A 115,343-nucleotide genomic window follows, 5' to 3' on the forward strand; every position below is an offset into this window, starting at 1 on the left:
TAAATATTAATGGTTCTCCGGGAAGAGGTTCTGTTGGAACAGATTTAAATGCAATCCCATCATTTGCGATCGAAAGAATCGAAGTTTTGCGTGATGGAGCAGCTGCACAATACGGTTCAGATGCAATTGCGGGAGTTATTAATATTGTATTGAAAAAGAATGCCAATTTTATTTCGGGAGGTATTCAATATGGAACTAATTTATCTTCGGGATCTAATAATTTTAAAGGTGGAGCCGATGGTCAAACGCTTCAGGCAGATTTGAATTACGGAACTTCTTTGGGTAAAGCAGGAAGTTTCCTGAATGTTACTGCCAGTGCCGTGACCAGACAAGCCACAAGCAGAGCAGGAATTAGAAGTAATCCAATTTTTAATGGTTACAATGCTGTCGAAAACAGAGCCGCTCAGGATGGAGTTCAAATAAATTCTTTGTTCAGTAATATTAATAACACAGCAAATTCGGCACAAATTCTTAGTTCGTTAAAGCAATATGCGCCACAAGTAAGTTATTTTACACCGGCACAACAAACTGCAATTTCTTCGGCTACGACTATTGCTCAAATGCAGACAGCTTTGAATTTTGATGCAACCAATAATGAATTAGCGTACAGAGGTCAGCAAAGAAGTGATTATAATATGAGTGTTGGTCAGTCAGAATTGGCTTCGGGACAAGCTTATTATAATGCAAAATATCCGCTAAGTGATATTACATCTTTATATTCTTTTGGTGGAGTATCTTATAGAAACGGAAAATCATATGCCTTTAACAGATTGCCAAATGGTTCCGGAACTTTCACGCAAGTGTATTCAAATGGTTTTTTACCGGAAATAGAATCTGATATCCTGGATGCTTCTGCAGCAGTTGGAGTTACAACTCAGTTATTTGGTTTTGATACGGATTTAAGTACAAACTTAGGAACGAACTCTTTTAAATATGATGTAAACAATACTATTAATGCAACTTTAGGAACGAATTCGCCAACAAGTTTTGATGCTGGTAAAGTTTCGTTTCTACAAAGTACAACCAATTTAGACTTCAGTAAAAAGTATGATGTTTTAGAAGGATTGAACGTTGCATTTGGTGGAGAATTCAGATATGAAAACTATCAAATTAAAGCTGGAGAAGAAGCTTCTTATGGATTGTATGATATAAACGGAAATTTAGTTTCGGGAATTTTGCCAAGTAATTCACCATTAATTGTTACAGACTTTTTTGGAAACAAACGTGGAGCAGGAGCGCAGGGATTCTCAGGATTTCAACCATCTGATGCTAAAGAAAAAGATAGAAAAAGTGGTGCAGCTTATATTGATTTAGAATTAAATGCTACAGAAAAATGGCTTTTAAACGGAGCTGCACGTTATGAGAATTATTCTGATTTTGGAAGTACAGTTACCTTTAAATTAGCTTCACTTTTGAAAATAACGGATAATATCAATTGGAGAATTTCAGGACAAACAGGTTTTAGAGCGCCATCATTACAACAAAAATATTTTGAAAGTAGTTCTACACAATTCATAAACGGTTCTCCATATCAAGTAGGATATTTTACAAATGATTCACAAGCCGCAAAAAGTATTGGAGTTGAAAATCTGAAACCTGAAAAATCTAAAAGTATCAGTACAGGATTTACATTCAAAATTCCTGAAGCAAACATTACAATTGCAACAGATGCTTATTTTACAAGAATCGACGACAGAGTTGTATTAACAGGACAATATGCAAGACCAACAACTGCGCAGATAGATGCAGCAACGTCGCCGGCACAAAAAGAAGCTTTAACATTGTTTCAACAGGCATTTGACTTAAAAGGTGTAGAAAGAGCTTCGTTCTGGACAAACGGAATCAACTCTGAAACTAAAGGTATTGATATTGTGATTTCTCAGAAATATGATGTTATTCCTGATTTCGTTATTCGAAATGATCTTGCTTTAAGTTATAACGAAACAAAAAGAGTAGGAGATTTAAATGTTCCTCAATCTATTATTGATGCAGGAGGAGAACCTTATAAATATTCATTTTTTCCGGAATCAAGCAGAATTTATTTAGAAGAAGCAATTCCAAAATTGAAAGCAAATTTAATGACGACTTTCAGTATTAAAAAACTGGACATCTATTTAAGAAACAGTTATTTTGGAAAAGTTACCGATCCTGGAGCAACAGATGTAAACTTAGACGGATCATCATCAGTTTACGAACATCCTGTTTATAGCGCAAAAATTGTAACAGATTTATCATTAGGATATCAAATCAATGAAAAATTCAGATTTACAGTTGGGTTTAATAATATAGGAGACGTTTATCCAGATAGAAATAATCCTGCAACTCCAGCATTTACGAATACAACTCCAACATTATCGCCTGCACCAAGTACAGATTTAAGCAACGCAAATCAGTTTGCTTATTCAAGAGCGGTATCACAATTTGGATTAAACGGAAGATTTGGTTTTGCAAGATTAAGTTTCAAGTTCTAAAAATATAAGATTGGCCACGGATTAAACGGATCGAACGGATTAACGCTGATTTTATAATCATTTTAATCCTTTTATCTGTGGCTAAATTTTTCAAAGAGATTTAAAAGATTTTAGAGCAATTTAATGTTAAGCTAAACAAGAAAAATAAAAAACCTGTGTAAATCAGTTTAATCCGCCAAACCCGTGGGCAAAAAAAATTAAAGAAGAATGCCAGTCTTTATAAGGTTTCTGAAAATTTTAATGTTAAATATCAATTTTTGATTTGGTAGTTCTAAAAATAGTTTCTATATTTACTCTATCAAATTAGTCGAGTTTAAAAAAGAGAATTAATTTAAATAAAATGAAAATGAAAACAATAGCGAATAATATGATTATATGTTGTGAGATGATGCAAATGTGCATCCAAAATCGCTGTTGCCAAAAGTGAAAGAGTAAATCTTTGTTATAGTTAGAACTATAAGCCCTTTTGGTAGCCATCCGAAAGGGCTTTTTTTTTTTCAACACTTTTAAAATTTCAAATTATGAGAACATTAAATTCAATTGCAGTAGAATATTTATTGAGAAACGATTCTCAAAACAACAATAATAAATCTGAAGATGTATCAAGAGAAGTTACAAGACTAAATGTAGAACAAGACATAAAAAGTCAAAAATCATTATTGCTTCTGATGTATAGTCTTGAAGAAGAAGGAGAAGATTTTTTTATACAATAAGTCAATTTCAAAGAAACAATTTCAATAACAATATATAATAGTATTAACAATACCTAAAAAACTAAGATCATGAGCACACAAAAATTTGCAACAAACGCACTACACGCAGGACACGATGTTACTAAAAATGCAGGAACAAGAGCAGTGCCTATTTATCAAACATCATCATATGTATTTAATAATTCAGATCACGCTGCCAATTTATTTGGTCTTGCCGAAGCCGGATTTATCTACACTCGATTAAATAATCCAACAAACGATGTTTTAGAACAACGATTAGCAGCGCTTGAGGGCGGAATTGGAGCTGTAGTTACAGCATCTGGAGCATCGGCAATTTCGACAGCATTTTTGACCTTGCTAAAAGCGGGAGATCATATCGTGGCTTCAAATAGTTTGTATGGCGGAACTTATAATTTGCTGAATGTAACTTTACCACGATTAGGAATTACAACCACTTTTGTAGATCCGTCTAAACCGGAAAACTTCACAAAAGCGGCTAAAGAAAATACAAGAGCATTCTTTGTAGAATCTTTGGGAAATCCAAAATTAGATGTATTAGATCTGAAAGGAATTTCGGCGGAAGCCAAAAACTTCAAAGTTCCTTTTATTGTAGATAATACTGTTGCGACACCATATTTATTAAACCCAATTGAATATGGAGCAAATATCGTGATTCATTCTTTAACTAAATATATTTCAGGAAACGGAACTTCACTAGGAGGTGCTATTATTGACGCCGGAACTTTTGATTGGTCAAACGGAAAATTTCCTGAATTCACAGAGCCGTCTGCAGGATATCACGGATTAGTTTATCACGAAGCTTTAGGAAATGCAGCTTTTATAGCAAAAGCAAGAATCGAAGGATTGCGCGATTTTGGTGCAGCTTTAAGTCCGTTTAATGCTTTTCAAATTATTCAGGGATTAGAAACTTTACCAATCCGAATTAAGAAACATAGCGAAAATGCTTTGGCTTTAGCCTCTTGGTTAGAGAAACAAGATGAGGTAGTTTGGGTAAATTATCCAGGTTTAAAAAACAATAAATATTATGATCTGGCGCAGCAATATTTGCCAAAAGGACAAAGTGGAGTAATTACTTTTGGACTTAAAGGTGGTTTTGAAGCTGCAAAAAAAGTAGTTGATGAAACAAAATTGTTCTCGCTTTTGGCCAATATTGGTGATACAAAATCATTAATCATTCATCCGGCAAGTACAACACATCAACAATTGTCTGACGCTGATCAATTAGAGACAGGAGTTTCAAAAGATTTAATCCGACTTTCTGTTGGAATTGAAGATATCGAGGATTTAATAGCTGATTTGCAAACCGTTTTCGCAAGCGTGACACAATCGCAATACAGCATTAATAAAAATTAGGTTTTTTTGTTTTTTGTTTGAAAAATTGCCTTTAGTAGTGTGAGTTCTACTAGAGGTGATTTTTTATAAAAAACAAATCAATATAAAAGTTTATTCACCATATAAGTGATTTAAGTTCATTTTGTAGAGACGCACAGCAGTGCGTCTAGTTCAAAAACATGTGGCTCCTAAATCATAAACGTTGATAATATTAAATGAACTAAAATCACTTATATGGTTTAATTAACCCCAATAAATTAAAAATTATGTCAAAGCTTAAAATAAATATCATCCTTTTTGGAATTGGAAATATCGGAAGTACTTTGATTAATCAAATTATAGAAAGTCAGGAGTTTTTTCTCGAAAGTAGAAATGTAGACTTTCATTTTCCGATTATCACAAATTCAACAGTAGCTTTTTTTGAGAAAGAAGGCGTTGGATATGCATGGGAAACCAATTTTCTGGAATTGGCCGTTCCTTTTAAAGTGCAGGATATTATTGCATTTGCCAAAGAAAATGAATTTGAGAATCTAATTGCGGTTGATGCAACTGCAAGTGACGAACTTATTCATCATTATAACACATTGATCGAAAACGGATTTAATATTGTGGCGGTAAATAAAAAGGCCAATACATTGCCAATCGACTTATATAAAGAGATTCGATCAAATCTTAAAAAGTATGACAAAGAGTTTTTGTATGAAACATCGGTTGATACCGGTTTTCCTGTTTTACAGACCTTAAGAGATTTGTATTATTCGGGAGAGAAAATTACAAAGATTCGCGGTGTTTTTTCAGATAATCTGAGTTATGTCTTTAACCGATTTGCTACAGAAGAAGCTACTTTTTCTTCGCTTTTAAAAGATGCCAGTTTACTGGGATTAATGCGATCGACTTTTAAAGAAGATTTATCCGGAAATGATACAGCAAGAAAACTACTGATTTTGACGAGAGAAATTGGGAAGGATTTTGATCTGTCAGATATAAAAATCGATTCTTTGCTTAGAGAAGAACATTTAGAAAAAAATGGCATTCTTAATAAAGACGCAGTCGATAAATCGTTCAAAATTGCAAAAATCACACAAGCAGATAATCATGTATTAAGATATGTAGGGGAATTCGATGTAGAGAAAAATACATTAGAAGTCAAATTGGTTTCAGAACCTGTTACGTCAGCAATTGGTCAATTGAAAGGATCTGATACCATTTTTGAAATTTATACCCAATCTTATGCAGATGTTCCCATTGTAATTCAAAGTGCATCGGCATGCAAACAAGCTATTTCAAGAGGAGTAATTACTGACATTTTGAAAGTGGCTGAAAAAATTAAAAATAAAGAAGCAGTTTGGTTGTAAGTGGCTTTTAATAGTAGTTAGTTGTTCTTTGATATTTTGAAACAGGAAAATTTGTAACGTATTTTTTGTAGGTTTTAACGCTCATTTTTGCAAAAGCCAATTTTGTAAGATGTTTTTTAACGTTAAAATGATGTTTTTTAACGTTTTTTAAGATTAATTTGTTGATCCTCACTTGCGTAATTGAAAAAATATTCGCACATTTGTAATACCTCAAAAACACCAAGAAGATAAATTTAGTTTTCTAAATAATAGTTATGTTGATCGGATAAAACCGTTGATGAATTTTATATCTTATTGATTTTGAAGAGAAAAAATAAGTAAAAATAATTCGGCAGTTTCGAGAAGCTTTTAAAGACAAACAAATGCAAGATTTTTTTAAAATAGCAAGTAAATCAAAGATGAATAAATCCCTACAGATGAACAAGATGTTTAACGTCGCACGTATTTGTGTATGCGTCTGTTGATACTAAAAGTATATATAAGTTGTAAAAAACTTAAACCCTTTTGGTATTAAAAACCCAAAAGGGTTTTTTTATTCCATTTGGTTACCATAACAAAGAATTAAAGAAATAGTAAAGATTAAAATACGCAAACTAACTTAAACTTAAATATCATGAGCACAATAAACTACTTAAGAAAAAAACTTTTCAGAAGCAAAATCGAAAGAAATAATCCACCGCCAGTAAACGAGTTAATCCACCCAAGTTTCGGAATAACTGAAACAGATAAAAAAGCGGAGACAAAAGCACCAAATTCATTATTGTTTTTGATGTATTCAAAAGAAAATGAAACTCTTTTCATCTAACTTGAAAAGCACTCATAAATTAGGGTAATACCTGCTTAATTTTACTGGGCAAATTGTTCGGTAATTTTTTGCGTATAATAGTTTTTGGTTGAATTATCTTTAAGAAATTGCAGAATCAGTTTCGATAAAATTTGTTAGTTTAAGAAATAAGTAGTTAATTTGCACCTTTAAGTTCAAAAACGTATTGAAATGTTATAAAGAAAGGACGAGGGATTAGACCCGATGAATCCTTAGCAACCCTTCGTTAAATCGAAGAAGGTGCTGCATTCTACCACGCCCAAACGTGGAAAGATAACAACAAGAATTTTCTAGTTTCACTCTAGTACTTTCTTTCTAATATTTCCACATACAAATCAATTAATAAAAAGATTTGAAATTGGAAAATATACCAAGTCCCATTATAATTCAAGATTTCATCACCGAAAGTGGTGCAACATATCTTTCATTACCGTTAAGTTTTACGCTTTCTGGTTTGCCATTGCATAGCGCACCTATAGTTTTGGTTAATCATGCTTTGACAGGAAACGCTGAGGTAACTGGAGAGAATGGTTGGTGGAATGATTTAATTGGCGAAGAAAAAACAATCGATACCCAAAAATATACTATTCTGGCATTTGATGTTCCGGGAAATGGAAACGATTCGTTTATAATTGAAAATTATCTGGATTTTACTACCAGAGATATCGCCAGAATTTTTATAAAAGGTTTAGAAGCTTTAAATATTAGCCAAGTACATACCATTATTGGAGGTTCTGTTGGTGGAGGAATCGCCTGGGAAATTCTTGCATTAGAACCTAATATTACGCAAAACCTAATTCCCATTGCGACAGACTGGAAATCTACAGACTGGATGATTGCTAATTGCTATTTGCAAGAGCAGATTCTGAATAATTCTTCAAGACCAATCGAAGATGCCAGAATTCACGCAATGTTGTGTTACAGATCTCCTGAATCATTCAAAGAAAAATTTCAGCGTACAATCAATGCCAATCTTTCTGTTTTTAATATAGAAAGCTGGTTGGCACATCACGGTGAAAAACTACAAAAGAGATACCAATTGGCATCGTATAAATTGATGAACCAATTGCTTAAAACCATAGATATTACTAGAAATAGTGACGATTTTGAAACTTTAATGTCCAGAACAAATGCAGCGATTCATATTATCGGAATCAATTCGGATTTGTTTTTTACACCAAAAGAAAATCGGGAAACTTTTCAGGACTTAAAAAAGTTCAAAGACAATGTTTTTTATAGCGAAATAGATTCAGTTCACGGACATGACGCTTTTTTAATCGAGTACAAACAATTAGATCATTTACTTGCCGATATTTTTAAGGCAGAAACAATAGAAAAATAAAATGAAAATATTAAAATTTGGAGGCAAATCGTTATCAAACGGAGAAGGACTTAGTAAGGTAGTTTCAATCATTTTAGATAAAGTAAATCAAGGCGAAAAAATTGCCGTAGTGGTTTCTGCCCGCGGAAATGCAACTGATGAATTAGAAGATATTTTAAGAATAGCTGCTAAAAACGGAAATTACAAACCTTTATTAGAAAGCTTTAAAGCATATCAAACTTCAGATTATCCGCAAGTTGATTTATCAGAAGAGTTTAATATTTTAGATAAACTTTTTGAAGGAGTAAGTCTTATCGGAGATTACAGCAATAAAATCAAAGATCAGATTTTGTCTAAAGGTGAATTGCTTTCAGCTAAATTATTGACTTCAATTTTGGTTGAAAAAGGAATTCCTGCAAATTTTGTTGATACAAGAGAATTACTAAAAACCGATTCTAAATTTGGTGATGCACAGCCTTTAGAACAACTTTCGAAGAAAAATGTAATCAACTATTTCAAATTACATAACGGAGAAACAGTTAATATCGTTACAGGCTTCATTGGTTCTAACAACAACAACGACACAACAACATTAGGAAGAAACGGAAGTAATTATACCGCTTCGTTAATTGCTAATTATTTAGATGCCGAAGAACTTCAAAACTTTACGCACGTTGACGGAATTTATACTGCAAATCCTGATTTGGTTGCCGATGCTAAAAAAATTGAATACTTATCATTCAATGAAGCGAATGAATTAGCCAATTTTGGAGCAACAATTCTGCACGCTAAAACGATAATTCCGTTATTAGAAAAAAATATTCCGCTTCGTATTTTAAATACTTTTAATCACGAAAATCGCGGAACTTTAATTACTTCAGATTCTGCTAAAGAAGGAATTAAAACACTTTCTGTGTTAGAAAATGTTTCTTTGGTAAATCTTGAGGGTCGTGGATTACTTGGAAAATCAGGAGTTGACGCTCGTATTTTTAAAGTTATGGGCGATCATAATATCAGTGTGAGTATCATTTCTCAAGGTTCTTCAGAAAGAGGAATTGGATTGGTCGTTGCCAAAGATAAAGCGACTCTTGCAATGGTAGAATTAGAGAAAGAGTTTGAAAACGACTTTTATTCTAAAGATGTAAACCAAATTACAGTAACAGATAATGTTTCGGTAATTTCGATCATTGGTCAGGATTTAAGTACTTTCCACAAGCCTTACACAGCATTAATTAAAAACAAAATAGTTCCAATATTATTCAACAATACGGTTACGGGTAAAAATGTGAGTTTGGTTGTTAAAAAAGAAGAACTGAACAAAGCTTTAAACGTAATTCACGGAGAAATCTTTGGAGTTTCTAAAAAAATCAACATTGCTATTTTCGGTCATGGATTAGTTGGAGGAACTTTGATTAATCAAATTTTAGAATCGGCTGCAGCGATTGAAAAACGTAAAGATGTAAAACTGAATGTTTTTGCAATTGCAAATTCTAAGAAGTTACTTTTGAATAGAAATGGCGTAACTTCAAACTGGAAAAATGATATTGCAAGCAAAGGAGAAGCTTATACGATCAAAGATATTATCGCTTATGCAAATGAATATCATTTAGAGAACTTAATTGCGATTGATAATACAGCAAGTGCAAGTTTTGTTGAGAATTATATTCCGCTTATCGAAAGCAGTTTCGATTTAATTTCATCTAATAAAGTAGCCAATACATTAAGCTATGGTTTTTATAAAGAATTGAGAAAATCATTAACAGATAATCAGAAAAATTATTTATACGAAACTAATGTTGGTGCAGGATTACCGCTAATTGATACGATAAAATTATTGCATCTTTCTGGTGAAAACATCACGAAAATAAAAGGAGTTTTCTCAGGAACATTAAGCTATTTATTTAATAATTTCTCTGCGAAAGATGCTCCGTTTAGCGAAATTTTGCAAGAAGCAATTGACAACGGATATACAGAACCAGATCCGCGTGAGGATTTATGCGGAAATGATGTGGGAAGAAAATTATTGATTTTGGCAAGAGAATTAGATTTGCAAAATGAGTTTGAAGAAATTTCAATTCAAAACCTAATTCCGGAACATTTACGTGAAGGAAATGTTTCTGATTTCTTGACAAAACTAAAAGAATTTGATCCAATCTATGAGAAAATAAAAGCCGATCAAAAGCCAAATCACGTATTAAGATACATTGGTGAATTGTCTGGAGATTTGCAAAACGATAAAGGAATCCTGGAAGTAAAATTAGTTTCAGTTCCATCAGATACAGCTTTGGGCGGATTAAAAGGTTCAGATTCTTTCTTCGAAATTTATACTGAATCTTATGGAGATCGTCCAATCGTTATTCAAGGAGCCGGTGCAGGTTCTGCGGTAACAGCGAGAGGTGTATTTGGAGATATTTTGAGATTATCTGATAAAGGGTAATTGATTTTAGTCCCGAGGCTTCGGGAGCAGATTTTAGAGTTTAGATTTTAGATTTGAGCTCAAACGAAAACAAAAAAAAATAACAACACAATGAAAGTAACTTTAAACAGAGTAAACGACGCGTTTCATTTTAAACTAAAAAATGAAAGAGGTCATGTAGTTGACGTTGACAGCAGAGCTGAATTTGGCGGAAGCGATTTAGGTGCAAGCCCAATGGAACTTGTATTAATGGGAGTTGCAGGATGCAGCGCTATTGATATGATTTCGATTTTGAAGAAACAACGCCAGGAAATAACTTCATTCAACGCTGAAGTTGAAGGAGAACGTGTAAAAGTTGGAGAAGCAACACCTTTTAAAGAAATCAACGTAGTTTTTTACTTAGAAGGAGATATTAATCCTGAAAAAGCACAAAAAGCAGCACAACTTTCTTTCGAGAAATACTGTTCAGTTTCTAAAACAATTGAACCAACAGCTACAATAAACTACAAAGTTGTATTAAACAACGAAGCACTATAAATTAGAAAATTAGTCAATTTGAGAATTAGATAATTTTTTGGTTGACTTAAAACTCACTATAGTTTTAGTTTTAAATTCCGGTTTTTATTTATAGAAAAAACTTGGAATTTGAAACTTGAAACTAGAAAAACTAAAAAAATGAACGAAGAAGAATTAGGTTTTGAAACCTTAGCCATACGCACACATTTAGAAAAATCACAATTTCAGGAACATTCAACTCCTTTATATTTATCATCAAGTTTTGTATTTGAAGACGCAGAGGATATGAGAGCTTCTTTTACAGAAGAAAAAGTACGCAATATTTATTCCCGTTTTAGCAATCCAAATACAACTGAGTTTGTAGATAAAGTTTGTGCTATGGAAGGTGCTGAAGCGGGTTATGCTTTTGCAACTGGAATGGCTGCCATATATTCAACTTTTGCTGCATTGTTGGATTCAGGAGATCATATCGTTTCTGCGGGAAGTGTTTTTGGATCGACTCACGCGTTGTTCATGACTTATTTTCCAAAATGGAATATTGAAACAACTTATTTTGATATCAATAAACCGGAAACAATCGAAAGTTTTATTAAACCAAATACTAAAATTTTATACGCTGAAACACCTACAAATCCTGGTGTAGACGTGGTTGATTTGGAATTGTTGGGGCAAATTGCGAAAAAACACAATTTGATTTTAATAATTGATAACTGTTTTGCGACGCCATACATTCAGCAGCCTATAAAATACGGAGCGCATTTGGTTGTTCATTCTGCTACAAAATTGATTGACGGACAAGGACGTGTTTTAGGTGGAGTTGCAGTTGGAGATGCTGAGTTGATCCGTAAAATATACTTGTTTTCAAGAAATACAGGACCGGCAATGTCGCCATTTAATGCTTGGGTTTTGTCAAAAAGTTTAGAGACTTTGGCGGTGCGCGTTGACAAACATTGCGAAAATGCATTGAAAGTAGCCGAGTTTTTAGAAGGTCACCCAAATGTAAATAGTGTGAAATATCCGTTTCTAAAATCACATCCAAAGTATGAAATTGCTAAAAAACAAATGCTTTTAGGTGGTAATATAATTGCAATTGAAATTAAAGGCGGACTTGAAGCAGGAAGAAAATTCTTGGATAAGATTAAATTATGCTCACTTTCTGCAAATATTGGAGATGTAAAAACTATTGTAACACATCCGGCATCAACAACACATAGTAAATTATCTGTTGAAGAAAAATTATCGGTTGGAATTACAGAAGGTTTAGTACGTGTTTCTGTAGGTTTGGAAAGTGTAAAAGATATTATTGCCGATTTAGATCAGGCACTTTCTTAAAAAATTTATTTAATATAGTTGTCAGACTGAACGAATTCGAAGTTAAAGATTTAGCTTCATTCTCGTGCAGTCTGACATTTTTATTTAAGGCTCTATGAAACCAAGATTACTTATTTTATCAGATTTATTTGGAGGAGATAATCCGGAATGGATTCAGCAATATATAGATTTACTGAAGTTTAAATTTGAGATTCAGTATTATGATATGCTTAAACTTGTAAGTATTGATTCGGTTAATCTTTCAGAAAGCGATATTCATGCTCAGTTTCTTAACGGAGGAATTGATAAAGCAGTTGAAGCCTTACTCAACTTAGAAAAAGAAAAAGTATCAGTTTTAGGATTTAGTATTGGCGGAACAATAGCGTGGAAAGCCGCTTTGAAAGGTCTTAATGTTTTAAATTTATTTGCTGTTTCGTCGACTCGATTGCGATATGAAACGGAATCTCCAAATTGTGAACTGAAATTATATTTTGGAGAAAAAGATCCGAACAAACCTGACTCACAATGGTATTTGGATTTGAATTTAGAACACGAAATTTTCAAAGGCAATAATCATCAATTATATTTGTTGGAAAACAATGTGTCTTTAATTTGTAATGATATTTTGAAATCGTTGTTATAAAAATGATTTTCTGCTAAATGATATAAAGTCAAAGGTTGTTTTTCATTTATATTTCTTTAAACTATACTAATTTAGTAGAATATAGATTGAATCTGTTATATTCTCATTTAAAAAGATTATTTTTGTTGAAGAAAATATGCGTATTGTTTGTTTTGGTTCTTTTGATAACCTTAGAACTAGAATTTATAATTACGATCTAAAATATAAAAATGCTTTCAAAGAAAACAAAATACGGAATTAAAGCCTTAACATATTTAGCCAGACGAGAAAATAATGATCCTGTACAAATTGCAGAAATTGCAAAAAGCGAACATATTTCAATTAAGTTCTTAGAAAGTATTTTATTACTACTTAGAAATTCAGGTTTTCTAGGAGCAAAAAAAGGAAAAGGTGGAGGTTATTATCTGATAAAAGATCCAAAAGATATCAGTATGGCCAAAGTATATCGTATTCTCGAAGGTCCAATTGCATTGCTTCCGTGTGCAAGTCATAATTTTTATGAAAAATGTGACGATTGTGATGATGAAACTACCTGCGCAGCCAGACGTTTAATGACTGAAGTGAGAGATAATACACTTAAAATTCTTGAAAGTAATTCATTAGCAGATATTGCATTTTAATTTGAACCATATAAGTTTATTTTAGATTTTGCGACATAGCTTAATTAAATGGACTTATATAACTTATATAGTGAAAAAATCTGTTTTAAAAAATCAACTTATATCCGGCTAAGAAAAGCATTACTGCAATAGCATTTCTCAGAAATAAGTCAGGAATTTTTCCGCTTAACATACTTCCAATAAAGATTCCCGGAAGCGATCCCATTAATAACTGACCTAGTAAAAGCAAATCTAAATTCCCCATAGAGGCGTGTCCTATTCCGGCAACAAGCGTTAAAGGAACGGCGTGCGCAATCTCTGTTCCTACCAAACGAGGCGTTGGTAAAAGCGGATAAAGAAAGAATAAAGTAACTGTTCCCAAAGCTCCCGCTCCAATCGACGTTAGTGTTACAGTTGCTCCAAGTAATACACCTATTCCAATAGTTAGCATGTTTTGAGTGTGACTTTCGCTATGAAATTTATCTCCCGCATGTTTTTGAGAATACTTTAATAATCTCTTTTTAAATAAAATTGCGATTGAAGTAAAAAGCAAAGCCCAGCCTAAACTGTATTTAATAACAGCATTAATAGTCGAAATGTCGGTTTTGATACTATTTAAGATCCATAAAGTCAATAATGCTGCAGGAACACTTCCTAAAGTTAGCCAGCCCGTGATTTTCCAATTGATGTTTCCTTTTTTGTGGTGTACAAATACGCCTCCCATTTTGGTAAAAGCAGCATATAATAAATCAGTGCCAACAGCTGTAGTTGGTGGAATTCCGAAGTATAATAAGATGGGAGTCATTAAGGAACCGCCTCCAACGCCCGTTAATCCTACTACAAAACCTACTACCAAACCAGCAATTACAAGACCTATTTGAAAATCCATGAATAAATATTTGCAGTAAAAATAATAACAATTTTATAATTATCCTATGGATATGGTAGACTTTAAAATGTTATATTTGCAAATAGATATCATTTATAGTTTATTTGGTTGTATTACAGCTTGATATGATTTTTAACTTAAGAAGCTAATTTGTTATATTCTTGAAAGTTACGATTTAGTTGATCTAAAGAAAATTAGAGTTGTAAAAAAATTAAATAATACTTTGATATTTAGAAATAAGTATTAATTTTGCATAGTAATCTATTAACCCGATAGGGTAATAGATTTTGCAAGCCAAAAGCAACCATGAGAATATGGAAAAAGAATTAAAAATAAATAGTTATGATGTTAGAACAGATGCATCGATAAAAGAAAAGTTATGGGTAATAGTACCTGTTGTTTTATTAGTAGGTTTATTGTCTACATTAATTTTTAATCACTACGCTGAGTTTTCATGGAGTGGGTTTGTTGGAGGTTTCAATCAGGAGTTCTTAGTATTTTTTGGAATTGGTGTTTTTGCACAATTGGTTGATGGAACATTAGGAATGGGTTACGGAGCAACTTCAACGTCATTTTTGTTGGCTTATGGAGTTCCGCCGGTTGTTAGCAGTACTGCGGTTCACGTTTCAGAAATGTTTACAACAGGAGCTTCGGCACTTTCTCATCATAAGTTTGGGAATATTAATAAAAAATTGACAAAACACTTATTAATTCCAGGAGTTTTGGGTTCAATTACAGGAGCTTATTTATTATCTGATGTAATTAACGGAGATATTATTAAGCCATTTATTGCGGTTTACATGATTATTTTGGCAGCTGTTATTATCAAAAAAGCATTGTCTAAAACAGTTGTAAAAAAGAAAACCACAAAATTAGGATATTTAGCCACTTTTGGTGGTTTTATGGATTCGGTTGGCGGCGGTGGCTGGGGACCAATTGTAACTTCTACATTATTAGGAAGAGGCAGAAATCCAAGATATACAATAGGTTCTGTAAATGCAGCAGAATTTGCAATTTCATTTGCAAGCGGAATCACGTTCATGCTTTTTGGAGGAATTCATGGCTGGCAGGTTATTTTTGGGTTGATTTTAGGAGGCGTAATTTCGGCACCTTTAGCGGCTTATTTGGTTAATAAAATCAAAAGAAAACCAATGATGGTTGCGGTTGGAATTTTAATTATATTATTGAGTTTAAAAACATTATCTAAATTATTGTAACATTTTTTAGAAGGGAAAGAAAGAGATTATGAGTGCTACGATTATACAATCATTATTAGATAAAACAAAAGATTTTTCACTGGAGGAAACATTGGCTTTTTTAGCAAATGAATATCCTGGAAAAGTAATTTTTTCGACTTCTTTTGGTCAGGAAGATCAGGTGATTACAGATTTTATTGCAAAAAGTAATCAGGATATCACCATTTTTACATTAGACACCGGAAGATTATTTCAGGAAACTTACGATGTTTTTCATAAAACATTAAAAAAGTATAAAAAACCAATCGAGGTTTATTTTCCCGAAGCTACAGCAGTCGAAAATTTACTGAAACACAAAGGCCCAAACAGCTTTTATGATTCGGTAGAAAATAGAAAAGAATGTTGTTTTATTCGAAAGGTAGTTCCGTTGAGAAAAGCTTTGGCAGGAAATTCAGTCTGGATTACAGGTTTAAGAGCTGAACAATCTGAGAATAGAAACGATTTACAATTGTTTGAATACGATGGAGGTTTCGAAATTATAAAGTTCAATCCGTTATTAAAATGGACTTTAGAAGAAGTTGAAACTTATTTATCGGAAAATAATGTTCCTCAAAATGCTTTACATAAACAAGGTTTCGTAAGTATAGGTTGTGCGCCATGTACCAGAGCAATTTTCCCAGGGGAAGATATCAGAGCCGGAAGATGGTGGTGGGAATCAAGCCATAAAGAGTGTGGTTTGCATAGCGCTAAAAAAGACTAGAAGAAGCAAGAGGCAAGATATAAGAGAATAGAATAAAGAATATAGATTCAAGACAATAGATTAAAGTTCCGGAGGAACGATTTATATTGTAGCGCCGGATTTTAATCCGGGGGAAATGAAGATTCGTATTGTAGCGTCTCGAAACAACGAATTGAAATCCGTTGAAAAAACAAAAACAAAAAACACAGAATAACGATAGTTTATAGGTTTTAGATTAAACTCACAAGAATCTTAAATTGAAAAACTATCAAGCATTAAACAAAATATCAAATGAGTTCAAGTTCAGTATTAAAAACAAACGCTTTAGAGAGTGAAGCGATATACATTTTCAGAGAAGTAATTTCACAATTTGACAAACCTGTTTTACTTTTTTCTGGAGGAAAAGATTCTATAACATTAGTGCGTTTGGCACAGAAAGCATTTTTTCCTGCAAAGATTCCGTTTCCTCTATTGCACGTTGATACAGGACACAATTTCCCTGAAACAATTGCTTTCAGAGATAAATTGGTAGAAGAATTAGGCTTGGAATTAATCGTTCGTAATGTTCAGGACGCTATTGATGAAGGAAAAGTAGTTGAAGAAACTGGAAAATATTCTAGTAGAAACAGCTTACAGACAATCACACTTTTAGACGCAATCGAAGAATTTAAGTTTGATGCTTGTATTGGTGGAGCACGTCGTGATGAAGAAAAAGCAAGAGCCAAGGAACGTATTTTTTCAGTTCGTGATGATTTCGGTCAATGGGATGAAAAAAATCAAAGACCTGAGTTATTTGATATTTTGAACGGAAAAATAGAAAATGGACAAAACGTTCGTGTTTTTCCAATTTCAAACTGGACAGAATTAGATGTTTGGAGTTATATCGAAAAAGAACACATCGAAATTCCATCAATCTATTTTTCACATAAAAGAAAAGTTTTTTTGAGAGACGGTTTAATCTGGTCGCATTCTCCTTTTGTGTATCAGGAAGAAGACGAACAAATCGAAGAAAGAATTGTTCGTTTTAGAACCGTTGGAGATATGAGTTGTACAGCCGCTGTTGAATCTTATGCAGCAACAATCCAGGAAGTAGTTGGAGAAATTAGAGAATCTACTATTTCTGAAAGAGGAGCCAGAATCGACGATAAACGTTCTGAAGCTGCAATGGAAAAGAGAAAACAACAAGGGTACTTTTAATAATTATGAATTGTGAATTATAAATTATAAATGCAATTCAGAATTAATTAAAAGTTAGAATCAAAAAAACAAAAACATACAGATTTAAATTTTAGTTCAAAGGCAAGCAACGTGAAACCTGAAACAAAAAAATTAAACCTGAAACAAAATATTACAGAATGGAAGTTTTAAAAATAGCAACAGCAGGAAGTGTAGATGACGGAAAAAGTACCTTGATCGGGAGATTATTGTACGACACAAAATCATTGACTACGGATAAAATTGAGGCAATCGAAAAAAGCAGTAAGCAAAAAGGATATGATTATCTGGATTTCTCATTGGCAACAGATGGTTTAGTTGCCGAAAGAGAACAAGGAATTACGATTGATGTTGCGCACATTTATTTTTCGACTGCAAAGAAAAGTTACATTATTGCGGATACTCCGGGTCACGTAGAATATACTAGAAACATGGTTACAGGAGCTTCGACTTCTCAGGTTTCTATTATTTTAATTGATGCCAGAAAAGGTGTAATCGAGCAAACATACCGTCACTTTTTTATCAATAATTTATTGAGAGTAAAAGAGGTGATTGTTGCGATTAATAAAATGGACTTAGTAGATTATTCTGAAGAAGTTTTTAATAAAATCAAAGCCGATTTTCAGGCATTAAACGCTAAAAGCACATTCAAGGAACAAAACGTAAGTTACATTCCGTTAAGTGCAATCAATGGCGGAAATGTGGTAGATCAATCAAAAGATATGCCTTGGTATACAGGTCAAACTGTTTTGGAGCATTTAGAAGGATTACATTCTCATGATGTTTTTGAAACAGGAAAAGCTCGTTTTCCGGTTCAAACCGTAATTCGTCCAAAGACAGAAGAATACCATGATTTTAGAGGATACGCAGGAAAATTATACGGAAACTCTATTAAAGTTGGAGATGCCGTTACGGTTCTTCCTTCTTTGACCGAATCAAAAGTATCAAAAATTCACTTTTTCGATAAACAATATGATGAAGCCGTTGCAGGATCTTCGATTACAATCGAATTAGAAAATGATATCAATGTTACAAGAGGAGATATGATTGTAAAATCGTCAGAACTTCCAAAAATTGAAAAAGAAATAAATACAACAGTTTGTTGGATGGACAGTAAAAAGCTGGTTCCTGGAACAAAATACATCGTTCAGCACAATACAAATTCAGTTTTAGCAAAAGTAGAAAGTATCAAAAATACAATCTCAACTGACTATTCGGGAACAAAAGAAGCGTCACAATTAGCGATAAACGAAATTGGAGAAGTAAGCATTAAATTAAGTAAACCATTATATTTTGATGCCTACAACGATAATAAATCAAACGGTGCTTTTATCTTAATTGATACAGCAACAAATACAACAGCAGGAGTAGGATTCATTCGATAAATGCATTAGGCTTTAAGCAATAAGCCTTAAGCAAAAAAACATAAAGTTAAAAAAGCCTAGAGCGTAAAGCTTAAAGCCTAAAGCCAGAAAAACAAATGGAAAGTTTTAGAACAGAAATAGAAAATCCGATTGTTCAGAAAGAGATCATCGATTTAGAAAAAAAGATTCATTTATTCCGTGGAGGAAAAATTGATGATGAGCGTTTTCGTAGTCTTCGTTTAGCGCGTGGAATTTACGGACAACGTCAGGAAGGTGTTCAAATGATTCGTATCAAATTGCCTTACGGTAAAGTTACAAGCGAACAATTAGTACGTATTACCAAAGTTTCTGATGAATATTCTACAGGACGTTTGCACATTACAACACGTCAGGATATCCAGATTCACTACGTAAGTTTAGACAGAACTCCGGAACTTTGGGCAAATTTGGCTAAAGACGATATTACATTGCGTGAAGCTTGCGGAAATACTGTTAGAAATATTACCGGAAGTGAATTGGCTGGTGTCGATGTAAACGAACCTTTTGATGTTTCGCCTTATGCACACGGACTTTTTCAATATTTGTTAAGAAACCCAATTTGTCAGGAAATGGGACGTAAATTCAAAATTTCGTTCTCTTCTTCAGACGAAGATACAGCTTTGAGTTATCTACACGATTTAGGATTTATTCCGAAAATTAAAGACGGACAAAAAGGTTTCAAAATCATGTTTGGTGGAGGTTTAGGATCTCAGCCGGCGCATGCAGAATTGCTTTCGGAATTTGTTCCGGTTAACGAAATCATTCCAACAGCAGAAGGAATCATCCGTATTTTTGACAGATATGGTGAACGTGCAAAAAGAATGAAAGCGCGTATGAAATTCTTAATCAAAGAAATGGGAAGAGATGTTTTTCTTGATTTGGTTGAAAAAGAGAAAAAAGCAATCGCTTTCGAAACATACGAAATTGACACAACTGCTTTTGATGGCCCAATTCCGGAACCATTATTAGAAGTGCCACAAGTTACAATCGAAGATACAAAAGCTTATGAAGCGTGGAAAAAATCGAATGTAATTGCACAAAAACAAGAAGGTTATTATGCTATTGGAATCAAAGTTTTATTAGGAGATTTTTATACTGATAAAGCTAGATTACTAGCCGATTTAATTAAAAATTACGCAGCAAACGAATTACGTTTTTCATTGCGTCAAAATATTGTAATACGTCACGTAAAAGAAGCTAATTTGCCTTTCTTTTATCAGGAATTGGCCAAACTGAACTTTGTTGATTTAGGTTATAATTCTACTGCAGATATTACAGCATGTCCGGGTACTGATACTTGTAATTTGGGGATTGCAAGTAGTACCGGAATTGCAGAAGAACTTGAAAAAGTGCTGAATGCAGAATATCCTCAATACTTAAACAATCAGGAAATTGAGATCAAAATTTCGGGTTGTATGAATGCTTGCGGACAACACAATATGTCGGCAATTGGATTTCAGGGAATGTCGATCAATTCAGGAAAATTAGTAGCTCCGGCTTTACAAGTTTTATTAGGCGGAGGAAGATTAGGAAACGGATCAGGACGTTTTGCAGATAAAGTAATTAAAATTCCAAGCCGTAGAGGACCAGATGCTTTGCGTACAATCTTAAATGATTTTAATGCGAATGCAAACGGAGAAAAATTCCTTAACTATTACGATTTGAAAGGAGAGAAATATTTCTATGAAATTTTAAAACCTTTCGCAGATGTAACCAATTTAACCGAAGCTGATTTTGTAGACTGGGGTAACGCAGATAACTACGTAAAAGCTGTTGGAGTTGGAGAATGTGCCGGAGTTGTGATCGATTTAGTTGCTACTTTATTATTAGAAGCAAAAGATAAATTGACTTTTGCTCAGGAATCATTCGACGAAGGAAAATGGTCAGATGCAATTTATCATGCTTATGCTGGATTTGTAAATGGAGCAAAAGCATTATTGCTTGCAGAAAATGAAAAAACTAATAATCACGCTGGAATTGTAGACTTATTTGATACTGTTTTTGTAACAACTTCTAAAATAGAATTGGCAACAACATTTAGAGAATTAGTATATCAAATCAATCAAAATGAACCATCAGAAGCATTTGCAAAAGCATATATTCAACAAGGAATTTCATTTTTTGATACAATAGAAAAATACAGAGCTCAAGAATTAGCAAATGCTTAATATTAAACCAAAAGTAACTTTAGTTGGCGCTGGTCCAGGCGATCCGGATTTGCTTACGCTCAAAGGTGTAAAAGCACTAGCTGAAGCAAATGTGGTTTTGTATGATGCATTGGCGAATGACGAAATACTAGCACACGCTCCTAAAAACGCCATCAAAATTTTTGTTGGAAAAAAGATAGGAAATCACGCTTACACGCAAGATCAAATCAATCAGTTAATTGTAGATAATGCATTAACGTACGGAAATGTAGTGCGTTTAAAAGGTGGAGATCCTTTTATTTTTGGACGCGGAAGCGAAGAAATCGAGTTTGTAGAAAGCTTCGGAATCGAGACAATTGTGGTTCCGGGAATCTCTTCGGTAGTTGCTGTTCCTGCAAGTCAGGGAATTTCGATTACTAAAAGAGGCGTTTCAGAAAGCTTTTGGGCAATTACGGGAACAACTTCTGATAGAAAATTATCTTCAGATGTAGCTTTGGCAGCACAATCATCTGCAACAGTTGTTATTTTGATGGGAATGCACAAATTGCCTCAGATTATCGATTTGTTTCAAAAAGAAGACAAAGGAAATCTACCCGTTGCGATCATTCAAAACGGAACAACTTCTGATGAAAAAGTAGGCGTTGGAACAGTAGATTCGATTTTAGAAATTGTAAAAGAGCAACAATTAAGTTCACCGGCAATTATTGTTCTGGGAAACGTTGTTCGCGAAAGCAATAAACTAAAAGGATTTTACGAAGAATTTCTATCAAAAGAAATCACAAGATAACAAACAAAAATGTTCCGTCAGGAACAATTCATTGGTAGACAAAAAATGTTGTTCCCAATAAATAATGTTCCATTTGGAACATCTGAATGGTAAATCATCTAATTTTGTTTGGATGAAATTAAAATAAAATGGAACAGAATGAATTATATCCAATATTCTTAAAACTTCATAATCTGAATGTTTTGATTGTTGGTGGAGGAAATGTAGGATTAGAAAAATTGTCTTTTTTATTAAAGTCAAGTCCTAATGCAAATGTTGAGGTTGTAGCGCCAAATTTCCATTTAGAAATAAAGGTTTTGGCAGAAAAGCATCCTTCGATTACATTAACAAAATCGAAGTTTAAAAAGAAAATGCTCAAAAAACGTCATATGGTAATCGCTTGTACCGATGATTTAAAAGTCAATAAAAAGGTATATGATTTATCCCGAAAGCGTTATTTGATTTGCAATATTGCCGATACGCCAGATTTATGTGATTACTATTTAGGCGGAATTGTAACAAAAGGAAATGTGAAAATCGCGATTTCAACTAACGGAAAATCACCAACAACAGCCAAAAGATTACGTGAGTTTTTCGAAGAAGTAATTCCGGAAGATATCAATCAAATGGTTGAGAATCTCAATGAATATCGAAAGACATTGAAAGGTAATTTTGAAGACAAGGTTAAAAAAATGAATGAGATTACGGCTTCATTGAAAAATAAAGAATAGCAAGAGTTCCGAAGGAACGGTTCATATTGTAGCGTCGGGTTTTAACCCGATGATTTTGAAGACAAGGTTAAAAAAATGAACGAGATTACTGCTTCATTAAAAAATAAAGAGTAAAAAATTTCGCAAAGAAATCAATGACAAAAATCATTGGCAGTAGAATAATTTATTCGTTTCTTTGTATTATTAAGAATGATTATAAACAACAACATAATGATTAAAACAGATATACTTATAATTGGAGCAGGACCAACGGGTTTATTTGCCGTTTTTGAGGCAGGATTATTAAAATTAAAATGTCATATATTAGATGCTTTACCACAAGCAGGAGGACAACTTTCGGAATTGTATCCAAAAAAACCTATTTATGATATTCCTGGTTTCCCTGAAGTTTTAGCTGGAGATTTAATTGATAACCTACAAGAGCAAATTAAGCAGTTTGAGCCAGGTTACACATTAGGAGAACGTGCTGAAACAATCGAAAAACAAGAAGACGGAAGTTTTATCGTAACCTCAAATAAAGGAACTAAATTTCACGCACCAGTTATTGCTATCGCTGGAGGTTTGGGAAGTTTTGAGCCTCGTAAACCACTTATTGAAGATATCGAGTTTTATGAAGATAAAGGAGTAAAATACTTCATTAAAAATCCGGAGAAATTCAGAGATAAAAGAGTTGTAATTGCCGGAGGAGGAGATTCAGCATTAGACTGGAGTATCTTCTTAGCAAATGTAGCTTCAGAAGTAACTTTGATTCACCGTAGAAATGAATTTAGAGGAGCTCTTGATTCAGTTGAAAAAGTACAGGAATTAAAAACTTCTGGAAAAATTAAATTAATTACACCTGCAGAAGTAATTGGAATCAATGGTGCTGAGCATGTTGAATCGTTAGATATCGAAGAAAACGGCGCACACCGTAAAATCGAAACAGATTATTTTATTCCGCTTTTCGGATTAACACCAAAATTAGGTCCAATTGCAGACTGGGGATTAGACATCGAGAAAAATGCTATTAAAGTAAACAACGCATTAGATTACCAAACTAACATTCCGGGAATCTTCGCTATTGGTGACGTTAATACATATCCTGGAAAATTAAAATTGATCCTTTGCGGATTCCACGAAGCAACTTTAATGTGTCAGGCGGCTTACCAAATCATCAATCCGGGTAAAAAATACGTATTGAAATATACAACAGTTTCTGGTGTAGATGGTTTCGATGGAACTCGTAAAGAAGCTCCAAAAGCAGTTGTTAAGGCGATAGTTTAGTCTGAGGTTCTGAGATGCTAAGATTCTAAGGAACTAAGATTTTTATACATAAAGCTCAAACTTTTAGTTTGGGCTTTTTTAGTTTTAAGACAATCCCAGAGGGATGTAATATTTATAGAATTAACGATATTTGTTAGAGAGAAATCCCATCGGGATGACATATAAATAATTACGATATCGCTCCGCTGGAGCTTTATTATGATGCTATTTTTTTGGCTATAAATATGATGCTCCGCTGGAGCTTTAATACAAACAAAATAAACTTAGTACCTTAGTAACTCAGAACCTCAGAACCTTTAAAAAAAATGGCTTTCGACGAAAATAACGCACAAAGAATCCGAACATTTTTCCAATATAAAGACGCTGATTTTTTCGAGAAGAAAATGTTTGGCGGTATTGTATTTATGGTAGATAATAAATTGTGTTGTGGAACTCGTATTGACAAACAAATTGGAGAAAATCTTTTGTTATGCCGAATTGATGATAAAGCGTATGCAAAAGCAATAGAAAGAGACGATGTTTTACCAATGCCAAATGCAGAAAGACCAATGAAAAACTACATTTTTGTTACAGAAAACGGCTGGCAAAAAAGTCAGGATTTAGCATTTTGGTTACAACTTTGTTTAGATTTTAACCCTCTCGCAAAAGCAAGTAAGAAAAAATAATTGTTTAAGATCAAAAGAAAATTAAATGAGAGAATTCAGCGTTATTTTATTGGGTTTGTTTGTTTTTCTCGTTGGTTGTGATAAACCTAAAAGTGAAACAATTATCAAAAAAAATATAGAAGTTACTACCAATAAATGTCTGCCTCACTTAAGTGATAATCCAAAACTTGAAAATGAAAAGGTACTTATTTATAGCGAAGAAGGGAATGATTCATTAATAATTTCTAAAAATGAATTGAATAAAATTGAAATACTATTTCCAGTATTCAAAGCAGAATTTCCTTCAAATCCCAATGAATCATATGCAAGTAAAACATGGGAGAATTATATCAATCAAGACGGAAAAGAAAAATCCATTACCTTTAGTAGTGAAGCCGGCAGAGATAATTTTTGTTTAATATATGCGTATTATCTCAAGCAAAAAAATGGAGAAGAAAAATTCAAATCAGAAAGAGAAAAGCTAATTCAATTGTATCGTGCAGTAAACGGACTTTACGAAGGTCTAAATTATAGCGGAACTTATTACGGACATCAACATAAAAGGTTATATGCTTCTGCAGAATATTCTATTTATCAATTAACAAAAGGAAAAGAATATTTTGAAAAGAAGTATAATTTCCAAAAGCAAAAAGATTTATATATCAAAACGTTGATTCAATATGTTTCGGATGAAGAAAGTCAAAATGTAGATTATCAAGAAGATCGCAGATATAATAAAAAAAGAGCAACCGAAAGAGCCGAAAAGCTTCAGGAGAAAATTAATATTTTAGAAAAATTAATTACAAATTATTTCTACTTAAATCAGGTTCAGAATTTTGAATTAACGTATTACAAATAAAAGAGTGTGGAAGATTGGTTTAAAAATTTATTATATAAGAAAACAAAATTGGATCTAAATAAACTGAGAATAACGAATTTATAGATCACCAAGAAGCAATGAAATTCTTCAAAAAACATTAGCAAAACACAGATAAAATTTTAAACTTAGAATCTCAGAATCTTAGCAACTCAGAAACTTAAAAAAAACTTGCAATTGTTAAGGTTATGTCTTTACTTTGCACTGTTCTTAAAATTACTGAAAGTTATCACGAAAGGCGGAGGGAAAGACCCAATGAAACCTTAGCAACCCTTTATCATAAAGAAGGTGCTACATTCTACTTTGTACTAATCATAGTATCTAAGATAGATAACACAAATACATAAAAGTATTTCTCAAAACACTTCCTGACAACTTACAATATAATTTTACCGAATTCACTTTGGTATCATGAGCGAATCATTGACGCATTTTTGCCGTCAATCGTTCCCGCTTTCGCCTATATCTCTCCATTTCATTACGAGGATAACGGCTCAATCGGGGCTAATGAGCTAACAAAAGTGAATTTTTGGAATTAATGTGAATCAAAATGACGTATCCTAACAGGTTTTTAATCCCGAGGCTTCGGGAATGTTAGGTATATATTCAAGATAATAATAAAATTAAAAAAAGCTTGACATTTAATGTCTTAGCAAGAAAGGGAAAACCATGTCGATAACAATTCAGGAAGCAATAAAAAAAAATATCCTAATCCTTGATGGAGCAATGGGAACAATGTTGCAGCGCTATAATTTCTCCGAAGAAGATTTCCGTGGAGAGCGTTTCAAAGATTTCCCACATCCATTAAAAGGAAACAACGATTTACTATCCATAACACAACCACAAGCAATTCGCGATGTCCACGCCGCTTATTATGAAGCGGGTGCAGACATCGTAGAAACCAACACATTTTCAGGAACCACAATTGGTATGGCCGATTATTTTCTGGAAGATTTGGTTTACGAATTAAACTACGAATCGGCTAAAATCGCAAGAGAAGTAGCCGATGAGTATACAGCCAAAAATCCGGACAAACCACGTTTTGTTGCTGGTTCAATTGGTCCAACAAACCGTACTGCAAGTATGTCGCCAGATGTAAATGATCCGGGTTATAGAGCCGTAACATTTGACGATTTACGAATTGCGTACAAACAACAAGTAGAAGCCTTAATGGATGGAGGTTGCGATTTACTTTTGGTAGAAACCATCTTTGATACTCTAAACGCAAAAGCAGCACTTTTTGCAATCGAAGAAGTAAAAGACGAGCGTAATCTTGATATTCCAATTATGGTTTCAGGAACGATTACAGATGCATCAGGAAGAACACTTTCCGGACAAACGGTTGAAGCGTTTTTGATTTCAGTGTCGCATATTCCGTTATTGAGTGTAGGATTCAATTGCGCTCTTGGAGCCGATTTATTGAAACCGTATTTGAAAACATTAGCACAGCATACAAGTTTTAATGTTTCGGCGCATCCAAATGCAGGTTTACCAAATGCTTTCGGACAATACGATGAAACTCCGGAACAAACTCAGGCTTTCATCAAAGAATATTTAGACGATAATTTAATCAATATAATTGGCGGTTGTTGCGGAACAACTCCAGATCACATCAGATTAATTGCTGAAGTTGCGAAGGATTATAAGCCACGAGTTGCGCCGGTATTAGTATAAAGGAAATGAAAGGAAATAACATTAATACAGATTTGATAGGGCCAATTCTTTTCTGTGGAATAATGTTTTTGCTGTTTTTTCTTTCGCATAAAGATGCGGATGAATATAATAAATACGAAAAGACGTTTAAAGGTGAAACGATTGGACTTGCAACCAGATTTGAACGTAAAGGAAAAATAGATTATTTAAGATATTATTTTTATGCAAATAAAAAAATCTTGTCTGAGATTTATAGCAATGATGATAATCTTGTAAATAAGTTTTTTAGAGTAAAATATGACTTAAATAATCCCGAAAAAGGAAACTATATTGTTTTAGAAGAATTAAAACCTGATTCAATCACACTAGTTAAAGCAGGTTTTACTAAAACCAAATATTACATATATGATGGCGGTGTGACTTGTAAATATATAGAAAAATCAAAATGGAAATAAATGTTCCGTAGGAACAACAGTAAAAGGGAAATTGTTTCAAAAACGATAATTGAAATCGTGAAGAATAAAAAGTGGTTTTGAGATCAAATTTGCGTGAGGGATAGAAGTGGTTAGCCCACAGCCTGACGAAGGAAGTGCGAGGACTATGAACGGATAGCCCGATTCGCCGCGGCGAACACGCCCAAAGTAAGATTGAAAATAGTAAAGTGAGATTGCTTCGTTCCTCGCAAGGACAAGCAAGACGTTGAATAAAAGTTCGAGAGGAACGAAACATATTGTAGCAATGGAATTTATTCCGTTGAAAATTGAAAAAAAGAAATGGCAGAAAATAGAAGAGACCTTGTATTAGCAGGATTAGAACCGTTGATTATTACGCCAACTAGTGTTTTTGTAAACATTGGTGAACGTACGAATGTTACGGGTTCAAGAAAATTCCTTCGCTTAATCAAGGAAGAGAAGTATGACGAGGCACTTGATATTGCAAGACAACAGGTAGAAGGAGGAGCGCAAATCATCGATATTAATATGGATGAGGGAATGCTTGATGGGGTTCAGGCAATGACTAAATTTTTGAATTTAATTGCATCTGAACCGGATATTTCGAGAGTACCGATTATGATCGACAGTTCGAAATGGGAAATCATTGAAGCAGGTCTAAAAGTAGTACAAGGAAAAAGCGTTGTAAACTCGATTTCGTTGAAAGAAGGCGAAGAAGCTTTTATTCACCATGCTAAATTAATCAAACGTTACGGAGCTGCGGCTATTATTATGGCTTTTGACGAAGTTGGTCAGGCAGATAATTTTGACCGAAGAGTTGAAATCTGTCAGCGTTCGTATGATATTTTGGTTAACAAAGTTGGTTTTCCTCCACAGGATATTATTTTCGATTTGAATATTTTCCCAGTTGCAACCGGAATGGAAGAACATCGCTTAAATGCTTTGGACTTTTTTAGAGGTACAAAATGGGTTCGTGATAACTTGCCTCACGCACATATTAGCGGTGGTGTGAGTAACGTTTCGTTCTCTTTTAGAGGAAACGATACGGTTCGTGAAGCGATGCACTCGGTATTTTTATATCACGCGATTAAGAACGGAATGACAATGGGAATTGTAAATCCGGAGATGCTTTCGATTTATGATGATATTCCAAAAGATTTATTAGAACACGTTGAAGATGTAATTCTTGACAGACGCGATGATGCGACTGAAAGACTTTTGGACTTTGCTGAGAACGTAAAAGGCGAAGTAAAAAGTGATGAAAAAGCGATTCAGGAATGGCGTTTAGGAACGGTTCAGGAACGTATTACGCATTCATTGGTAAAAGGAGTTGATGCTTTTATTGAAGAAGATGTTGAAGAAGCTCGTCTTGCCGCTGTAAAACCTATTGAAGTTATCGAAATCAATTTGATGACGGGAATGAATGTCGTTGGAGATTTATTCGGAAGTGGAAAAATGTTCTTGCCTCAGGTAGTAAAATCGGCGCGTGTAATGAAAAAAGCCGTTGCGTATTTATTACCATATATTGAAGCAAGTAAACAAGCGGGAGACAAACAAGGAAACGGAAAAATATTGATGGCAACCGTAAAAGGTGACGTTCATGATATTGGTAAAAATATTGTTTCGGTAGTTTTGGCTTGTAACAACTACGAGATTGTGGATCTTGGTGTTATGGTACCTCCGGAAAAAATTATTGCTGCGGCGATTGAACATAATGTCGACATTATTGGTTTAAGCGGATTGATTACACCTTCGCTTGACGAGATGGTGTATTTGGCCAAAGAATTAGACAAACAAGGAATTAAAATTCCGATTATGATTGGTGGAGCAACAACTTCGCGCGCACATACGGCTGTGAAAATCGCTCCACAATATAGAGAAACTGTAATTCACGTAAACGACGCTTCGAGAGCCGTTACTGTTGCAGGAAATCTGTTAGATCATAACCGAAAAATATATGCGGCGGATATTCGTGCAGAATACGATTCTTTTAGAGAAACGTTTTTAAATCGTTCAAGAGATAAAAACTTCCTGACGATTGAAGATGCCCGAAGAAATAAATTTCCATTAGATTGGTCCGAATATACACCAACAAAACCAAAAGTAATTGGTAAACAAACTATCGAAATAGAATTGGATGTTTTGGTTCCGTATATTGACTGGACGCCATTTTTTCAGACTTGGGAATTGTACGGAAAATATCCTGCAATTTTAACGGATGAGGTTGTGGGTAAAGAAGCGACTTCGGTTTTTGCAGATGCTCAGGCAATGCTGAAAGTGATTTTGGCAGAGAAAAAGCTAAAAGCAAAAGGTATTTATGGAATTTTCCCAGCGAATCAGGTGGATGATGACGATATTGAATTGCGTGATGAAAACGGAAAAGTTTTAGAGAAATTCTTAACACTTCGTCAGCAGTCGCAAAAAACAAAAGGTGCTCCAAACATTGCTTTAGCCGATTTTATTTTGCCAAAAGAAAGCGGAATAGAAGATTATATGGGAGCTTTTTGTGTAACCACAGGTTTTGGTGTAGACGAATGGGCGGCTGAATTTGAAAAAGATCTTGACGATTATAATTCGATTATGGTTAAAGCACTTGCAGATCGTTTTGCTGAGGCTTTCGCCGAATATCTTCACGAAAGAGTTCGTAAAGAATTCTGGGGTTATGATATCGAAGAATCTTTAACAAATGAAGAATTGATTAAAGAAAATTATAAAGGAATTCGTCCTGCGCCAGGATATCCAGCTTGTCCGGATCACTTGGAGAAACCAACAATCTGGAAACTTTTAAATGTAGCAGAAGAAATTGGAGTAACCTTGACGGAAAGCATGGCGATGTGGCCAGCTTCATCGGTTTCTGGATATTATTTCGGAAATCCAAAAAGCAGGTATTTCGGACTCGGAAAAATTAAAGAAGATCAGGTTGTAGATTACGCCAAACGACGCAATGTACCAACGGATTACGCAATGAAATGGTTAAACCCTAATATAGCAGATTAAAAAGAAAAGGTTTCAAGTTTCAGGTTTCAAGTTATGTACGCTTGAAACCTGAAACTGAAAAAACTTGAAACAAAAAATAAGAATGAAAGTAACAGAACATATAGAAAACGCCAAAGGAAATACATTATTCTCATTTGAACTTATTCCGCCTCAAAAAGGGAAAAGTATTCAGGAATTATACGATAATATTGATCCGTTGATGGAGTTTAAACCGCCATTTATTGATGTAACTACTTCGCGCGAAGAGTATATCTATATTGATAAAGGCAACGGACTTTTAGACAAAAAATTAACTCGTATGCGTCCGGGAACGCTTGGAATTTGCGCTTCTATAAAACATAAATACAATGTTGATACCGTACCACATTTGCTTTGTGGAGGTTTCACACAAGAAGAAACAGAATACATGCTTGTAGATTGTCAGTATTTGGGAATCAATAATTTAATGGCACTTCGTGGTGATGCAATGAAAGACGAACAATCTTTTGTGCCAAAAGTTGGCGGTAACAAGTTTGCTATTGATTTGGTTCGACAAATCAACGATTTGAATTGTGGTAAATATCTGCATGAAGTGATGGATGCCGATAATAAAGCTGATTTTTGTATTGGCGTTGCAGGTTATCCCGAGAAACATTTAGAATCTCCATCTTTACAATCTGATTTAAAAAGACTGAAAGAAAAAGTAGATGCCGGAGCAGATTATGTTGTTACACAAATGTTTTTTGACAATGCTAAATACTTTAAATTTGTAGAAAAAGCAAGAGAAATTGGAATCACAATTCCGATTATTCCGGGAATTAAACCAATTGCAGTTCAAAGACATTTACAAATTTTACCACAAATCTTCAGAATTGATTTACCGGAAGATTTAATCGATGCAGTAGATAAATGCAAGAATAATGCAGAAATCAAACAAGTCGGAATCGAATGGGCAATTCAGCAATCATTAGAATTAAAAGCCGCAGGAGTTCCGGTTTTACATTATTATTCAATGGGGAAATCTGAGAATATTCGCCAAATCGCAAGTCAGATTTTTTAATGTCTTTGCGAGGAACGAAGCAATCTCATGCCGCATATCTTTAGTGATTATAAAAGTGTGGTTGCTTCGTTCCTCGCAATTACAAAGCAGCTTGAAATTTAAACTTAACGATTATGAAACAAGAAGAGTTACAAGCAATAGCTTCACAATTAAAGCATCCAACTGGAGAAAAAGGAATAGAAATGGCAAATATGATGCATGAAACAAACATCAATATGACGCGCCATTCGATTCAGAATCTACATATAACAGCAGGAAATACAATTCTGGAATTAGGTCACGGAAATGCAGGTCATGTCGAATTTATATTCGAACAAGCTGATAATCTAAAGTATTACGGACTTGAAATGTCTGAATTGATGTTTCAGGAAGCACGCCAGATCAACAGGAATTTTGTCTCTCAAAAACAAGCTTTTTTTTCACTTTACGATGGAAATATAATTCCGTTTTCAGACCATTCCTTCGATAAAATATTTACTGTAAATACAATTTATTTTTGGCAGGAACCTGAAAAATTGCTTTCAGAAATTTATAGAGTTTTACAACCAAAAGGGATTTTCTGCATCACTTTTGCCGAAGAAAGTTTTATGAAGCAACTTCCTTTTACTCAATTTGAATTTGAACTTTACAGCACTGAAAAAGCTAAAAAACTGATTGAGAATACGACTTTCAAAATCATAAATACGGAAACTTTAACCGAAAAAGTAAAAAGTAAAACAGGAGAATTGGTCGACAGAGCTTTTACTACTTTGGTTTTAGAAAAATAATGGTTAACGAATTCATGACGCAAACTCTTTATTTTGTACCGTTAGGCACTAAATATTGGTAGAAATCATAAATTAAAATAGATTTGGCGTGCCGTAGGTACGCGACAAACCGATATCTATTACGTACCTACGGCACGCCGACACATTTCGAATTTACGATCAATCTACCAATATTTAGTGCCTAACGGCACAGTTAATTCGCATAAATTAAAAAATCATTTGAAATTATTTTAATCTGTGGCAGTAAAAAATAATTTTAGTACTCAATTTTTGAGTAATTTAATTGATTTTTATTTTCACATTTCTATTCCCAAATTGTAATACGATTAAATTATGGAGCTTAAAAAAATCAATTTTCTAAAAAGCTACAGCAGTGTATTGTTGCTTTTGGGCGGTATTACACTCGGTAGTATTTTTGGGTTAGTTTTTAAAGAAAAAGTTGCTGTTATAAAACCTATTGGAGATATATTCTTAAACTTGCTTTTTACAGCAATTATTCCACTTGTTTTCTTTACCATAACGTCCTCGATCGCCAATCTGGAAAAAACAGAAAAGCTGGGAAGACTATTTGTTATAATGATTGCGGTTTTTTTAGGAACGCTTCTTATTTCGGCTATTGTTATGATTATAGCCGTTTCTCTTTTTCCAATTCATGAGAACATTATAATTACTAAAATTCCGCTTGAAAATATTAAATCGGGAAGTGTTGGTGATCAAATAGCGCAATTGCTTGCTACAAATGATTTTTATGAATTATTGTCCCGAAAAAGTATGCTGGCACTTATTATTTTTTCCTTTTTAATAGGATTTGCAACTTTGCAGTCAGGAGAAAAAGGAAATGCTTTCAAAAGTTTTCTGGACTCCGGAAACGAAGTGATGAAACAGCTTTTGACTATGATTATGAAATTAGCTCCAATAGGTTTAGGTGCTTATTTTGCTTATCAGGTTAGTTATTATGGTCCGCAATTATTTGGAGTTTACGCAAAACCATTAGGAGTTTATTATGCAGCTTGTGTATTTTATTTCTTTGTGTTTTTTAGTTTATATGCTTTAGTGGCGGGAGGAAAAAGAGCTTTTGTAGTTTTTTGGAGCAATAATATTACACCTTCATTAACGGCAATTGGAACTTGCAGCAGCATTGCAACGATTCCGGCAAATTTGGTCGCAGCCGAAAAAATGGGAATCCCAAAACATGTTCGGAATTTAGTTATTCCGCTTGGAGCGCCATTGCATAAAGACGGTTCAAGTATGTCGTCTATCTTGAAAATAACCTTTCTTTTTGCCATGTTTGGAAAAGATTTCACTTCACCTTCAACCATACTTTTGGCATTAGGAATTACCGTAATCGTATCGATTGTAGAAGGCGGAATTCCAAATGGAGGTTATATAGGAGAAGTTCTTGCCATTACAGTTTATGGTTTACCAATGGAACAAGCTTTGCCGGTTGCCATGATCTTAGGAACTCTTGTTGATCCAATCGCAACTTTATTAAATGCGAATGGCGATGTAATTTGTTCTATGATGGTCTCGCGATTCTCTGAAAAGACAAAGTGGTAATTTTTCCCCAACAATAAATAAAAAATCAGTGTTAATCAGCTTAATCAGTGTCATCTGTGGGCGATGTCTACAATAGCACTTGTGTATAAGCATTTAAAAAATACATAATGAATTCAGTACTTCAGCATGATCTAAATGATATCGAAAATATTCTTAATCAGGCAAAACAACAAGGAATCGACTTTTTGAATAATCTTGAAAATATTCCAACTTCTAAAAAAGAATCAATTGATCCAACAAGAAATTTAAATGAAGAAGGTTTAGGATCATTAGCAACTTTAGAAGAATTTAAAGAACGATTGGCGCCTTTAATGGTTGCTTCTCCGGGACCAAGATATTTAGGTTTTGTAACCGGAGGATCAACACCGGCTTCTCTTGCAGGAGATTGGTTGTCTTCGGTTTATGACCAAAATACACAATCGATAAAAGCACAAGGAGGAAACTCGGCATTGATAGAATTTGAAACAATCCATTTATTATTACAATTATTAAGATTGCCGGATTCTTTTTTGGGCGGATTTGTAACCGGTGCAACAATGTCTAATTTTACCTGTTTGGGAGTTGCAAGACAATGGTTTGGAAATCAATTAGGGAAAGATTTTGCCAAAAACGGAATTTCTGAAACGATAAATATTCTAACTGCAACGCCACATTCTTCTTCTGTAAAAACGCTGGCGATGTTAGGCATCGGAAGTAATAATTTTACCTCAATCAAAACTGTTGAAGGCAATCGCGAAGCAATAGATATTATTGATTTAGAAGAAAATATTAAAAAGTTAAACGGAAAACCTTTCATCTTAATTTCGAGTGCAGGAACTGTAAATACAGCTGATTTTGATGATTTTAAAGCTATTTCAAAACTAAAAGGAAAACATAAATTCTGGTGGCATATCGACGCTGCTTTTGGCGGATTTGCTGCTGCTTCAGAAAAATACAAACATCTTGTAGAAGGTTGGGAAGGAGCGGATAGTATTACCGTCGATTGTCATAAATGGCTAAATGTTCCTTATGAAAGCGCTTTTTATTTGATTAAAAAAGAACATGCAAGTTTACAGATTGAGACTTTTCAAAATTCAAACGCACCTTATTTGGGTAATCCGTTAGAAAATTTTAATTACCTGAATGTAGTGCCTGAAAATTCAAGACGATTACGAGCTTTGCCAGTTTGGTTTTCTTTATTGGCTTATGGAAAAGAAGGTTTTCAGGATATAATAGAAAATAGCGCTCATTTGGCTTTGCACTTTGGAAACGAACTTATTGAAAATGGAAATTTTGAACTTCTGGCACCAATTCGATTAAATAATGTTTGTTTTACTTTAAAAGGAAATCATAATCAGGAAAAAGTAAGTGAGTTTTTGACTCGTTTAAATGATAGAGGAAAAGTATTTATGACGCCAACAGTGTATCAAAATCGCAAAGGAATCAGAGCGTCTTTTGTGAATTGGCGTACAACAGAAAATGACGTTAAAATCATAATGGAAGAACTAAAAGAAACAATTCTGGATCTCGAAATATAATATAATTACAATTTTTTAAAGCCCGCTTATTTGATAAGCGGGCTTTTTTTATGGGCAAATTTTTAGTTTTTATTAAAATTACTCTTAAATGTTTTAACTTTTGGGATAGTTTATTTTAAGCAAATCTTAATTTAAATTTAATTATCTGTTAAGGATGTTGCTATTTTTTATTGATTCTTCGATTTAAAAGTTAATTATAATTTTTATTTAGAATAATTAAAAATAGCTTGGAAAAACTCTTTTGAGGGCCTAATTTTGTTGCTAATTTAATTTTCAAATCAAAACTTAAATGATGCACATAAGTAGATTATTGCTCTTGATTACCATTTTTTTTACTTCACTTCAAGGGTATTCACAAAAAAACAAAGTAAACTTAACCGGGGTTATTGTAACCAATCTTGGAAAACCCGCTGAAGGAGTTTCGGTAGCACTAAAAGGAACGCAATACGCAACTTTGACAAACTCAAAAGGAGAATATAAAATCAGTGCCGATGCAGGGAATTATGTTTTGTCTGTTACTCATGTTGGTTATAAGACAACAGAAACAGCCATTTATCTAAAACAAGGCGGAAAATCTACTCAGAACATTACAATGGAAGAAGATATGGCGACTTTAAGTGAAGTTGCCGTAACAGGAAAATCTAAAGTACAACGAGCACGTGAGCAGGCATATAATATTACGGCAATTGATCTGAAAAAGACATACAATACTTCTGCCGATTTAAATCAGGTTTTGAATAAAACGACAGGAGTTCGTATTCGTGAATACGGAGGTTTAGGATCTGCTTTTAACTTTTCGCTGAATGGATTTTCAGGAAATCAAGTGAAATTTTTTCTGGATGGAGTTCCAATGGATAGTTATGGTTCTGCGCTTACGCTGAATAATATTCCAGTAAATATGGCCGAAAGAATCGATGTTTACAAAGGAGTTGTTCCTATAGAATTAGGTGCAGATGCTTTGGGTGGTGCAGTAAATATCGTTACTAATAAAAATGTAAGTCGTTATGTTGACGCTTCTTATAGTTATGGTTCATTTAATACGCATAGAGCCGCTGTTAATACAAGATTTTCTGGCAGAGATGGTTTTATTGCAAACATAAATGCCTTTGCAAATTACTCAGACAACGATTATAAAGTAGATGTAAGTGTTGTAGATAAAAACACTTCGAAGTATTTGCCGGAACAAAAATACAAGCACTTTCACGATGGTTACAAATCAGGAACTATAATGGCAGAAGCTGGTTTTAAGAACAAAAGTTTTGCTGATTATTTGCTTGTTGGTTTTACTATGGCCGGAAATAAAAAAGAAATTCAGCAAGGTAGAACAATGCAAAGGGTAGTTGGGCAAGCCTTTACAGATAATGAAAGTTTTATTACTTCATTAAAATTTAAAAAAAGCGACCTTTTTACTAAAGGATTAACATTGAACATTAATACCACTTATGCTTTAGTAAACAACCGTTCAGTAGATACTTCTTCAAGGGTTTATGACTGGACAGGAAATTATGTGTACAGACAATTTGCAGGAGCTAATGATAAAGGTGAATTAGGCAACAAAACGATCTATGTTTATGATGAGACAAATTCGCAGGTGACCACAAATTTAAAATACCAGATAAATGAGCAACATTCGATCGCTGTAAACTATTCTTACTTAGGTTATAAACGAAAAGAAACCGAAGAGTACTTAAAAGTAGTAGAACTTGGAGAACCAACCATTGATAAAAACATTTTAGGATTAGGCTATAATTTTAGTGGTTTAGATAATAGATTGGCGATTTCGGGATTTGGAAAAATGTTTGACCTTTCTACCAAAATGATTTCTAATAATATCAGTGAATCTACTTCGTCAACGAACTTTGGTTATGGAGCTACGGCGGCGTATCATTTGTCAGATAAATTTCAAATAAAAGGATCTTACGAACATACTTACCGTTTGCCTTCGGATATAGAAATGCTTGGAGATGGGCTAATAATAAACAGCAACATAGGATTAAAACCGGAGAGTAGTGATAATGCAAATTTAGGATTGGCATTTCTTACTCAAAAAAATAAAAATCAATTTGCTGCAGAGACAAGTTTAATTTACAGAGAAGCCAAAGATTTTATTCGAGAACAGCAAGTTGGAGATAAAGCTGTTTTTGAAAACCTTCAAAATGTACAAATAACAGGTATTGATGGAGTTCTTAGATATGGTTTTAAAGATTTAGTGACTTTTGAAGTAAACGGAACCTATCAAAAAAGTCTCAATAAAAACAAATACAAAATAGGAACTACCAGTCCGGATGTACTATACAATGCGCAATTGCCAAACGTTCCAATCTTCTACGGAAATGCTGATTTGACTTTTAATTTTAAAAACATCAAATATAAGGATGACAGACTTTCTCTAAATGTAAGTGCAAATTATATAGATGCTTTTTATCTGACTTGGCCGGTTTTAGGAAGTTTGGAAACTAAAAAATCAATTCCGGAACAATTTACTCAAAATGCAATGGTCGCCTATTCTTTTTTGAACGGAAAATATAATCTGGCTTTTGAATGCCGAAATATTACGGATGTAAAAGTGTACGATTATTTCAAAGTTCAAAAACCCGGACGTGCTTTTTCAGTAAAGTTCAGATACTTTCTTCAGTAATTCAATTTTAATAATAACCCTTAATAATTATAATCATGTTTGTAAACAAATTCGCAAAATGCTTTGCATTGGCTTTTCTGTCCTTAACTATTTTTTCATGCAGCAGTGATGATGCACCAAAAGAGGAGACGCCAACTGTAAATGGTACTAAATATGTTACCTCATATTGGTTGGCAGATTATACTCAGTATATATTAGATTTCACTTCTACAGATCAATTAATGACTGGAGAAATTAGTGCAAAAGGAGTAGGTATTGAGCAAAACGGAAGTTGTTTTCCTATAGAAAATACGTTTTTTGCCTTAAGTACAGATGATGAAGGATCAGCTTCATTTCATCTTAATAGTGCTGGTAAATTAGTACAGGGAGGCAAACTTGCTTTCGAATCATCTTATGCAGTTGGTTATACTGATGATAAAAGAATGATCAATATTGGAGCAACCTGGGATGGTAGTTCATCTGATTATGAATTGATGATTTACAATCCTGCTACTATTTCTGTTGATGGTCGTAAATTCAATGATTTTAGTGTTGATCCATCAAACAAAAAAATATTATACTGGCCAACAGGAGCTGCAGTTTCAGGAGACAAACTTTTTGTTCCGGTATATACTAAAGATGTTACTGACGGAACAAATAAAGTATTATCATCTGATGCTACAGTGAGAATCTACAAATATCCTTCTTTAGATTATGTTACTACAATCAAAGATGCGAGAACAAATGCTATTGGTATGTACTATACTAATACAGGAATTGTACAAACACAATCAGGAGATATTTATACATTTTCATCTAATGCCCATGCTGGTGGTTATCCTCCTACAGCAGTTTCTTCTGGAATATTGCGTATTAGAAAAGGAGATGCTAAGTTTGATCCGGGTTACTTCTTCGATCTTGAAACAAGCAGTTTAAAAGGAAAAGTTTTGGCAGCATATCCGTTAGGAGGAGAGAAAGTTTTTATCTCTTATATTCCTAATAGTGTCGATTCTAAAGATAATTTCTATAGTTTTTTAGGTACAAAAACTATTTTCAAATCGGCAATTCTTGACCTGGCTAATAAAACAATTTTAGAAGTTAGCGGATTACCTGATCATGGTGGAGACGAATTCTTCGGATTAGGAAGTTTATTTGTTGAAAACGGAAAAGCATACAAAAGTTTCGTTACAGGAGATCAGGCTCGTGTTTATCAAATCGATATCGCGACTGGTACTGCAAAAGCCGGAGCAGTTCTTAAAGAAGGTCTTTACTTGCCTTCTATTGGTAAACTGACTTTCTAAATTAATTTTTTATAATTGGCTTGAGGTATTATTTAGGTAATCCTCAGGCCATTTTATGTATTACTTAAAGCATTATTCTTTTCAAATTATACTTCGATGAATATTTTTAAAAGCCGTTCCAGTAAACCACCCAATAAAGGAAAATCACGTTTCAGTAAAATCAATGCCTGGCTGCATTTATGGCTTGGATTGGGTTCAGGAATAATTGTGTTTATTATGGCAATTACAGGTTGTATTTTGGTTTTTGAACACGAAATAAAACAGTTTACATCGCCTTGGTTAAATGTTGAAGCTCAAAGTCCTGAGAAATTATTGCCTCCGTCAAAAATTTATGCTGCTGTTCATAAAGTTTTACCCAATAAAGAAATTCATGGTGTTTGGTATAATGGTTTAGATAAATCAGTTAAAGTCGATATAGAATCGGATTCGTTGATTTATGTAAATCCTTATAACGGTAAAATCACCGGAATGGTAGATCATGAAGACTTTTTTCATATTGTCGATGAAGGACATCGTAATCTTTGGCTGGATCGTGAAATTGGATCGCAAATAACAGCTTGGGCAACGTTTATTTTCTTCTTTTTGCTCCTAAGCGGACTTATACTTTGGTTTCCGAAAAAATGGAATAAAACAACCCGAAACAGTAGTTTTAAAATTAAATGGGACGCCAAATTCAAACGACTCAATTATGATTTGCATAACGTCATGGGATTTTATGCGCTCATTTTGGCGGTGCTTATTTCCTTTACAGGATTATTAATGAGTTTTCACTGGCTTCGCGAAAGTACGTATTGGATTAGTGGAGGTTGGGCAGACGAAAAGGATAAAAAAGAACAAGTTGTTTCTGCTAAAAAAGACACTTTATCCAAACAACAAATAGATAAGTTGGCTGCAGCCGATTTTATTTGGATGAAAGTGAGAACAGAAATTGCCAAAGAAAATAAAGAAGCCGTAATCATTAATTTTCCGGATGATCCAAAAGAAGATTTTTATGCCTGCACAGATATGCACAAAGGCATTTGGAGAGATTTATACTTTGATTCTAAAACGCTTGAATTACTTCCAAATTCTCAAAAACACATCAACAACGAACGTTTTTCAGATTGGCTAATGCGATCTAATTATAGCCTTCATATTGGCGCAATTGGAGGAATTCCGACTAAGATTATATATTTCACAGCCAGTTTAATATGCGCGAGTTTACCCATTACAGGATTTTATATTTGGTGGGGAAGAAAGAAAAAACAGAAACCAAAAGCATAATGCTTATTTGATTTTCAGTTCTTTTTGTTAGTTAGTTTCTAAAGTCTTTTGTGAGAATTTAATATTCTTCAAAAGACTTTTTTCTTGTTTAAGAAGTAACTTATTGTAATTGTTAGTTTTGCCAGAGAAATAATCACGCAAAGACGCAAGGACGCAAAGTTTAATCTCTTTGCGTCCTTGCGTCTTTGCGAGCAAAAAAACTTGCGAACTTTGCGAAAATCCTTCGCGTTCTTTGCGGTTAAATTGCGCACAAAAATAAAAAGAGCCTGCTAACTACAAACAGGCTCTTTCATTCAAAAAAAAAACAAAAACAAGGAAACCAAAGATTCAAATATTATATTCTATAAGTAAAGGCTATTGTTGCAATGCGGTTATCAAGATCATATCTTTTATTGATGCTTGTTTGGGCGATAACCGAATTGATGTGAAAATTATTAGTGTTGAAAATATCAGTAATATTCAATTTGATATTTCCTTTATTAGATAAAACCTGTTTCGAAATTCCGATACTAAAATCAAAGAAAGCATCTCTTTCATAAATGCCAAGATTAGATTTTGACTGGTATTGTGCGTTTGCTTCGGCTTTCCAGCTTTCAGTTATTGTAAAAGAGTTTTGTACGCTTAAATTCAAAGTAATAATTGGATCAATTTTATCTGTGTTTACAACATTCCCCATAAATTTATTTTCGAAAATATTGAAAAGCGTGTTTATAGACCACCATTTATAAATTTCGGCAGTATTAGTAATATTAGCGCCGTAATTATACGATTTGTCCACATTAATTTGTGAAGTTACCGTTGTGTTATTCGCCGGATTATATACATATACTTCTGTAAAAACATCTTTGGTTTTGCTGAAATATAAAGAAGCCATAAAAGCACTTTTCCAAGCATATCCAATTTCAGTTGAATGTGTAATTTCAGGAATCAAATTTGGATTTCCCTGAGAATAGTTAAACGAATCATCATAAAATCGGAACGGATTCAAATCAAACTGACTTGGTCTGTTGATTCTTTTGCTGTAAGAAGCATGCAACGAATGGTTAGAACTTAATTCATATTTTAAAGAAACACTCGGAAACCATTTTAAATAATCGTCTTTATGTTCTTCATTTAAGGTTTTCTGCAAAATATTTATAGCAGTATATTCCGTTCTTAAACCACCCTGAATATTGAAGTTTTCGAGTTGGTATTTATAATTGGCATAAGCCGCATAAATTTGTTCTTTATACTCAAAATGATTCGTCGAATTAAGATCAATAATCCATTGATTGTTATCCTTATATTCATAAACAGATGGATTGTCATTGTTTTTGACACTAGCTTTAAAACCCCATTCTATAGATTGTTTTTCTTTTAAAGGATTTGTAAAATCAACTTTTCCGGTAAAAACTCTCAATTGTGACGGAATAAAACCTCTTCGGTCATTGATAGTATTCGCATTTGAAGGATCTATATTTGTAGCACTTTGAAACTGATTCGATCTGAATTTTGAAGTTTCATATTCAAAATCAAAAGACATATTTTTTCCTTCGGTATTAAATTTATGAACTCCGGAAAAAGCATATGTATAATCGTTCCATTTTTCTTTACTATCATTATAGGTAGAAGCGTCAAATTGAACTTGATCCATTGCATTAACCAATGTATTTCTACCGTTTGCAATGTTTTCGTAACGTCCCAATTTTGCGTCAACATATACTTCTAAATTCGTTTTAGGAGAAACTTCATAAGTTGTTCCTATCTTGAAATTGTTCGAAGTCAAAGGCTCGTCAGTCGTTGATGTTTGATGATTTTTGGTCGAAATTGTTTGACGAGTATTATCCGTATATTGATTCTGATCGAATTCTTTACGTTCCTCTTCGCCTCTAAAAGTGTAACTGTAGTTTCCGTAAACGCCAAATTTCTCTTTGTTGTAACTAAGGTTTACACCAGAATTCGTTCTATTTTTTCGACCTCTTCCATAATTGGTAAAAACCGTTCCTTTAAGACCGCCCGCATTTGGTTTTTTTAGAATAATATTAATAATTCCGGCTTTTCCGGTGGCATCATATTTAGAAGAAGGATTCGTAATAACTTCAATTTGTTTGATATTTGATGAGGTTGTAGATTTTAAATAATTGGCAAGTTCTTTTTGCGAAAGCTGCGTCAATTTACCATTAATCATCACGCCAACACCTTGTTGTCCGCGAATCGATAATTCGCCATCCTGAGATACAACAACTCCCGGAGCGCGCGATAAAACATCTAAAGCGGTTCCGCCTTCAGAAACAATACTGTTTTCGACATTAAAAACTAATCTGTCTGACTTTTGAGTATATAAAACTTTCTTTTTTGTAATAACAATTTCATCTAAAACATTGATCGAGGTTTCGACAATGCTGTCGTTTTCTTTTTCGGTCTGAGAGAATCCATAGACTGAAAATGCGAGCATGATAGATGTTAGAATATTCTTCATTATATATTGATTGATTTTTTTGGATGTGGATTTTGATGTAATTTTTTATTCGAGAAGAAGAAACTCGTTTCAGGCAGCGTTTTCTACATTAAAACTATTTGTTCGAGTTTATCAGAAATTGTATTTAGAAGAAGCGAAAAGTAATTTAATAGCTTAGAAAAATTATTTTTTATGAGGTCGAATGCTGATAACATGTCAGGAAATTTAGAGTTTCAGAGTTCAAATATAATACTATTTATATTAAGTCTAAATAAATATAGTTAAAATTTGCAACAAGAAATACTAATGCGCTGATAGTTAGTTGTTCGTGATTTCGTAAAAAAGTAAAAAGTTTAGAATTAAAGCAGAATTTTGACAGTAAAGCCAGTAAAAATAAGGCTTAACACTTCAGGAAAAAGCAACAAAGAGAAACGATGTTCAATAAAAAAAGCAATTTATTCTATTTTAGAATAAATTGCTTTTTTGTGTGTAAAACCGAGACTGTAAATTAAAACTACTTAGTAATTTCTCTAAAAACAGCTTCCAGATTTTTATTTTTTTGATTCAATTGAAGCGTTTTTAACCCGTTTTCGTTAGCGAAATCAAATATTGCAGGGCGCATATCTTTTTCGGCAACAAAAGTTAATTCCCAAGTCATATCGTGAATGTTAATATAAGAAGTAATATTTGGGAGTCTTGCCAAAAGTTGTTGTTCGATCTGATAGTCAAATTCTACTTCGATAACTTGCTCTTTATTTTCAGATACTAAATGGTCTAATTTTTTATCGGCAACAATTTCTCCTTTGTCAATAATAATGACACGATCACAAATAGCTTCAACTTCCTGCATAATGTGAGTGGATAAAAAAACTGTCTTATCCTTACCAACATTTTTAATTACATTTCGAATTTCCATTAACTGATTCGGGTCCAGTCCGGTAGTTGGTTCATCCAGAATTAAAACATCAGGATTGTGGAGTAAAGCATTGGCAAGTCCCACACGCTGGCGATATCCTTTAGACAATTGTCCTATTTTTTTATGACTTTCCGGTGTCAGTCCTGTCAGTTGAATTACTTCTTCGATTCTTGATTTTGATACTTTGTAAACATCGGCATTAAAAGCCAAATACTCACGAACATACAAATCCAAATACAACGGATTATGCTCTGGTAAATATCCAATCGAACGTTGAACGTCCTTAGCGTTTGTCATGACATCGTGACCATTTACAAGGGCTGAGCCATCATCTGACAATAAATAAGTGGTCAAAATTTTCATTAAAGTAGATTTTCCTGCACCATTTGGACCAAGAAATCCAACAATTTCTCCTTTTTGAATCGAAAACGAAATTGAATTTAGAGCTTTTTGAGATCCGTAACTTTTTGATATGTTGTTTACTTCTATCGACATGACTTTTTATTTGCTACAAAAGTAAACAGAAATACGCTCGATTGCTACATTTTTATCTTTTAAAGAAATCATAAAAAAAACTTAAAAGCCAACAGTCACGGCATCGTTATTGTTAAAAGGAAAGTAAATTAAAAAATAATTACAATGAAAAAAATTTTAGTGATGGCTGCATTGGCTATCTGCAGTTTTGCAAATGCACAAAAAGGAACAATCTTAGTTGGTGGAAACATCGGATTCACTTCTGAAAAATCAGAATATCAATTTGGTGAAGCTACAAACAATGAATTTAGCTTTTCTCCTAAAGTTGGTTACCAATTTAATGACAACTGGACTGTTGGGGGTGAATTTACAGTAGCTTCTGCTAAGGATGACAATGGAACTAGAGAAATTAAAGATAATAATTTCAAAATAGGAGCATTCGTTCGTTATTCAGTGCCATTAAGCCAAACGTTCTCTATTTTTGCTGATATGGGTGCTGGTTTTCAAAATGCTAAATCTAAAGTGTACGGTCCTGGAAATGCTTACGCAAAATCTAAAGCAGATGGTATGTATGTAGGTATAACTCCAGCTCTTTTCATTAACATGAAAAAAGGTTTTGGTCTTAACTTCAGTATTGGTGGTTTAGGATATGAAACACTAAGTTATGATAACAACGGTGCAGATTACAGTAAATTCTACTTCAATTTTGGACAAACATTTAACATTGGAGTTTCTAAAAACTTCTAATCTTAAGTTTTATATTCAATTTCAGAAAAGCATTCGCCGCGGCGAATGCTTTTTTTTTGTTCTAGAGGTTTATGTTATCTGTAGGTTACTAAATTATGCTTAAAATCCCGTGGCATTGTTCTTGTTAAATATTGATTGAATTTAAACAAATAAGAATTATGAAAAAAATGTTACTTATTGTTGCTTTAGCTATGTTTAGCTTTGCAAATGCTCAAAAAGGTTCAGTTTTAGTTATGGGAAGTGTTACTTATCAATCTCAGAAAACGTCGTATGCGGCTGGGGATAACAAACAAAATTTCTTTTCTTTTTCTCCAAAAGTGGGTTATCAGTTTCATGAAAACTGGACTGCGGGAATTGAAGGTTCTGTTGGAACTTTAAAAAATGAAGATGGAAATCGTTTATTGCAAAAATCAAATAATTTTACATTAGGAGGTTTCGTTCGATATACAAAACCATTAAATGAAACTTTTTCATTTTATACTGATTTAGGTTTAGGCTTTCAAAATCGAAAAGATAGTAGTGAAAGCCAAGTTGGTATTGTTACGACTAATAAAGCCGACGGAATATATGTTGGCGTAACTCCTGCTATTTTTATCAATGTTAGTAAAGGTTTTGGTTTAAACTTCAACATTGGTAGTTTGGGATATAATACCTTAAAATTTGACAATGGTGGAAGTGATTCTAAAACCTTTAATTTTAGTTTAGGTCAGGCTTTTTCTGTAGGGATCTCAAAGAATTTTTAATTTTAGAATATATTTAAATTTTGAAAAAGCATTCGCGGCGGCGGATGCTTTTTTTGTTTTATAGAAAAAGAGATTTAAATAAATGCACTTTTAAATCTTAATACACTTTTCGTTTTTCAATTATAAACCCTCTAACCAGAGGGTTTTGTTTTTTATGAAAAATCACCAAAAGTGGGTATTGTGGTTCATATTTAATCTCCCTAGTATTACATTCTTAAAAATAAGTTAAAACTTACAATTTTTAATTTGTTTTTCCATCATGTAATATCAAAATATGAAAAATCATTACTTACTGCTCTTACTCCTTTTTCCTCTAATAATGCAATCCCAAGATATCCTCTGGGAAAAAACCTATGGTGGTATTCACGCCGATTATCTTTTTGATGCGCAGCCTACAGCTGATTATGGTTTTATACTGGCAGGAAGTTCCTTATCTGATAAAACCGGTAATAAAGAAGGAAACAATAATGGCGACCTGGATTACTGGATCTGGAAAATGAATGAAACTGGAGATCTAGATTGGCAGAAAAGTTTTGGAGGAAGCGGATTTGATGTACTACAAAGTATTAAGAATACGAGAGATGGCGGTTTTATTCTTGCCGGAACTTCTAATTCTCCAAATGATTTTCAGAAAAAAGATCCCTGCAAAGGAGGCACTGATTATTGGGTAATAAAACTAGACGCAACGGGAGCAGAGCAATGGCAAAGAACTATTGGCGGCAACGGTCAGGATGAACTTTTATGCGCTTTTCAGACAAGAGACGGAGGATATATGTTGGAAGGTTCATCATCTTCAAGTCCGGAAATAACAGAGGATTTAATCGAAAGATCATCTTCATTAGATAAACCGGATCTCTATAGAAAATCAGAAAAGAGTCGTGGTAATATGGATTACTGGATTGTAAAACTGGATAAATCAGGTGTTATAGAATGGCAAAAAACATATGGGGGAGAATATGCAGATATACTAAGAAGTATGGAGCAAACTACAGACGGCGGATATATTTTGGGCGGATATTCTAATTCACCCGAATCTGGTGATAAAACAGAAGCCCTTAAAGGAATAGGAGATTACTGGATTCTAAAAATCAACAATATAGGCGCAATCGAATGGCAAAGAAGTTACGGAGGTAATGGCGATAATCAATTGTATGTAATTCATCAAACAGAAGATGGTGGCTACATAGCAGGAGGAAATTCGAACAGTACCAGTCCGATTACTTCATTGGGCGGTATTGTTAGTAATGGTACAGATTACTGGGTTTTAAAATTAGATGAAAAAGGAGCAGTTGTATGGAGTAAAACCTATGATTTTGGCAAGACAGATATTTTGACTTCACTAATTGAAAATACAGATGGGACTTACTTGGTTGGAGGATATTCTCAGAGCGAAAATATTTCAAGAGAAGGAATAATAAGTAAAGCGAAAGGGGTTACTAAAAAGAATAAAGAAGAAGGATATATCGCTTTGAAGATTGACGAAAAAGGCGAAGAAATCTGGAAGAAAATAATAGGAAGTAATGGAGAAGATGTATTGCAAAAATTGTTTGAAACCCGAGATGGCGGATATCTGATGGCGGGAACATCAAAATCAAGTACTTCAAAGAATAAAAATTCCAGTATTGGCGGTAATGATTTTTGGGTTGTAAAAGTAAAAGACCAATTAAAACCGGATAAGCTCAAAAGAAAAAGCATAGAAGTAATTCCTAATCCTGTGGTCACTTATACCAATATCATAATAGGCTATGAGTATGAAACAGGTACTGCAACTGTTGTTGATATGGCGGGCAGAATTCTAAAGCAATTTAATATATCAGGGCAAACCATTCCTATTGATTTTAGTTACTACGCAGAAGGGATTTATGTGATCAACATAAAGACGAATGTACAGAGTGATGGTGTGAAGGTGATAAAAAGAATAACAAATAAATAATTGTAAAATGTATATATCAACTATAAAAAATCACGTTAAAATCTTTTGCTTTTTGGTGATTGTTTTAATCACTTCAATAAATGGGGCGGCACAAGCGACATCAGATGATGGATTCAAAGCTCCTGACTTTACTCCAAAATCTCCTGAAGCAGCAGCTTTTTTAAAATATGGAGAATATCCTGTAGACTTATCGACTGGAGTCCCGGGAATATCAATACCAATTTATCGTATTAAAGTGGACAACATGGAAATACCAATTTCCTTAAGTTATCATGCTTCAGGAGTTAAAGTCAATCAGGAAGCGACTTGGGTTGGTTTAGGTTGGAATTTAAATACCGGTGCCCAAATAATTTTGAGTGTAAGGGACGGTGTTGATGAAAATGATGGTGGAATAAATGATCCTCAGCGAGACGGATCGTACGTAAAACAGTTTATGCTTGATCATCCTTATCATTTTTCCGGTAATCAATTAAAAGAATATGTAAAATCAAAAGTAAAGGATGTTTATTCTCTTTCATCGTCCACTGTAAACGGAAGTTTTTATATAAATGATGGAAGTCCTGTAATTTTTCCGCCTGATGCTTTTAAGGTTGAAATAGGCGGTGATGGAGTACATATTTCAAATTTCACAATTACTGATAAATTAGGAAATAAATATTTGTTTAAAGGTACTGTCGAGAAATCAGTAAGAGTTTTTACCCATCATGATGAGTACACAAGTGCGTGGTATGTTGATGAAATTATAACGTCAAAAAACAATAAAATAAAATTCACCTATCAGGATGATGGTAATGTAATTGAATACAGCGAATCTGAAAGTATTGGAGTAACTGAAGAAGGTGTAAACTGTGGTTGTACTTATGGTACGACAACCCAGAAAGTGGGGCAGATAAGAAAAAGTAATGAAAACACAACTACAAGTACAAAAAAGATAAAGGAAATCATATTTAATGATGGTCAAACCAAGGTAGAGTTTGAACTCAAAAAAGGAAGGTTGGATTTGGTAAATCAAAATGGATATCTTGAAAGTATTAAAGTAAGTCAGAATGCATTTGATGGATTTAATTTGATTAAAAAAGTATCTTTTGACTATTCTTATTTTAATGAAAGCTATATAGGAGCAAACGCTTACAGGTACAAAAGACTTAAGCTTAATCGAATATTTGAGGTTAATAATTCAAACGAACATCGTTTTGTTTATTCAGATATCGTGCTGCCTGTTAAGGATTCTAAATCAGAGGATTATTATGGCTATTATAATGGAGCTACAAATTCTGATCTTATACCCAAACATATTTTGCTTGCGCCGGTAGTACGGACAGTGGGTACAGCAAATAGAGAAGTAAATACGAACACAGTTCAGGCAGGAATTTTAAAACAGATATTTTATCCTACTAAAGGATCATCTCGTTTTAATTACGAACCCAATACTTTTTATGGTATTGATCAATTAAATAAATACTCAATACAAACAACTGAAGCTTCAATAACTGGTACAGGACCGGCAAATAATCCCGCTCCGGGACAATTAGAGGATCCGGATGGAGAACATGACTTTGAAGGATAAAATTGTATTTCGGGTGGAAATTGTCTAAAATATAAAACAGTTCATAAACAGCTTTTTAAACCACAAAATAGTTATTTGACTTATAGAATAACCAATTTGGGAGATACCAGTGATAAGGTAATTAAGTACAAATACTGTAGAGTGTTGGTTTATTCAGACAGACTGTTGTTTGATTCAGGTAAAATCAACAAAAACAGAGAGATAACAATTCCTGTCACATTAGCTGCCGGAGATTGTGTGATTGCTTTAGAATCTTATGGCGCAGATATGAGAATCGACGCTATAATAAACTACTCTGATGAGAATATAACTCCTAAGAATATTGTGGCTTCCGGATTAAGAATTCAAAGTATCGAAAATTATGATTCAGATGATAAACTTCTTTTGAAAAAAGCTTATGAGTATACTGATAAAGACAACAATACAATAAGTAGTGGCAAGTTAATTAATGAGTTAAGTGTCGATTTTATTTCTAGTGCATTTGCAAATTTTAAACAAGGAATTTGCCCTCAGGAAGGTTCGTCTAATACGGTCCTTTATAAAGTTGATTACACAAGAGGATACTATATTAATTCAAAATCTAAACAAGGAATAGAGTCTAATACCATTATCTACAAATATGTCAAGGAGGTTGCCGTGAATTTGAGCGGGACTGAGAATATGTATACCCAATATGAGTTTACTACTGACCCAGATTGGACAAGGACAGATGTTGGATTACTAATTAATTTTGGATTCAAAAGAGGAAAAGTTTTAGAAAAGAGCGAATTTAAAACGATTGGGAAAAATAATTTCATTGTTCGAAAAGAAAAGAACACCTATTTTGATGACAATTCTAAGGTAGCATATGTAAAAGGATATAAATTAGACCGAAGAGTATTTATTGATATAGCAGAAAATTCAAATCCGAAACAGCAGCCTTTAATATTGGGAATATTGATGGATTGTAACGTTCCTCAGTCCTTATCAGAAGCTTACGTTTTAGCAAATTATAATATTCCAATTCCATGGTTTTATCAAAAATCATCTGAAATATCGAATTATTTTTATAATACATCAAATAGCTTAACCGGGACAGTAGTAAATACTATAAACTACAATTATAAAAATCCATCCCATTTGCAGCTAACATCTCAAACAGCAACAAATTCGAATCAAGAGGTTCTTGAAACCAAATATTTTTATCCACAAGATAGTGAAATGGCTAGTGAACCATTTGTAAAAGAGTTAATCGCTGAAAACAAGGTTGGAGCAATTTTAAGAACACAAGCTTTTAGAGGATTAACTAAGCTATCAGAGCAAAAAACTATCTATGATAAAAGTATAGCGACAAGCAATTTGTTATTGCCCAAACAAGTACTTGAAAACTTGGGAGCAGCAGCTTTAATTGCTGCTACAGACAAAAAAATATCTTACGATAAATATGATGACAAAGGCAATCTCTTGCAATATACGCTTGAGGGAGCCCAGCCAACAGTTATTATCTGGGGCTACAACAAAACGCTTCCTGCTGCCAAAATAGAAAATGTTGCCTACACAAGTATTCCGGTAGGTCTGATTAATGATTTAACAACGGCATCTTCAAATACTGGAACAGAAGCGCAAATGTCTGCAGCAATAAAAAAGTTGTATCAGGATCCAGCACTGGCTAATGCAATGATAACCGCTTATACCTATAAACCTCTTATAGGACTTACATCAGTAACAGACCCCAAAGGATTAATTACATTTTATGAATATGACAGTTTAGGAAGGTTACAATTTGTAAAAGATGCGCAAGGAAATTTACTTTCTGAAAGTCAATATCATTATATAAATCAATAATTATGATAAAAAATATCTCCCAATATACAGTCGTTTTATTGTTTTTTATAACGATTGCACTACATGCCCAGACACCCGCAGTCATATCAAAACCAGAAAAACCTGCCACCAGTTATACGGTAACAGCGGCTACAGGTTCTGTTACATTAATTGCAAGCGAGACTATCACTTTTGGACCTGGCACATTTATACAAGCCGGAAGTACTTTTACAGCCAGGATAAGTTCAGTCGCTCAGGATATTGCTATTCCTGTTAATCCGTCTATTTCTAAAAATGATAATTACATATACACACGTGTTTTTCAATCTCCAATGGCGACCGTTAAAGGAATTAAAAGCAATAGAGATGTACAGGAAAGTATCACTTATTTTGACGGATTAGGCAGACTTGTGCAAAATAATGCAATCCGTCAAGGCGGAGACGCTTCAGATATTATAACACATATTGAATATGATGGATTTGGCAGACAAGGAAAAGAATATTTGCCTTTTTCTCTTCCTAATACGGGTAATACTTATTCAAGAGTGAGTTCACAAGATGCTCTAAATAAGGTTTTAAGCTTCTATAATATCGATAAATATGGCAAAACTCTAAATCCATTTTCTGAAAAAAGATTTGAACCGTCCCCACTTAATCGAGTATTAGAACAGGCGGCACCAGGAAATGATTGGGCGATGAGTAATCTTAAAAAAAACACTATAAAATCAGAGTACCAGACCAATATTTCTAGCGATGCAGTAAAATTATACAAAGTAACTACAAGTTGGCAAGCAGCTAAAGGATTGTATGATATTGCTTTTTCAAGCGCAGGGACTTATGGGGAATATGAGTTATACAAAAATGTAACTTACGATGAGAACTCTGGAGTAAATCCGAGTGAATCTTCAGGCTCAACAATAGAATTTAAAAATAAAGAAGGGCAGATCGTTTTAAAGAGAACCTACAACGCAGGACTTAAACATGATACCTATTATGTTTATGATATATATGGAAATCTGACTTATGTAATTCCTCCAAAAGCAGATAGCACCATAAATCAGACAGTTTTAGACGGTTTGTGTTATCAATATAAATATGACAACAAAAAGCGTTTAGTCGAAAAGAGATTACCCGGCAAACAATGGGAATTTATTGTTTATGACAAATTAGGCAGACCAGTAGCTACAGGTCCTGCACTTTCGCCCTTTACAGCAGATAAAACAGCAGGCTGGCTTATTACCAAATACGATGTTTTTGGCCGACCTATTTATACCGGTTGGAATAGTCAGAGTGTTAACACAGTTACCAGGAATACATTACAGACAGCTCAAAATTCGGCAACCATTTTGTTCGAGACTAAAAAAGCAACTACGATCGATGGTATTGCTACTAATTATAACAATAGTATAGCGCCAACTAGTTTTAAACTTTTGACAGTGAATTATTATGATGATTATACTTTTCCCGCAGCTCAGGCAATGCCAGTTAAAATTATAGGACAAAAAACGTTAACAAATACTAAAGGTCTTGCTACAGGAAACTGGACGAGAACCCTTACAACGACGTCGGCGATAACAGGCGAAACAGCAACTATTTTTTATGACAGTAAAGGAAGAGTGATAAGCAATTATATAAAAAATTATTTAGGAGGGATCAGTCATACAGATAGCGAAATTGATTTTACCGGAAAGACACTTAGCAATATGACTGAACATCAACAGGTAAGTGGAGGAGCAAAAATTACTGTAAAAGAAAAATTCACCTATACGGCGCAAAATCGCTTACTGACTCATACACACCAAATTGGTACGGAAAAAGAACAACTTCTTGCAGATAATACTTATGACGCATTAGGACAGCTTGTTGGTAAAAATGTAGGTAACATTACAGGAAGCCCTTTACAGAAAATAGGATACAACTATAATATACGAGGCTGGCTTACGGAGATTAATAAAACCGCTAATTTACAACAAGGTTCAGACCCGAAAGATTTATTTGCATTCAAAATAAACTACAATACAACTGAAGGGAATTCAGCTGTTACCAAGGCACTTTACAACGGTAATATAGCTGAAACTTTTTGGACATCAAATTCTGATGGAGGAATCTTGCATGGTTATGGTTATCAATACGACCTTTTAAATCGTTTGAAAAATGCCACCTATCAAACACCAAAACTTACTGATAATAAAAACTATTTTGGAGAGAATATGGACTATGATAAAAACGGAAATATTATGAAATTGCAACGCAAGTTTATGGCTGGAACAATAAGTAATCCTTATGAAGATAATATGGACAATCTGGGATATTTTTATCCTAATAATTCTAACCAGCTTATGAAAGTAACAGATACGACAAACAACCCGCAAGGGTTCAAAGACGACAGTAATGGTTATAATGATACCGAAGATGATTATGCCTATGATGACAACGGAAATCTAACCAAAGATCAAAACAAAAGCATCACTGAAATAATCTACAACCATCTCAATTTACCTAAGAAAATTACGTTTGTCACAACTGGTAATATTGAGTATATTTATAATGCATCAGGGCAGAAACTCGAGAAAATTGTAACGGAAAAAGGAGTTGTCACTAATACGAAATACTTAAATGGCTTTCAGTATAAAAACAATGTTTTGCAGTTTTTTCCAACAACAGAAGGATATGTAAAAAACACAAGTACCAATCCGGCAACAAATGTTTTTCAATATGTATTTAATTATACAGATCATTTAGGAAACGTTCGTGTAAGTTATACTAAAAATCCAACAACAAGTAAAGTTGAGATTCTGGAGGAGAATAATTATTATCCTTTTGGTTTTAAACATCAAGGTTATAATATAGATAATTTACAGGACAATTATTTGGTGAAATATAATTCGAAAGAATTTCAAAAGGAGCTAGATTTAAATGTGTACGATTATGGAGCAAGAAATTATGACCCAGCAATTGGTAGATGGATGAATATTGATCCCAAAGGGGAATTGTTAGAAATGTCATCTCCTTATGTTTATGCATTTAATTGTCCTGTAATTTATTTAGATAAAGATGGAGAGCTACCAATATTTATTAATGGAAAAACTAGCTCAGATAGTGAAAGAGGAAGTCAAAGTTATTGGACTGCAGAAATTATTGCAACAGTTGTTGGCTCAGGTATTGCAAATCCAGGAGGGCAGATTCATTATGTGGATGGAGATAGATGGTATTCATCATACACACATAAAATAGAAAACTCATCCTGGAAGACTGGAGGAGTTAACTTTCCAGATCTCAGAAAGAAAGCAGGATATGAAGCAATGACTAAATCTGAATTCAAATCGATTTTATCGAAACTTGAAAGAAATTCGCAAGGAAAAATTATTGAAAAAATACAAATATACACACATAGTAGAGGAGCTGCATTTGGTGTTGGCTATACGGAGCATTTGCTAGAGTTAATTAAACAAAATGCGAATGAATTTGCTGACGCGAATAATGAAGTTGATTTTGTATTTAATATAGCACCTCATCAATCAAATGATATAAGTGCGCCAGAAGGTGTTGATTCATATAGTATTGATAGAACAAAAGATCCTCTATCAGGAAATGATATTAAGGGTATAAGAGGAGCTTTTAAAACAGATGAGGGAGGATATAAAAAAGCACATTCTATTACTACTTTTGGAAAAGATTTGAAGGCTTTTACGTCTTCTTTTTTAAAGGGGGGGACAAGTGCATCAATAATTAGTAATTTCGTTAAGACGATGAAAGATAAATATAATATAAACGTAACAGTTCAAGAATAAATTATGAAAAACTTTATTACTTTATTGATTTTAAATATTTTATGGGCTATAACAATATTGTTTCTTTTGTTAGTTTTTTTATTTTTACTAGGCTCAGGTTCTGCAGGATTTAATGATAATTGGTATTATATTATAATATTGATTGGAATTATTCATTCGATAACTTGTGTGTTTTTAATGAAAACTAAGCCAAATTATTATTTAATAATCGCCATAATTGTATTAGGTACTTATTTGTATTTTTATTTTGAATAAGTGCATTTACTTTATAAATCTAAGCTCTTATCACTCACTCACGACTTCTTTCGTGTGATTTATTTACCCAAATGACTTAATTATTGGTGACTTAAAAATATAACCCTTTATAAAATCTGTAAAGTATTCATTATCAAATGGGTGTAGCAGTTGTAAATAATTTAAAATCATGAAAAGACTAACTATATACCTCGCTGCAATATTTTTATTTATTAGCTGTAATAACAGAGAAAACATCGTTAGAAAAGAAAACTTATTGGGGAATGATTATCGATTGTTTCAAAACACTCCCGCTTGGGAATTAGCAAAAGCGGTTGAAGATGGGGATACTATTAAAATAAAAGAAATTTTTAATAATAAGAAGGTAGATATTGATTTTAGAGAGCCAAAATTTGGTAGTACATTATTAATGTTATCTATAATTAATAGTCAATATAAAAGTGTTAAAACATTACTACAAATGGGGGCAGATCCTAATATGCCAGATTCATACAGGGAAACCTCTTCGGTAATTTTTGCAGCTGATAATAATGATCCAAAATTTTTGGAGTTAATTTTAAAATATAAAGGAAATCCAAACGCAATAGAAACCGCTCCAGTTAAAGAAAGAGATAAGGCTAGGAAAACAGCTTTGTTGGCGCCGATTAGTTTTTTAGATCCTAACAGTTTGGAGAAAGTTAAGCTTTTAGTTGAGGCTGGAGCAGATATGAATTACTCTAATGATGGTAATCCAGCATATACAACTTTGCCTCTTGGAGCAGCATTTAAACAAGACAAATTAGATGTTGCATTATATCTTTTACAAAAAGGTGCCAATTATAAAAAGATCATGTACGTAATGGTTGATAGTCACAAAGTATACATTTTAGAAGCATTACGAAAATGTATAATTGATTTGGAATCTAAACAGTATAAAAGCAAACTCGAAGTAATTAAATTTTTGAAAGGAAAAGGATTAGATTATAGTAATGAACCTATTCCTGAATATATTTTAAGAGATATTAAAAAGAAGTATCCCAAAGATTGGGAAGATTATATTAAAAAGTACTAAACTCTATATAATATCCAAAATTCCTAGTGCCGCACAAATACTTTCGTGTGACTCATAAACTCAATTTCTGGGTTAATTGTTTTCCTTTTGATTAAACATCAAGAGTGTAATGATTATTTACTTAAATGATTCAGTTATGGAAGGTTTAAAACATAATCCTTTAGAAAAGCTGTAAAATATTCAGTATAAAATTGAGGGAAAGCTAATTTAAAATCATGAAAAAACTAACTATATATTTTGCAGCAATATTTTTTTTTATTAGTTGTAATAACAGAGAAAACATCGTTAAAAAAGAAAACTTATTAGGATATGATTATCGATTGTTTCAAAATACTTCTGCTTGGGAATTAGCGAAAGCGGTGGATGATGAGGATACTATTAAAATCAGAGAAATTCTTAATAATAAGAAGGTCGATATTGATTTTAGAGAGCCTAAATTTGGAAATACATTATTGATGTTATCTATAAAAAATAGCCAATTTCAAATTACAAAATTATTATTAATATTAGGAGCTAATCCAAATGTCGAGAATACTTATCGAGGAGGTACAGCTGTTATATTTGCAGCTAATAATAATGATCCAAAATATTTGGAGCTAATTTTAAAATATAAAGGAAATCCAAACTCAATAGAAACAGCTCCTGTTAGAGAAGATGATCAAGTCAGGCAAACAGCTTTGTTGGCTGCAATTAATCTTTTAGATCCTAACAGTTTGGAAAAAGTTAAACTTCTGGTCGAATCAGGTGCAAATATAAATTACCATAATCTAGGGCATACAGAATCACCTCTTTCAGATGCAATTACAGCTAGAAAAATGGATGTTATTTTATATCTCTTACAAAAAGGTGCGGATTATAATTTGATGATGTATGAAATGGTAGATGGACATAAAGTTTATATTTTAGAAGCATTACGAAAATGTATAATTGACTTAGAATCTGAACAGTATAAAAGCAAACTCGAAGTAATTCAATTTCTGAAAGAAAAGGGATTAGACTATAGCAAAGAACCTATTCCTGATTACATAGGAGAGAGTATTAAAAAGAAATATCCAAAAGATTGGGAAGATTATATTAAAAAGTACTAAGCTCTATATAATATCCAAAATTCCTAGTGCCGCACAAATTTTGTAAAAGATATTGTGGCACTTCCGGAAATTATAGAATGTTACAACATTGCCGGTGACTATGATTTTATGCTAAAAATACTCGTTCAGGATATGGCTAGTTATCAGGATTTTGTAATGAATAAATTGTCGACTATCGAAAACATTGGAAATACGAACAGTATTTTTGTAATGGGGAAATTAAACACAGTACGGCATTGGAGTTTTAAAAGGCTAATAATTTACTGTTACGAATTGGATTTTGGTTTCGAAAAATCCTAAAATAAAACGTATTTTTGACGTTTTAGATCCTCAATCTAAAATCAATAATCTACAATCTAAAATAGAACAATGAACTGGGAGCAACTTTTATCACTCAAACGCCAAGGCGATACAAGCAAAAGATTACGTGTAGAACAAGATGATACCCGATTAGGATTTGAGGTTGATTATGACCGAATCATTTTCTCGGCAGCATTTCGGTCTTTGCAGGATAAAACACAGGTAATTCCGCTTTCAAAAACAGATTTTGTGCATACGAGATTGACACATAGTTTAGAAGTTTCGGTTGTTGGGCGTTCTTTGGGACGTTTGGTTGGAAAAAAAATCATTGAAAAATACCCGCATTTAAAAGAAGTTCACGGTTATCATCTGAATGATTTTGGTGCTATTGTAGCGGCAGCTTCTTTGGCGCATGATATAGGAAATCCACCTTTTGGACATTCTGGTGAAAAAGCAATTGGAGAATACTTTTCGATTGGAAAAGGGTTAAAATATAAAGATCAATTAAAGGCCAAACAATGGCAGGATTTGATTGATTTTGAAGGAAATGCAAATGGATTTTCAGTGCTTTCAGCAAGTCGCCCGGGAATCGAAGGAGGACTTAGAATTTCGTACGCAACATTGGGTGCTTTTATGAAATATCCAAAAGAAAGTTTGCCTAAAAAACCAACGAATAATATTGCCGATAAAAAGTATGGTTTCTTCCAGACTGATAAAGCATTTTTTGAGGAAGTTGCCAAAGATATGGGAATGATCGCCAATAAAGATGGTGATGATATTGGTTTTGAAAGACATCCGCTAGCTTATTTGGTAGAAGCGGCAGATGATATTTGTTACACAATTATTGATTTTGAAGACGGAATAAATCTAGGATTAGTCTCGGAAGATTTTGCTTTAGAATATTTAATTAAACTTGTGAAAGACAATATTGGAGTTTCTAAATATAAATTGTTAGAAACTAAAGAAGATAGAATTAGTTATTTGCGTGCTTTGGCGATTGGAGCTTTAATTAATGATGCTGTTGATGTTTTTGTTGAAAATGAAGAAGCAATTCTAGCCGGAAAATTTCCTTATGCCTTAACGGATAAAAGTAAATACAAAGCCCAAATGGATGATATTATCAAATTAAGTGTTGATAAAATCTACCAAAGCCGGGAAGTAGTTGAGAAAGAAATTGTAGGTTATCAAATCATTCAGACTTTGCTGGATAAATTTATAACTGCTTTTAATAATAAATACGAGGGAACTGCATCAAATTATGACAAATTGATTTTGAAAATGTTACCTGAAAAACATCATTTAGACAAAACCAATTTGTACGAAAGATTGCTTCATATTTGCCATTTTGTTTCTCTTTTGACAGATGGAAATGCCTTAGAATTATTCGAAACCATAAACGGAAGAAAAAGCAATTAGATTTGCAGTAAAAAAATAAACACATAGAAACCTAGGTTTTTATGTGTTTAAAAGAATATTAAAAAAGATATATTTTGGTCAGGTTTATCGCTAAGGAAAAACTTGAAACTTAAAACCTGAAACTAAATTTTTTTTACTGAAAAGCATAAACCAAACCTACGCCCAAAACTTGTCTTAACTGGGTTCTTGGTCCATCATTAACTTGTGAAGTTGTTCCTGTAGTTGGGTCAACAACATCTTTTTTAGTTTTGATATCATCATCATAAACTAAATGGATACCAATATTTGCTTTTACATATGCATTAACAACAAGGTCAAGGCGAGTGTCATAATCGACATCGACATTCCCAAATTTATTTAGATAATCGGTGTATAAGCTTAACCTGTTTTCGTAAAAAACGTTTTTATAAATCTCGTTTTTCGTGTACGCTGTTAGCAAAATACCAAACTCAGCTTTTATTTTTTGACCGTCTTTGATTAAAATTTGCGAATTAGGATCATTAGGATCAGGTGCATAAATAGCTTTTCTAACACCAAAAGATCCCTGATTAGCCAAATCCTGATCTAGAACCAATGTAGTTTTTAAAGTTATTGGAGAGAAATAAAAAGTCCTGTTTTTGGCTTTGTTTGAATTCTCAGCCCCGGCTCCTAAAAAGATATAGGCCGGTGCAAATGGTTTAGAGATTGCAATATCCCTATTTGGATAATTATATCCGTTTGTAAATTGCGTATTGAAGTTGTATTTAGCAGAGTAATACCAATTTGAGATTGTATCTTTTCTAAAGCCGTAAGTTGAGTTCAGCAAAATTGCATCATCCGTTTTACGAAGTTCGATTCCGTCTTGCTTATTTAAACCATATTTTACGATAAGTTCATTTACCCATTTATGATTCCCTTTTTGATATGTTCTGTTGAATTCACCTTTAAATAAACCAGAAATAGAACTTGTTCCCCCCGCACTCCAATTCACAAAAGCAATTTCAGAAATATCAAAACCTAATTGGTTTTTCTTAGTCCAGTTTGATGGAAGTTTTGGTAATTGATTTGGATCTAAAGTCGTTTGTATAATCTGAGCAAAGTTATTTGAAGTACACAATAGCAATAGAAGCAAAAGGGTAGAACGCAATAATTTCATTAGGTGGATTTTATTTTAATTTTGGTAGTGCAAAATAATTATTTTGTGGCGTTTGAAAAAAGATTTACCAAACTTTTAACGTCAATGTTACATAATTGTTGTAATTGATTTACCGTTCCATGCTCAATAAACACGTCAGGAATACCCAAAATTTCAATGCGGTTTTTATAATTATTAGCTGCTGCAAACTCCAAAATTGCACTTCCAAAACCACCATTTATTACACCATCTTCAATAGTAATTATCCTTTCGAAAGAAGATAAAATTGTATTTAATGAGTTGGTATCTAATGGTTTAATGAATGGAAAATCATAATGTGCGATAGTTTCAGAATTGGTCAGTTCATTGATGGCCAGTGTTACATTATTTCCTATAGTTCCAGTTGATAAAATAGCCGTTTTTGTTCCGGGTTTTAAGATGCTAGCCTGTCCTATAATAATTTTTTCATATTGTCCGAAATTTTCTACTTCCCAGTTTGGTAAAACGCCTCGACCACGTGGATATCGAATTGCGATAGGATGATTTAGACCTAATTGTGCCGTATATAAAATGTTTTGCAACGCAATTTCATTAATTGGTGCATAAATTATCATATTAGGAATAGTTCTCAAATAGGCAATATCAAAAACGCCATGATGTGTTGCGCCGTCTTCGCCAACTAGACCGGCTCTGTCTAAACAAAAAATTACAGGTAAGTTTTGCAACGCCACGTCATGAATAACCTGATCGTAAGCGCGCTGTAAAAAAGTCGAATATATATTGCAATACACAATCATACCTTGCGTCGCCATTCCTGCAGCAAGAGTTACGGCATGTTGTTCTGCAATTCCTACATCAAAAGCACGCTCGGGAATTTCATCCATCATAAATTTCAGAGAACTTCCCGAAGGCATTGCAGGTGTAATACCAACAATTTTTTTGTTCTTTCTGGCTAAATCCAAAATGGTTAAACCAAAAACATCCTGAAATTTCGGAGGTAAATTTTCTTCAGATTTTAAAATGATTTCTCCAGTTGAAGCGTCAAATTTTCCAGGCGCATGGTATTTTACCTGATTTTCTTCAGCTTGTTGCAGGCCTTTTCCTTTTGTGGTAACAATATGAAGGAATTTAGGGCCTTTTATATTTTTTAATCGGTTTAATTCTTTGATTAATGTAGGAATATCATGTCCGTCTATTGGTCCCGAATAATCAAAATTCAAAGACTTAATCATGTTATTCTTCTTCGGATTTTTTCCTTCTTTTACAGCAGTAAGATATTTTTTGAGCGCGCCCACACTAGGATCAATCCCTATTGCATTGTCATTGAGAATAACCAGTAAGTTGGCATCGGTTACACCAGCATGATTCAAGCCTTCAAAAGCCATTCCGGACGCAATAGAAGCATCGCCAATAACTGCAATATGTTGTTTGTCGAAATCGCCTTTTAAGTTAGAAGCAATCGCCATTCCCAAAGCAGCAGAAATGGAAGTGGAAGAATGTCCAACACCAAAAGTATCATAAACACTTTCGCTTCTTTTTGGGAAACCGGAAACACCTTCGATTTGTCTGTTAGTATGAAAAATTTCTCTTCTTTCGGTCAAAATTTTGTGTCCGTAAGCCTGATGTCCAACATCCCAAACCAATAAATCTTTGGGCGTATTAAAGACATAATGCAAAGCAATCGTCAATTCAATAACGCCTAAACTCGCGCCTAAATGACCTTCTTTTACAGAAACGATATCAATAATAAATTGACGCAATTCCTGAGCAACTTGCGGAAGTTGCGCTTCGGTTAATAAACGTAAATCGGCGGGATTGAATATGTCAGAAAGTAAGTTGCTTTTCATTGTAAGGTAAAAAGCAAATTTACGGTTTTAAATTTAATTTTTTTGCTGAGATGCATTACAATACAATTGGCAAAGAATATTGTATTCTGATTTTTTTTCCGTTTGATTCTGCCGGCTCCCATTTAGGACATAAACTTAAAACTCGGATGATTTCTTTTTCCAAAGGCTGTTCAATTACAGGTTCAGATTGAAGATAAGATACAGAGCCGTTTTTTTCTACTGCAAATGAAATTCTGATTTTGAGATTTCCAGCATTTGCATTATCAGGGTTTTTAAATTCTTTCGAAAAAAAGGTATAGAATTGTTCAATGCCACCGGGGAATTCTGCATTTGTTTGCTTAACCGCACCGGTAACAAACGAACTTTCGTCTTCGACAACTTTTTTGCAATTAATCTTTGCAGTTTTTTCTTTTTCAGTATTGTTTACAGGGGTTTTAACAAATTTAACCTGATCAACTTTTGGAGGAGGTGGCGGAGGTAAAAGCGTGTCACCTGAATTATTGTTTCTTGGTCTGACTTCTCCAACAGTTATATGTTTTGTTGGCGTAGTATCTTGAACAATTTCTACTTTATCAATTTTCTGTTTTTTTCCGTCTTTATCCTGACAACTAAATAAAGTTGTTCCCATAGCGATAAACAATGCTAGTAAAAACATTTTATTGTAATTGGTTTGCGTGTGTAAAACCCGACTCGGAATTTGAATTGTCATAGTCTCTAGTTGAGACTTTTTAAATCTTCCGCAAATTCTTTCGTTTTGGTTTTGAATGAAATAATGCTGAATTTCTTCATATAGCATATTTGTGAAATTCACAACCGTTTTTGAACAACTTAAACAAAATCGACCATTATCTTTTGGTTTCATTTTATCCCAGTTTTCATGACAAGGTTCAGGAATTGTTATTTTAAAATTTCTTTCCATGATTAAAATTTAATTTGTTTGGCTTATACGGTTATCATTGTTGTTAACAAGATTGATTGAAACTATTTTTGAAAGTTTCCTTTTTCTTCTTTCAGTATTTAAGCTGTCTTTCTCTAAAACAATTTTCAATCGAATAACAGTTGAAATTCCTTTTCCGTTAATTATACCTGGCTTCCATTTTTTAGACTCTTGTAAAACCCTAATTATTTCTTCTCCGGTTTCATGACCAATATTATCAAAAACCTTAATTTGATTTAAAGTTCCAACCTTGTCGATTACAAAAGAAACTTCAATTTCTCCCGCACTACGTCTGGCTTTTTTAGGAACCTGAAATTCATTTTTAATAAAGTCGCTAAATTTCTGAAAACCACCTGGATAATCGGGGATTGTTTCAATGTATTCAGGAGCGGGAATGCCAGTGAGATTGTTATAACTAGAATGATCTATATAACCTGTAGTAGGTCCTGAAGATTCCATTATAGGAGGGGCATTAACAAATAAAATTTTAGTTGGTGGCTTTTTTAATATACTGTCATTATTAGATTTATTAAGAACTTTTGGCGAATGATCTTCGACAACTTCTATTTTATCAATTTTTTGTTTGTTTCCATCTTGATCAGCGCAACTAAACAAAGTTGTTCCCATCGCAATAAATAATGCAAGTAAAAATCTTTTGTGATACTGTGTTTGTGTATATAAAACCTGACTAGGAATTTGAATTGTAATAATATCTAACTGAGATTTCTTAAATCTTCCACAAATATTGTTGTTCCGATTTTGAATGAAGTAATTTTTGACTTCATCCGGTAACATGGTAGTGAAATCCACAACAGTTTTAGAACAATTTAAACAAAAACGACCATTGTCTTTTGGAGTCATTTTGTTCCAATTTTCGTGACAAGGTTCTGGAATCGTTGGTTTGTGTTTATTATTCATTGTTAAATTGTAATTGGTAAAACGTAAGTTGATCGGACGATTTTGTTTTTTAGCTTTCCTGGAATCCAATTTTGCGCTGTTTTCAAAACTCTAATAACTTCTTCACCTATTTCTTTCGGCGTATTTTTATCAAGGTTGAAATTACTCAAACTGCCATCTTCTTCTACAACAAATACAATAGATATTTTTTCATGAAATTTTTCTGTTTTGCTTGGAGCGACATAATTTTTGGTAAAATAATCATAGAACTTTTTCATCCCGCTTTCCGGAACAGGTAAAACATCTAAGTCAGTTGAATTATATATAATGTGATAATTAAAACTCCCGGTTTGAATTAAATCAGGGGGAATCAACACGCCCATCGTAATTCCACTACTAATTTTTTTCGGTTTTGGTTTTTTAGATTCGATTTGATGTCCATAGCAGAAAGAAACAGGCTCGTTTTCATCTTCATTCTGAACTGAATTGTCAACAATCTCGATTTTGTCAATTTTATTTTTGTTCCCGTCTTTATCTGAGCAGCTAAACAAAGTAGTTCCCATGGCAATAAACAAAGCCAATAAAAACATCTTATGATATTGTGTTTGTGTATATAAAACCCGACTAGGAATTTGAATAATTAAACTTTCTAATTGTTCATTTTCAAACCTTCCGCAAATTTTGTTATTTTGATTTTGAATGAAAAAGTGCTGAATTTCTTCAGGTAACATATTTGTGAAGTCAACAACAGTTTTAGAACAACTTAAACAAAAGCGACCATTATCTTTTGGCGTCATTTTGTCCCAGTTTTCTTGGCATGGTTCAGGAATTGTTATTTTATGTTTTCTTTCCATTTCAAGATATTAGAAAATAAATATAATTTAAAATGTATGTTCGATGGTAATTTATTGTTTTAAAGTTAATTCATTATTTTCTTTGGTTTGAAAAATTTGCATTGAGGTAATTTTTGAAAATTTTCTTTTTCTTTTTTTCGGATTTAGAGTGTCAAGCTCAAGTGTAATAGGCATGTCATAAAAAGTTCTAACTTTTTTTCCATTGATTTCTCCCGGAGTCCATTTTATAGATTTTTCTACAGCCCGAATAGCTTCTTCTCCACTTCCAAACCCAAGATCTTCAATAATTTTTAGTTCGTTTAGTTTTCCGTCTTTCTCAATGACGAAAGACACTTTTATTACACCAGTGGATTTCTTTAGCTTTTTAGGTATTTCAAATTCTGATTTAAACTTTTCATAAAATATATTTATTCCTCCTGGATAATCAGGCAAAACATCAATTGCCATACCTCCATAAATTGTAGTGTCTTCTTCGTAAATATTTACATTCGATATTGCTTCTCCAGATCCTGTTTCTGAGATAAAGAGTGTTATTTCTTTTTTACGAGCAGAGAGGTTTTTACGTTTTGTTATTTTTGTATCGCTAACTTTTGATGATTTATTATTTACTTCATGCTTATCGTTTGAAGTAGTTTTTGCAACAGGAGAATCTTCAATTACTTCAATCTTGTCAATCTTTTGTTTATTACCGTCTTTATCCTGACAGCTAAACAAAGTAGTTCCCATTGCAATAAACAATGCCAATAAAAACATTTTATGATAATGAGTTTGCGTATAAATAATACTACTCGGAATTTGAATTGTTATCGAGTCTAATTGAGACTTTTTTATTCTTCCGCAGATATTTTTTTCATGATTTTGAATAAAAAAATGCTGAATTTCTTCAGGTAACATTTCTGTAAAATCGATAACAGTTTTTGAACAACTCAAACAAAAACGACCCTTTTCATTTGGAATCATTTTGTCCCAGTTTTCATGGCATGGTTCAGGAATTGTTATTTTGAGTTTTCTTTCCATTTTTGAATTTCAGTATTTAAATGTAATAAAAAATAACTACGAAAAGAGTATTTTTGCAATTATGATAAATCCTTTCACCGACGAATATTTCATGAAAAAAGCTTTGCAGGAAGCTGAAATGGCTTTTGATAAAGGCGAAATTCCTGTTGGGGCAATTATAGTAGTTGCGGATAAAGTAATTGCCAGAAGTCATAACTTAACAGAGTTGTTAAATGATGTTACGGCTCATGCCGAAATGCAGGCAATAACCGCTGCTGCCAACTTTCTTGGAGGAAAATATCTGAAAGATTGCACACTTTATGTTACACTCGAACCTTGCCAAATGTGCGCAGGAGCTTTGTATTGGAGTCAGATTTCTAAAATTGTTTTTGGAGCCAGAGACGAACAACGTGGTTTTATGACAATGGGAACAAAATTACATCCAAAAACGACCGTTGTTTCTGGAATTATGGCAAATGAAGCTGCGGATCTTATGAAACGTTTTTTCATTGAGAGACGTAAGTAATCACTAAAAATATCATGACGGATTTTTCAATAATAAAAAAGCTTTTTGGTATAACTGAATCTAATGGTTTTACCGAGAAGGAAATTCAGGTTGTAAAAGATATATTTGGGGATCTTCCTAAGGTATTTACAGATTATTATACGGAATTGGGTAAAGTCGAAAACCTGAATCATACCCAGGATTTATTAATTATACCAGAGCGCTTTCAATATTACAAGCATGACGATTATTTGATATTTTATTCGGAAAATCAGAGAGCCTGCGTTTGGGGAATCTATAAAGATGATTTGTCAAAAGCGAATCCTTCCGTTTACATGAGTGAAGACGAAAAAGAATGGAAGTTGGAGGCCGAAACATTAATCGATTTTTTTACTGTCATGGCATTTCTTCAAGGAGGTTTTGCATTGCAATATCCGTCTAATACATTTTATGAGTTAGAACCACATGAATTAAATTTTATTACTGAAAACTTTCAAAATAAAGGTTTTTCCTTTAAGGAATGGCTTGGCGGAATAAGTTTTTATGGTAATTATAACGATGATGTAATTATATTACAGGATTCTAATCAAATGTTTTATGCAGCAAATACAAACGAACATTTTATTGAACTGAATAAGGTTTTGTCTAAACTTGGAACTGAGCTTTAATAATTCTGATAAAAAGTTGCTTTTCTTGTATTAGAACAAATAAGTCATGTAAAGACATACAAACACCATAAAGGAATTAAAGCATATTATATTATAAAATGCATTTTCAGTGAAAGCCTTTTTTGAGAGAAGTATTTTTAAACTTATAGCTATTGAAAGAAGTAGTGTCCAACAAAAGTAAAATTGAATTCCGTTAATGCTTAAACTACTAGAAAGATCTTTTGTGTAATCATTATTCTTTGATTTAACTTTTGTTACCGACTTAAATAATAAAGAATACTCAAGTTCTATATCATTTTCTTCGATGTAGTTTTTTACTGTTGAAAAAGTGAATCCTTTTTTTGTATAGTAATGGTAGGATATTTTTTGTGGTTTCGCGCCTTTTTTTCCTCCCACAGTTCTCACAGTGTAATGAGTTATTACATCTGCTGTTTTTGAGTTTGGCAAGATATAATAATCTAAAAAGCCTGCTAATATAAAGAATGTTATTACTGCTAAAGCATATACAACTGTTGTTTTGTTCTTGATAATAAAGTCATTTTCAGTAGAATATTTATATGGGTTATTTGGCATTTCGATGACTATTAAAACGAGCGAAATATAATATATTAATTAATTGATTTTTCTAAAACTTCAACAAAAGTTAAATAATCATTACTGACGAATTTTCCTCTTAAAACATTTCAGAAAATACTTTATATTTACTACAATATTATTGATATTTCATTAGTTATGTCTTTAACAATGAAATGTTAAATACGCTCTGTTTTTTTTAAACCAGTAACCCATTAACTCTAAATAAAAGTGAAAGCAAAAGGATTAGTTCTCGTGTTTTGTGTGTTTTTTATTTTTCAATCTTGCGGTCGCAAATCAGCAGCCGATTTCAATTCCGATTTTTCATTATTTAAAGAGTATATAGTCAGTTTCACGGGAGGAATAGTCTCGTCGGAATCTGATATTCGGGTGGTTTTAGCTTTCGATAAAAAAGATTGGAAAGCCAATCAGGTTTTAGACAGTGATTTGCTTGATATTTCGCCAAGTGTAGACGGAAAAATAGTAGCACTTTCTACTAATACACTTGCTTTTATTCCAGAAAAAAAGCTAAAACCCGGAACAGAATATCAAGTTACTTTAAACTTAGATAAACTTACCGCAATTCCGAAAGAGAAAGAAAAAGAACTTTCGAAATTCAACTTTACAGTAAAAACAATCAAGCAGGATTTTACGATAAATACTGCCGATATTCAGTCGTATAGTAAAGAATATCAATATTTGAATTGTGTCTTGAAAACAGCTGATAATATTGATCTTGAAACCGCTAAAAAGTTAGTTTTAGCCAAGCAAAAGGGAAATAACCTTAAAATTAAATTCGAAAAAAAATCTGGCTCAGGCAAAGAATTCAATTTTATTATTGATAGTATTCAGCGTTATGCAGAAGGAACAAATCTTGAGATTCTGTATGACGGAAGTGATTTTGATATTGATCAGAAAGGAGAATTAGATTATGCAGTTTCAGGTTTAAATGAATTTAAAATTGTGAAAGTCGACGTTCCGGAAGGAACCAATCAATCGGTTTTGATTAATTTTTCTGAACCATTAGAAAAAGGACAGGATTTCAAAGGCTTGGTTTCGATTCAGAATGCTAATAATTTAAAATTTTCCACTCAGGGAAATCTACTAAAAGTGTATTTTAGTAATGAAGCGCCGGCCAAAAAACAAGAACCCGTTCCTGTTGCAGTCGAAGAATCAACAGTTTCGCTTACCGATTCAGTTACAACTGTTATTGATAGTGCCGCTGTTGTAGCTGATGATGCCGTAGAAGTGGTTAAGAATGATGAAGCCGAACCACAGCAAATTCTGGCAGGAGATTTATTGATTGAAGTTTTTCAGGGAATCGAAAGCCAATATGGTAAAAAAATGGATTCTAATTACAATCAGAAAATCACTTTTGACCAAATAAAACCTGGCGTTCGTTTCATTAAAAACGGAACGATTTTGCCAAGTTCAAATAACTTAAAATTAAATTTTGAAGCCGTAAATTTAAGTGCTGTTGATGTAAAAGTGTATAAAATTTACAAGAATAACATTCTTCAATTTCTTCAATATAATGAATTAAACGGAAGTCAGAATCTCAAGAAAGTAGCGCAACCCGTCGCTAAAACCACGCTCAAATTAAACGAAAGTGCCTTGGTAAATCCTGCTAAATGGAACACCTTTGCTTTAGATTTATCTAAAATAATTACGCCGGAACCAGGTGCAATCTATAGAGTAGAATTTGTATATAAAAAGAAATATTCTGTATACAAATGTGAAACTTCTGAAGATGATGAAACTTCTGAAGATGAAGAAGAAGTAGATGAAAATGACGTAAACTACAGCGGAAACTCTTACGACGATTATTACTATGATGATTATGAATGGAGAGAAAGTCAGGATCCTTGTACCAATTCATATTATTATAATGCGAGAATAGCGACCAATATTTTAGCTACAGATTTGGGTGTTATTGCCAAACGAGGCGAGAATAAATCCTATTTATTTGCCGTAAATAATATTGTTACAACAGAACCAGTTTCAAATGCACGAGTTGATTTATATACGTATCAACAGCAAAAAATAACTACAGGAGCAACAAATAGTGAAGGAATAGCTTCTTTTCAACTGGATAAATTCGCCTATTTTGCGATCGTTTCTGTGGGAGATCAATCTACTTATGTAAAACTTGATGACGGACTTTCTTTGTCAGTAAGTAATTTTGATGTTGCCGGAGAGACTTTACAGAAAGGATTAAAAGGCTTTATTTATGGCGAACGTGGCGTTTGGCGTCCGGGAGATAATTTGTATTTGTCTTTTATCCTGAATGATGCTTCGAATAAATTACCAAAATCACATCCAATTAAATTCAGATTGAATGATCCAAACGGTAAAACAACTTATCAGACAATTCAGAAGACGAACGATTTAAATCATTATTCATTCGTAGTGCCAACAAGTGCAGATGCGCCAACAGGAAATTGGGAAGCAATGATAAGCGTTGGTGGTGCTAAGTTTTACAAAAGCATAAAAATTGAAACGATCAAACCGAATCGTTTAAAAATAAAAAATAACTTCTCAAGAAAGACACTTTCGTCGTCTTATCCAAATACAAGTAATCTAGAAGTTACATGGCTTCACGGCGCAATTGCGAAAAACCTGAATGTAGAAATGCAAGCTAAGTTTTCGCAGCAAACAACCACTTTTAAAGGATATGAGAAATTTACTTTTGATGATTTAGTACGTCAATTTAGTACCGAAGAAATTAATGTTTTCTCTGGGAAATTAAATGAAAACGGAAAAGCTTCAGTAAATATTGAACCAAAATTACAAGGACAAGCGCCTGGAATGCTTCGCGCTTCTTTCATTACAAAAGTTTATGAAGAAGGAGGAGATTTTAGTACAGATGTTATCTCAACAACGTATTCACCTTATAAAACGTATGTAGGAATAAAATCTCCGGAACCAAATAAATACGGAATGTTAGAAACCAGAACCAATAATCGTTTTGATATTGTTACGGTTGATGAAAACGGAAAACCAAAATCAGTTCGAAATCTGGAAGTAAAAGTTTATAAAGTAGAATGGCGTTGGTGGTGGGATGCATCAAGCGATAATTTGTCGAATTATAATTCTTCGAATGCTACAACGGCATACAAAACCTATATTATCAATACAGATGCAAGCGGAAAAGGACACATTCAGTTTTCGTTAGCCGATGAGGAATGGGGGCGCTATTTAATTCGTGTTTCAGATAACCCGAATGGTCATGCAACTGCTCTTACCGTAAATATAGATTGGCCAATCTGGTCTGGAAAAACACGTAATACAGATGCTTCTACGGCAAATATGTTAGTGTTTTCTACAGATAAAAAGAATTATGCAGTAGGAGAAAAAGCAAAAATATCTTTCCCTTCAAGTGAAGGTGGTCGCGCTTTAATTTCGATCGAAAATGGATCAAAAGTAGTGCAGACAATTTGGGCAAAAACACAAAAAGGAGAGACTAAAGTTGAAGTTTCAATTACGGCTGCAATGGCGCCAAACGTGTATTTTAATATCACACTTTTGCAACCACACGCTTCAACTAAAAATGATTCGCCAATTCGTATGTACGGAATCGTTCCGATAGAAGTTGTCGATAAAAATACAATTCTTGCGCCAACACTTTCGATGCCTGACGTTTTAAAACCGGAACAAACTTTTACCGTAAAAGTAGGGGAGAAAACAGGCAAAGAAATGACGTATACTATTGCAGTTGTTGATGAAGGCTTACTGGATTTGACACGTTTTAAAACGCCAAATGCATGGGATAGTTTTTATGTTCGTGAAGCTCTAGGAGTAAAAACCTGGGATATTTATGACGATGTAATTGGTGCATATGGTGGAAAAATAAATCAGATTTTCAGTATTGGTGGAGATCAGGATTTAGGTGGCGGAAAAGCCAAAAAAGCCAACCGTTTTAAACCAGTTGTTTTATATTATGGTCCATTTAAATTAGAAAAAGGACAAACGAAATCACATCAATTAAAATTACCAAAATACATTGGTTCCGTTCGCACAATGGTTGTTGCCGGAGACGCAAACACAAGCGCTTATGGAAGTGTAGAGAAAGCAACTCCTGTAAAAAGCCCGTTGATGGTTTTGGCTTCATTGCCGAGAAAAATTTCACCATCAGAAAAAGTGACGATTCCAGTTACGGTTTTTGCAACTGAAAAGAATATCAAAAATGTTTCAATTCAGATAAAAACAAGCAATGGGTTACAAGTAATGGGAAGTGCAACACAATCATTGAGTTTTACAGAACCGGATGAGAAAATGGCTTATTTTAATCTGGTAGTTGGTTCTGCAACCGGAATTGCTAAAGTACAGGTTATTGCAACTTCAGGAAAAGAGAAATCAGTTTATGATGTCGAAATTGATATGACGAACCCTAATCCGGTTACGAATACATTTACTGATATTATTTTACCTCCAAATAGTACCAAAACGATTTCATGGAAAACTTTTGGAGTTTCGGGAAGTAATAAAGCCAGATTAGAAGTGTCGTCAATGCCAACGATGAATCTGAACGGAAGATTACAATTCCTGATTCAATATCCGCATGGTTGTGTAGAGCAAACAACATCTTCAGTATTTCCTCAGTTGTTTTTGAATGATGTTGTCGATTTAGATGCAACTCGAAAAGCATTAATTCAAAAAAATATCACGGCAGGAATTACAAGATTAGGAAGTTTTCAATTATCAAACGGTGGATTGTCGTATTGGCAAGGAAACACGATTGCGGATGATTGGGGAAGTTCGTATGCTGGACATTTCCTGATTGAAGCGGAGAAAAAAGGATATGTTTTACCAATTAATTTCAAATCAAAATGGATTTCGTATCAGCAAAAAGAAGCGAAACAGTGGCGTTTTGAACCTAAATATGGTAATGATTTAGCGCAATCTTATAGATTATATACTTTGGCTTTGGCTGGAAATGCAGATTTGTCTTCGATGAACAGATTACGCGAAACTAAAGGTATTTCTAACGAAAGTAAACTTCGCTTGGCGGCAGCTTATGTTTTGGCAGGGCAAAAATCGGCAGGACAGAATCTTTTATTAAATACTAGTATTGATAACGAATCAGATGGTTATAATTATTACTATTATGGTTCAAGTGAAAGAAACAGAGCAATGGCTTTAGAAACCATGTTGCTTTTGGGGCAAAAACAAAAAGCATTTACTTTGGCTACGAAATTAGCAAAAGAAATGTCTAATAATCAATGGATGAGTACACAAACAACGGCGTATTGTTTATATTCAATGTCGAAATTTGCTATTGCTAATGGTCCTAAAGGAATTAATCTTCAATTTAGTAAAAACGGAAAAGGAGAAACGATAAGTACACAAAAAACAGTTGCTGACAGAAGTTTAATTATCCAAAGCGGTGCAAATAATGTTGTGTTGAAAAACCTTAAAAACAACACCGTTTATGTACGTGTTTTAAATACTGGAATCTTACCAATTGGACAGGAAAAAGAAGTTCAAAGCGATGTTTCGGCTGCTATTGTTTTCAAAAACAGAAAAGGAAGCACAATCAATGTATCGAAAATTAGTCAGGGAACTGAATTTATTGCGGAGGTTACGATTAAAAACCAAAGAAATGAAAGTGTTCAAAATGTAGCTTTATCACAGATTCTACCTTCAGGTTTCGAAATTGTAAATACACGTTTCACCGATTACGGAGACGCTACAAACAATACAGCTGATTATATTGATATTCGTGATGACAGAACTAATTTCTATTTTGGAATGAAAGCCAGAGAGACAAAAACATTTAGAATCCTACTTAACGCATCATATCTTGGGAATTATTATTTACCAGGATTGCAATGTGAAGCGATGTATGATAATACATTCCTTGCCAGAACAAAAGGTTTTTGGGTTGAGGTTGTGAAATAGAAAATAAAATGGCCCATGGGGTTTTACGGATTAAACGGATTTTCACAGATTAAATTTATCTGTTTGATCCAATAAAAAAAGATCCGTTTAATCCGTAAAACCCGTGAGCTAAAACTAAAAGCATTGAAAAATAAACTTATAGCGTTCTCACAACGCATTATAAATTGGATTAAAAAGAATAAAATAAAATCAGCAATTGCATTTCTGCTCTTGCTGATTTATTATTTCTCATTGCCACGAACTCTGTTTCAGGAACCTTATTCTACGGTTATTGAAAGTAAGGAAGGAGAATTACTTGGTGCAAAAATTGCTCGGGATGGTCAATGGCGTTTTCCTGCGCAAGATAGTGTTCCTGATAAATTCAAAAAATGTATCGTTTATTTTGAAGATGAATATTTCTATAAACATCCGGGTTTTAATCCCGTAGCGATGGTAAATGCGATTAAGCAAAACCAAAAAGCGGGTAAAGTTGTTCGAGGCGGAAGTACATTAACACAACAAGTTATCCGGTTATCCCGAAAAGGAAAAGGAAGAACTTACTTTGAGAAAATCATAGAAATTATTCTGGCAACACGATTAGAATTGGGATATTCTAAAGATGAAATACTGGAATTGTATGCCGCTCACGCGCCATTTGGAGGAAATGTGGTTGGGTTAGAAATGGCTTCCTGGCGTTATTTTGGTGTGCAATCAAACCAATTGTCCTGGGCAGAAAATGCAACTTTAGCAGTTTTGCCAAACGCACCAAGTTTGATTTATCCAGGAAAAAATCAAATTAAGTTACTTAATAAACGAAACAGGCTTTTGCTAAAATTGCATCAGGAAGGAATAATTGACAAACAAACTTACGAACTTTCAGTTGAAGAATCATTACCTCAAAAACCGTATGATTTGCCACAAATTGCGCCTCATTTATTGCAGCGAGTGGCGAAAAGTGAAGAAGGAACGCGTGTAAAAACCACGATTGATTATGCTTTGCAAAATAGAGTAAATCAAATTGCAAGATATTATTACAATCAATATAAACAGAATGAAGTTAACAATTTAGCGATTCTGGTAATTGATGTTTCAAATAGAAATGTGATGAGTTATGTTGGGAATTCTCCAACAGATGGAGATCATCAGAAAGATGTTGATATTATTGACGCACCAAGAAGTACAGGAAGTATCTTGAAACCGCTTTTGTATGCTGGAATGCTTGACGATGGAGAATTATTGCCAAATACTTTAGTAGCAGATATTCCAACGCAAATTGCAGGTTATACACCGCAAAATTTTAATCTAACCTTTGATGGTGCGGTTCCAGCTCATCGCGCTTTGTCAAGATCTTTGAATATTCCGGCTGTTTTAATGCTGCAGGATTTTGGTGTGAATAAATTTTATGAAGAATTGCAAAAGTTCAAGTTGAGAGATATTAATAAAACGCCGGATCATTACGGATTATCGCTTATTTTGGGCGGCGCCGAAAGTAATTTGTGGGATTTATGCAGGACGTATGCTAATCTTTCGTCTACCGTAAATTATTATACTAAAAACAATGCAAAATATAGAACAAAAGAATTCACGGAATTAAATTATAAAAACAATTTCGAACCTGATTTTGGTTCTGAAACAGACCAGAAAAACATTGTTGGGGCAGGATCAATTTGGCTAACGTATAATGCAATGGAAGAAGTAAACCGACCGGAAGGAGACGAAGCCTGGAAGTTTTATGACAGTTCGTTGAAAATTGCATGGAAAACCGGAACTAGTTTTGGTAATCGCGATGCTTGGGCAATTGGAACAAATTCGAAATATGTTGTTGGAGTTTGGGTAGGAAATGCAACAGGCGAGGGCAGACCAACGCTAACGGGAGTAACAAGTGCAGCGCCTATTTTGTTTGATGTTTTTAATTTATTGCCGAGACAAAGATGGTTTCAAACACCTTATAAAGATCTGGATGAAGTTGAAGTTTGTCGTTTAAGCGGTTATTTGGCTAAAGAAGAATGTCCAAAAATCAAACAATGGGTTCCGAAAAAAGGGAAATCTACTATGGTTTGTCCGTATCATAAAAAGGTTCATTTAGATAAAACAGAAAAATTTCAGGTCAATAGCAGTTGCGAAAATATTGATAATATAGTTACTAGAAATTGGTTTGTTTTACCGCCGGTTATGGCTTGGTATTATAAAAGTCAGCATATTGAATATTTACCATTGCCCCCTTTTAAGGAGGATTGTCAAGGTACGCAATCAGTGAATATGGATTTTATTTACCCGAAAACGAATAGTAAAATCTACTTAACGAAGAATTTTAATAGCGAAGTTCAGCCGCTAATTCTCAAAGTAGCTTATTCTGAAAGGGATAAAGAATTGTTTTGGTACGTTGATGATGTTTATAAAGCAACAACAAAAACGTTTCATGAATTACCTATTACACCAACTTCAGGAATACATTATATAACGGTTGTAGATGCTTATGGGAATGAAATTAGGAGGAGAATTGAGATTATTAGAGAGTAAAAATTTAAAAGTAAATTCCATTTTTTTTTAATATTTTCTTATGAAAATATTGTTTGTCAGGCTGAGCGAAGTCGAAGCCCATGTGACAATTGGAGTGCCCTTCGACTTCGCTCAGGGTGACATTAGTATTCGAAATGACTTTTAAATCTACAATCTTCTTATGAAAATGAGAACCTAGCCCAGATAGAAGTGGAAATCCTTTTATTTTTTTCTTTAGAAAAATAAAAGATTGAAACGGATAGCTGGAAATTGCTTCAAAACAAAAACAAATTCCAAGTTTAAAATTCCAAATTTCAAAATTGAAAATAGAAATGAGATTGCTTCGTTCCTCACAATGACGCATAAAAAAACCGCCAATCTTTCGAGAGGCGGTTTTTAATTTATTCTGAAATAACATTTCCTTTTTTATCATAGAAATGGTATTCTAAGTACGTGTAAGCGTCACGAGGTATGATTTTCACCCATTTCTTATGTTCAAAAAACCATTTTGAACGTAATGATGGAAAACCTTTACTGAGGTATGCAGCCACAAACGGATGTGTGTTAAGCACAACTTTATTGTGGGTTTTTAAAAGTCTTTCTAAGTCAGAGGTGATTTTATCAATGATTAAAATTGGCGCTTCAATTTCGCCATGCTCATTGTTTGGATCTTCTTCTCTGGTTTTAATATTAACTTCTGGTCTTACGCGTTGTCTGGTAATTTGAACTAAACCAAATTTACTAGGCGGTAAGATTTTATGCTTTGCTTTATCGTCGCTCATTTCTTCTCGCAAGAAGTCGAACAAAACCTTCCTGTTTTCAGGATTAGACATATCGATAAAATCAACTACGATTATTCCGCCCATATCACGCAAACGAAGTTGTCTGGCAATTTCAGCGGCAGCGATCATATTTACTTCCATGGCGGTGTCTTCCTGATTAGTCGCCTTATTCGAACGGTTTCCGCTGTTTACGTCTATAACGTGAAGAGCTTCAGTGTGTTCTATAATAAGATATGCGCCTTTACTCATGGAGACTGTACGTCCAAATGAAGTTTTGATTTGTCTCTCTATATTGTATTTCTCGAAAATTGGAGTGTCATTTGATTGATAAAACTTAACAATCGATTGTTTTGAAGGTGCAATTTCTTGCAGATATTCCTTCGTTTGATGGTACAACTCTTCATCATCTATTTGTATACCGCTAAAGGTATCGTTGAATACATCTCTTAATATCGAAGAGGCTCTGTTGAGTTCTCCTAATACTTTTGAGGGATGATGAGCAGTTGGTAATTTTTTACACATTGCAGTCCATCTGCCAAGCAGGTTCTGCAAATCTTTTTCTAATTCGGCTACGTTTTTGCCTTCGGCTACTGTGCGAACAATAACACCAAATCCTTTAGGTTTGATCGATAGAACAAGTTTTTTTAAACGATCCTTTTCCTTTTTGTCTTCTATTTTTTGAGAAATAGAAACACGGTCAGAAAACGGAACGAGAACAATAAATCTTCCTGCCAATGAAAGCTCAGCGCTTATTCTTGGACCTTTGGTCGATATAGGTTCTTTAACTACTTGAACTAAGACAGATTGATTGGCACTTAAAATATCAGTAATGATGCCATCTTTGTCAATCTCTTTTTCAAACTGAAAGGTTTTTAGGGAGAAATCTTTTAATTTACCTGCGCTTACAAGTTTTATGAATTTCAGTTGGGAAGCTAAATTTGGACCCAAATCGTGATAATGTAAAAAGGCATCTTTTTCGAAGCCTACATTTACAAAAGCAGCGTTAAGTCCGGCAACTGGTTTTCTGATTTTGGCAATAAAAATATCACCAACCTGAAAGTTGCTTTTTTCTTCTTCTTTGTGTAATTCAATTAGTTTTCCATCTTTTAATAAGGCAAAATCTACTGCTTCAGAACTAGATCTAATGATTAATTCTTTATTCACACTGTAAATTTTTATCTGTTTTTTCAGAAAATAGAGTATAGAGAGAAGAGCATAGGTTAAAACCTAAAATCTAAAATCTAAGATCTAAAATCTTATTTACAGATGGATTAAACAATATTTTTAACAGGTATTGAACCCGGGGAAAAGAAGATTAGTAGAGAATCGAGCAGGGAATATAGATTTTGTCTATGTTCTTTTGTCTTTTCTCTCTTCAGTCTTTTTTTCAATTTCAATGAACGTTTAAAAAGAAAAAAGTAGTTTAAAACTACTTTTTCTTTTTGTGACGGTTAGCTCTCGCTCTTTTTTTACGTTTGTGAGTAGCTACCTTATGTCTCTTTCTTTTTTTACCACTTGGCATATCGTGTCGATTTTATGATTAATTAATAGTATTATTTTGCTTCGTTATTCGTTTTTACTCCCTCTACAAAAACTTTTGCAGGTTTAAAAGCAGGAATGTTGTGTGCTGGAATTTTGATAGTGGTGTTTTTAGAAATGTTTCTACCTGTTTTTTCAGCTCTGGTTTTTACAATAAAACTACCAAATCCTCTTAGGTAAACATTGTCTCCAGTTTCTAATGAAGTTTTAACTTCTTCCATAAAAGTTTCTACTGTTGCTTGAACATCTCCTTTTTCAAGACCTAGTTTCTCTGAAATTTTCGCTACGATATCTGCTTTCGTCATTTTCTTTCCTATTTTATTTTATAAATGGTGTACTATTTTTTTGAGTTTGCAAATATAGGAATTAAAAAAATAATTAATCAAGCTAATTCGTTAAATTTTAATTACATAAACATTTACTTTTGTATTCTAAGTATTTTGCGATGAATTTTTCTAACATATTGATAAAATGGTATTTACAAAACAAACGTGATTTGCCGTGGCGAAAAACGACCAATCCATACCATATTTGGCTCTCAGAAATTATGTTGCAACAGACTAGAGTTGCGCAAGGAATGCCATATTTTTTTGCTTTTACGGAGGAATTTCCTACCGTTTTTGATTTGGCAAATGCCTCAGAAGAGCAGGTTTTGAAACTTTGGCAGGGATTAGGGTATTATTCTCGCGCCAGAAATCTGCATAAAACGTCTCAATTTGTCGCAAATGAGCTCAATGGAGTTTTTCCTGATACCTATAAAGATTTATTAAAATTAAAAGGTGTTGGCGAATATACCGCTGCAGCAGTTGCTTCTTTTTCTTATAATGAAGTGGTTCCTGTTGTTGATGGAAACGTATTTCGAGTACTTTCTCGTTATTTTGATATAGAATCTGATATCGCTGCGCCTGCAACAAAAAAAGAATTTACAGAACTGGCTTACGAATTAATGCCAAAAGATAATCCTGCGATATTTAATCAGGCAATAATGGAGTTTGGCGCTTTGCAATGCGTGCCTAAAAGTCCGGATTGTAATGTTTGTGTCTTTAATGATAGTTGTGCGGCTTTACAAAAAAAGAAAGTTTCTGTTTTGCCTGTGAAATCAAAAAAGGTAAAAGTGACAAATCGTTTCTTTAATTATTTGATTCTGGAAGATGTTTTAGGGAATACTTTAATTCAGAAAAGAACGGCAAAAGGAATCTGGCACAATTTATATGAGTTTCCTCTTTTGGAGACGACTGAAATTGTTGGTTTTGATTTTGTTTCAAACGCAGCTCAAAACGAGATTTTTTCTTCTTATACTATATTAGGTATAGAAGAGTGTAGTGAAACGACTGTAATTCATAAACTTTCGCATCAACATCTTCATATTCAGTTCTGGAAAGTAAAAATTAACGAAATAATTGTTAATGGTCTGAATACTACTGACTTGAAAAATTTTCCTTTTCCAATTGTGATTTATAATTTTATCGAAAAGCAAGAAATAAATTGCTAAAAAAATGTATCTTTGAGGGAAATACTACTATAAAACTATGAACGGAACATTAAATAAAGTAATGCTAATAGGCCATTTAGGAGACGATGTTAAAATGCATTATTTTGATGGCGGAAATTGCATTGGGCGTTTTCAGCTTGCTACAAATGAAGTTTATATTAATAAAACGACTAACGAAAAAATAACTTCAACAGAATGGCACAATTTAGTTGTGCGCAATAAAGCTGCTGAAATTTGTGAAAAATATTTGTCTAAAGGAGATAAAATATATATTGAAGGACGTATAAAATCTCGTCAATGGCAAGCTGAAGATGGTACAACCAAATATACCACCGAAATTCAGGTTACCGAGTTTACTTTCTTGACTACCAAAAAAGAAACTGGAAATCATAGACCAAATCACGATTCAGAATCGCCAAAAAGTACTAACTTTGACGCGGCTAACGAAGGCTTGCCTATTAATGACTTGCCTTTTTGATTGTTTAACTAATCTTTTTTAATTTGGACCCAGAGCCCAGTTTACTCTTATCTACCACTCTAGACATCAATTTAATAATTGGTTTTGTCGGAATATTTATTTTGCTGTTTTTGTCGGCAATTGTTTCAGGTGCCGAAGTAGCACTTTTTTCACTATCTCAAAAAGACATTGATGATGCCTTGAATGAGAATCTTCCGAAAGGAAAAATTATCTCAAATCTTTTAGATAAACCCAAAAAATTACTTGCAACATTATTGGTTGCTAATAATTTCCTGAATATTGGAGTGGTTATTTTGTTCTCCTTTATCGGACAAAATATCTTTGACCAAATTGATTCACCGGTTTTAAAATTTATTTTAGAAGTAATTCTTGTTACTTTTCTGATTTTATTATTTGCAGAAGTTTTGCCTAAAGTTTACGCAAGCCGAAACAATATAAAGTTTGCAAAACGCGTTGCTTATCCAATTGCTGTTTTAGACAAAGTATTATCGCCAATAAGTTTGCCAATGCGCAGTATTACATTGTATTTGCAGAATAAATTAGGGAAACAAAAGAATAGTTTTTCGATAAATCAGCTTTCACAAGCGCTAGAGTTAACAGATTCTGAAGGAACATCAAGCGAGGAACAAAAAATATTAGAAGGAATTGTTTCTTTTGGAAATACAGACACAAAACAGGTTATGAGTCCAAGAATTGATATTTTTGCATTAGAAATATCAGAAACATTTAAATCGATTTATCCTAAGATAATTGAAAAAGGGTTTTCGAGAATTCCTGTTTATCGTGATAATATTGATCAGATAGAAGGCGTTTTATTCGTAAAAGATTTATTGCCTCATATTGATAAAGAAGAGTTTGACTGGACAGCTTTAATGAGAAAAGCATTTTTTGTTCCTGAGAATAAAAAATTAGACAATTTATTGAAGGATTTTCAAAGTCTTAAAAGCCATTTGGCAATTGTGGTTGATGAATATGGAGGAACCTCAGGTTTGGTTTCTTTAGAAGATGTAATCGAGGAAATTGTTGGAGATATAAGCGATGAATTTGACGATGAAAATTTGAATTTTTCCCAGATTGATGAAAGAAATTTTCTTTTTGAAGGAAAAATTAACATGAAAGATTTCTACAGAATAATCGATGTCAATGAAGATATTTTTGAATCTCATAAAGGAGAAGCAGAAACTTTGGCGGGTTTTATTTTAGAAATTTTGGGTAATTTCCCTAAAAAAGATCAAAAAGTAGCTTTTGAAAACTGTGTTTTTACAATAGAAACAGTTGATAAAAAACGTATAAAACAAATAAAAGTAACAATAGATTAAAATGCTTAAAAGATTATTTTCGGTAGCGACAATTTTACTAACATTAACCGTTTTGAGTTGTAAAGATGATGTGGTGCCAAAGCCTGCAAGTTTCCTACGCTTAGATTATCCCGAAGCGAAGTATGTTAATTTTGCAAATAATTGTCCGTTTAGTTTCGAAATGAACGAAAATGCGGTTATTAAAGGAGAAAAAGATTGTGGATTTGCAATTACATATCCTAAAATGAAAGCGACTATTTATTTGACATATAAGCCTGTAAATGGCGATATTCAGAAGTTGCTAAAAGACGCTCAGAAATTAACTTACGAGCATGTTATTAAAGCCGATGATATATTAGAACAACCGTATTTAAACCCACAAAAAAAAGTTTACGGAATGTTTTATCAAGTTGACGGAAATGCGGCTACAAACTCGCAATTTTACGTAACAGACAGTACAAAACATTTTATAACAGGATCGGTTTATTTTTATGCTAAACCTAATTTTGATTCTGTTATGCCAGCAGCAAGTTATATCAAAAATGATATGCAAAGGCTTATGGAAACATTAAAGTGGAAATAAAAAAATCAATACATAAAAAAAGGCGTTCAATTTGAGCGCCTTTTTTTATGTTAAATAAATGGGGATTAAATTCTATTATTTAGAGCTTAGGAAGCTGAAAAAGCTTCGTTTATGAATTCATGAAGTCCTGCTTCTTCAAGTATTTCGATCGAAAATTCTCCAAAACGTTTTGGAAGCCAGATAATTCTAACGCCACTTGGTGAGTTAAGACTTTCTCGTGATAAAGCATTTCCATTTTCATCTTCCGGTTGAACGCCAGAAGCGACCAATTCGTCAAAAGCAGCTTCGATATCCGGAGTCGAATAACAATGGCGATAAATCGTTCCTTCGCCTTTTGAATCCAGCAAATTTTTTAGATTTCCAGAGAAAGGCTGCACAAGCATAAAACGTTCCTGACTCATTTTTACAACGGCATAAGTGACATGTAGTTCGTCTCTTTGCCAAGTGAATGTTTTTGAAATCTCGGCTTTAAAGATTTTTGCATAATAGTCACAAGCCACTTCCAGGTCGTTAACTAAAATATCTATGTGACTAAATTTAAGGTCCATTGTTTATGATTATATATTGATGATTATAATGTCAGCGGGGAATTATAAGCTAAAATATAATTTTGAAAATGATTAACAAAAAAAAACAGTAGCAATCCGGAGTTTACTACTGTTTAGAATTCTGTTTTTCAATCCTTTTTTAAGGATGAATAATCTGGATTACGATTTAATATTCGAAACCTTATACGTTTTTCCGTCTCCAGTTGCCTGAACAGTTTTGGTTAAGTTTTCTTGATTTAGAACCGTTTTGTCAAATACAACAGTAGCAGTTTTTTTGTCAAAATCAACAGTTGCTTTTTCTACTCCTTCAAGATTCGATAATTCTTTTTCGATAGTTTTTGCACATCCCATTGCGCAAGTCATTCCTTCGATTTCGAAACTTGCCGTTTGTACATTTTCGGCTGCAATCGCTTTGTGTTCTTTTGAAGCTGTTTCTATCGGTTTTATATTGGCTAAATTTTTATCTTCTTCTTTTTTGCAGCTTACAAATACTAAACTTGCAATTGCTAATGATGCTACGATTTTTGTGAATTTCATTATATCTAATTTTAGTTATCAAAAAATGTTATTGCAAAATTAGCAAAATCGAGAGGTTAATTCATGAAAATAGTACAAATTTGCATCAAAATAGTATTTATGGATGCAAAACAATTAAAGTGGGCTTATTTATTGGTTCTTTCGCTAATTTGGGGAAGTTCTTTTATTTTAATCAAAAGAGGATTAGTAGGCTTAACTGCGGTTCAGGTTGGTTCGTTCCGAATTATTTTTGCAGCACTATTTTTGTTGATTGTTGGTTTTAAAAGTTTGAAGAAAATTTCGCGTCGTCAATGGAAATTTGTTGCGATAACGTCACTTTTTGGAACTTTTACACCGGCATATCTTTTTGCAATTGCAGAAACTGAAGTTGATAGTTCGATCGTAGCTATTTTAAATTCGCTTACGCCTTTAAATACTTTAGTTCTGGGAATTATTGTTTTTGGAATCCAATTTCAAAAACGTCAGGTTCTTGGAGTTTTTGTTGGACTTATTGGATGTTTGTTACTAGTTTTAAGCGGAGCTTCATCACATCCTGGGCAAAATTATTATTATGTAATTCTGGTTGTAATTGCAACGCTTTGTTATGCGATAAATGTCAATTTGATCAAGAAATATTTATCCGATTTAAATTCCCTAAGTATTACAACAGGAAACTTTGCTGTTTTGCTTTTACCAGCTTTAATTATCTTAAGTACAACCGATATTACGCAAAGAATAAGTTTTGAAGCAACACAACATTCTATTTTATTCGTAATGATTTTGGGGGTTTTAGGAACCGGAATCGCGAATGTTTTGTTCTTTAAATTAATCCAAATGTCATCGCCGGTTTTTGCAACATCGGTAACCTATTTAATTCCGATAGTAGCATTTTTCTGGGGATTATTAGATAACGAAATGCTCACACCAATTCAGTTTTTTGGAGCGTTTATTATCTTGATTGGAGTTTATTTATCGGCGAAGAAAAGCTAAACTTTATTGAAGTTTATTGGAGAAGCTCCGGAGGAGCAACATATTTATAGATGATAATACAAGATCCGGAAAAAGAGCTCCAGCCGAGCGAAATAACTATTTTTCTTTGACAGATGAAAATTTCACCCCGATGGGGTTTTATTGTACAAAATTTATATAATTCTATAAATATATTGTCCCGATGGGACTTACATTTTATTTAAAAGGTTGAATTTCTAGATTATTGACAGAAACATCATTTTAAAAGAAACAGAATATGGTTGATTGATTTTTTTAGTTGAGAAGTTTTTTTTTAGGAGCTAATCCCGCTCCCGAAGCTTTTGGACTATCGGGGCTAGGACTCATTTTTCCTTTAAAAATTTTCGTTAAGTTTGTTACTCATCGTTTATTCAACGAAATAAAATGTTATCAAAGTTTTGATTTAGATAGATTTGTTAATCTGTTCTTATCTATTAAAAAATATTTTTGTAGTCATTTTCATTCTTTTTTAGGTATCTTCGTAATCCTAATAGTTAAGATTATGAACTCAGAAAAAAGATTTACCCGTGTGGTATGGTGGCGGTATTGGAAACAACCGTAACGCTTTCTTAACAGCGTAGGACACCTTAGCTATGCGGGTTTTATTTTCCCTAAAGTTAAGAATTATGAGTACAAACACCCTTTCAAAAGAAACAGAACTGAGATTGACAGATTTTTTCAACAATTCTGTCGATGCTAAGTTTATGGCAAAAACAATTCGGCAAGTAAATTATATGCTTGTTTTGAGTTTAATGCGAGAATGTGAAACTCTAGAGATTGATAAAAGAAGTCTTGAAAACGGCTTTTATTGGTTAAATGAATTAGCCGAAATTCTAAATCCTTATTTAAACGTTGAATGATTAAACAATAAAGGCTGTCGTAATTGACAGCCTTTATTGTTTTTGGACATGTCACCCTGAGCGAAGTCGAAGGGCGCCCCAATTGGAACGTGGGCTTCGACTTCGCTCAGCCTGACAAAAAAGAGCATAAAAAAAAACTTTGTCAAAGTTGAAAACTTTGACAAAGCTTTTAAAAGCCTTAGTAGCTCAGAATCTCAGCGCCTCAGAACCTTTGTCCCTTTGAACCTTTGCATCTTTGAACCTTCCTAAAGAAAATCTGCGTCAGAAACTCCTTCGTTGATTTTAATGTCAGACATTTTGATATCTAATTCAAAGCCTACATTTTGAACGATGTTAAAAGGAACTTTTATACCTTTTACCTCTTTATAGTCATTGAAATTTGTGATTTGTGTAGTTGATTTTCCAGCTTGTTCACGAACTTTAGATTCGGCTACTTTCAAGCCAGATTTAACATCGTAGAAATAAGTCGTTTTGCCTTCTTTTATAGCATAAGCATCGCTGCCGTTTACAGGCTCGATTCTGTCAACTTTTAAATCTGTTCTTTTTACCAATTGTAATTCTTCAAATGGAGCAGCGCTTGCTTTCATTTCGGCAAGATCAGCGCCTTCAAGATTTTTGCGTTGTCCTTGTTGTTCGATATAAGCACCTTTATCGTTCACAACTTGTTTCATTAAATTCATTGTTCCCATTGCAAGAGAAACCATCATTTTTCCTTTTGAATCTAATTTAGACGTAAAAGTCAAAGGGGTTGGCGCTTGCGGAATCGAAGTTGATCCGTTCATTGCCAAAGTTTTTACAGTCGAAACTGCTTTTTCTCCACCAATTGCTTTTAGGTAATTTTCAAAAACTGTTTTTGCTGTAATTCCTGCAGGAACTTCTTTTGTAGTAGCAGGTTTTTCAACAGGATTTCCGAATCTGTCAAAGTAGAAAATCGGAAGTTGAGTTTTTTCTAAACCAGAAATAACATCAGAACCTTTTCCAACAATTACAATTCTCATATTGTCTAATAAGAAATATTTGTTGGCTACACGAAGAATATCATCAGCCGTAACATTGTTGATGGTTTGAATGTATTTTTCGTAGAAATCAGCAGGAAGTTTTTCTGTTTCAATGTTCAAAGCGTATCTGGCAACGGTTTGCGGTTTTTCAACCTGCATTACAAATCGGCCAATATATCCGGCTTTTACATTTTTTAGAACATCTTCAGAAACTTTTTCGGTTCTGATTCTTTTGATTTCTTTTATAAATTGAACTACAGCGCTATCAGTAACAGTGTTTCTAACGGCAGATGAAGCTTTGAATTTAGTTGTATATTTTCCAGTTCCAATGCTTGAACTAGCGCCATATGTCCATGCGTGTTGTTCACGTAAATTCATGTTCAGGTAACTGTTGAAATCTCCACCTAAAATTTGATTTGCAATTACTGCAGGGAAAAAATCAGGATCGCTCATTTTTAAATTTACCGTATTAACCAATGAAATTTCAGATTGAACCGCATTTGGAACATCTACAAAATCAATTTGAAGTTTTGATACGTTTTCCGGACTTGGATAAGTATTTTTTGGAGCAGCTTGTTTTTTCCAACCGCCAAAAAGTTTTTCTACTGCAGCTTTTGTTTCTTTGAATTTAATATCTCCAATAACAACTAAATAAGCATTTTCAGGAACAAAATGTGTTGCATAATTTGTCTGAACATCAGCAAGAGTAACGTTTTTTACAGTTTCTTCAGAAATATATTCTCCTGATGGATGATTTTTTCCAAAGGTCAAAACATCAACAACGCGGTTTGCAATTGCAGGAACACTTTTTTCATCGGCTTTAAGTCCTTCAAGTAGTTTTGCTTTTTCTTTGTCAAATTCAGTTTGAGTAAAATTTGGTTGTAAAGCTCCTTCGGCTAAAAGCTCTAAGACACGTCCAGAATATTTAGAAAGTGAACTTGCATAAGCGCCAGAAGAGGTGAAATTGATGCTTGCGCCATAAAAGTCAATCTCTTCGTTAAAAGCTTCTTTTGCGGTTTTTTTAGTTCCGTTACCAATTAAACTGCTTGTTAATTCATCAACACCTTTTTTATTTCCTTCTGTAAAAGGAGCATTGTCTAAGGTAAGATTAAAACTAACTCTTGGTAATTTATGATTTTCAACTACCAAAACTTTCATGCCGTTTGCCAAAACAAAAGTTTGCGGTTTTTTGATGTTGACTACGGGCGAATTTCCAGGTTTTGGTTGTGGTCGATCTTGTGCTTGCATAATTCCAGTCAGGAATAAAAGGATTAAAAATGTATGTATTTTTTTCATGATTCGATAGACTTAGTTTTGAGCTTTGGTTGAAGGAATGTAATCTAAAATTAAACGTTGGTTAGGATTTAAATACTTTTTGGCTACTTCTCTAATTTCTTCTCTTGTAATAGAGTGGTAAAGGTCGATCTCAGTATTAATAAGATTTACATCTCCATAAAGTAAATAATAAGAAGCCAGGTTTTCTGCAATTCCTTCTACGCTTGCATTTGCATTCACAAAATTATTATCGAATTTGTTTTGTAATTTTTGATAGTCTTTTTCAGAAATCAAATCAGTTTGGATTTTTACGATTTCCTCGTCCATTTCTTTCAAAATGTCGGCTGTAGTATTTGGAGCCATTGGTAAACCATACAAAATGTACATTCCGTAATCTTCCTGACTAAATCCAACAGCACCAATTTGAAGCGCCATTTTTTTATCGTCAACTATTTTTTTGTACAATTTTGAACTTTTTCCATCACTTAAATAAGAAGAGATTAAATCAAGAACTCTTGCGTCTCTAGTTTTCATTGAAGGAGTTCTATAAGAAGCAACAATCATTGGGATCTGAATATTTGGATCTTCGTAAGTCGCTTTTATAGTTTGGTTAATTGGTTCTTCAACAAAAGTTTGTTTCTTAACATCTTCACCTCTTGGGATTGTTGCAAAATACTTCTGAATCCATTCTTTAGTTTTGGTTTTATCGAAATCTCCGGCAACAACTAAAACAGCGTTATTTGGAGTATAAAACTTTTTATTGAAAGCTTTAAATTCTTCAAGAGTTGCAGCGTCCAAATCTTTCATAGAACCGATAGTTGTCCAGCGATATGGGTGATTTTTGAACATGTTTTTTTTCACCTCAGGAAGGATATTCCCGTAAGGTTGATTGTCATAACGCATTCTTTTTTCTTCTTTGACAACTTCATTTTGAGTTTCAACACCTATTTTATTAATTACAGGATGCATTAATCGCTCAGATTCCATCCATAAACCCAGCTCTAAACTGTTTGATGGAAAAACTTCATAATAATAAGTTCTGTCGTCTGTTGTGTTGGCATTATTTACACCTCCATTGGCGGTAACGATTTTCATCCATTCGCCACGTTTTATATTTTCTGTTCCTTCAAATAATAAATGCTCAAAGAAATGTGCAAAACCTGTACGATCAGGACGCTCATCTTTTGAACCTACGTGATACATTACTGAGGTTATCACAACCGGAGCCGATGGATCGTTATGCAAAATAACATGCATACCGTTATCTAAATTGTATTCTTCAAAAGCTACCTTTTGAGCATGAGCTACTCCGCCGAGCATAAGTGCTGCACTTAACATCATTATTGAATTTTTCATAAAGATTAATAATTTATATTACCTAATATGTAGGTAGCAAAGAGTTGGTTATCGTTACATCAAAAATAACTTTTTTTATTATCATTTGGAGATTCGGTACTATTTTGATGACACTTTAACAGTATTTTACATCAGATTGACTTTTTTTAATGGGAGAAATGCCTTGAAAAACAGAGTTTAAGGAGAAAAAAATATTTTTGGAATAAGAGATTGCACAGTAAATTATTAATTGTATATTTGCAACCTTAAAAATCAATAAATCAATTTGGTATGTATGCAATCGTAGAGATAGCAGGGCAACAATTCAAAGTAAGCAAAGACTTAAAGGTTTATGTTAACCGTTTGGCTAATGAAGAAGGTTCAAAAATTTCTTTTGACAAAGTTCTTTTATTAGACGATAATGGAAATGTAACTTTAGGCGCCCCAGCTATAGAAGGTGCTTCAGTAGAAGCTAAAGTGTTACAACACTTAAAAGGAGATAAAGTTATCGTTTTCAAAAAGAAAAGAAGAAAAGGATACAAAAAGAGAAATGGTCACAGACAATATCTTACTCAAATTGTAATTGAAGGTATTACTGCAGCAGGAGGAACTAAAAAAGCAGCAGCTAAAAAAGCAGTTGTGGCAGAAGAAGTAGCTACTGAAGAAGTAGAAGCTCCTAAAGCTAAAAAAGCAGCTCCAAAAGCAAAAAAAGAAGCTACTAAAGAATAATAACAATATTTAAACTCATACGTCATGGCTCACAAGAAAGGTGTCGGTAGTTCGAAGAATGGTAGAGAATCAGAATCAAAACGTTTAGGCGTTAAGATTTTTGGAGGTCAAGCTGCTATTGCTGGGAACATCATCGTTAGACAAAGAGGTTCAAAACATAATCCAGGTGAGAACGTTTACATCAGTAAAGATCACACACTACACGCAAGAGTAGCTGGAGTTGTTAAGTTCCAAAAGAAAAAAGATAACAAATCTTATGTATCTATCCTTCCATTCGAAGCATAATCATTAGACTACTTATTACAAAACCCGTTCTGAAAAGAGCGGGTTTTTTGTTTTTTATAGTTTAACCATGTAAGTTATATAAGTGAATTTAAGTTTGCTGTGTTTTGTTATTTGTTTAAAGTAGTAGTAATTGTGCTTGTTTTGGTCTAATTCAAAAACTTATGGATAGAAAAAAAAATTACCGCAAAGAACGCTAAGTTTTTTTACTTTTCTCTTTTATAAAAGAGGTAAAGTTCGCAAAGCTAAGTCAATACAAAGCTTTGCGAACTTTGTACTTTTTAGAAGTATTCTTAGGTAAAAATCTTTGCGCTCTTTGCGGTAAAAAAATAAGTGCTGAGTTTAGTTTTTATGTTTCGTCACAACATTTAGGATTTGTATCTTGTTTTTGTCATTTTAACCGAAAGTAGAAATCAGTTTCCTTTTTTTGAAATACATATAAGTGTTTTTGTTATTGGAATTTTGAATTTTTAAATTTTAATTTTTCACACCGTATTATTTGTATTTTTGATTGGATTAATCTACCCAAATTTTGAAAAAAATAGTTTTCCTTTTATTTCTTTTCTGTACAAATCTGTTTGCAAAAGAAATTCACCCTACAGAACAAACTGCATCCTTAAATGATTCTCAAAAAAAGATATTATACGAATTTGCCATCTTGCAAAAAAGCGGTTCTGATCCAAATGTATATTGGCAAAAGCATAAGAATCAGTTTTCTGCGCTAAATGATACAGTAAGAAATCAATTAGCGAATGAAATTTATGCTAATTCTCATATAGTCTATGTTCCTGTAAAAAATTCTGCGGTTCAATTATGGATGCAAACACAATCTCTAACCAATTGGATGTTGTGTCTCGCTGCATTTATTGCAATTTGTTCTGTAATAGGCTTGTTGCGCAATTATTGGAATTCATTAATAGATATTCTTATAAAACAGTTTGCGCCCTTATTCAGACTTTTGTTTTCTGCAATTTTATTAACGTACGAACTATTGTTAGTAGGTGTTGTATGTATTGTTTTGGGATGTTTTATAGAAGAAATGACATTGCGAACTATAGTAATCCATACAGGTTTGTTTTTATTATGGAGTCAATCGACGGCGATTTTTACCCGAAAGTATTTAGTGCAGAAGTATATTTTTGAAATAAAGAATAATTTCTGGGGAAATGATAAATGGGAAACTGTAAAAACAATTTGTCTACCAGCTATAATTGTTACTGCAGCTCTGTTTTATCTTTTGTATAAAATTCCGGGAGATACTTTGTATAATTATGAAATTGTTGTAGCTGCAATGGTGGCAATTTGTGCTTTGCCTTTTTGGCGAATCTTAGAGAAATATATGTATCCAATTCTTATACCGTACAAAGAGAAAGATGATTTTATCGAAAGAAGTGTTTATTCGCTCGCAGCCTGCGTTGTTTTGGCGCTGATTATTGATGGTTTTCTTATTTGGCAGAATAATATGATTTTCTCGTATGTAATAACGGCCTTGACGAGTTTGTTGATTATATCATTTTTGCTGATATCACTTAAGGATAATTATAAGCGCAATTACAAGAATTACTATTATTTGTCATTCGTTGCAACTCTCTTTTTTGTGGCAGTTTTGTTTTATAGTTTTCAGATTCACTCGGCAGAAATGATCTGGGTTTCATTAATTGGAGTAAGTATTTTTATCGTGATTAAATATTGGGAAATTCCAACGTTTTTCTTCAGTTGGAAAAGAAGTAACACCTGGACTTGGGGATTTTTAGGAATGGCAGCTTTATTGTGGTTACTGGCAAAAGGTATTTTGTATGTTTCGGGAACTTTGTTTGTTTAACAAGTCCAGTTGTATTTAAAATAAAAAAGCCTGTTCGTTACGAACAGGCTTTTGTTTTTATTCCTCAGTATCTTTTGTTTCTTCTAAATCATTAGATTTTCTGCCTAATTTTATCTTTGGATTGTCTTGCGTTCCGGTTACTGTTAATGGGATTCCGAATATTCCAAGAGGAGGTAAGCCTAAGCGCATTTTTAAGTTCAGTTTTCCGTCTAAACTTGTTGTGCCTTCAATTCTTGGTCTAAAGCCGGCAAACTTAAATTTAAAACGTTCTACGGTCATTATATTATTCTTGATTGTTGTTTTAATATCAACTTTCGAAAGATCCGGATTTTTCATTGACTCAGAGTTTGTTTCTTTGCTTACGGCATTAAACATTTTTAATCCTCTTACTTTTACATCTTTTATAGAAAGTGTTCCTCCGCCAACAAGTGATGGATAAACCGGATCCATGTTTCCGTTTAAACGACCTTTTAATTGATAATCTACAGAAACAATTCCTTGCGCTTTTTCGGCAGCGCTTGCCATTTTTCTAAAAACTTCAATCTCATTATAAGCTCTTTTAATGTCAAAATCAGAAGCTTTAATGCTATACTCGAAATTTGCTTTTTTAGGTGTTACAGCCTGATAATTTGCATTCATAGAAACAGCACAACCAATTAAATTGAAGCCTGTATTTTGCATGCTCAGTTTTCCTTTGTTCATGCTCAGGTTTCCAACTGCGTTTTGAAGATTCAATTTGTCAAAATTTACTTTTTGAGCATTTGCTGTAAAATTCAAATTCAAATTTGTTGGGATAATAATAACTCCTTTTTGTACAGGTTGAGTCTGAGGTTGAGTTTCTGTTTTAGTTTCTGTAACAGAAGTATTTGCCGGGGTACTCGACATAAATTCATCCACATTAATATATCGTGAAGTAACTTTAAAAGAGCCTCTTAAAACTCCTGTATTTGTAGTTATGTAGTTAAAAACGTTTTGTAAATAACCATTCATTTTGAAATCTGATTGACCATATGCGGCCAAAAAATTGTTGAATGACATTTTATCCTGATTGATTTTAAATATACCTTCTTTAATGACGAATTTCTTCGGAAGATACTCTGATGCTATGCCAATGTTTCTAAGTTCAAGAGTTCCTTTGTTGTAAAGTTTGCGGTAATTTCCTTTTTCGGCATCGCTTTGTTTACCTTTCAAAACTACATCGGCTTTTACAAAACCATCAAGATCAAGTCCTTTTTGAGAGAAAACTTTATAGATTTTATTGACATCCAATTCTCCTTTTGCTTTAATATCATATGTTAAATCGTTGAAGTTGCTCAGATCAGCTTCTACAAAAACCGGTTTTCCTTCAAAGGTAAATTGAGCTGGTTTTAGGTTTACTTTTAAATCACTAAAAGTTCCTTTTTGATTCTCAATCTTAGATTTTATTGTAATATTTGTGATTGGATTTGGATAATATGGAGTTTTTAAATAACCATTTTCCAAGTCGATAACTCCATTTGTAACTGGAAGAATTTTATTTTTTGGATCAAATATTCCATTTGCTTTTACATCTCCGGCTAAATTTCCTTTTAGCACAACATTCGGAATTCCAAGTGCCTGCATTAATTTTCCAAGATCAATTTTAGCTTTAAAATCGGCATTAATATCTGGTTTATTTACGCCTTTAACGTAGAATTTCGATTTTAAATAATCTTTGTTAATATTTAAAGATAAATTTTTGGCATCAACAATAACAAGATCCGGATTCAAAGACGGAACTTTTGTTTTAACTTCTAAATTAAGATTTGAAACCGGAAAAGGGCTTTTGTTATAATTCACAAATCCGCTATCTATTTTGACATCCAGATTAAGATCCGGCGCTATATTTTGCGAGGCAATATAATCTCCTTTTAAAGTAAAAAGTAAATTAGTATTTCCTTTTAATTCGGTTTTAGAAAGCCAGGTAATATATTTTGGAGGAAAAGCGGTAAAAACATCATGCAAATCACTGTTGTCAGATTTAATGACAAAATCCATGTTGTAACCATCTTTCAAGAAGTTGAATTTTCCTTTAAAATCGACTAAAAGCTGGTTGATTTTTAAGTTATTCTGCTGGAAAAAGAAAGATAAAGAGTTTACGTTTACTTTGGTAATCAAATCAGCGTCAACTTTTTTGTTCATTAAATAGGGTTCGCCTTCATAAACGATATTTAATTTCTCGATTTTGGCTTTTGAGTACAAATCAAAAACGGCTTGGTTTAAATCTCCTTTTCCTAAATAATCAAATCCAAAAGCATCAAAATGAACTTTAGTCGATTTATCGTCGTAGATTATTTTACTATTTAAGATCTCGATTTTCTCCAGTTTTAAAGCTGTTTCAGAACTGTCTTTAGAAGTCTCGGCTTTAGAAGATGATTTGTAAATGTTGTAGTTTGCTTCTCCTTTTTCATTTACTTTCACGTTAATGAAGGAATCAGATAAGTAAATCTGATCAATTTTTACCTCTTTGCTAAAAACTAAACTTGCTACATTTATTCCAAAAGAAACCTCTTTTGCCGTGATAAATTTTTCGTCTTTATATGGAGCAGATCCGTTAAGATGTAAGTCCGTTAAAGTTAAAGTCAGAGAAGGAAAATGCTGAAAAAACGAAACAGAAACATCAGAATAATTTAATTCAGCACTAAGTTTTTCGTTGGCTGTTTTTTTAATTTGTTCCTTAATTTTATCAGCAAAAACAATAGGAGTAAGGAATAACAATCCTATAATAACAACAAATGTGATTCCTAAATATTTAGCCGTTTTTAATAAAATGGACTTAGTTTTGTTTGCAGACATAACAAGTTGTGGTTTTTATAGGTAAAAATGAAAATCGAATTAAAAAGGTTATTATCCGTGTACGGTTTCGCTTTTTCCGTAATTAGTAATAATAGAACCTTCATATTCAATCCATTCTTTCCAGCGTTTATCAATATCTATATTGTCAGTATATTTTCTTGCAAATCCTAAAAAAGTAGTATAATGTCCTGCTTCAGAAATCATTAAATCACGATAGAATTTAGCCAATTCTTCGTCTTTTATATTTTCTGAAAGTACTTTAAAACGCTCACAACTTCTGGCTTCAATCATGGCCGAAAATAATAAACGATCACAAAGTGCGTCTTTACGGCTTCCGTCTTTCTTCATGAATTTAAAAAGTTCATTTACATAATGATCTTTTCTTTCGCGCCCCAATGTCAAACCTCTTTTTTTGATAATATCATGTACCATTTGCAAATGCTCTAATTCTTCTCTTGCAATCACAAGCATTTCTGTTACTAATTCCTCTAATTCAGAATTGTAAGTAACTAAGCTAATTGCATTTGAAGCTGCTTTTTGCTCACACCAAGCGTGATCCGTTAAAATCTCTTCGATATTCGACTCCACAATATTTACCCAACGCGGGTCTGTAGCTAATTTTAATCCTAACATAATTTATCAAAAATTTGTAATATGCAAAATTAGTCATTTTTCTGACCAAAAATCAGGAAATATTGTGCAAATGAGCGTAAAAAAGCATTATTTTGTATAGCGAAAACAACAAAAATGAATCAAGCAAAAAAACTGTTAATTATTGGTTTTGTCTGGCCCGAACCAAATTCGTCTGCGGCCGGTGGAAGAATGATGCAATTAATTTCCATTTTCAAACAAAACAAATTCGAAATTACGTTTGCAAGTCCAGCTTTGGATAGTGATTTTATGGCTGATTTGACTGAATTTGGAATAGAGAAAAAATCAATTGAATTGAATAATTCCAGTTTTGATGATTTCATTTTAGAACTAAATCCTGATGTTGTTTTGTTTGATCGTTTCATGATCGAAGAGCAATTTGGTTGGCGTGTTGCTGAAAAATGTCCAAAAGCAATTCGAATATTAGATACTGAAGATTTACATTCTTTAAGAACAGCAAGACAAAAAGCGTTTAAAGAAAACAGAGCTTTCGAATATACTAATTTGTTGTCTGAAGAAGTTGCAAAACGCGAGATTGCCAGTATTTTAAGATGTGATTTATCTTTTATTATTTCAGAATTTGAAATGAAAATCTTAAAAGAGGTGTTTAAAATAGATTCAGATTTGCTGTATTATCTACCGTTTTTGGTTTATGAAATGTCTGATTTAGATCTGTTGAAATTGCCTTTGTTTGAAGAGCGAAAGAATTTTGTTTTCATCGGAAATTTTCTTCATGAACCCAATTGGAATACGGTTCAATATCTAAAAGAAACGATTTGGCCAATAATTAAAAAACAATTTCCAGAAGCAGTTTTGGAAGTTTATGGCGCTTATCCTTCGCAAAAAGTCTTGCAATTGCATCAGCCTAAAAATGGTTTTTTTATTATGGGAAGAGCTAAAGATGCAAATGAAGTCGTTAAAAATGCCAGAGTTGTTTTAGCGCCTATACGTTTTGGTGCCGGTTTAAAAGGTAAATTATTAGAAGCGATGCAATGCGGAACGCCAAGTATGACAACGACAATTGGTTCTGAAGCGATGCACGCAGATTTACCATGGAATGGTTTTATTACCGATGATGTTGAGGCGTTTGCAAAAAAAGCAGTTGACTTATATCACGACGAAAATTTGTGGAAACAATCGCAAAAAAATGGTGTTGCAATCGTAAACGAATGTTATCAGTTAAGTAAATATTCTACAGCTTTGGTTGCAAAGATTAATTCATTGTTGAATGATTCCGAAAGTCATCGTTTGCAGAATTTTATGGGAAGTTTGCTTCAGCATCATACTTTAAAAAGCACCAAATACATGTCAAAATGGATCGAAGCTAAAAATAAAAATTAAGCTTCCATTTTTCCAAAACCTACCGTTTCGCGATACAATTGTGGCGAAACATCAGCATTTGTTTTAAAAAATCTGCTAAAGTAATGTTCGTCATCATAACCTAATTCATAAGCGATTTCTTTTACCGTTTTGTTGGTCATGTATAGTTCTCTTTTGGCTTCAATTATGATTCTTTCGGCAATTAAATCCGTCAAAGTTTTATTGAAATAATTCTTGGATATTTTGGCTAAGGCTTTCGCCGAAATATTCAGCATTTCTGCGTAGTTTCCAGCAGAATGTTTGGTTTTGAAATTGTCTTCAATCGCGTCTTTTAGGTTTTGAAGTATAAAAGGTTCTTTACTATTTGGAACCGATTTCATTTCTTCCAATTGCTGATTTTTTAATCGCGAAGCTGTGATTAAAAATATCTTTAAATAAGAAACCAGCGATTCATATTGCGCCAAATCAGAATTTTGAATTTCTACTTTCATCTGATCCAAAACCATTTTAAAAGTACCAGAAGCTTCATTAGTAATTTTAACAAATGGCGGTTGATAGACATTATTAAATAAAACGCCGCTGCACGAAACCTCTTTTTGATGCATATGGATGCAATAGAAATCCGGATGAAAGTGAATTGCAATTCCTTCAATTGGTTCGTTTACACAAAGCATAAAAGGCTGATAAGGTGAAAAGGCGAGGAGTGAGTTTTCTTCAAAATGATGTTCTGCAAAATCGGCTTTTACCTTTCCTTTTCCTTTGGTAACCCAAATTAAAGAGAAAAAATTATTGCGTTGCAAATGATCAAAATGGCTGTTATCACCAAACGGAAGCAGTTTGAAAGCCAGATTTCCGGTTTGCGGATTTATCAACGTAAAAACATTCTGATTGCTCATAATTACTGTTTTTTGAAAACATAAAGATAGTCATGAATAAATTCACGACTATCTTTAAGCCTTGTTTTTTGTTTGAATTATTTTTGAAGTTCTAAACTTGGAACTGCAGGAAAATCAATTTCTGTGTTAGCAGTATTATTAAAATAGTTAGTCAAAACATTTAGCGCTACATGTGCTACAGTTTCTGCAATTTCAGCTTCTGAAGCTCCTGCATTTTTAATTGCCTGAACATCTTCATTGCTCACCAAACCATTTTTGCTAACTAATGTTTTTGCAAATTGAAGAATAGCTTCCGTTTTTGCATCGCCAGAATTTCCTGTTCTTGCGTCTTGCAAAACTTGTGGGTCTGTTTTTAATAATTTCTCTCCAATAAAAGTGTGAGCAGCTACACAATAATCACATGAATTAGTTTCTGAAACCGTTAAGGCTAATAATTCGCCAGTTTTTGCGCTTAATTTTCCGTGGCTCAAAGCGCCGCTTAAATTCAAATATCCTTCTAATACTGCAGGAGAATTTCCCATTGTTCTCATCATGTTTGGAACAACGCCTAATTTAGCTTGTACAGCGTTGAATAAATCTTTAGTTTTTCCTGTTACTTCTTCTGGGTTTAAAGCTGTTAATCGTGTCATTTTATTTAATTTTTTATGTTGTTTATAGTTCTTGTCTTTTGACACTACAAAGATGCGACGATGACAGATTTTAGAACATGGAGAATTTACGCTATGTAATGGATAATTTTCCCTGAGAGTTTTTTTAGGAGAAAAAGAGGAGGTTTTATTTCTATGATAAAGTTTTTTTGGAGCTAATCCCGCTATCCGTTACAATCTTTTGTGGCGAACCCCGCCACAAAAGGATTTCCACTTCTATCGGGGCTAGGGCAATTGTTTTCATAAGAGGGTTTTCGTTTAGTTTGTCATTGCGAGGAACGAAGCAATCACATTTGGTGCTTTGGTTGTTATTGGTAATTACGCTTATTGTTAGTGTGGTTGCTTCGTTCCTCGCAATGACAAATAGGAATAAAAAAAATCCCCGATTACGATTTGTAATCGGGGATTTCAATTGTTTATTGTGACTGTAAACTGAGACTGAAAAACTATTTCAATAAATCTCCAACAGCTTGAATTGTTGTTGCATGATAACCAGATTTAGCTTTATCAAAAATTTGTTTAGCCCAAACTTTTCCTTCAGGAGTTTTAACAAGTTCTTTATAAAGAGTCATTAATGATCCGGTTCTGCTCGTTGCAATCATGAATTGTTCAATTGCAGGATAAGCAGTTTTGTATTCATGACGAATTGCTTGAACAAACCATTGACGTTTTATCACAAAGTTTCCGTTTTTGGTAAAATTAAATTCGACATCAATTGCAGTCATTTCTTCAACAGTGATATCAGCAGGTAAATAATCTATAAAATGCTGTTTTTCTGTAGTCGATTTTATTTTTTGACTTAATCCTTTAACGCCTGTTTTTCTCCAGTTTTTTTGAATGCTGTCAATCGCAGTAAAATCATCAGAATGAACAGAAGTTATATTAGATGGAATTCCTGGTTTGTAAATCCAATCGTCAAGTTTGATTTTATCAGCAAGAGCTTTGTCTCCTTTAATAAGGTTGTCGTTGATGTATTTTACGAAATCTTCTGTTGTGATAGATTGAAAAGCGTGTGCATCAAAATAGTTTTTGATAAACGGATCGAATTTTTCACGTCCAACAGCTTGTTCGATTACTTTCAGGAAGTTATATCCTTTTACATACGGAATTTGACTTATTCCATCATCAGGATTTCTTCCCGTAAGGCTAACTTTTAATCTTGTATCCGGATTTGTTGCGCCATATTCAGCAATATTATCGTCTAAATCTTTACGAGTAAGAACGTCTTGCATTTCAGCTTCTTCTTTACCAAAAATTTCTTCGCCAATTCTGTGTTCTACATAAGTGGTAAAACCTTCATTTAGCCAAATATCGTCCCAAGTTGCGTTGATAACTAAGTTTCCGCTCCAGCTATGACCTAATTCATGCGCTAATAAACTAGTTAAAGAACGATCGCCGGCAATTACGCCAGGAGTTAAGAAAGTTAAATTTGGATTTTCCATTCCGCCATAAGGGAAACTTGGAGGAAGAACCAATACATCATAACGTCCCCAACGATAAGGGCCGTAAAGTTTTTCGGCAGCAACAACCATTTTTCCAAGTTCAGCAAATTCCCAAGCTGATTTTTTTAGCATTGATGGTTCTGCGTAAACTCCGGTTCTGTTATCAATAGATTGAAATTCAAGATCTCCAACAGCAATTGCCATTAAATATGACGGAATTGCTTTGTCTTGTTTGAAAGTATAAACTCCTGTGTCGTTCTTTTTCTGCGGATTTACAGCGCTCATTACAGCCAATAAATCTTTAGGAACTGTAACTTTTGCATTATATGTAAAACGAATTCCCGGTGAATCCTGACATGGAATCCAGGTGCGTGACCAAATGCTTTCGCCTTGAGAGAAAACAAAAGGTTTCTTTTTGTCAGCAGTTTGTGCAGGTGTTAACCATTGTAATGCAATGGCATCTTTCGTTGTGCTGTAATAGATGTTGACTTTTGTAGTATTTGGTTCAATAGTAATGTGAAGCGGTTTTCCGTGAAACTCAGTGTCTTTTCCAAGTTCAAACTTAGTTTCTTTTTCGTCGTCACCTAAAGTTACTTTTGTAATGTTTAGGGTGTTTTCGTCGAAGATAATTTCGTTTCCTTTGCTAATGTTGTCAATTAGCCAAGACGCTTTTCCAGAAATAGTTTGTGTGTCAAAATCAACTTTAATGTCAAGATCTAAATGTTTAACAACGGCTAATTCCGGTTTAGAATAAGAGTGCTCGTCTGTGACAGTTGTAGCTTTTTCTGTCTGGTCTTTCTTCTGACATGCCAGTGCTGTCAAGAATAAAGTTACAAGGATTATTTTTTTCATTTTAAGAGATGTTGAATTTAAGGATGAAAATTAAACAAAAAATCCCGTTTTGAATAAACAAAACGGGATTTTATTATGAATTACCTTCGAATTTCTTGAGTTGCCTTCGACTTCGCTCAGGCTGACACTTCGGTTTTATTCAGGCTGACAAGAAAATTATGCCAACATTGTAACCGGGCTTTCGATGTATTGTTTTAATGTTTGTAAAAATTGAGCGCCAGTTGCACCGTCAATTGTTCTGTGGTCGCACGCTAATGATAACATCATTGTGTTTCCAACTACAATCTGACCGTTTTTAACTACTGGTTTCTCAACAATTGCACCTACAGAAAGGATAGCAGAGTTTGGTTGGTTGATAATTGAATTGAATTCAGTGATACCAAACATTCCAAGGTTAGATACTGTAAAAGTACTTCCTTCCATTTCTTGTGGTCCAAGTTTTTTGTTTTTAGCTCTTCCTGCAAGATCTCTTACTGAAGCGCCAATTTGAGATAAACTCATAGCGTCTGTAAATTTCAATACAGGAACTACTAATCCGTCTTCAACAGCTACAGCAACACCAATGTTAACGTGGTGGTTGATGATGATTGCATCTTCTTTCCACTGAGAGTTAATTTTTGGATGTTTTTTCAATGCTAAAGCACAAGCTTTAATTACCATATCGTTGAAAGATACTTTTGTATCCGGAACAGTATTGATTGTCGCTCTTGCGCCCATTGCTTCGTCCATGCTTACTTCGATCACTAAATTATAGTGAGGTGCAGTAAATAAAGATTCTGCTAAACGTTTAGCGATAATTTTACGCATTTGAGAGTTTTTGATCTCTTCGGTGAAAACTTCTCCGGCAGGAACAAATACTTTTGGTGCAGCAGGAGCAGCAGTTTCAGCTTTTGGCGCAGCAGAAGTTGATGTTGCAGCTGGTTGTGCTTGTGCTGAAGGAGTAAAGTTTTCGATATCGCTTTTTACGATACGTCCGTTTTCTCCAGAACCTTTAACCTGAGTTAATTGGATTCCTTTGTCAGAAGCAATTTTCTTAGCTAATGGTGAAGCTAAAATTCTTCCATCTGAAGTGTTATTTACTGTTTCAGTTGCTTTTTCAGCAACAGGAGCAGTTTTTTCTTCAGTTGCAGGAGCACTTGCGGTTGTAGTTCCTCCGGCAGTATAATTGTCAGCAATTCCAGAAATATCAGTTCCTGCAGGTCCAATGATTGCTAATAAGCTATCAACAGGAGCAGTGTTTCCTTCTTGAATTCCAATGTATAATAATGTTCCAGCATTGAAAGACTCAAACTCCATAGTAGCTTTATCTGTTTCAATTTCTGCTAAGATATCTCCTTCAGCAACAGCGTCGCCAACTTTTTTCAACCAGCTAGCTACTGTTCCTTCTGTCATTGTATCGCTCAAACGAGGCATAGTTACAACTACAACACCTTTTGGTAATTCAGTTGCAGCTTTTGCAGGAGCAGCAGTTTCTGTTTTTGTTTCTGCTGTAGCAGGAGCAGCTTCAGCTTTTGGAGCTTCAGCAGCAGGGGCAGCACCACCAGCTAAAAGAGCAGAAATATCTTCTCCTTCGTTACCAATGATTGCTAATAATGAATCAACAGGAGCAGTTTCTCCAGCTTGAATTCCGATATGTAAAAGAGTTCCTTCATTGAAAGACTCGAATTCCATTGTTGCTTTATCTGTTTCAATTTCAGCTAAGATATCTCCTTCGCTAATTTTGTCGCCTACTTTTTTTAACCAAGTCGCTACCGTTCCTTCCGTCATAGTATCGCTCAAACGAGGCATTGTTACTTTAATCGCCATGATGTTATAGTTTATGAGGTGTAAATGGATAGTCTTCTTGTGCGTATACTACATCGTATAATTGTTGTAATTCAGGATATGGAGATTCTTCAGCGAATTTCACACATTCTTCAACCAAGTCTTTAACTCTTTGGTCAATTGCTTCAATTTCTTCTTCTGTAGCATACTTTTGATCCATGATTACATCTAAAACCTGAGTAATAGGGTCAATTTTTTTGTATTCTTCAACCTCTTCTTTAGAACGGTATAATTGTGCATCAGACATTGAGTGTCCTCTGTAACGGTACGTTTTCATTTCAAGGAAAGTTGGACCATCACCACGACGAGCTCTTTCGATAGCTTCTGTCATTGCTTCAGCAACTTTTACAGGATTCATTCCATCAACTGGTCCGCAAGGCATCTCGTATCCTAAACCAAGTTTCCAGATATCTGTGTGGTTTGCAGTTCTTTCAACAGAAGTTCCCATTGCATAACCGTTGTTTTCAACGATAAATACTACTGGTAATTTCCATAACATTGCCATGTTGAATGCTTCGTGTAATGAACCTTGTCTTGCAGCTCCATCACCAAAGTAAGTCATAGTAACTCCGCCAGTGTTGAAATATTTGTCAGCAAAAGCTAAACCAGCTCCTACCGGAATTTGTCCACCTACGATTCCGTGACCTCCGTAAAAACGGTGTTCTTTAGAGAAAATGTGCATAGAACCTCCCATACCTTTAGAAGTTCCTGTAGCTTTTCCTAAAAGTTCAGCCATTACACGTCTAGGATCAACTCCCATACCAATTGGTTGTACGTGATTTCTGTAAGCAGTAATCATTTTGTCTTTAGTCAGGTCCATAGCGTGCAAAGCACCCGCTAATACAGCTTCCTGACCATTATATAGGTGTAAAAAACCTCTAACTTTTTGTTGAATGTATAATGCTGCAAGTTTGTCTTCAAACTTTCTCCAAAGTAGCATGTCTTCGTACCACTTTAAATATACTTCTTTTGTAACTTCTTTCATCTGAATTCTTTCTTTTGCTAAAGTTTGTTTGTGTTATCAATTGTTGCCTATAACGCAAAATAGTTTCCTCCCACAAATTTGCGCCCGAAAGGTCGGGATGCAAAAATAAGACATTCCTATTAAGAAGTAAAATTTAAACGCCACTTTTTGGCTTTTTTTTACAAGAACTTTTTATCAAACATAAAAGGAAGCAAATTTTTCAGGGATGCTGATTTGTAAACTTCGCCAATTTCGCCCATAAAATAAATTTCAATAGGGGTGTCTTGTTTGATTTCGTATTCTGCAATTGATTGACGACAAGAGCCACAAGGAGGAATTGGAGCTTTAGTTTGGTTTGTATCCGATGCTGCTGTAATCGCAAGTTTTAAAATCTTAGCTTCCGGATAAATACTTCCTGCGTGAAAAATTGCCACACGTTCTGCGCATAATCCTGATGGGTAAGCTGCGTTTTCCTGATTAGAACCTAAAACTATTTTTCCGTTATCGAGTAATAAAGCCGCTCCAACTCTAAATTGAGAATAGGGTGCGTATGCTTTTTTACGTATTTCAACGGCTTGATTCATTAAATCCTGAATATCTTGTGATAAATCGTTTAGGCTGTCAAAAACCAGGAATGATGATGTAATGCTTATTTCTTTCATTTCTTTTTATGGGAAAAAAAATCCAAATTTCTAAATAAATAGAAATTTGGATTGTTATTATTTTTTTATTTTTTGGGTCTAGTAAACTTCGTATTTGTCGCCAAAGTTAAACGTTAAAGAAAAACGAAGTGTGTTTTCTAACGGATTTTTTATTTTTGATGCTGAGAATAGGTAAGAAACGTCAACTTTTACAACATTATATTTGAAACCTGCTCCTAGAGAAAAGAATCTTTTTGCTCCTTTTTCAGGGCTTTCATGGTAATATCCTAAACGCATTGCAAATGCATCCTGATACATATATTCTCCGGCAACACTATAAGTGATTTCTTTTAATTCTTCACTGAAACCACCCGGAGCGTCTCCAAATGATTTAAATATTCCTGAAACCCAACCAATGTCGTTGTAGTTTTTGTAGTTTGTTGCATTTGCTTGTTCTTGAGAAATGTCTCCCGGATCTGTAAAATCGCCGTCTCCATTTGCGTCTACAGGAGTTCCAGGTCCCGGAGGAGTTGGTACTAGAAGTTTAGTGAATTCAACACTAAGTGCAAATTTATTATAATCATCAAAAATGAAATCAAAACCACCACCTACTCTTAAGTTAGCAGGTATAAAGTTTGTACTTATATTATCGTGATCGTAACTTATTTTTGGACCTAAATTTTGCATGTTAAAACCTGCTCTCCATCTTCCGTTAAAGTCAGAATAGGCAATTTCTTCAGATTGATAGAATCCGGCAACATCCACAGCAAAAGTGCTGGCAGATGATGCGTCAACTTCTTCAGATGCAATTTTAAGGTTTGAATTAATAAAACGTGCTGCAACCGCCATCGAGAATGTTTCGCTCAATTTTAATGAATACGATCCGTCCAAAGCAAATTCATTTGGTGATACAGTTCTTGTTGGTTCACTTGGATCTCCGGTTGTTCTTAGTTCAATGTCTCCAAAACCAAAATAACGAAAACTTCCTGCAAAGGCGCTTCGCTCATTGATTTTATTGTAATAAGTTACCTGACCAAGAGAGATATCGTTAGCCAAATCTGTTAAATAAGGAGTGTAACTGATCGAAAATCCTTGTTTGTCTACTGCAAAAGCAAACTTTGCGGGATTCCATTGTTGTGAGAAAACGTCAGATGAAGTGGCTACTCCCTGATCTGCTAAACCGGCTGCTCTAGCATCTGCTGCTACTAATAAAAATGGGACTCCTGTTGTAATTGGGCGAACAAGTTCCTGAGCTTTCGCGTATGTAATAACTAAAAAACAAATTAATAGAAGTGATATTTTTTTCATTGGGGACTAAATGTAGTTTTATTGCAAATATATATATTATTATAGAATGACAAGCTTTTCGTATTTTTCTGCTTTTTTATTTGTTAAATTCGATTTAACTGTAAGTTTATAAATATAAACTCCTTTTCCAATTCGGTCTCCAAAATCATCTTTTCCGTCCCATGTTATTTCTCTTGATAAAAAGCCTTCTGTTGTAATGATTTGGTTTTTCGTCCATACTACTTTTCCGGTAATAGTCATCACTTGAACCTGTACTTCCAGTGGTTCGTAAGGTCTGTTGTGTGAGAACCAGAATTGAGTGTAAGTCGAAAAAGGATTTGGATAATTAAGAACGTGTGTTAATGTTAGGGAGTCGTCACCAACTACTGTAAATTGTATTTCGCTCGTTACCGGATTATTATAAACATCCCATGCGGTAAAGCTTATAGTATGTAATCCTGGAGTTAAATTTCTTAACGGAAAACGTAAATTACCATTCGTATAATCGTCTAATTTTGTTTGATAATAATCGTTCAAAATGTAGGGATTACTGACATCTCCATCTAAAATCGCAACAATATCATGCCCGATTCCGCTTGCTGTATTTATTCCGTTTTCATCTTCTAGAAAAGCCAGTAAAAAAGGCGATTCGTTTGTTATTCCACCCGATACAAAAGTTTCATCGTTCATATATAACTTAACTTTTGGACTTATATTGTCCTGAGGTGCATTTTCATTTATTCCTCCTATTTTAATGATATTGTTGTAGCCTGATTGATTTTCTAGTGCTCCGGTTTTCTTCGAATAAAAACTAATTCTTCCATTGTCAACCGGAATTCGAATGTCTCTTGGCACAACAAAACTAAATTCGAACTGACCATTGGTTACTGAAGCATTTCCTCTAAAGATAGTTTCTCCAAGGGTTTTGAATGACATTGCAGGGCTATATCCATCATTATTTAAGGTGGAAGTTGTAATTAATTTGTCGAAAATTGCAGTTGATAATTCTCCGTTATAATTGCTTAAAATGACATTGTTTTCATCTGTAATTTCTCCTGTAATTTTAATTTTTGCCAAAGATTTAAAATCCGGAATGGGTTGAGAAATCACAACATCATTTACTTTTGTTAAATTTATTTTTGGTTTTGCAATAGCCAGCATTAAAGCGGGATCTCCAATATAAAAAACAACATTACTGGAAGAACTTGGGTTTTCGTTTTTCGAAATTCTTAGCGCTTCGGCAATTGTTGTGTATTGATTTGATCCGTAAGAAAGTAGATTTTTGCTAAGACTGTCATTGAATATTTCTCCATTAAATTGTCCAATAGCGCGAATTGTTGTTAACATTGAAATTGCGCCTCCTTTTGGATTCCAAAAAGTATATTCGCCCGCTGTTGGTCTTGTTGGATCGTCAAATCGTGAAAACTCACAGGTAATAGTTATAAATAATGGATATTTGTATTGATTGTTTAAGTTTTGACCATCTGTTTTTTCCCAGATTCGTTCACTTGCCAAACCATCTTCGCCACCATGTCCTAGATAATTAAAAACTAAAGCGCCTTTTTCGAAAGCATTAAAGAAATCAGTTCTCGCTTTTGGATATCGTGATCCTCCGGCAGAAGCTTCTTGTGTATAAGAATCCAGAAGTATTTTTTCAATATTAAAAAATGGTTTTTCGACTGCGATAAGATCGGCAAGATTATTTTGATGAGATTGTATTGTCGCGTCTGAGCTTTGATCAGAATCATCGCTGATTAAAACAAAATTATTTCTCCAATTTCCATAAGATTTAGTATCATGATATTCTAAAACTTTATTGACCATTTCCTGAGCCTGAGCATTGTCTGAAACTAACATTCTGCCAACAGCAATGTCAATTCCTCCAAAAGGTTGTTGAACAATTCCTTCTTCAGAATCCATGAGTCCAAAAAAGTCATCTGAAGCAAAAGAAGCTTCTCCTGTAGTATTGCTTACCGGCGATTGATATATAGGTACAATATTATTATTGTTTGGGATTCTATTTTTATAATCAAATGAAGCATCTCCAAATAGATTTAAATATTTTATTTTTTTGTCTGGAGAAGAAGCGTTGTCATAAATATATCTAATGCAGTTTCTAATCGCTGAAATATCTTGTTTGCCCGAAGAAAATTCCTGATAGATGTTTTCTAATGCAATTACTTTTACATTTAAATTAGAATGTGTTCGATGGAAATTGGCTAGTTTCTCTGCTTGATTAGTTAGGGATTTTGGAGTAAGAATTACATAATCGATATCCTGAAAGCTATTCTGAAGATTTCTGAATATTGTTCCTTTTAAGTTTTGATTGGCGATTTTTGACTGGTTCTCTTTTAAAGGAGTAAAATAATCAGCAGCATTGATGGCAATATAATTTCTAATTTCTCCCAAGTTTGCTTTAAAGCTAAAAGTAGCTTGATTTGGGTTTTCGATTTTCGATACATTATATAGGTCTGTAATATCCCAAATTTGAGAAATACCCTGAGCGTTTGTGATAGTATAGTTTACAACTCCGGCAACTGAACCGGCTAAATCATATTGGAATTTAAATTGTTTTCCAATTCCTATTAGTTTTCTTTTGGCTATTAAATTAATGTAGTCAAGATATCCTTTAGATCCCGGAACGCCATTATTGTTGTAACTAAGTTTGATTTTTATATTATCAGTTCCGTTAAATGTGTTTTTAAAAGGAGAGAATAAGGTGTCGTATTTGGTTTCAGAGCTTGCAGTTAATGCTTTGAAATTTAGTGTGCCAATATTTTGTCCGTTTGCAGAAACAGCAAATGAAGTAGGAGTGTAGGCTGCCGAAACTGCATTGAGTTGTATTTTTACAGGAACTGAAGTTTCAAGGTTTGGAAAATTAAATTCAAACTCCTGCTCTTGATTAATATCGAATGATTCTCCAAGCCATTGTCTACCTAAATGAACAATGTTTGTTTGATCGATTTCATGGTATTGATAGTCATCAAACGTGTTTAGCTCAAGTGTGCTGCCTGCTGTTGGTTGATTTATAGGCGAAATTCGCTTTCCGTCGCCTCCGGCAGTTGTAATATAGTAGTAGGATTTTGAGTCGTATAGATTAAGATTGGTTCTACTTTCAGAATTCCAGTTGTTAACTCCTTCTGCATAAAAAAGAATATAATCTTCATTATTGAAAACGCCATCGCCTTCTCCATTAATCTGAATAGCATTTTCGATTAAATCTTCCGGATAATAAATGTTATTGGCTAAAGGAAGCATTCTTCCGCCGTTTCCATAAATTTTGATTCTTCTTGGATCTGCTTTGCTCGGATCAAATCCTAAACTTTGCAAAAAGGACTTCGAGATTCTGTAAACGCCTGATTTTTCAATGTAAAAACGATACCAATCTCCACTCGCTAAAACCGAATTATAGATTGTCGCAGATTTTTGAAAAGAAGATGTGTTGGTTCTTTTTGATGTTGTGTTATTGAAAGAATAAGAGAAGGATTTTATTCGTTTGTAGTTATTTCCTTCCTTTATAATAGGGTGGAGAAATAGAAAAGTTTGCTTTCGATCTCTTGAAGTAGTTGTTTTTAACGTTTCATTTGGTTTCTCAGGGATGTTTTCTTTTGCAAGATCTCCTAAATCAGCAATTGACATTGATTCGTAAATGACGTTGGTTATTTGTATCGAATTAGCGCCTGACGCTCCCGTTTCATTCAGATTTAGCAGCAATGTTATGCTTTTTTTTGTAGTGTCATAACGAAAACTGCTTCCGGAAAAGAAAGGTATAGTCGTTTTTGAATCCCCAAAACTCATCTCTTTTTTATTTTGCCAATCTAGTGTGAAGCTGCCATTTATCTGAGAAAATGAGATAAGTGGAATCAAAAAGAAGTATAAGATTAAGGCTTGTTTCATAAGCTGAAAAATCGGGATTAATTTAAAATTATTTTAGTAAGTAAAAATATAGTATTTCATGTTATAGTAAATAATAAAAAGTATATTTTTGCGTTCGTAACTATAGGTTATTTTCTGGTAAAAAACAGCTAAATAAAATTATTAGAACAGATGTTGCTAATTAAATGTTAATTATTATATTGCAGCACCTAAATTTATCACCTAAGAATGAGTATGAAAGTAAACAAAATTGTAGCCCTGCAATTAATGATGTCAATGGTATTGATGTTAGGCACGGCTAGTTGTAGCAAAAAATCGAGTTCCAGTCACGCTTCCAGAGCAACAGGTTGGGATGTAGATAGTCAGAATGGAACGGCTGCTAGAAATGCAGGAAAAAAACAACAGGCTGGTCCTGGTTTAGTTTTTGTTGAAGGAGGTACGTTTACAATGGGTAAAGTACAGGATGATGTTATGCACGATTGGAATAACACACCTACTCAACAACACGTTCAGTCATTCTATATGGATGAAACTGAAGTTACGAATGGTATGTACTTAGAATACCTGGAGTGGTTAAAGAAAGTTTTCCCTCCAACAGAAGAAAATTACAAAAACATTTACGAAGGAGCATCGCCAGATACATTGGTGTGGAGAAATCGTTTAGGGTATAACGAAACGATGACTAACAACTACTTAAGACATCCTTCTTATGCTAACTATCCTGTAGTTGGTGTAAACTGGATTCAAGCTGTTGAATTTGCTAAATGGAGAACTGACCGTGTTAATGAGGCTGTTCTTGAGAAAAACGGATATCTTCAAAAAGGTGCTAAAACAAATGATGTTACCGGAGATAATGCATTTAATACTGAGGCTTATTTAATGTCTCCAAGTACTGCACGTGGTGGTAGTGAAGAAATTGTATTAAAGAAAAATCCTGGTGGTAGAAAACCAAAAGCTGGAAAAGATGGTGTAGTTCCTGAAGTGAAAAATGTGTACGCACAACGTTCTTCCGGAGTTATTTTGCCAGAGTACAGACTTCCTACTGAAGCAGAATGGGAGTATGCAGCTGCTGCAGATGTTGGACAAAGAGAATACAATATATATAAAGGACAAAAGAAATATCCTTGGTCTGGAGATTATACACGTTCATCTAAACGTAAAAACAAAGGTGATCAATTGGCTAACTTTAAACAAGGAAACGGTGATTACGGTGGAATTGCTGGTTGGTCAGATGATGGTGCAGATATTACAAATGCTGTAAAAAGCTATGCTGCCAATGATTTTGGATTATACGATATGGCTGGAAACGTAGCCGAATGGGTTGCCGATGTTTACAGACCTATTATCGATAATGAAGCAAATGATTTTAACTACTTTAGAGGAAATCAATACGCTAAAAACAAAATTGGTAAAGATGGTAAAATTGAAATTATCACTAAAGATAACATTCAATACAAAACATTAAGTAACGGTAAAAAAGTTGCTACTAATTTACCAGGAGAAATTGCTCAGGTTCCAGTTGATGAAAATGAAACTTACTTAAGAACAAACTTCAGTACAAGTGACAACATCAATTACAGAGATGGTGATAAACAATCTTCAAGATATTTTGACTTTGGAGATTCTGAGTCAGGACCAAAAGCTGATCAGACAATGTACAACTCTCCTAAACATAATATCACTACTGATAGTTTAGGTCAAATGGTTAGAAAATATGACAACTCAAGTAAACGTACTACATTAATCGATGATAATGTAAGAGTTTACAAAGGTGGTTCTTGGAGAGATAGAGCTTATTGGTTAGATCCAGCTCAAAGAAGATATTTCCCTCAGGATATGGCAACTGATTACATCGGATTTAGATGTGCAATGTCAAGAGTAGGTGCAAAATCTGAAAAAAGAAAATCACCTAGAAACTAGGTTTTAGAAATTTCAATAAAAAATTCCAAATTCCAAAAGCTGATTATTTCAGTATGGAATTTGGAATTTTTTTATTGTTTTTTTTCTACTTTTACGATCAATAAAATAAAATATAAATGAATATTCAGGACATTCATAACTTGTTTTTACAATGTAAATCCGTTTCAATTGATACTAGAAAAATTGAAAAAGATTCTATGTTTTTTGCTATAAAAGGAGAGAATTTTGATGCTAATACTTTTGCGTCAAAAGCACTTGAATTGGAAGCTTTGTTTGTTATTATTGACAATGCAGCTTATGCTATAGATGAAAGAACTATCTTGGTTGAGAACAGTTTGGAAACATTGCAGGAATTGGCAAAATTTCATCGTTCTTATTTAAAATTACCAATTGTTGCGTTAACTGGAAGTAATGGTAAAACCACAACGAAAGAACTTATTAATGTAGTTCTTTCTAAAAAGTTTAAAACAAAAGCTACCGTTGGAAATTTAAACAATCATATTGGAGTTCCGCTGACTTTATTGTCTTTTTCGAAAGAAACAGAAATTGGAATTGTTGAAATGGGCGCCAATCATAAAAAAGAGATTGAGTTTTTGTGCGAACTTGCTCAGCCTGATTATGGATATATTACCAATTTTGGGAAAGCACATCTGGAAGGTTTTGGTGGTGTTGAAGGTGTAATACAAGGTAAAAGCGAAATGTATCAGTATCTTTTAAAGAATGAGAAACTGGCTTTTGTTAATCTGGAAGATCCAATTCAAATTGAAAAATCTAAAGGAATCGAAACATTTACTTTTGGAATAAATAAAGAGCAATCAAACCTTAATATCAAAAGTGTTGAAGCAAATCCTTTCGTAGTTATTAATTACGAGAATTTTAATGTTCAATCTCATTTAATTGGGCTTTATAATGCTAATAATATCAATGCAGCAGTCGCGATAGGAAAGTATTTTAAAGTTGATGAGAACGACGTAAAACAAGCAATAGAAAACTATATTCCGGAGAATAACAGATCTCAATTACTGAAAAAAGGATCTAATCAAATTATATTAGACGCATATAATGCTAATCCGAGTAGTATGGCTGTGGCGATTACTAATTTTCTGCAATTAGAAAATCAGAACAAAGTCATGATTTTGGGAGATATGTTTGAACTTGGAAATGAAAGCCATGAAGAACATAAAATCATTGTCGATTCGTTATCGAATCAAGACAACTCCGTTTGTTATTTGATTGGGAAATACTTTTATGAAAATAAAGTTTCTAACGAGAATATTCACTTCTTTGAAACTTTTGATGCTTTCGCAGAATATTTAAAAACGATTCATTTCGACGAGAATACAATTTTAATAAAAGGTTCCCGTGGCATGGCGCTCGAGAGAACATTAGAATATATTTAAGTGAAAAATCCATCAGCTGCGGCTGATGGATTTTTTCTTTATTAGATGCTCATTAAAAATCCTATCAGATTTTCTTTCTTATTTAAGCCCAGTTTTTTTCTTAATCTGTATCTGGCTAATTCAACGCCTCCGGTCGAAATATTCATGATTTCGGCTATTTCTTTCGTCGACATATTCATTAATAAATAAGTTGATAAATCGAGTTCTCGTGGTGAAATCGTTGGGTATTTTTCTTTTAATCGTTTTAAGAACTCAAAATGCACGTTTTTAATGTGCTTCTCCAGATCTTTCCAGCTTTTGTCTGTATTTACCTCTTTGACGATGCTTTTGTTCAATTTACTAACTTGAAACTTAGTCGAGTCGTCAAGTGCTTCTACGTCAATTTCTTTTAGTTTATGAATGATTCCGTTTAGGATTTTGTTTTTCTTTACAACCTGCAAAGAATTATTCACCAGTTCTTTATCTTTTGCTAAGATTTTTATTTGAAGCTTGTCATTTTTCAGTTTTTCAATTTCTTTTTCAAGGTCATATTGTTCTTGTCTGATTTTTGACTCTTTCTCCAGATAAAGTCTTCGTTGTTCTATCGTTTCATAATATTTGTTCTTTCTTATCTTCATCTTTATTCTCGTAGAAATTAAATAGATTCCCACAACTATTAATATGAAGTAAAACATGAAAGCTAAGAAATGTCTGTACCAAGGCGGAGAAATAGTGAAAGAAAGTTTTGCTGGTGAAGATTGGACACCATAACTATTTCTAACTTTTACATTCATCGTATACTCGCCTTCACGAAGATTGGTGTATTCTTTGAGTGATATCGTAGACCAGTTGCTCCATTTGTCATCAAAAGGCTCTAATTGATACGAGAATTCAACATTTTCAAGATTCTCATATGTTGGAGACGAAAATGTAAATCGCACGTGATTTGACGAATACGGAATGCGAATGTTTTCGGTTTTGCTTTGATTGTTTCCTAAAACAATAGTATCACCGGGAAATGAAAAACTTCGAATAAAAGCTTTTGGTTTTGTTACGAAGTTATTCAGGAATTGAGAATCGTAATGTGCTAATCCATCCGTTAATCCAATAAAAATATTCTTGGAATCAATAGTATTTACGGATAAATAATTGCTTACTAAGTTTCCGGTTAGGTTTGAAAATGGTGCAACAATATTCTTATACTTGTTATTTTGTTTCATTAAAACGCCCAAAGATTCATTGAAAGCATACCATAAATTAGATTGCGAATCCTCGCTTAATGCATTTATAACGGGTATGTTTTTGAATAATTTCGTTAGGTTTTTATCTTCAAAGAATAAATCCTGCTCTTTTGAGTACTTATAAAAATGATTGTTGGTTTGAAAATAGATGCGATCGTCTATTTTCTGAAGACTTCCAATATTTTTAAATTGAGGAGTTAAGTGATCAATTTTTTTGATAGTAGCAAATCTCGCTAAATCATTGCTAAGAGACATTCTATATATAGATTCATCTTTTTTAAGCCATAAATAAGACTCATCAAGTTCGAAACTGTTTGATGATTTGTCGAATCCGGATATTTGGTTTTTATAAACTAATCCGCTTGGTGTTTTTTGGAATATAGCAAATCCATCATAGTTGGAGCCAATAAAAAAACCGGGATGATTTGGTATTTTCTTGAATCCAAAATAACCTTTTGAGTCTATTATATTTGTTACTCTTCCGCCTTTTATGGTCAAAGCACCTCTATTGTTTGAACAAATAAGTTCGTTTTCTACGACCTGAACATTCCAGGATTGGGCTGTAGTTCCTTCGACAAGTTTAAAAACATCTTCTTTAAAGCTATTATTCCATGCATGGTAAAAAACACCTTGGTTTGTGGCAACATATAAGTTTCCGTCATGAATTACGGATGCATATACGGTACTAATATCATAACTAAAACCAAAGTAAGTAAACGGAGAACTCTCATTGACAAATGCAATACCATTATCAAGACCTAGCCAAAGATTGTTTTTATTGTCTATAAAAGAAGTCAGAACGGTATTATTTTGTAGTCCTTTTTTTCTATTGATATGTTGGATTATCTTTCCGTTATAATCACATATTATTATACCATCTAGAACCGAGTTTAATACAATAGAGCTGTTGTTTATTGTTACTCCGCCTAAAGAGTTGTTTTTCTTTACAAAATTATTGGCTTCGGTATCCCAAGGAGTTATTTTGTTGTTTTCATAAATAAAAAGACCTTTTTCCAGTGTTATAATTAAGGTTTTGTTTTTTGCGATCGAATACATTCCCCATATCTCCGTATTATTTAAGCTGGTTGTGTTGGGTAATGTATATAGTTTCCCGTCTTTATATTCTAATATTCCTTTTTCAACATCTTGTAAATAAAGTTTGTTATTGACTACAAATGAAAACTGAAAACGTTTTGGAGCTTCTAATATGGATAATTTTCCATTTTTGAATATATATATTCTGGCAAAAGACTGAAAGATAGTTTGGTTGTTAAAAGAATGTATCTTCCAGATAAAGTCAATTATTTTTATTTTACTCTTATCAACGTGTTTCGCTAATGATGTGTATTTAAGTCTACCTTTAGTATCAGGTTGGAAATATCCAAATTCATTATATCCACCTACATATATTTTCCCTGAATCATCAATCTTTAAACATCTCACAGAAGTTAGATTTGGTAATGGATATTTTCGCCAGGACGATCCGTCAAATTGTAAAAGGCCATTATTATTAGCAAAATATAAGTTTCCGTTTTTATCCTGACCAATATTCCAGTTTTGAGTACCACCTTTATATTCGTTTCGCTTGTAATTTCTTACGTCAGGCAGTCCAATGTTTTTTACTTGTCCAAAAAAGGAGATTGTGAATAATGTAAAAAAAGTAATATAAAAATATGATATTATCAATTTCATAAATTTTTCTATTTATTTAAGATTTTTAAAGATAAGTATTTGTTTTTTAGCAGTTTAACTTCTTGATGTGTCTACTATTTCGTTGTAGGAAGCTGTTTTTTTAATAAAAATAAGCAATCTTATACTAGTGTAGTGTTTATTTTTGCAATTAACATTTTGATAACATTTAATATTTATTTTTTAAATTATTGTAAATTAGATATTTATAAAAAAAATGATGTGTTTTTGTAAAGTACAAAAATTTAGTTTGATGTGTTTTTGTAATGAAATTTAATTGTTGATAGTAAAAAATTAAGATTATTATTGCATCAAATTACTAATTAATTAACCAAAATTTTTAGAAAAATGAAATTAACAAAATTACTTATTTTTTGTATTTCGTCTTTGTTATTCTCGGTTATAGCTGTGGCTCAGGATGTCACGGTTAACGGAGTAATAACTGATGAAAGTGGAATGCCAGTTCCGGGTGCTACTATTGTATTAAAAGGAACAACTAAGTCAACGGCA

General features: G+C 33.4%; 86 protein-coding genes, 1 pseudogene and 2 riboswitches (2 of these 89 running past the window's edge). Of the genes and pseudogenes, 59 read left to right on the top strand and 28 right to left on the bottom strand.

Annotated elements, in window-relative coordinates:
• From CLU81_RS15260 to CLU81_RS15310, 11 genes are all read left to right on the top strand, one after another.
• A protein-coding gene (locus tag CLU81_RS15260; protein WP_099710591.1) for a TonB-dependent siderophore receptor crosses the window boundary here: on the top strand, positions 1-2,471 show its 3' portion. It extends 376 nt beyond the left edge of the window; 2,471 of the gene's 2,847 nt are visible here — the last part of the coding sequence; its start codon lies beyond the left edge, outside the window; its stop codon occupies positions 2,469-2,471.
• A 521-nt stretch (positions 2,472-2,992) separates the two neighbouring features.
• Positions 2,993-3,184: a hypothetical protein gene (locus CLU81_RS15265; RefSeq protein WP_099710592.1), complete on the top strand. Its 192-nt coding sequence runs from the start codon at positions 2,993-2,995 to the stop codon at positions 3,182-3,184.
• Positions 3,185-3,253: 69 nt separating this feature from the next.
• Positions 3,254-4,558, top strand: coding sequence for an O-acetylhomoserine aminocarboxypropyltransferase/cysteine synthase family protein (locus tag CLU81_RS15270; protein WP_099710593.1), 1,305 nt, complete (start codon positions 3,254-3,256; stop codon positions 4,556-4,558).
• Positions 4,559-4,803: 245 nt separating this feature from the next.
• Positions 4,804-5,892 carry an aspartate kinase gene (locus CLU81_RS15275; protein WP_099710594.1) on the top strand — a complete coding sequence of 363 codons (1,089 nt, stop codon included), beginning with the start codon at positions 4,804-4,806 and terminating at the stop codon, positions 5,890-5,892.
• 613 nt (positions 5,893-6,505) lie between these two features.
• Positions 6,506-6,697: a hypothetical protein gene (locus CLU81_RS15280; protein ID WP_099710595.1), complete on the top strand. Its 192-nt coding sequence runs from the start codon at positions 6,506-6,508 to the stop codon at positions 6,695-6,697.
• 189 nt (positions 6,698-6,886) lie between these two features.
• A riboswitch (SAM riboswitch) is annotated at positions 6,887-6,995 on the top strand.
• 78 nt (positions 6,996-7,073) lie between these two features.
• On the top strand, positions 7,074-8,057 hold the full coding sequence (locus CLU81_RS15285) for an alpha/beta fold hydrolase (RefSeq protein WP_233209717.1): 984 nt from the start codon (positions 7,074-7,076) through the stop codon (positions 8,055-8,057).
• Position 8,058: 1 nt separating this feature from the next.
• Positions 8,059-10,473, top strand: a complete 2,415-nt coding sequence (gene thrA, locus CLU81_RS15290; RefSeq protein WP_099710597.1) for a bifunctional aspartate kinase/homoserine dehydrogenase I — start codon at positions 8,059-8,061, stop codon at positions 10,471-10,473.
• 90 nt (positions 10,474-10,563) lie between these two features.
• Positions 10,564-10,989: an OsmC family protein gene (locus CLU81_RS15295; RefSeq protein WP_099710598.1), complete on the top strand. Its 426-nt coding sequence runs from the start codon at positions 10,564-10,566 to the stop codon at positions 10,987-10,989.
• Between the two features lie 138 nt (positions 10,990-11,127).
• Positions 11,128-12,300: a PLP-dependent aspartate aminotransferase family protein gene (locus CLU81_RS15300; RefSeq protein ID WP_099710599.1), complete on the top strand. Its 1,173-nt coding sequence runs from the start codon at positions 11,128-11,130 to the stop codon at positions 12,298-12,300.
• Between the two features lie 94 nt (positions 12,301-12,394).
• Positions 12,395-12,922, top strand: coding sequence for an alpha/beta hydrolase (locus tag CLU81_RS15305; RefSeq protein WP_099710600.1), 528 nt, complete (start codon positions 12,395-12,397; stop codon positions 12,920-12,922).
• A gap of 209 nt (positions 12,923-13,131) precedes the next feature.
• Positions 13,132-13,542: an Rrf2 family transcriptional regulator gene (locus CLU81_RS15310; RefSeq protein WP_099710601.1), complete on the top strand. Its 411-nt coding sequence runs from the start codon at positions 13,132-13,134 to the stop codon at positions 13,540-13,542.
• A gap of 85 nt (positions 13,543-13,627) precedes the next feature.
• Here CLU81_RS15310 and CLU81_RS15315 read toward each other — a convergent pair whose 3' ends face one another.
• Positions 13,628-14,410: a sulfite exporter TauE/SafE family protein gene (locus tag CLU81_RS15315; protein WP_099710602.1), complete on the bottom strand. Its 783-nt coding sequence runs from the start codon at positions 14,408-14,410 to the stop codon at positions 13,628-13,630.
• 314 nt (positions 14,411-14,724) lie between these two features.
• Between CLU81_RS15315 and CLU81_RS15320 the strand changes: the two genes are divergently transcribed.
• The 20 genes from CLU81_RS15320 (at position 14,725) to CLU81_RS15415 (ending at position 40,554) form a co-directional block, all read left to right on the top strand.
• Positions 14,725-15,627 carry a sulfite exporter TauE/SafE family protein gene (locus CLU81_RS15320; protein ID WP_099710603.1) on the top strand — a complete coding sequence of 301 codons (903 nt, stop codon included), beginning with the start codon at positions 14,725-14,727 and terminating at the stop codon, positions 15,625-15,627.
• Between the two features lie 28 nt (positions 15,628-15,655).
• Positions 15,656-16,366, top strand: coding sequence for a phosphoadenylyl-sulfate reductase (locus CLU81_RS15325; protein WP_099710604.1), 711 nt, complete (start codon positions 15,656-15,658; stop codon positions 16,364-16,366).
• A gap of 270 nt (positions 16,367-16,636) precedes the next feature.
• Complete coding sequence (gene cysD, locus CLU81_RS15330; RefSeq protein ID WP_056244950.1) at positions 16,637-17,542, top strand: sulfate adenylyltransferase subunit CysD; 906 nt, start codon at positions 16,637-16,639, stop codon at positions 17,540-17,542.
• Between the two features lie 158 nt (positions 17,543-17,700).
• Positions 17,701-18,945, top strand: a complete 1,245-nt coding sequence (locus CLU81_RS15335; RefSeq protein WP_099710605.1) for a sulfate adenylyltransferase subunit 1 — start codon at positions 17,701-17,703, stop codon at positions 18,943-18,945.
• 95 nt (positions 18,946-19,040) lie between these two features.
• Positions 19,041-21,131, top strand: a complete 2,091-nt coding sequence (locus tag CLU81_RS15340; RefSeq protein ID WP_099710606.1) for a HEPN domain-containing protein — start codon at positions 19,041-19,043, stop codon at positions 21,129-21,131.
• Positions 21,124-21,897: a uroporphyrinogen-III C-methyltransferase gene (gene cobA / locus CLU81_RS15345; protein ID WP_099710607.1), complete on the top strand. Its 774-nt coding sequence runs from the start codon at positions 21,124-21,126 to the stop codon at positions 21,895-21,897. Before CLU81_RS15340 ends, cobA begins: the two co-directional genes overlap by 8 nt.
• Positions 21,898-22,025: 128 nt before the next feature.
• A complete protein-coding gene (locus CLU81_RS15350; protein ID WP_083693350.1) occupies positions 22,026-22,607 on the top strand; it encodes a bifunctional precorrin-2 dehydrogenase/sirohydrochlorin ferrochelatase in 582 nt (193 codons plus the stop codon).
• Positions 22,608-22,817: 210 nt separating this feature from the next.
• A complete protein-coding gene (locus tag CLU81_RS15355) occupies positions 22,818-23,870 on the top strand; it encodes an NAD(P)/FAD-dependent oxidoreductase (protein WP_099710608.1) in 1,053 nt (350 codons plus the stop codon).
• A 305-nt stretch (positions 23,871-24,175) separates the two neighbouring features.
• Positions 24,176-24,535: a TfoX/Sxy family protein gene (locus CLU81_RS15360; protein ID WP_099710609.1), complete on the top strand. Its 360-nt coding sequence runs from the start codon at positions 24,176-24,178 to the stop codon at positions 24,533-24,535.
• A gap of 25 nt (positions 24,536-24,560) precedes the next feature.
• Positions 24,561-25,373: a hypothetical protein gene (locus CLU81_RS15365; protein WP_099710610.1), complete on the top strand. Its 813-nt coding sequence runs from the start codon at positions 24,561-24,563 to the stop codon at positions 25,371-25,373.
• Between the two features lie 241 nt (positions 25,374-25,614).
• A riboswitch (SAM riboswitch) is annotated at positions 25,615-25,728 on the top strand.
• Positions 25,729-26,060: 332 nt separating this feature from the next.
• Positions 26,061-27,065, top strand: coding sequence for a homocysteine S-methyltransferase family protein (locus CLU81_RS15370; RefSeq protein ID WP_099710611.1), 1,005 nt, complete (start codon positions 26,061-26,063; stop codon positions 27,063-27,065).
• A gap of 5 nt (positions 27,066-27,070) precedes the next feature.
• Positions 27,071-27,499 (top strand): hypothetical protein, encoded by a 429-nt coding sequence (locus CLU81_RS15375; protein WP_099710612.1) that lies wholly within the window; start codon positions 27,071-27,073, stop codon positions 27,497-27,499.
• A gap of 318 nt (positions 27,500-27,817) precedes the next feature.
• Positions 27,818-30,493 (top strand): methionine synthase, encoded by a 2,676-nt coding sequence (metH, locus tag CLU81_RS15380; RefSeq protein WP_099710613.1) that lies wholly within the window; start codon positions 27,818-27,820, stop codon positions 30,491-30,493.
• 82 nt (positions 30,494-30,575) lie between these two features.
• On the top strand, positions 30,576-31,532 hold the full coding sequence (metF, locus tag CLU81_RS15385; RefSeq protein WP_099710614.1) for a methylenetetrahydrofolate reductase [NAD(P)H]: 957 nt from the start codon (positions 30,576-30,578) through the stop codon (positions 31,530-31,532).
• Positions 31,533-31,645: 113 nt separating this feature from the next.
• Entirely contained in the window at positions 31,646-32,299 is a 654-nt protein-coding gene (locus tag CLU81_RS15390) for a class I SAM-dependent methyltransferase (RefSeq protein ID WP_099710615.1), read from the top strand.
• A 333-nt stretch (positions 32,300-32,632) separates the two neighbouring features.
• Positions 32,633-33,856, top strand: coding sequence for a dicarboxylate/amino acid:cation symporter (locus CLU81_RS15395; RefSeq protein WP_099710616.1), 1,224 nt, complete (start codon positions 32,633-32,635; stop codon positions 33,854-33,856).
• Between the two features lie 107 nt (positions 33,857-33,963).
• Complete coding sequence (locus tag CLU81_RS15400) at positions 33,964-35,373, top strand: pyridoxal-dependent decarboxylase (RefSeq protein WP_099710617.1); 1,410 nt, start codon at positions 33,964-33,966, stop codon at positions 35,371-35,373.
• Positions 35,374-35,662: 289 nt separating this feature from the next.
• Entirely contained in the window at positions 35,663-38,011 is a 2,349-nt protein-coding gene (locus CLU81_RS15405; protein ID WP_233209718.1) for a TonB-dependent receptor, read from the top strand.
• A 35-nt stretch (positions 38,012-38,046) separates the two neighbouring features.
• Complete coding sequence (locus tag CLU81_RS15410) at positions 38,047-39,291, top strand: DUF4374 domain-containing protein (RefSeq protein WP_099710618.1); 1,245 nt, start codon at positions 38,047-38,049, stop codon at positions 39,289-39,291.
• A 96-nt stretch (positions 39,292-39,387) separates the two neighbouring features.
• On the top strand, positions 39,388-40,554 hold the full coding sequence (locus CLU81_RS15415; protein ID WP_099710619.1) for a PepSY domain-containing protein: 1,167 nt from the start codon (positions 39,388-39,390) through the stop codon (positions 40,552-40,554).
• A gap of 334 nt (positions 40,555-40,888) precedes the next feature.
• Here CLU81_RS15415 and CLU81_RS15420 read toward each other — a convergent pair whose 3' ends face one another.
• Together CLU81_RS15420 and gldA are read right to left on the bottom strand one after the other, a co-directional pair.
• Positions 40,889-43,012, bottom strand: a complete 2,124-nt coding sequence (locus CLU81_RS15420) for an outer membrane beta-barrel family protein (protein WP_099710620.1) — start codon at positions 43,010-43,012, stop codon at positions 40,889-40,891.
• Positions 43,013-43,505: 493 nt separating this feature from the next.
• Positions 43,506-44,402, bottom strand: a complete 897-nt coding sequence (gldA, locus tag CLU81_RS15425) for a gliding motility-associated ABC transporter ATP-binding subunit GldA (protein WP_099710621.1) — start codon at positions 44,400-44,402, stop codon at positions 43,506-43,508.
• Between the two features lie 144 nt (positions 44,403-44,546).
• Between gldA and CLU81_RS15430 the strand changes: the two genes are divergently transcribed.
• The 10 genes from CLU81_RS15430 to CLU81_RS15475 all read left to right on the top strand — a co-directional run bounded on the left by CLU81_RS15430 (position 44,547) and on the right by CLU81_RS15475 (position 59,075).
• Positions 44,547-45,128 (top strand): outer membrane beta-barrel protein, encoded by a 582-nt coding sequence (locus tag CLU81_RS15430; protein WP_099710622.1) that lies wholly within the window; start codon positions 44,547-44,549, stop codon positions 45,126-45,128.
• A 158-nt stretch (positions 45,129-45,286) separates the two neighbouring features.
• Positions 45,287-45,871, top strand: a complete 585-nt coding sequence (locus CLU81_RS15435) for an outer membrane beta-barrel protein (RefSeq protein ID WP_199174572.1) — start codon at positions 45,287-45,289, stop codon at positions 45,869-45,871.
• A 274-nt stretch (positions 45,872-46,145) separates the two neighbouring features.
• Positions 46,146-47,804 (top strand): T9SS type A sorting domain-containing protein, encoded by a 1,659-nt coding sequence (locus tag CLU81_RS15440; RefSeq protein ID WP_099710623.1) that lies wholly within the window; start codon positions 46,146-46,148, stop codon positions 47,802-47,804.
• A gap of 7 nt (positions 47,805-47,811) precedes the next feature.
• Complete coding sequence (locus CLU81_RS15445; RefSeq protein ID WP_144444509.1) at positions 47,812-49,371, top strand: hypothetical protein; 1,560 nt, start codon at positions 47,812-47,814, stop codon at positions 49,369-49,371.
• 75 nt (positions 49,372-49,446) lie between these two features.
• Positions 49,447-51,195: an RHS repeat domain-containing protein gene (locus CLU81_RS15450; protein ID WP_099710625.1), complete on the top strand. Its 1,749-nt coding sequence runs from the start codon at positions 49,447-49,449 to the stop codon at positions 51,193-51,195.
• A 2-nt stretch (positions 51,196-51,197) separates the two neighbouring features.
• Entirely contained in the window at positions 51,198-54,965 is a 3,768-nt protein-coding gene (locus CLU81_RS15455) for a DUF6443 domain-containing protein (protein WP_099710626.1), read from the top strand.
• Positions 54,966-55,389: 424 nt separating this feature from the next.
• Positions 55,390-56,271 (top strand): ankyrin repeat domain-containing protein, encoded by an 882-nt coding sequence (locus tag CLU81_RS15460; RefSeq protein ID WP_099710627.1) that lies wholly within the window; start codon positions 55,390-55,392, stop codon positions 56,269-56,271.
• Positions 56,272-56,486: 215 nt separating this feature from the next.
• Positions 56,487-57,359 (top strand): ankyrin repeat domain-containing protein, encoded by an 873-nt coding sequence (locus tag CLU81_RS27120; RefSeq protein WP_099710628.1) that lies wholly within the window; start codon positions 56,487-56,489, stop codon positions 57,357-57,359.
• A gap of 54 nt (positions 57,360-57,413) precedes the next feature.
• Positions 57,414-57,659: an Lrp/AsnC ligand binding domain-containing protein gene (locus CLU81_RS27125; protein WP_233209719.1), complete on the top strand. Its 246-nt coding sequence runs from the start codon at positions 57,414-57,416 to the stop codon at positions 57,657-57,659.
• A gap of 69 nt (positions 57,660-57,728) precedes the next feature.
• Positions 57,729-59,075, top strand: a complete 1,347-nt coding sequence (locus tag CLU81_RS15475; protein WP_099710629.1) for a deoxyguanosinetriphosphate triphosphohydrolase — start codon at positions 57,729-57,731, stop codon at positions 59,073-59,075.
• A gap of 133 nt (positions 59,076-59,208) precedes the next feature.
• Here CLU81_RS15475 and CLU81_RS15480 read toward each other — a convergent pair whose 3' ends face one another.
• From CLU81_RS15480 to CLU81_RS15505, 6 genes are read right to left on the bottom strand one after another with little or no spacing between them, the layout of a single operon-like run.
• Positions 59,209-60,210, bottom strand: a complete 1,002-nt coding sequence (locus CLU81_RS15480) for a DUF3078 domain-containing protein (protein WP_099710630.1) — start codon at positions 60,208-60,210, stop codon at positions 59,209-59,211.
• A 38-nt stretch (positions 60,211-60,248) separates the two neighbouring features.
• The gene (locus CLU81_RS15485) at positions 60,249-62,036 is read right to left on the bottom strand and encodes a 1-deoxy-D-xylulose-5-phosphate synthase (protein ID WP_099710631.1); all 1,788 of its coding nucleotides are present in this window, start codon (positions 62,034-62,036) and stop codon (positions 60,249-60,251) included.
• Positions 62,037-62,091: 55 nt separating this feature from the next.
• Positions 62,092-62,955: a hypothetical protein gene (locus tag CLU81_RS15490; protein ID WP_233209720.1), complete on the bottom strand. Its 864-nt coding sequence runs from the start codon at positions 62,953-62,955 to the stop codon at positions 62,092-62,094.
• 9 nt (positions 62,956-62,964) lie between these two features.
• Positions 62,965-63,834 carry an energy transducer TonB gene (locus tag CLU81_RS15495; RefSeq protein WP_158235340.1) on the bottom strand — a complete coding sequence of 290 codons (870 nt, stop codon included), beginning with the start codon at positions 63,832-63,834 and terminating at the stop codon, positions 62,965-62,967.
• Between the two features lie 59 nt (positions 63,835-63,893).
• Positions 63,894-64,724: an energy transducer TonB gene (locus CLU81_RS15500; protein ID WP_099710633.1), complete on the bottom strand. Its 831-nt coding sequence runs from the start codon at positions 64,722-64,724 to the stop codon at positions 63,894-63,896.
• 51 nt (positions 64,725-64,775) lie between these two features.
• The gene (locus tag CLU81_RS15505; protein ID WP_099710634.1) at positions 64,776-65,741 is read right to left on the bottom strand and encodes an energy transducer TonB; all 966 of its coding nucleotides are present in this window, start codon (positions 65,739-65,741) and stop codon (positions 64,776-64,778) included.
• A gap of 61 nt (positions 65,742-65,802) precedes the next feature.
• On the opposite strand from CLU81_RS15505, the gene CLU81_RS15510 reads away from it, so the two are divergent.
• Positions 65,803-66,246 carry a nucleoside deaminase gene (locus tag CLU81_RS15510; protein WP_041516481.1) on the top strand — a complete coding sequence of 148 codons (444 nt, stop codon included), beginning with the start codon at positions 65,803-65,805 and terminating at the stop codon, positions 66,244-66,246.
• A 14-nt stretch (positions 66,247-66,260) separates the two neighbouring features.
• Complete coding sequence (locus CLU81_RS15515) at positions 66,261-66,893, top strand: hypothetical protein (protein WP_099710635.1); 633 nt, start codon at positions 66,261-66,263, stop codon at positions 66,891-66,893.
• A 30-nt stretch (positions 66,894-66,923) separates the two neighbouring features.
• Here the strand turns inward: CLU81_RS15515 and CLU81_RS15520 are convergent, their stop codons facing one another.
• Positions 66,924-67,466 carry a hypothetical protein gene (locus CLU81_RS15520; protein ID WP_099710636.1) on the bottom strand — a complete coding sequence of 181 codons (543 nt, stop codon included), beginning with the start codon at positions 67,464-67,466 and terminating at the stop codon, positions 66,924-66,926.
• A 231-nt stretch (positions 67,467-67,697) separates the two neighbouring features.
• Between CLU81_RS15520 and CLU81_RS15525 the strand changes: the two genes are divergently transcribed.
• Both CLU81_RS15525 and pbpC read left to right on the top strand, forming a co-directional pair.
• Positions 67,698-73,367, top strand: coding sequence for an alpha-2-macroglobulin (locus CLU81_RS15525; protein ID WP_099710637.1), 5,670 nt, complete (start codon positions 67,698-67,700; stop codon positions 73,365-73,367).
• Positions 73,368-73,490: 123 nt separating this feature from the next.
• Entirely contained in the window at positions 73,491-75,866 is a 2,376-nt protein-coding gene (pbpC, locus tag CLU81_RS15530) for a penicillin-binding protein 1C (RefSeq protein WP_099710638.1), read from the top strand.
• Between the two features lie 4 nt (positions 75,867-75,870).
• On the opposite strand, the gene CLU81_RS15535 is transcribed toward pbpC, so the two are convergent.
• The 3 genes from CLU81_RS15535 to CLU81_RS15545 form a co-directional block, all read right to left on the bottom strand.
• On the bottom strand, positions 75,871-76,278 hold the full coding sequence (locus CLU81_RS15535; protein WP_099710639.1) for a hypothetical protein: 408 nt from the start codon (positions 76,276-76,278) through the stop codon (positions 75,871-75,873).
• The gene (locus tag CLU81_RS15540) at positions 76,247-77,791 is read right to left on the bottom strand and encodes a ribonuclease E/G (RefSeq protein WP_099710640.1); all 1,545 of its coding nucleotides are present in this window, start codon (positions 77,789-77,791) and stop codon (positions 76,247-76,249) included. The genes CLU81_RS15535 and CLU81_RS15540 overlap by 32 nt, the downstream gene beginning before the upstream one ends.
• A gap of 389 nt (positions 77,792-78,180) precedes the next feature.
• A complete protein-coding gene (locus CLU81_RS15545) occupies positions 78,181-78,471 on the bottom strand; it encodes an HU family DNA-binding protein (protein ID WP_007805026.1) in 291 nt (96 codons plus the stop codon).
• A 140-nt stretch (positions 78,472-78,611) separates the two neighbouring features.
• On the opposite strand from CLU81_RS15545, the gene mutY reads away from it, so the two are divergent.
• Genes mutY through gldD form a run of 4 tightly spaced genes read left to right on the top strand, consistent with a single transcriptional unit; the run spans position 78,612 to position 82,017 of the window.
• On the top strand, positions 78,612-79,658 hold the full coding sequence (mutY, locus tag CLU81_RS15550; RefSeq protein WP_099710641.1) for an A/G-specific adenine glycosylase: 1,047 nt from the start codon (positions 78,612-78,614) through the stop codon (positions 79,656-79,658).
• 37 nt (positions 79,659-79,695) lie between these two features.
• Positions 79,696-80,136: a single-stranded DNA-binding protein gene (locus tag CLU81_RS15555; protein ID WP_099710642.1), complete on the top strand. Its 441-nt coding sequence runs from the start codon at positions 79,696-79,698 to the stop codon at positions 80,134-80,136.
• A gap of 23 nt (positions 80,137-80,159) precedes the next feature.
• Positions 80,160-81,455, top strand: coding sequence for a gliding motility-associated protein GldE (locus CLU81_RS15560; RefSeq protein ID WP_099710643.1), 1,296 nt, complete (start codon positions 80,160-80,162; stop codon positions 81,453-81,455).
• Between the two features lies 1 nt (position 81,456).
• Positions 81,457-82,017 (top strand): gliding motility lipoprotein GldD, encoded by a 561-nt coding sequence (gene gldD, locus CLU81_RS15565; protein WP_099710644.1) that lies wholly within the window; start codon positions 81,457-81,459, stop codon positions 82,015-82,017.
• A gap of 86 nt (positions 82,018-82,103) precedes the next feature.
• Here gldD and CLU81_RS15570 read toward each other — a convergent pair whose 3' ends face one another.
• Together CLU81_RS15570 and CLU81_RS15575 are read right to left on the bottom strand one after the other, a co-directional pair.
• Positions 82,104-82,565: a VOC family protein gene (locus tag CLU81_RS15570; RefSeq protein WP_099710645.1), complete on the bottom strand. Its 462-nt coding sequence runs from the start codon at positions 82,563-82,565 to the stop codon at positions 82,104-82,106.
• Positions 82,566-82,724: 159 nt separating this feature from the next.
• Entirely contained in the window at positions 82,725-83,102 is a 378-nt protein-coding gene (locus tag CLU81_RS15575) for a heavy-metal-associated domain-containing protein (RefSeq protein ID WP_099710646.1), read from the bottom strand.
• Positions 83,103-83,201: 99 nt separating this feature from the next.
• Here CLU81_RS15575 and CLU81_RS15580 point away from each other — a divergent pair, with 99 nt between their 5' ends.
• Both CLU81_RS15580 and CLU81_RS15590 read left to right on the top strand, forming a co-directional pair.
• Entirely contained in the window at positions 83,202-84,071 is an 870-nt protein-coding gene (locus CLU81_RS15580; protein ID WP_099710647.1) for a DMT family transporter, read from the top strand.
• Between the two features lie 644 nt (positions 84,072-84,715).
• Positions 84,716-84,949: a hypothetical protein gene (locus CLU81_RS15590; RefSeq protein WP_099710649.1), complete on the top strand. Its 234-nt coding sequence runs from the start codon at positions 84,716-84,718 to the stop codon at positions 84,947-84,949.
• A 245-nt stretch (positions 84,950-85,194) separates the two neighbouring features.
• On the opposite strand, the gene CLU81_RS15595 is transcribed toward CLU81_RS15590, so the two are convergent.
• Together CLU81_RS15595 and CLU81_RS15600 are read right to left on the bottom strand one after the other, a co-directional pair.
• The gene (locus tag CLU81_RS15595) at positions 85,195-87,243 is read right to left on the bottom strand and encodes a pitrilysin family protein (RefSeq protein ID WP_233209721.1); all 2,049 of its coding nucleotides are present in this window, start codon (positions 87,241-87,243) and stop codon (positions 85,195-85,197) included.
• Positions 87,244-87,255: 12 nt separating this feature from the next.
• Positions 87,256-88,578 carry a pitrilysin family protein gene (locus tag CLU81_RS15600; protein ID WP_099710651.1) on the bottom strand — a complete coding sequence of 441 codons (1,323 nt, stop codon included), beginning with the start codon at positions 88,576-88,578 and terminating at the stop codon, positions 87,256-87,258.
• Positions 88,579-88,848: 270 nt separating this feature from the next.
• Here CLU81_RS15600 and rplU point away from each other — a divergent pair, with 270 nt between their 5' ends.
• The 3 genes from rplU (at position 88,849) to CLU81_RS15615 (ending at position 91,390) form a co-directional block, all read left to right on the top strand.
• Positions 88,849-89,286 (top strand): 50S ribosomal protein L21, encoded by a 438-nt coding sequence (gene rplU, locus CLU81_RS15605; RefSeq protein ID WP_089353040.1) that lies wholly within the window; start codon positions 88,849-88,851, stop codon positions 89,284-89,286.
• A gap of 24 nt (positions 89,287-89,310) precedes the next feature.
• On the top strand, positions 89,311-89,571 hold the full coding sequence (gene rpmA, locus CLU81_RS15610; RefSeq protein ID WP_017497241.1) for a 50S ribosomal protein L27: 261 nt from the start codon (positions 89,311-89,313) through the stop codon (positions 89,569-89,571).
• A 529-nt stretch (positions 89,572-90,100) separates the two neighbouring features.
• On the top strand, positions 90,101-91,390 hold the full coding sequence (locus CLU81_RS15615) for a hypothetical protein (RefSeq protein WP_233209722.1): 1,290 nt from the start codon (positions 90,101-90,103) through the stop codon (positions 91,388-91,390).
• A gap of 57 nt (positions 91,391-91,447) precedes the next feature.
• Here CLU81_RS15615 and CLU81_RS15620 read toward each other — a convergent pair whose 3' ends face one another.
• Together CLU81_RS15620 and CLU81_RS15625 are read right to left on the bottom strand one after the other, a co-directional pair.
• The gene (locus CLU81_RS15620; protein ID WP_099710652.1) at positions 91,448-94,204 is read right to left on the bottom strand and encodes an AsmA-like C-terminal region-containing protein; all 2,757 of its coding nucleotides are present in this window, start codon (positions 94,202-94,204) and stop codon (positions 91,448-91,450) included.
• A 51-nt stretch (positions 94,205-94,255) separates the two neighbouring features.
• Positions 94,256-94,837, bottom strand: coding sequence for a tRNA-(ms[2]io[6]A)-hydroxylase (locus tag CLU81_RS15625; RefSeq protein WP_035685975.1), 582 nt, complete (start codon positions 94,835-94,837; stop codon positions 94,256-94,258).
• Between the two features lie 92 nt (positions 94,838-94,929).
• On the opposite strand from CLU81_RS15625, the pseudogene CLU81_RS27310 reads away from it, so the two are divergent.
• Positions 94,930-95,013 (top strand): annotated as a pseudogene (locus CLU81_RS27310) (hypothetical protein); the annotation flags it as partial.
• Positions 94,979-96,196: a glycosyltransferase gene (locus CLU81_RS15630; protein ID WP_369804817.1), complete on the top strand. Its 1,218-nt coding sequence runs from the start codon at positions 94,979-94,981 to the stop codon at positions 96,194-96,196. The pseudogene CLU81_RS27310 and the gene CLU81_RS15630, both read left to right, overlap by 35 nt.
• On the opposite strand, the gene CLU81_RS15635 is transcribed toward CLU81_RS15630, so the two are convergent.
• The 8 genes from CLU81_RS15635 to porU form a co-directional block, all read right to left on the bottom strand.
• Entirely contained in the window at positions 96,193-97,071 is an 879-nt protein-coding gene (locus CLU81_RS15635; RefSeq protein ID WP_099710654.1) for a helix-turn-helix domain-containing protein, read from the bottom strand. The two genes, CLU81_RS15630 and CLU81_RS15635, sit on opposite strands and share 4 nt — an antisense overlap.
• Positions 97,072-97,148: 77 nt before the next feature.
• On the bottom strand, positions 97,149-97,700 hold the full coding sequence (locus CLU81_RS15640) for a carboxymuconolactone decarboxylase family protein (RefSeq protein ID WP_099712782.1): 552 nt from the start codon (positions 97,698-97,700) through the stop codon (positions 97,149-97,151).
• A gap of 464 nt (positions 97,701-98,164) precedes the next feature.
• Positions 98,165-100,012 (bottom strand): hydrolase/aminopeptidase, encoded by a 1,848-nt coding sequence (locus CLU81_RS15645; RefSeq protein WP_099710655.1) that lies wholly within the window; start codon positions 100,010-100,012, stop codon positions 98,165-98,167.
• A 156-nt stretch (positions 100,013-100,168) separates the two neighbouring features.
• Positions 100,169-101,818 carry a pyruvate dehydrogenase complex dihydrolipoamide acetyltransferase gene (locus tag CLU81_RS15650; protein WP_099710656.1) on the bottom strand — a complete coding sequence of 550 codons (1,650 nt, stop codon included), beginning with the start codon at positions 101,816-101,818 and terminating at the stop codon, positions 100,169-100,171.
• A gap of 4 nt (positions 101,819-101,822) precedes the next feature.
• Positions 101,823-102,821 carry a pyruvate dehydrogenase (acetyl-transferring) E1 component subunit alpha gene (gene pdhA / locus CLU81_RS15655; protein ID WP_099710657.1) on the bottom strand — a complete coding sequence of 333 codons (999 nt, stop codon included), beginning with the start codon at positions 102,819-102,821 and terminating at the stop codon, positions 101,823-101,825.
• Between the two features lie 158 nt (positions 102,822-102,979).
• Positions 102,980-103,462: a cytidine deaminase gene (cdd, locus tag CLU81_RS15660; RefSeq protein WP_099710658.1), complete on the bottom strand. Its 483-nt coding sequence runs from the start codon at positions 103,460-103,462 to the stop codon at positions 102,980-102,982.
• A 78-nt stretch (positions 103,463-103,540) separates the two neighbouring features.
• A complete protein-coding gene (porV, locus tag CLU81_RS15665) occupies positions 103,541-104,749 on the bottom strand; it encodes a type IX secretion system outer membrane channel protein PorV (RefSeq protein ID WP_099710659.1) in 1,209 nt (402 codons plus the stop codon).
• Between the two features lie 39 nt (positions 104,750-104,788).
• The gene (porU, locus tag CLU81_RS15670) at positions 104,789-108,625 is read right to left on the bottom strand and encodes a type IX secretion system sortase PorU (RefSeq protein ID WP_099710660.1); all 3,837 of its coding nucleotides are present in this window, start codon (positions 108,623-108,625) and stop codon (positions 104,789-104,791) included.
• 213 nt (positions 108,626-108,838) lie between these two features.
• Here porU and gldJ point away from each other — a divergent pair, with 213 nt between their 5' ends.
• Together gldJ and murF are read left to right on the top strand one after the other, a co-directional pair.
• The gene (gene gldJ, locus CLU81_RS15675; protein ID WP_099710661.1) at positions 108,839-110,524 is read left to right on the top strand and encodes a gliding motility lipoprotein GldJ; all 1,686 of its coding nucleotides are present in this window, start codon (positions 108,839-108,841) and stop codon (positions 110,522-110,524) included.
• A gap of 116 nt (positions 110,525-110,640) precedes the next feature.
• A complete protein-coding gene (murF, locus tag CLU81_RS15680) occupies positions 110,641-111,924 on the top strand; it encodes a UDP-N-acetylmuramoyl-tripeptide--D-alanyl-D-alanine ligase (RefSeq protein WP_099710662.1) in 1,284 nt (427 codons plus the stop codon).
• 41 nt (positions 111,925-111,965) lie between these two features.
• On the opposite strand, the gene CLU81_RS15685 is transcribed toward murF, so the two are convergent.
• Positions 111,966-114,836, bottom strand: a complete 2,871-nt coding sequence (locus tag CLU81_RS15685) for a triple tyrosine motif-containing protein (protein WP_099710663.1) — start codon at positions 114,834-114,836, stop codon at positions 111,966-111,968.
• 345 nt (positions 114,837-115,181) lie between these two features.
• Between CLU81_RS15685 and CLU81_RS15690 the strand changes: the two genes are divergently transcribed.
• Positions 115,182-115,343 carry the beginning of a TonB-dependent receptor gene (locus CLU81_RS15690; protein WP_099710664.1) on the top strand. The gene runs 2,949 nt beyond the window's last position, so only the first 162 of its 3,111 coding nucleotides appear in the window; the start codon lies at positions 115,182-115,184; its stop codon lies off the right edge, out of view.

This window comes from Flavobacterium sp. 9, assembly GCF_002754195.1.
Taxonomy (GTDB): domain Bacteria; phylum Bacteroidota; class Bacteroidia; order Flavobacteriales; family Flavobacteriaceae; genus Flavobacterium.

Bases quoted from the DNA above. Each gene is read 5' to 3' on its own strand.
- CLU81_RS15265 (WP_099710592.1), top strand. From the start codon at position 2,993: ATGAGAACATTAAATTCAATTGCAGTAGAATATTTATTGAGAAACGAT.
- CLU81_RS15270 (WP_099710593.1), top strand. From the start codon at position 3,254: ATGAGCACACAAAAATTTGCAACAAACGCACTACACGCAGGACACGAT.
- CLU81_RS15275 (WP_099710594.1), top strand. From the start codon at position 4,804: ATGTCAAAGCTTAAAATAAATATCATCCTTTTTGGAATTGGAAATATC.
- CLU81_RS15280 (WP_099710595.1), top strand. From the start codon at position 6,506: ATGAGCACAATAAACTACTTAAGAAAAAAACTTTTCAGAAGCAAAATC.
- thrA (WP_099710597.1), top strand. From the start codon at position 8,059: ATGAAAATATTAAAATTTGGAGGCAAATCGTTATCAAACGGAGAAGGA.
- CLU81_RS15295 (WP_099710598.1), top strand. From the start codon at position 10,564: ATGAAAGTAACTTTAAACAGAGTAAACGACGCGTTTCATTTTAAACTA.
- CLU81_RS15300 (WP_099710599.1), top strand. From the start codon at position 11,128: ATGAACGAAGAAGAATTAGGTTTTGAAACCTTAGCCATACGCACACAT.
- CLU81_RS15305 (WP_099710600.1), top strand. From the start codon at position 12,395: ATGAAACCAAGATTACTTATTTTATCAGATTTATTTGGAGGAGATAAT.
- CLU81_RS15310 (WP_099710601.1), top strand. From the start codon at position 13,132: ATGCTTTCAAAGAAAACAAAATACGGAATTAAAGCCTTAACATATTTA.
- CLU81_RS15315 (WP_099710602.1), bottom strand. From the start codon at position 14,410: ATGGATTTTCAAATAGGTCTTGTAATTGCTGGTTTGGTAGTAGGTTTT.
- CLU81_RS15320 (WP_099710603.1), top strand. From the start codon at position 14,725: ATGGAAAAAGAATTAAAAATAAATAGTTATGATGTTAGAACAGATGCA.
- CLU81_RS15325 (WP_099710604.1), top strand. From the start codon at position 15,656: ATGAGTGCTACGATTATACAATCATTATTAGATAAAACAAAAGATTTT.
- cysD (WP_056244950.1), top strand. From the start codon at position 16,637: ATGAGTTCAAGTTCAGTATTAAAAACAAACGCTTTAGAGAGTGAAGCG.
- CLU81_RS15335 (WP_099710605.1), top strand. From the start codon at position 17,701: ATGGAAGTTTTAAAAATAGCAACAGCAGGAAGTGTAGATGACGGAAAA.
- CLU81_RS15340 (WP_099710606.1), top strand. From the start codon at position 19,041: ATGGAAAGTTTTAGAACAGAAATAGAAAATCCGATTGTTCAGAAAGAG.
- cobA (WP_099710607.1), top strand. From the start codon at position 21,124: ATGCTTAATATTAAACCAAAAGTAACTTTAGTTGGCGCTGGTCCAGGC.
- CLU81_RS15350 (WP_083693350.1), top strand. From the start codon at position 22,026: ATGGAACAGAATGAATTATATCCAATATTCTTAAAACTTCATAATCTG.
- CLU81_RS15355 (WP_099710608.1), top strand. From the start codon at position 22,818: ATGATTAAAACAGATATACTTATAATTGGAGCAGGACCAACGGGTTTA.
- CLU81_RS15360 (WP_099710609.1), top strand. From the start codon at position 24,176: ATGGCTTTCGACGAAAATAACGCACAAAGAATCCGAACATTTTTCCAA.
- CLU81_RS15365 (WP_099710610.1), top strand. From the start codon at position 24,561: ATGAGAGAATTCAGCGTTATTTTATTGGGTTTGTTTGTTTTTCTCGTT.
- CLU81_RS15370 (WP_099710611.1), top strand. From the start codon at position 26,061: ATGTCGATAACAATTCAGGAAGCAATAAAAAAAAATATCCTAATCCTT.
- CLU81_RS15375 (WP_099710612.1), top strand. From the start codon at position 27,071: ATGAAAGGAAATAACATTAATACAGATTTGATAGGGCCAATTCTTTTC.
- metH (WP_099710613.1), top strand. From the start codon at position 27,818: ATGGCAGAAAATAGAAGAGACCTTGTATTAGCAGGATTAGAACCGTTG.
- metF (WP_099710614.1), top strand. From the start codon at position 30,576: ATGAAAGTAACAGAACATATAGAAAACGCCAAAGGAAATACATTATTC.
- CLU81_RS15390 (WP_099710615.1), top strand. From the start codon at position 31,646: ATGAAACAAGAAGAGTTACAAGCAATAGCTTCACAATTAAAGCATCCA.
- CLU81_RS15395 (WP_099710616.1), top strand. From the start codon at position 32,633: ATGGAGCTTAAAAAAATCAATTTTCTAAAAAGCTACAGCAGTGTATTG.
- CLU81_RS15400 (WP_099710617.1), top strand. From the start codon at position 33,964: ATGAATTCAGTACTTCAGCATGATCTAAATGATATCGAAAATATTCTT.
- CLU81_RS15405 (WP_233209718.1), top strand. From the start codon at position 35,663: ATGATGCACATAAGTAGATTATTGCTCTTGATTACCATTTTTTTTACT.
- CLU81_RS15410 (WP_099710618.1), top strand. From the start codon at position 38,047: ATGTTTGTAAACAAATTCGCAAAATGCTTTGCATTGGCTTTTCTGTCC.
- CLU81_RS15415 (WP_099710619.1), top strand. From the start codon at position 39,388: ATGAATATTTTTAAAAGCCGTTCCAGTAAACCACCCAATAAAGGAAAA.
- CLU81_RS15420 (WP_099710620.1), bottom strand. From the start codon at position 43,012: ATGAAGAATATTCTAACATCTATCATGCTCGCATTTTCAGTCTATGGA.
- gldA (WP_099710621.1), bottom strand. From the start codon at position 44,402: ATGTCGATAGAAGTAAACAACATATCAAAAAGTTACGGATCTCAAAAA.
- CLU81_RS15430 (WP_099710622.1), top strand. From the start codon at position 44,547: ATGAAAAAAATTTTAGTGATGGCTGCATTGGCTATCTGCAGTTTTGCA.
- CLU81_RS15435 (WP_199174572.1), top strand. From the start codon at position 45,287: ATGAAAAAAATGTTACTTATTGTTGCTTTAGCTATGTTTAGCTTTGCA.
- CLU81_RS15440 (WP_099710623.1), top strand. From the start codon at position 46,146: ATGAAAAATCATTACTTACTGCTCTTACTCCTTTTTCCTCTAATAATG.
- CLU81_RS15445 (WP_144444509.1), top strand. From the start codon at position 47,812: ATGTATATATCAACTATAAAAAATCACGTTAAAATCTTTTGCTTTTTG.
- CLU81_RS15455 (WP_099710626.1), top strand. From the start codon at position 51,198: ATGATAAAAAATATCTCCCAATATACAGTCGTTTTATTGTTTTTTATA.
- CLU81_RS15460 (WP_099710627.1), top strand. From the start codon at position 55,390: ATGAAAAGACTAACTATATACCTCGCTGCAATATTTTTATTTATTAGC.
- CLU81_RS27120 (WP_099710628.1), top strand. From the start codon at position 56,487: ATGAAAAAACTAACTATATATTTTGCAGCAATATTTTTTTTTATTAGT.
- CLU81_RS15475 (WP_099710629.1), top strand. From the start codon at position 57,729: ATGAACTGGGAGCAACTTTTATCACTCAAACGCCAAGGCGATACAAGC.
- CLU81_RS15480 (WP_099710630.1), bottom strand. From the start codon at position 60,210: ATGAAATTATTGCGTTCTACCCTTTTGCTTCTATTGCTATTGTGTACT.
- CLU81_RS15485 (WP_099710631.1), bottom strand. From the start codon at position 62,036: ATGAAAAGCAACTTACTTTCTGACATATTCAATCCCGCCGATTTACGT.
- CLU81_RS15490 (WP_233209720.1), bottom strand. From the start codon at position 62,955: ATGGAAAGAAATTTTAAAATAACAATTCCTGAACCTTGTCATGAAAAC.
- CLU81_RS15495 (WP_158235340.1), bottom strand. From the start codon at position 63,834: ATGACTCCAAAAGACAATGGTCGTTTTTGTTTAAATTGTTCTAAAACT.
- CLU81_RS15500 (WP_099710633.1), bottom strand. From the start codon at position 64,724: ATGGAAAGAAAACATAAAATAACAATTCCTGAACCATGCCAAGAAAAC.
- CLU81_RS15505 (WP_099710634.1), bottom strand. From the start codon at position 65,741: ATGGAAAGAAAACTCAAAATAACAATTCCTGAACCATGCCATGAAAAC.
- CLU81_RS15510 (WP_041516481.1), top strand. From the start codon at position 65,803: ATGATAAATCCTTTCACCGACGAATATTTCATGAAAAAAGCTTTGCAG.
- CLU81_RS15515 (WP_099710635.1), top strand. From the start codon at position 66,261: ATGACGGATTTTTCAATAATAAAAAAGCTTTTTGGTATAACTGAATCT.
- CLU81_RS15520 (WP_099710636.1), bottom strand. From the start codon at position 67,466: ATGCCAAATAACCCATATAAATATTCTACTGAAAATGACTTTATTATC.
- CLU81_RS15535 (WP_099710639.1), bottom strand. From the start codon at position 76,278: ATGATAAAAAAGGAAATGTTATTTCAGAATAAATTAAAAACCGCCTCT.
- CLU81_RS15545 (WP_007805026.1), bottom strand. From the start codon at position 78,471: ATGACGAAAGCAGATATCGTAGCGAAAATTTCAGAGAAACTAGGTCTT.
- mutY (WP_099710641.1), top strand. From the start codon at position 78,612: ATGAATTTTTCTAACATATTGATAAAATGGTATTTACAAAACAAACGT.
- CLU81_RS15555 (WP_099710642.1), top strand. From the start codon at position 79,696: ATGAACGGAACATTAAATAAAGTAATGCTAATAGGCCATTTAGGAGAC.
- gldD (WP_099710644.1), top strand. From the start codon at position 81,457: ATGCTTAAAAGATTATTTTCGGTAGCGACAATTTTACTAACATTAACC.
- CLU81_RS15570 (WP_099710645.1), bottom strand. From the start codon at position 82,565: ATGGACCTTAAATTTAGTCACATAGATATTTTAGTTAACGACCTGGAA.
- CLU81_RS15575 (WP_099710646.1), bottom strand. From the start codon at position 83,102: ATGAAATTCACAAAAATCGTAGCATCATTAGCAATTGCAAGTTTAGTA.
- CLU81_RS15580 (WP_099710647.1), top strand. From the start codon at position 83,202: ATGGATGCAAAACAATTAAAGTGGGCTTATTTATTGGTTCTTTCGCTA.
- CLU81_RS15590 (WP_099710649.1), top strand. From the start codon at position 84,716: ATGAGTACAAACACCCTTTCAAAAGAAACAGAACTGAGATTGACAGAT.
- CLU81_RS15595 (WP_233209721.1), bottom strand. From the start codon at position 87,243: ATGAAAAAAATACATACATTTTTAATCCTTTTATTCCTGACTGGAATT.
- CLU81_RS15600 (WP_099710651.1), bottom strand. From the start codon at position 88,578: ATGAAAAATTCAATAATGATGTTAAGTGCAGCACTTATGCTCGGCGGA.
- rplU (WP_089353040.1), top strand. From the start codon at position 88,849: ATGTATGCAATCGTAGAGATAGCAGGGCAACAATTCAAAGTAAGCAAA.
- rpmA (WP_017497241.1), top strand. From the start codon at position 89,311: ATGGCTCACAAGAAAGGTGTCGGTAGTTCGAAGAATGGTAGAGAATCA.
- CLU81_RS15620 (WP_099710652.1), bottom strand. From the start codon at position 94,204: ATGTCTGCAAACAAAACTAAGTCCATTTTATTAAAAACGGCTAAATAT.
- CLU81_RS15625 (WP_035685975.1), bottom strand. From the start codon at position 94,837: ATGTTAGGATTAAAATTAGCTACAGACCCGCGTTGGGTAAATATTGTG.
- CLU81_RS15635 (WP_099710654.1), bottom strand. From the start codon at position 97,071: ATGAGCAATCAGAATGTTTTTACGTTGATAAATCCGCAAACCGGAAAT.
- CLU81_RS15640 (WP_099712782.1), bottom strand. From the start codon at position 97,700: ATGACACGATTAACAGCTTTAAACCCAGAAGAAGTAACAGGAAAAACT.
- CLU81_RS15645 (WP_099710655.1), bottom strand. From the start codon at position 100,012: ATGAAAAAAATAATCCTTGTAACTTTATTCTTGACAGCACTGGCATGT.
- CLU81_RS15650 (WP_099710656.1), bottom strand. From the start codon at position 101,818: ATGGCGATTAAAGTAACAATGCCTCGTTTGAGCGATACTATGACGGAA.
- pdhA (WP_099710657.1), bottom strand. From the start codon at position 102,821: ATGAAAGAAGTTACAAAAGAAGTATATTTAAAGTGGTACGAAGACATG.
- cdd (WP_099710658.1), bottom strand. From the start codon at position 103,462: ATGAAAGAAATAAGCATTACATCATCATTCCTGGTTTTTGACAGCCTA.
- porV (WP_099710659.1), bottom strand. From the start codon at position 104,749: ATGAAAAAAATATCACTTCTATTAATTTGTTTTTTAGTTATTACATAC.
- porU (WP_099710660.1), bottom strand. From the start codon at position 108,625: ATGAAACAAGCCTTAATCTTATACTTCTTTTTGATTCCACTTATCTCA.
- gldJ (WP_099710661.1), top strand. From the start codon at position 108,839: ATGAAAGTAAACAAAATTGTAGCCCTGCAATTAATGATGTCAATGGTA.
- murF (WP_099710662.1), top strand. From the start codon at position 110,641: ATGAATATTCAGGACATTCATAACTTGTTTTTACAATGTAAATCCGTT.
- CLU81_RS15685 (WP_099710663.1), bottom strand. From the start codon at position 114,836: ATGAAATTGATAATATCATATTTTTATATTACTTTTTTTACATTATTC.